90 protein-coding genes, 1 tRNA gene and 1 pseudogene (1 of these 92 only partly in view) are annotated in these 115,343 nt (G+C 46.2%); 40 read left to right on the plus strand and 52 right to left on the minus strand.

Annotated features, from left to right (window positions below; genetic code table 11):
- Nucleotides 1-49: 49 nt before the first annotated feature.
- From ABIE50_RS21295 to ABIE50_RS21315, 5 genes are all read right to left on the minus strand, one after another.
- Complete coding sequence (locus ABIE50_RS21295; RefSeq protein ID WP_209859890.1) at nt 50-412, minus strand: hypothetical protein; 363 nt, start codon at nt 410-412, stop codon at nt 50-52.
- A gap of 16 nt (nt 413-428) precedes the next feature.
- Nucleotides 429-3,500, minus strand: a complete 3,072-nt coding sequence (locus ABIE50_RS21300) for a cyclic peptide export ABC transporter (protein WP_209859888.1) — start codon at nt 3,498-3,500, stop codon at nt 429-431.
- Nucleotides 3,497-4,036, minus strand: a complete 540-nt coding sequence (locus tag ABIE50_RS21305) for a UpxY family transcription antiterminator (RefSeq protein ID WP_209859886.1) — start codon at nt 4,034-4,036, stop codon at nt 3,497-3,499. Before ABIE50_RS21305 ends, ABIE50_RS21300 begins: the two co-directional genes overlap by 4 nt.
- 225 nt (nt 4,037-4,261) lie before the next feature.
- Nucleotides 4,262-4,945, minus strand: a complete 684-nt coding sequence (locus tag ABIE50_RS21310; RefSeq protein ID WP_209859884.1) for a response regulator — start codon at nt 4,943-4,945, stop codon at nt 4,262-4,264.
- A gap of 370 nt (nt 4,946-5,315) precedes the next feature.
- A complete protein-coding gene (locus ABIE50_RS21315) occupies nt 5,316-7,691 on the minus strand; it encodes an ABC transporter permease (RefSeq protein ID WP_209859881.1) in 2,376 nt (791 codons plus the stop codon).
- Between the two features lie 283 nt (nt 7,692-7,974).
- On the opposite strand from ABIE50_RS21315, the gene ABIE50_RS21320 reads away from it, so the two are divergent.
- Both ABIE50_RS21320 and ABIE50_RS21325 read left to right on the plus strand, forming a co-directional pair.
- A complete protein-coding gene (locus ABIE50_RS21320; RefSeq protein WP_209859879.1) occupies nt 7,975-8,715 on the plus strand; it encodes a glycosyltransferase family 32 protein in 741 nt (246 codons plus the stop codon).
- Between the two features lie 23 nt (nt 8,716-8,738).
- Nucleotides 8,739-9,869: an alpha-mannosyltransferase gene (locus tag ABIE50_RS21325; protein ID WP_209859877.1), complete on the plus strand. Its 1,131-nt coding sequence runs from the start codon at nt 8,739-8,741 to the stop codon at nt 9,867-9,869.
- A 125-nt stretch (nt 9,870-9,994) separates the two neighbouring features.
- Here ABIE50_RS21325 and ABIE50_RS21330 read toward each other — a convergent pair whose 3' ends face one another.
- Nucleotides 9,995-10,705, minus strand: coding sequence for a thioesterase II family protein (locus ABIE50_RS21330; protein WP_209859875.1), 711 nt, complete (start codon nt 10,703-10,705; stop codon nt 9,995-9,997).
- 245 nt (nt 10,706-10,950) lie between these two features.
- On the opposite strand from ABIE50_RS21330, the gene ABIE50_RS21335 reads away from it, so the two are divergent.
- The gene (locus ABIE50_RS21335; protein ID WP_354028110.1) at nt 10,951-11,376 is read left to right on the plus strand and encodes a VOC family protein; all 426 of its coding nucleotides are present in this window, start codon (nt 10,951-10,953) and stop codon (nt 11,374-11,376) included.
- A 66-nt stretch (nt 11,377-11,442) separates the two neighbouring features.
- Here ABIE50_RS21335 and ABIE50_RS21340 read toward each other — a convergent pair whose 3' ends face one another.
- On the minus strand, nt 11,443-11,907 hold the full coding sequence (locus ABIE50_RS21340; protein WP_209859870.1) for a hypothetical protein: 465 nt from the start codon (nt 11,905-11,907) through the stop codon (nt 11,443-11,445).
- Between the two features lie 297 nt (nt 11,908-12,204).
- Here ABIE50_RS21340 and ABIE50_RS21345 point away from each other — a divergent pair, with 297 nt between their 5' ends.
- A complete protein-coding gene (locus ABIE50_RS21345) occupies nt 12,205-12,996 on the plus strand; it encodes a DUF7003 family protein (RefSeq protein ID WP_209859868.1) in 792 nt (263 codons plus the stop codon).
- A 187-nt stretch (nt 12,997-13,183) separates the two neighbouring features.
- A complete protein-coding gene (locus tag ABIE50_RS21350) occupies nt 13,184-13,708 on the plus strand; it encodes a hypothetical protein (RefSeq protein ID WP_209859866.1) in 525 nt (174 codons plus the stop codon).
- 81 nt (nt 13,709-13,789) lie between these two features.
- Here the strand turns inward: ABIE50_RS21350 and ABIE50_RS21355 are convergent, their stop codons facing one another.
- The 6 genes from ABIE50_RS21355 to ABIE50_RS21380 form a co-directional block, all read right to left on the minus strand.
- A complete protein-coding gene (locus tag ABIE50_RS21355) occupies nt 13,790-15,298 on the minus strand; it encodes a PKD-like family lipoprotein (protein ID WP_209859864.1) in 1,509 nt (502 codons plus the stop codon).
- Nucleotides 15,299-15,314: 16 nt separating this feature from the next.
- Nucleotides 15,315-16,103: a DUF4843 domain-containing protein gene (locus ABIE50_RS21360; protein WP_209859860.1), complete on the minus strand. Its 789-nt coding sequence runs from the start codon at nt 16,101-16,103 to the stop codon at nt 15,315-15,317.
- Nucleotides 16,104-16,126: 23 nt separating this feature from the next.
- The gene (locus tag ABIE50_RS21365; protein WP_209859858.1) at nt 16,127-17,563 is read right to left on the minus strand and encodes a RagB/SusD family nutrient uptake outer membrane protein; all 1,437 of its coding nucleotides are present in this window, start codon (nt 17,561-17,563) and stop codon (nt 16,127-16,129) included.
- Between the two features lie 34 nt (nt 17,564-17,597).
- Entirely contained in the window at nt 17,598-21,002 is a 3,405-nt protein-coding gene (locus ABIE50_RS21370) for a SusC/RagA family TonB-linked outer membrane protein (RefSeq protein ID WP_209859856.1), read from the minus strand.
- Between the two features lie 102 nt (nt 21,003-21,104).
- Complete coding sequence (locus ABIE50_RS21375; RefSeq protein ID WP_209859853.1) at nt 21,105-22,319, minus strand: FecR family protein; 1,215 nt, start codon at nt 22,317-22,319, stop codon at nt 21,105-21,107.
- 88 nt (nt 22,320-22,407) lie between these two features.
- On the minus strand, nt 22,408-22,968 hold the full coding sequence (locus ABIE50_RS21380) for an RNA polymerase sigma factor (protein WP_209859851.1): 561 nt from the start codon (nt 22,966-22,968) through the stop codon (nt 22,408-22,410).
- A 778-nt stretch (nt 22,969-23,746) separates the two neighbouring features.
- Here ABIE50_RS21380 and ABIE50_RS21385 point away from each other — a divergent pair.
- Nucleotides 23,747-24,475, plus strand: coding sequence for a hypothetical protein (locus ABIE50_RS21385; protein WP_209859849.1), 729 nt, complete (start codon nt 23,747-23,749; stop codon nt 24,473-24,475).
- 44 nt (nt 24,476-24,519) lie between these two features.
- Here the strand turns inward: ABIE50_RS21385 and ABIE50_RS21390 are convergent, their stop codons facing one another.
- The 7 genes from ABIE50_RS21390 to ABIE50_RS21420 all read right to left on the minus strand — a co-directional run bounded on the left by ABIE50_RS21390 (nt 24,520) and on the right by ABIE50_RS21420 (nt 33,950).
- On the minus strand, nt 24,520-25,371 hold the full coding sequence (locus ABIE50_RS21390) for a DUF4302 domain-containing protein (RefSeq protein WP_209859846.1): 852 nt from the start codon (nt 25,369-25,371) through the stop codon (nt 24,520-24,522).
- Nucleotides 25,372-25,404: 33 nt separating this feature from the next.
- Nucleotides 25,405-26,295: a zinc-binding metallopeptidase gene (locus tag ABIE50_RS21395; RefSeq protein WP_209859844.1), complete on the minus strand. Its 891-nt coding sequence runs from the start codon at nt 26,293-26,295 to the stop codon at nt 25,405-25,407.
- A 26-nt stretch (nt 26,296-26,321) separates the two neighbouring features.
- Entirely contained in the window at nt 26,322-27,905 is a 1,584-nt protein-coding gene (locus ABIE50_RS21400) for a RagB/SusD family nutrient uptake outer membrane protein (RefSeq protein WP_209859842.1), read from the minus strand.
- Nucleotides 27,906-27,921: 16 nt separating this feature from the next.
- A complete protein-coding gene (locus ABIE50_RS21405; protein ID WP_209859840.1) occupies nt 27,922-31,224 on the minus strand; it encodes a SusC/RagA family TonB-linked outer membrane protein in 3,303 nt (1,100 codons plus the stop codon).
- A 786-nt stretch (nt 31,225-32,010) separates the two neighbouring features.
- Entirely contained in the window at nt 32,011-32,379 is a 369-nt protein-coding gene (locus ABIE50_RS21410) for a transposase (RefSeq protein ID WP_209859833.1), read from the minus strand.
- Between the two features lie 537 nt (nt 32,380-32,916).
- Nucleotides 32,917-33,618, minus strand: a complete 702-nt coding sequence (locus ABIE50_RS21415; RefSeq protein ID WP_209859831.1) for a hypothetical protein — start codon at nt 33,616-33,618, stop codon at nt 32,917-32,919.
- 152 nt (nt 33,619-33,770) lie between these two features.
- A complete protein-coding gene (locus ABIE50_RS21420; protein WP_209859829.1) occupies nt 33,771-33,950 on the minus strand; it encodes a hypothetical protein in 180 nt (59 codons plus the stop codon).
- Between the two features lie 726 nt (nt 33,951-34,676).
- On the opposite strand from ABIE50_RS21420, the gene ABIE50_RS21425 reads away from it, so the two are divergent.
- The 5 genes from ABIE50_RS21425 to ABIE50_RS21445 all read left to right on the plus strand — a co-directional run bounded on the left by ABIE50_RS21425 (nt 34,677) and on the right by ABIE50_RS21445 (nt 39,081).
- A complete protein-coding gene (locus ABIE50_RS21425) occupies nt 34,677-35,522 on the plus strand; it encodes a hypothetical protein (protein ID WP_209859827.1) in 846 nt (281 codons plus the stop codon).
- Between the two features lie 560 nt (nt 35,523-36,082).
- Entirely contained in the window at nt 36,083-36,457 is a 375-nt protein-coding gene (locus ABIE50_RS21430; protein WP_209859825.1) for a hypothetical protein, read from the plus strand.
- A complete protein-coding gene (locus tag ABIE50_RS21435) occupies nt 36,454-37,794 on the plus strand; it encodes a nucleoside 2-deoxyribosyltransferase (RefSeq protein WP_209859823.1) in 1,341 nt (446 codons plus the stop codon). The genes ABIE50_RS21430 and ABIE50_RS21435 overlap by 4 nt, the downstream gene beginning before the upstream one ends.
- Nucleotides 37,784-38,416, plus strand: a complete 633-nt coding sequence (locus ABIE50_RS21440) for a 7-cyano-7-deazaguanine synthase (RefSeq protein ID WP_209859821.1) — start codon at nt 37,784-37,786, stop codon at nt 38,414-38,416. Before ABIE50_RS21435 ends, ABIE50_RS21440 begins: the two co-directional genes overlap by 11 nt.
- 11 nt (nt 38,417-38,427) lie before the next feature.
- A complete protein-coding gene (locus tag ABIE50_RS21445; RefSeq protein WP_209859819.1) occupies nt 38,428-39,081 on the plus strand; it encodes an HhH-GDP family DNA glycosylase in 654 nt (217 codons plus the stop codon).
- Between the two features lie 66 nt (nt 39,082-39,147).
- Here ABIE50_RS21445 and ABIE50_RS21450 read toward each other — a convergent pair whose 3' ends face one another.
- The gene (locus tag ABIE50_RS21450; RefSeq protein WP_209859816.1) at nt 39,148-39,483 is read right to left on the minus strand and encodes an integrase core domain-containing protein; all 336 of its coding nucleotides are present in this window, start codon (nt 39,481-39,483) and stop codon (nt 39,148-39,150) included.
- A gap of 907 nt (nt 39,484-40,390) precedes the next feature.
- Here ABIE50_RS21450 and ABIE50_RS21455 point away from each other — a divergent pair.
- Both ABIE50_RS21455 and ABIE50_RS21460 read left to right on the plus strand, forming a co-directional pair.
- A complete protein-coding gene (locus ABIE50_RS21455; RefSeq protein WP_209859814.1) occupies nt 40,391-41,116 on the plus strand; it encodes a trypsin-like serine peptidase in 726 nt (241 codons plus the stop codon).
- Between the two features lie 562 nt (nt 41,117-41,678).
- On the plus strand, nt 41,679-42,689 hold the full coding sequence (locus ABIE50_RS21460) for a PDDEXK nuclease domain-containing protein (RefSeq protein ID WP_209859812.1): 1,011 nt from the start codon (nt 41,679-41,681) through the stop codon (nt 42,687-42,689).
- A gap of 161 nt (nt 42,690-42,850) precedes the next feature.
- Here ABIE50_RS21460 and ABIE50_RS21465 read toward each other — a convergent pair whose 3' ends face one another.
- From ABIE50_RS21465 to ABIE50_RS21485, 5 genes are all read right to left on the minus strand, one after another.
- Nucleotides 42,851-43,567, minus strand: coding sequence for a coiled-coil domain-containing protein (locus ABIE50_RS21465; RefSeq protein ID WP_209859809.1), 717 nt, complete (start codon nt 43,565-43,567; stop codon nt 42,851-42,853).
- A complete protein-coding gene (locus ABIE50_RS21470) occupies nt 43,564-43,896 on the minus strand; it encodes a hypothetical protein (protein WP_209859807.1) in 333 nt (110 codons plus the stop codon). Before ABIE50_RS21470 ends, ABIE50_RS21465 begins: the two co-directional genes overlap by 4 nt.
- Before the next feature lie 249 nt (nt 43,897-44,145).
- Nucleotides 44,146-46,185 (minus strand): hypothetical protein, encoded by a 2,040-nt coding sequence (locus tag ABIE50_RS21475; protein ID WP_209859804.1) that lies wholly within the window; start codon nt 46,183-46,185, stop codon nt 44,146-44,148.
- Between the two features lie 299 nt (nt 46,186-46,484).
- A complete protein-coding gene (locus tag ABIE50_RS21480) occupies nt 46,485-46,745 on the minus strand; it encodes a hypothetical protein (protein ID WP_209859802.1) in 261 nt (86 codons plus the stop codon).
- On the minus strand, nt 46,738-47,238 hold the full coding sequence (locus ABIE50_RS21485) for a hypothetical protein (protein WP_209859801.1): 501 nt from the start codon (nt 47,236-47,238) through the stop codon (nt 46,738-46,740). The genes ABIE50_RS21480 and ABIE50_RS21485 overlap by 8 nt, the downstream gene beginning before the upstream one ends.
- A 450-nt stretch (nt 47,239-47,688) precedes the next feature.
- On the opposite strand from ABIE50_RS21485, the gene ABIE50_RS21490 reads away from it, so the two are divergent.
- The 4 genes and pseudogenes from ABIE50_RS21490 to ABIE50_RS21505 all read left to right on the plus strand — a co-directional run.
- On the plus strand, nt 47,689-47,916 hold the full coding sequence (locus ABIE50_RS21490; protein WP_209859800.1) for a helix-turn-helix domain-containing protein: 228 nt from the start codon (nt 47,689-47,691) through the stop codon (nt 47,914-47,916).
- 553 nt (nt 47,917-48,469) lie between these two features.
- Nucleotides 48,470-48,619, plus strand: coding sequence for a hypothetical protein (locus ABIE50_RS21495; protein ID WP_209859799.1), 150 nt, complete (start codon nt 48,470-48,472; stop codon nt 48,617-48,619).
- Nucleotides 48,606-49,256: a recombinase family protein gene (locus ABIE50_RS21500; RefSeq protein WP_209859798.1), complete on the plus strand. Its 651-nt coding sequence runs from the start codon at nt 48,606-48,608 to the stop codon at nt 49,254-49,256. Before ABIE50_RS21495 ends, ABIE50_RS21500 begins: the two co-directional genes overlap by 14 nt.
- Nucleotides 49,257-49,589: pseudogene (locus ABIE50_RS21505) on the plus strand (recombinase family protein); the annotation flags it as partial.
- Nucleotides 49,590-50,115: 526 nt separating this feature from the next.
- Here ABIE50_RS21505 and ABIE50_RS21510 read toward each other — a convergent pair.
- The 6 genes from ABIE50_RS21510 to ABIE50_RS21535 all read right to left on the minus strand — a co-directional run bounded on the left by ABIE50_RS21510 (nt 50,116) and on the right by ABIE50_RS21535 (nt 58,588).
- Nucleotides 50,116-50,191 (minus strand) — tRNA-Lys (locus ABIE50_RS21510).
- A 101-nt stretch (nt 50,192-50,292) separates the two neighbouring features.
- Nucleotides 50,293-52,764: a glutaminase family protein gene (locus tag ABIE50_RS21515; protein ID WP_209859797.1), complete on the minus strand. Its 2,472-nt coding sequence runs from the start codon at nt 52,762-52,764 to the stop codon at nt 50,293-50,295.
- A gap of 314 nt (nt 52,765-53,078) precedes the next feature.
- Complete coding sequence (locus tag ABIE50_RS21520) at nt 53,079-54,377, minus strand: hypothetical protein (RefSeq protein ID WP_209859796.1); 1,299 nt, start codon at nt 54,375-54,377, stop codon at nt 53,079-53,081.
- Between the two features lie 71 nt (nt 54,378-54,448).
- Nucleotides 54,449-56,734: a family 20 glycosylhydrolase gene (locus tag ABIE50_RS21525; protein ID WP_209859794.1), complete on the minus strand. Its 2,286-nt coding sequence runs from the start codon at nt 56,732-56,734 to the stop codon at nt 54,449-54,451.
- Nucleotides 56,735-56,832: 98 nt separating this feature from the next.
- Nucleotides 56,833-57,432: a pseudouridine synthase gene (locus ABIE50_RS21530; protein ID WP_209859792.1), complete on the minus strand. Its 600-nt coding sequence runs from the start codon at nt 57,430-57,432 to the stop codon at nt 56,833-56,835.
- Between the two features lie 7 nt (nt 57,433-57,439).
- Nucleotides 57,440-58,588, minus strand: a complete 1,149-nt coding sequence (locus ABIE50_RS21535) for a putative sensor domain DACNV-containing protein (RefSeq protein WP_209859791.1) — start codon at nt 58,586-58,588, stop codon at nt 57,440-57,442.
- Nucleotides 58,589-58,823: 235 nt separating this feature from the next.
- Between ABIE50_RS21535 and ABIE50_RS21540 the strand changes: the two genes are divergently transcribed.
- The 8 genes from ABIE50_RS21540 (at nt 58,824) to ABIE50_RS21575 (ending at nt 71,115) form a co-directional block, all read left to right on the plus strand.
- On the plus strand, nt 58,824-59,408 hold the full coding sequence (locus ABIE50_RS21540; protein ID WP_209859789.1) for an RNA polymerase sigma factor: 585 nt from the start codon (nt 58,824-58,826) through the stop codon (nt 59,406-59,408).
- 66 nt (nt 59,409-59,474) lie between these two features.
- Nucleotides 59,475-60,641, plus strand: coding sequence for a FecR family protein (locus tag ABIE50_RS21545; protein WP_209859787.1), 1,167 nt, complete (start codon nt 59,475-59,477; stop codon nt 60,639-60,641).
- A 254-nt stretch (nt 60,642-60,895) separates the two neighbouring features.
- The gene (locus ABIE50_RS21550; RefSeq protein ID WP_354028111.1) at nt 60,896-64,285 is read left to right on the plus strand and encodes a TonB-dependent receptor; all 3,390 of its coding nucleotides are present in this window, start codon (nt 60,896-60,898) and stop codon (nt 64,283-64,285) included.
- 22 nt (nt 64,286-64,307) lie between these two features.
- Nucleotides 64,308-66,194 carry a RagB/SusD family nutrient uptake outer membrane protein gene (locus tag ABIE50_RS21555; protein WP_354028112.1) on the plus strand — a complete coding sequence of 629 codons (1,887 nt, stop codon included), beginning with the start codon at nt 64,308-64,310 and terminating at the stop codon, nt 66,192-66,194.
- Between the two features lie 28 nt (nt 66,195-66,222).
- A complete protein-coding gene (locus ABIE50_RS21560; RefSeq protein ID WP_209859785.1) occupies nt 66,223-67,383 on the plus strand; it encodes a DUF5000 domain-containing lipoprotein in 1,161 nt (386 codons plus the stop codon).
- Between the two features lie 25 nt (nt 67,384-67,408).
- Nucleotides 67,409-68,596: a DUF4998 domain-containing protein gene (locus tag ABIE50_RS21565; protein ID WP_209859783.1), complete on the plus strand. Its 1,188-nt coding sequence runs from the start codon at nt 67,409-67,411 to the stop codon at nt 68,594-68,596.
- Nucleotides 68,597-68,607: 11 nt separating this feature from the next.
- Nucleotides 68,608-69,957, plus strand: coding sequence for an alpha-L-fucosidase (locus tag ABIE50_RS21570; RefSeq protein WP_209859781.1), 1,350 nt, complete (start codon nt 68,608-68,610; stop codon nt 69,955-69,957).
- Nucleotides 69,958-70,410: 453 nt separating this feature from the next.
- Nucleotides 70,411-71,115, plus strand: a complete 705-nt coding sequence (locus ABIE50_RS21575) for a 3-keto-disaccharide hydrolase (protein WP_142688460.1) — start codon at nt 70,411-70,413, stop codon at nt 71,113-71,115.
- Between the two features lies 1 nt (nt 71,116).
- Here ABIE50_RS21575 and ABIE50_RS21580 read toward each other — a convergent pair whose 3' ends face one another.
- From ABIE50_RS21580 to ABIE50_RS21600, 5 genes are all read right to left on the minus strand, one after another.
- Nucleotides 71,117-72,145 (minus strand): MlaD family protein, encoded by a 1,029-nt coding sequence (locus ABIE50_RS21580; protein WP_209859778.1) that lies wholly within the window; start codon nt 72,143-72,145, stop codon nt 71,117-71,119.
- 3 nt (nt 72,146-72,148) lie between these two features.
- Nucleotides 72,149-72,922, minus strand: a complete 774-nt coding sequence (locus ABIE50_RS21585) for an ABC transporter ATP-binding protein (RefSeq protein WP_354028113.1) — start codon at nt 72,920-72,922, stop codon at nt 72,149-72,151.
- Between the two features lie 2 nt (nt 72,923-72,924).
- A complete protein-coding gene (locus tag ABIE50_RS21590) occupies nt 72,925-73,719 on the minus strand; it encodes an MlaE family ABC transporter permease (protein WP_209859777.1) in 795 nt (264 codons plus the stop codon).
- 203 nt (nt 73,720-73,922) lie between these two features.
- The gene (locus ABIE50_RS21595) at nt 73,923-75,977 is read right to left on the minus strand and encodes a TonB-dependent receptor (RefSeq protein ID WP_354028114.1); all 2,055 of its coding nucleotides are present in this window, start codon (nt 75,975-75,977) and stop codon (nt 73,923-73,925) included.
- Between the two features lie 93 nt (nt 75,978-76,070).
- Nucleotides 76,071-76,889, minus strand: coding sequence for a serine O-acetyltransferase (locus tag ABIE50_RS21600; RefSeq protein ID WP_209859775.1), 819 nt, complete (start codon nt 76,887-76,889; stop codon nt 76,071-76,073).
- A 252-nt stretch (nt 76,890-77,141) separates the two neighbouring features.
- Between ABIE50_RS21600 and ABIE50_RS21605 the strand changes: the two genes are divergently transcribed.
- On the plus strand, nt 77,142-79,622 hold the full coding sequence (locus ABIE50_RS21605; RefSeq protein WP_209859773.1) for a YfhO family protein: 2,481 nt from the start codon (nt 77,142-77,144) through the stop codon (nt 79,620-79,622).
- A 90-nt stretch (nt 79,623-79,712) separates the two neighbouring features.
- Complete coding sequence (locus tag ABIE50_RS21610) at nt 79,713-82,061, plus strand: ABC transporter permease (RefSeq protein WP_209859771.1); 2,349 nt, start codon at nt 79,713-79,715, stop codon at nt 82,059-82,061.
- A gap of 6 nt (nt 82,062-82,067) precedes the next feature.
- On the opposite strand, the gene ABIE50_RS21615 is transcribed toward ABIE50_RS21610, so the two are convergent.
- The 4 genes from ABIE50_RS21615 to ABIE50_RS21630 form a co-directional block, all read right to left on the minus strand.
- Nucleotides 82,068-82,583, minus strand: coding sequence for a response regulator (locus tag ABIE50_RS21615; protein WP_209859769.1), 516 nt, complete (start codon nt 82,581-82,583; stop codon nt 82,068-82,070).
- 182 nt (nt 82,584-82,765) lie between these two features.
- Nucleotides 82,766-85,375 (minus strand): PAS domain S-box protein, encoded by a 2,610-nt coding sequence (locus tag ABIE50_RS21620; protein ID WP_209859767.1) that lies wholly within the window; start codon nt 85,373-85,375, stop codon nt 82,766-82,768.
- 111 nt (nt 85,376-85,486) lie between these two features.
- Nucleotides 85,487-85,978 carry a DUF421 domain-containing protein gene (locus ABIE50_RS21625; protein ID WP_209859765.1) on the minus strand — a complete coding sequence of 164 codons (492 nt, stop codon included), beginning with the start codon at nt 85,976-85,978 and terminating at the stop codon, nt 85,487-85,489.
- Complete coding sequence (locus ABIE50_RS21630) at nt 85,975-86,454, minus strand: inorganic diphosphatase (protein ID WP_209859763.1); 480 nt, start codon at nt 86,452-86,454, stop codon at nt 85,975-85,977. The genes ABIE50_RS21625 and ABIE50_RS21630 overlap by 4 nt, the downstream gene beginning before the upstream one ends.
- 123 nt (nt 86,455-86,577) lie before the next feature.
- Between ABIE50_RS21630 and ABIE50_RS21635 the strand changes: the two genes are divergently transcribed.
- Nucleotides 86,578-86,802 carry a hypothetical protein gene (locus ABIE50_RS21635; protein ID WP_142688450.1) on the plus strand — a complete coding sequence of 75 codons (225 nt, stop codon included), beginning with the start codon at nt 86,578-86,580 and terminating at the stop codon, nt 86,800-86,802.
- An 84-nt stretch (nt 86,803-86,886) separates the two neighbouring features.
- Here ABIE50_RS21635 and ABIE50_RS21640 read toward each other — a convergent pair whose 3' ends face one another.
- Nucleotides 86,887-87,675, minus strand: coding sequence for a helix-turn-helix transcriptional regulator (locus ABIE50_RS21640; protein ID WP_209859761.1), 789 nt, complete (start codon nt 87,673-87,675; stop codon nt 86,887-86,889).
- A gap of 93 nt (nt 87,676-87,768) precedes the next feature.
- Between ABIE50_RS21640 and ABIE50_RS21645 the strand changes: the two genes are divergently transcribed.
- From ABIE50_RS21645 to ABIE50_RS21660, 4 genes are read left to right on the plus strand one after another with little or no spacing between them, the layout of a single operon-like run.
- Nucleotides 87,769-88,017 (plus strand): hypothetical protein, encoded by a 249-nt coding sequence (locus tag ABIE50_RS21645; protein WP_209859760.1) that lies wholly within the window; start codon nt 87,769-87,771, stop codon nt 88,015-88,017.
- Nucleotides 88,014-89,348, plus strand: a complete 1,335-nt coding sequence (locus ABIE50_RS21650; protein WP_209859758.1) for a TolC family protein — start codon at nt 88,014-88,016, stop codon at nt 89,346-89,348. The genes ABIE50_RS21645 and ABIE50_RS21650 overlap by 4 nt, the downstream gene beginning before the upstream one ends.
- A 34-nt stretch (nt 89,349-89,382) precedes the next feature.
- Nucleotides 89,383-90,405 carry an HlyD family secretion protein gene (locus tag ABIE50_RS21655; RefSeq protein WP_354028115.1) on the plus strand — a complete coding sequence of 341 codons (1,023 nt, stop codon included), beginning with the start codon at nt 89,383-89,385 and terminating at the stop codon, nt 90,403-90,405.
- Nucleotides 90,406-90,407: 2 nt separating this feature from the next.
- The gene (locus ABIE50_RS21660; protein ID WP_209859754.1) at nt 90,408-91,997 is read left to right on the plus strand and encodes an MFS transporter; all 1,590 of its coding nucleotides are present in this window, start codon (nt 90,408-90,410) and stop codon (nt 91,995-91,997) included.
- Nucleotides 91,998-92,055: 58 nt separating this feature from the next.
- On the opposite strand, the gene ABIE50_RS21665 is transcribed toward ABIE50_RS21660, so the two are convergent.
- A complete protein-coding gene (locus tag ABIE50_RS21665; RefSeq protein WP_209859752.1) occupies nt 92,056-93,186 on the minus strand; it encodes an FG-GAP-like repeat-containing protein in 1,131 nt (376 codons plus the stop codon).
- Between the two features lie 274 nt (nt 93,187-93,460).
- Nucleotides 93,461-94,612 (minus strand): sensor histidine kinase, encoded by a 1,152-nt coding sequence (locus ABIE50_RS21670; RefSeq protein WP_209859750.1) that lies wholly within the window; start codon nt 94,610-94,612, stop codon nt 93,461-93,463.
- A 368-nt stretch (nt 94,613-94,980) separates the two neighbouring features.
- Here ABIE50_RS21670 and ABIE50_RS21675 point away from each other — a divergent pair, with 368 nt between their 5' ends.
- The 3 genes from ABIE50_RS21675 to ABIE50_RS21685 all read left to right on the plus strand — a co-directional run bounded on the left by ABIE50_RS21675 (nt 94,981) and on the right by ABIE50_RS21685 (nt 99,572).
- Nucleotides 94,981-95,547, plus strand: a complete 567-nt coding sequence (locus ABIE50_RS21675; RefSeq protein WP_209859748.1) for an AAA family ATPase — start codon at nt 94,981-94,983, stop codon at nt 95,545-95,547.
- A gap of 28 nt (nt 95,548-95,575) precedes the next feature.
- Nucleotides 95,576-97,960 carry an ABC transporter permease gene (locus ABIE50_RS21680; protein ID WP_209859746.1) on the plus strand — a complete coding sequence of 795 codons (2,385 nt, stop codon included), beginning with the start codon at nt 95,576-95,578 and terminating at the stop codon, nt 97,958-97,960.
- A 91-nt stretch (nt 97,961-98,051) separates the two neighbouring features.
- The gene (locus tag ABIE50_RS21685; RefSeq protein ID WP_209859738.1) at nt 98,052-99,572 is read left to right on the plus strand and encodes a sulfatase family protein; all 1,521 of its coding nucleotides are present in this window, start codon (nt 98,052-98,054) and stop codon (nt 99,570-99,572) included.
- 187 nt (nt 99,573-99,759) lie between these two features.
- Here ABIE50_RS21685 and ABIE50_RS21690 read toward each other — a convergent pair whose 3' ends face one another.
- Entirely contained in the window at nt 99,760-100,782 is a 1,023-nt protein-coding gene (locus ABIE50_RS21690; RefSeq protein ID WP_142688437.1) for a DUF3500 domain-containing protein, read from the minus strand.
- Between the two features lie 135 nt (nt 100,783-100,917).
- Between ABIE50_RS21690 and ABIE50_RS21695 the strand changes: the two genes are divergently transcribed.
- The 5 genes from ABIE50_RS21695 (at nt 100,918) to ABIE50_RS21715 (ending at nt 105,101) form a co-directional block, all read left to right on the plus strand.
- A complete protein-coding gene (locus tag ABIE50_RS21695; protein ID WP_354028116.1) occupies nt 100,918-102,117 on the plus strand; it encodes a patatin-like phospholipase family protein in 1,200 nt (399 codons plus the stop codon).
- Nucleotides 102,089-102,376 carry a hypothetical protein gene (locus tag ABIE50_RS21700; RefSeq protein WP_354028117.1) on the plus strand — a complete coding sequence of 96 codons (288 nt, stop codon included), beginning with the start codon at nt 102,089-102,091 and terminating at the stop codon, nt 102,374-102,376. Before ABIE50_RS21695 ends, ABIE50_RS21700 begins: the two co-directional genes overlap by 29 nt.
- 2 nt (nt 102,377-102,378) lie before the next feature.
- Nucleotides 102,379-103,056, plus strand: coding sequence for a hypothetical protein (locus ABIE50_RS21705; protein ID WP_142688435.1), 678 nt, complete (start codon nt 102,379-102,381; stop codon nt 103,054-103,056).
- Nucleotides 103,057-103,111: 55 nt separating this feature from the next.
- Nucleotides 103,112-104,674, plus strand: a complete 1,563-nt coding sequence (locus ABIE50_RS21710; protein WP_209859734.1) for a serine hydrolase domain-containing protein — start codon at nt 103,112-103,114, stop codon at nt 104,672-104,674.
- A 127-nt stretch (nt 104,675-104,801) separates the two neighbouring features.
- Nucleotides 104,802-105,101: a DUF1905 domain-containing protein gene (locus ABIE50_RS21715; protein WP_209859732.1), complete on the plus strand. Its 300-nt coding sequence runs from the start codon at nt 104,802-104,804 to the stop codon at nt 105,099-105,101.
- Here the strand turns inward: ABIE50_RS21715 and pafA are convergent.
- The 7 genes in view from pafA to ABIE50_RS21750 are tightly spaced (at most 43 nt apart) and all read right to left on the minus strand, a layout consistent with a single transcriptional unit that may run on beyond the window.
- The gene (pafA, locus tag ABIE50_RS21720; protein WP_354028118.1) at nt 105,085-106,614 is read right to left on the minus strand and encodes an alkaline phosphatase PafA; all 1,530 of its coding nucleotides are present in this window, start codon (nt 106,612-106,614) and stop codon (nt 105,085-105,087) included. The two genes, ABIE50_RS21715 and pafA, sit on opposite strands and share 17 nt — an antisense overlap.
- Entirely contained in the window at nt 106,556-106,717 is a 162-nt protein-coding gene (locus tag ABIE50_RS21725; RefSeq protein ID WP_354028119.1) for a hypothetical protein, read from the minus strand. The genes pafA and ABIE50_RS21725 overlap by 59 nt, the downstream gene beginning before the upstream one ends.
- Before the next feature lie 11 nt (nt 106,718-106,728).
- A complete protein-coding gene (locus ABIE50_RS21730; protein WP_209859728.1) occupies nt 106,729-108,870 on the minus strand; it encodes a ligand-binding sensor domain-containing protein in 2,142 nt (713 codons plus the stop codon).
- Nucleotides 108,871-108,879: 9 nt separating this feature from the next.
- Nucleotides 108,880-111,117, minus strand: coding sequence for a glycoside hydrolase family 20 zincin-like fold domain-containing protein (locus ABIE50_RS21735; protein WP_209859726.1), 2,238 nt, complete (start codon nt 111,115-111,117; stop codon nt 108,880-108,882).
- 43 nt (nt 111,118-111,160) lie between these two features.
- Complete coding sequence (locus ABIE50_RS21740) at nt 111,161-112,384, minus strand: purple acid phosphatase family protein (protein ID WP_209859724.1); 1,224 nt, start codon at nt 112,382-112,384, stop codon at nt 111,161-111,163.
- Between the two features lie 5 nt (nt 112,385-112,389).
- Nucleotides 112,390-113,862, minus strand: a complete 1,473-nt coding sequence (locus ABIE50_RS21745; RefSeq protein WP_354028120.1) for a SusD/RagB family nutrient-binding outer membrane lipoprotein — start codon at nt 113,860-113,862, stop codon at nt 112,390-112,392.
- A gap of 18 nt (nt 113,863-113,880) precedes the next feature.
- Nucleotides 113,881-115,343: the 3' end of a SusC/RagA family TonB-linked outer membrane protein gene (locus ABIE50_RS21750; protein ID WP_209859722.1), read on the minus strand. It continues 2,005 nt past the right edge of the window; 1,463 of the gene's 3,468 nt are visible here — the last part of the coding sequence; its start codon lies beyond the right edge, outside the window; its stop codon occupies nt 113,881-113,883.

Consider the following 115,343-nt stretch of genomic DNA (forward strand, 5'->3'; position numbering starts at 1 on the left):
TATCTTATGTATTTCAGGTACATCTCCAATCTTATGCATAGTAGTTGGATTAATCTGTGTAGTAACCAGGGTATTCTCCTTCTTCATCTATTTTGGGAATATATTTCGTTTCCCAATCCTTCACCAGTTCCAACCTGTTTTCCCTGGAAGATTCCGGCAACAGTTCAAACTGTAACATTTTAATCCACGGGCCCTGGAAAAACTTCTTCAGTCCTTCATTGGCAGGTTCCCTGAAAAGATCCTTGATGGCGGTATGCAGGGAGTCTGTTTCTCCTATGTACCTGCAGTTGGCCGGTTCATCATTTACAATCCCGAAAACCCCGAATATGGCCTTTTCTTCCGGTAGCTCTCTAAGGGTGTCCTTATGCTGAAGATTATATTCAGCATGCCAGATTTCAATCCTTTGTATCATGTTTGTTTATGAGATTTTACGTATTTGTTAGAATGTCTGCGGGGTGCCCCTTCCAGGGCCTAAGCTGTCCCTGATTCATTTCCAATACCGTATCCGCTATATCAAAATAGTGGTCGTCATGTGTGATTGCAATAATGATTTTTCCGGCCATCTTCATCTCCGGCAGCAGGCGACGATAAAAGAAGTTACGATAGGCAGGATCCTGGTCTGCCGCCCATTCATCAAACAGGTAAACAGGGGAATCTTCCAGGTAACATTGCAGTAATGCCAATCTTTTCCGCTGGCCTCCCGACAACTTAATTGTGCTGTATCGATTACCGTTGACTGTTACTTTATCGGTCAGATGCAGCAATTGCAGGTATTTTTTTATTTCCTCCGCTTTTTTAGTTGTATCCAGGTTATAGAGCTTATTGAATAAATAAGCGGGACTGAATACAGTGGAAAAACATTCACTCAGTTGCTCTCCTGATATTATTTCATCATCCAGGTATATATTTCCCTGGTCCGGCTGATAAAGTCCTGTCAGCAGTTTGGCAAGTGTTGTTTTACCACTGCCGTTCCCGCCTATGATGAATAATATTTCACCTGCCTTCACAGTAAAATCTACTGGTCCGATAGCAAAATCTATATGGTCATTTTCATCTTTGTATTGAAATGTCAGTCCGTCTACCCGGAAAACCGTATGCCTGGTAACAGGTGCCGCCTGTACTCCTCCTTGTCCGGCACCTTGTGGTATTTCATTCAGGAAAAGTTGGATTCTGGACCAGGCCACTTTCAACTGCATAATGGAGGGAACCGAATTGAGTATTTCGTTCACGGGAGCAATAAGGTACAGCAGCACCACCACAAAGCTGATAACGACGTGGGACTGGACGTATGGGAATATTTTAGGGATCACGAACGCCACTACGCCCAGTAAAAGTACCAACAGGGATTCCCCTACGAGGAATGCATTAACGAAATGGATATTGGCAATGGAGATTTTCTTCCGGTATTCATCTGCAGTATCAGCAATATCCTGTTTATACTCCGCTTTTTTCTTTCTATGCAGACTGATTTCCTTGAAACCCTCAATCATTCCGTTAACGAGGTTAATAAAGCTGTTCCTGGTTTCGCGGGCTTCCTCGAAATATACATTAGTGCTTTTGCTGACAAAATAATAGATCACGGATATCAGGATAATCAATGTCACCGTTAATGTAGTAGCCCAAAAGGAAATAACAGCCAGGTAGAGAAAGGCCGTCAGCGTGGTGAAAATGCTGGTAATGAGTGATACCACCGTGTTGGCAGATTCCCCGATCATAGTCACATCATCATTCAATACGGTATAGATACGCCCGCTGTCCATTTTTTCGAACCGCTGATAAGAAGTCGAAAATATTTTTTCAATCATTTTCATCCTTAACTCAAACACGATATTCCGGGTCATCCTGGTTAGGTTTATCTGTACAAACCTTCTTCCCAGGAGATATACAGACAAAGCAAGTATATAATACAGGAGCAGGTATTTCAACTCGACTTCACTGTTGATGGAAGATGTTACTAAAGCGATAATGATCATATTCGCGATCCCCGAGAAGACGCTAAAAAGCACCACCCTGGGCATTGTACCTTGTAATTTGTCGGTTGCAGGAAACAGTAATCCAACAAAATAGGCCAGGTAGCTGAAGAAGAAAGCGGATAGGATCATCAGGATCATCGCCTTAAAGCTGAGAGGACTCCATACAATAGCGGCATCCCAGTTAAAGCCCGCCATCACCACGGGAATGTAATAGATGCCGATCAAAAAGGGCACACCCAGCAACATGGCCGTAAGCAGCTTTAGTATACTTTTCAGTGGCCTATCTCCCCTTTTCCGTTTCCCGGCGGCCAGTTGCCAGATCATCACCAGCAGTCCTGCCAACAACAACATTATATATATTGCCAGTACTCCACATATTAGTGTATAGATGCTGTCACTCCTGTCATCGGAAAATCCGTCTTTATCAATATCATCAGCCGCCAGTATCTTGAGTACCATGTCTCCTATCCAGGGGGTGTAGCTGCTACCCGAATTGGTTAAAAGTGCCACGCCCAGTTGTCTTTTTTTTCTGAATGCCAGGTAGGAGCTGAAATTGGGGTTGAGCCCATCGTGGTATATTTCTTCATTTCCATTCAGGGAAACATTCCAGCCCATTGCATAAGACGACATGTTATGTAATGGTACAGTTTCATCGCGCTTTTGTGTAGCCTGGGCAACCGTGTAAGTTTCGCTGTCGGTTAATCCCATCTGGAACCGCAACCACTCCTGCATATCCGTTGCATTCGAAATAACATAGCCTGCAGCGTTATTCCCGGCATATCTCGGGGCTACATAGGGGAATGGCCGCAGGAAACCTGTTTTGTACCCGGTGGCCATCATCATTGCATCATCGGGTATTGCTATCGATGTGTGGGACAAACCAATCTTCTTAATAACACTATCGCGGAGGTAGCGTTCAAAGGTCATTCCCGTTACCTTTTCTACAATAAGCGCCAGTATATCGTAATGTACCGTAGCGTATTCAAATTGTTTTCCTGGTTTATGCCGTAGAGAAGTACCCATGACTGTGCGTACTGTTCGTTCCAGCGCGCCGCTGCTGCTATCCTCCGGAATGCCGGCAATGGTTTCCCAGGGGATACCGGATGTATGATGCAAAAGCTGGCGAAGGGTGATTCCTGCCACTACATTTTTATATTTCATCCGGAACCATGGCAGGTAGTCTGTTACTTTATTATCGAGGCGCAGTTGTCCGTTCCTTTCCAGCTGCATAACAGCCATTGCGGTGAATGCCTTACTACAGGAGCCCAATTCAAACAATGTGCCGGGCACTACTTTTTTTTCCAGTGCAAGATCCGCATATCCGTAGCACCTGATAACGGAATAGTCACCACTTACCAATACCAGGCTGGCACCCGGAATCTTCCCTTTCTTCATCCATATGGAAACGGAGCTGTCAATTTTCCGGAGCAGACGATCATCGATCACCTGATGGCCCAATGCAGTATTACTGAGTAAGATGGCTACCAGGTATATCAGAATCCGGTAGTGGGCGGGAAATAATTTCATCTGAGAGCGCTGTTTCTAATGCTGCCTTCTGTGTCGACATCAAAATAATCGGGCGGCAATGTGATCAGCAGGTTTCTTTGCAGCATGCGTACCCTTACCAATATCTTTTGCCTGTTGTCCATCTGTACTACTTCACAAGCCAAACCGGTAAGGGGGCCTTGTTTGATAAGCAGCTGCTGTCCCTGCCGGAAGTGAGTGGCAGATAACTCCACCTCCATGTTACTATAAATAATCAACTTTATGCTATTGATAATATCCTCGCTCACTCTGGCCACCTCCTTTCCAAACCGTACATACTGCAGTACACCGGGAAGATGCTGTCCCAGATAATAGTCCTCGATACCATTAAGATGCACGAATACATAAGACTGGAAGAGTGGTTCTTCCACGTACTTTTTCCTGTCATGCCAGATCTTAAGCATTTTTCTGATGGGTAAATAACAAGAGAAACCAAGCTCAGAAAGGCGGATAGTTACTTTCTTCTCGTGCTGTGGCCTTGTATACATTACATACCATCCGGTAGTGAATGTGTTCATGCGGTTAACACTGATTAGGGTAATCAAAAATAGAATTACAGTCCTTAAATTTATGGGTGTATAGCTAACGCTACAGTAAGTACCATTCTTACTTTCAAGAGGATTTTCTCAACCGGCATATATTATTTAATGGCTATCAATTATGATAACCAATTTAATTCGATTTTCTAATCGGGGATATAGGAAGACTACTAAAAAAAGTGCGGTTTTTACGAAAAAACTGGGTCATCTGTAATTTAAAAGGGGCTTAGGGGTGGTATAAATAATATTGTTCTCCACTGCATATCTCAACAGCCCAACGGTAGACTTCACGCCAATTTTATCCTTAATATTTTGCCGGATTTTTTCTACGGAGCGGATACTCAGGTGTAGCAGATCTGCAATTTCTTTGTTACTTTTTTCTTCCCATAACAATTCCAGAATCCTTATTTCCCTATCTGCCAGCTTAATGTTTTTATCATCTGCCAGTTGCCCTATATTCCGTTGAATGCCCAGGTAAAGCAATTCTGTAAAATACCTGTTCCTGTAAATTTTTCCTTCACAGATACTTATAACCGCCTTCATCAGCTCTTCCGGACTTTCCGTTTTGGAAACATATCCGTATACGCCGAGATTTAACAGGTCGTTGATAATCCCGACATCCGTACACATGGAAAGAATCAGTATTTTAATATCGGGATATTCCTGATGAATCCGCCTGAGAGAATCCCTGATATTTTGCTGCTGCGTCAAAACATCAATAATCAGAACATCTACCGGATAGTCCTTTAGCTTCTGAAACAAGTCATATAACTCAGATGTATCGATCGCTACATTTAATCTCTCGTGTTCAACAAAATTACTTCTAAGTAACTTTCTGAATAACATGGAGTCATCCACTATCGCAAGATTCCAAAGTTTAAACTGCATATAGAATAATTATTCGGGTAGACAATGTTTTTAACAAACAGAATAGTGCATTTTTGCTGGCGAAGAGCCAGCAATATGCTACCACATATCAATTTAATGTTGATTTTTCCAATGGCATAGTATCCTTATTATTTATTAACGCGGCAATTTTTACACCCTTATTGCGTGTATAAGTAGACGTTAATATATAAACTTTAACGTAATAATCTTATTTTTTTTGAAAAACAACGAATTATTCCGCTAAATATTAGCGGAAAAAGGATGTCTTGCAAAGGGGGCATGCATGTATAGTCATCCTTACAAAGGGGAAGAAATAATTATTTCATAACTGGGATCAGGATTTAAGTCCGGTTAACAACAATGGCTTTCATCAATCTGATTTCAGACTTTTAACCGGGTTAATACAGGCGGTTTTTACAATCTTATAGCTCACTGTAAGTAGTGTGATAGCCAGTGTAGCTATTGCTACCACCGGGAAGATCCACCAGCTGATTTCAATACGAAAAGCGAACTGGTGCAACCATCGACTGAGCACATACCAGGCAAGGGGGGTTGAAATAATACAGGCGATGAGTACCAATACAACGAATTCTTTTGACAGTAACTGCCACAAGGCCAGCACCGATGCGCCCATGACCTTCCGGATGCCAATTTCCTTCGTACGTCGCTCTGCAATGAATGACGCGAGGCCTAAAAGCCCGATATAAGAAATAAAGATGGCAAAAATCGAAAAGAAGGTAATGAGATTCCCCATCTGCTCTTCGTTATAAAACTTCCGGGCGTATTCTTCGTCATTAAATTTAAATACAAAAGGGGTATGGGGATCATATCGTTGAAACACGGAGGCTATTTTATCCAACGCTCCACGCACCGGCATTCCCTGTTTCATACGGATTGTCAGCACGCTGATCCAGCTTTCACTGTAGTTCAGAAAAAAGATGGTTGGTCTTACCGGCTCATAGGGCGACTCCATCACCATATCCCGCACCACTCCTACTATTGGTCGTGGTTTTCCATTCCAGACAATGGTTTGTCCTACCGGTTCCCTAAAGCCCATCACCTTTACCGCCGCTTCGTTAACTATGAAACTGCCGGTATCGGATGGAAAGTCTCTTGAAAAATCGCGCCCCTGCCTTATCTTCCAGTTTATTGTTTTGCCAAAGTCATGTGTAACCGCCACGGTTCGGAAAATGAAATTGCCCGTGGCATCCTTACCGCTCCATTGGAAATTGGTGTTGGTAGTTCCTCTTTCGGTAGATGCGTTGGAAGCTGCCGATACTTCTGTTACTGCGCCGCTTTGTAACAGATCTTCCCGGATCGCATTATAATGACCGTATATCTCAGGGGTATTGATATTCACAGTAATTAAGCCTTCCTTATTGTAACCCACCAACCGGTTCTTGGCATACCTTACCTGGCTATACACCACTATTGTGGCAATAATAAGGGTAACGGAAGCGGTAAACTGGATCACTACAAAAACCTTTCTAGGCGTAACGCCTAAACGTCCTATGTTCACCAACCCTTTCAACGCCTTGATAGCCTCGAAGCGCGACAGGAAAAATGCGGGGTAACTACCTGCAAGCATACTCGTAACCCCCAGGAACAAAATAACAGCCAACCAAAAATACAGGTTTGTCCATGGAATAAATATATGTTTGTCCGCCATGTTATTAAAAAGCGGTAATGCACATTGTACCAAAACAATGGCAAGCACAAGGCTAAAAAAAACAATAAATACAGACTCCCACATGAATTGCCATATCAACTGCCCTCTCAGCGAGCCCATAGTTTTCCTGATTCCTACTTCTTTAGCCCTCATTTCACTACGCGCCGTGGAAAGGTTGATGAAGTTGATACAGGCTAACAGCAGTACAAACAAACCGATAATCCCCAGCATTCTGACATATTGTATAAACCCACCTGAAATTTCTCCATTGCTGAATTCTCCATACAGGTGCCATTTATCCATCATATGCAGGAACAATTCTTCTTTGCCCTCACTGATATGCTGACCAGGGATATTCCTGATCTTGGCAGCTACTTTTTCCGGCTCGGCCTCATCATTTAACTGCGCAAATAACTGGAAAGCATGATTATCCCATTGACTTTCAGCTGCTTTTACCCAATCATCTACCAGGTAATAGCTATCCCAGGGCAATAAAATTTTAATATCGTAGAAGGTAGAGTTGTGAGGCCAGTCCTCATAAACCCCTACCACATTCAGATTTAATTTGTTATCCGTTTTGATTGATTTTCCTATCGGATCTTCATTATCAAAAAGTTTGCGGGCAAGCGAAGCTGATATCAACACCGTTTCCGGTGCATCCAGTTTAGCTTCACCCCTTACCATTTTCAGCGTAAACATTTTCGGAAAGTCAGGCTGTACCCATAATCCACTTTGAAAAAATTTTCCGTTTTCATAGTTAACGAGGTGTTCTGCAGGCCAGGAGGTCAATGCAAGCCGCTTAAAATCCCCGCCATAATTCGTTTTCAACTCCTTCTCTGTTGGAATAGATACTACAGGTTCAGTGGTGATTTTACCATTAAAGGTTTGATTGGATAGCACCCTTGCCAACTTGTGATGATGCTCGTGGTAATGATTAAACGACACTTCATCCCAGATCCATAACCCGAGTAACAATGACACCGCCATTCCCAGAGCAAGACCCGTTACATTGATGAAAGAATATATCTTAGCTTTAAGAAAATTTCGCCAGGCTATTTTCAAATAGTTTATCAGCATACAAACGCTTTAATCGTGAATCATTACACTTTCCGAATATACGAAAACAGTTGGGCCAAAAAGAATGCCAGCCTCCTAATAGAATAGTTACCAGAAATAATTACATATTAAATATACCAACTATGTTCAGTACTGAACATATCATGTCCGCTGACAAAATTGCAAACTGTGTGCACAAAGAAAAAAATTTCTTGTCTGTTATTAAAAAAATGTATTTTAGAATGCGACAAATTAGTTTAGCCCAAACCGCACAATTTCTGTTTACCGGTAATCCCCGACTCAAATGAAAATACCCAAGATCATCCATCAGACCTGGAAAAATAACGATATACCAGACATCTTTCAAACCCTGGCTAATACCTGGAAAGATCATCACCCGGACTGGGAATACAGACTATGGACAGATGAAGACAATGCGCAGTTCATAGCAGACAATTATCCCGGGTTTAAACAAACGTACGATACTTATACCGCCAATATACAAAGAGTGGATGCTGTACGGTATCTTATTCTCCAAACATATGGCGGCATATTCGTAGATATGGACTTTGTTTGCAGCAGGAACATGGACGATCTGTTAAAAGATACGACCTGCGTTTTCGGTAAAGAGCCGGAAGAACATTGCGAATTACATGGTAAAGATTTTATCATCAGCAACGCCTTTATGGCTACCATACCGCAACATGATTTTTTCTCCTTACTGCGTTCTGAATTACAACAGTCAGAGATAAATATGGACCATGTCAATAATAATATACTGGAAAGCACCGGCCCTTTTATGGTCTCCAGAGTCTATAATGAGTGTTCCAATAAGCAGGAAGTAACCATTCTCGATTCTCAATACCTGTTCCCACTTACTAAGGACGAAATCAGTCAGTTGCTGCACACGGAGGAATATAGCGAAGCAATTCAGGAAAAACTGAAAAACGCATATGCTGTTCATTATTATATAGGTACCTGGTGGGATCAGAATGCCGGGACCTTCATCAATAAAATTAAGAGCAACTTTCAAATCGCGCAGTAAGATTTCAAATACAACCTACCAATATGCCAAGTATTTTCAGAAGCAACGGGATAAGGGATACCGACTATAACACTGACGAAGACACTATAAAAAAATTGCGGGACAACTGGCAGGCGCACATTCCGGAAATAAAACCCTATCACGGAAATTTCAAAGACCGTGGTATTGTTATTTGCGCGGGTGGCCTCCGATATTTTACCTGTAGCTGGATAACCGTAAAAATGCTTCGCCGTCTTGGCTGCAACCTTCCGATAGAAATATGGTATATGGGTAATGAACTTTCGGATGAAATTATCCAGGCATTCAGTACACTGGGGGTTAGCTGCAGGAATTTCATGGAAGGCGGCCCCGTATCACTTTCAGGATTCATGTTAAAGCCACTGTCCATTATACAAAGCAGTTTCCGGGAAGTGCTATTCCTGGATGCCGATAATATGTGCGTTAAAAATCCGGATACCCTGTTTTCCATGCCTCAGTATCTTGAACATGGCGCGGTATTTTGGCCCGACTATTGGCGCACGGCCCCAACGAATCCAATCTGGGAAATAATTGACTCCAACAAATTTGACATACAGGAACAGGAAAGCGGACAAATATTGATCGATAAAGAAAAATGCTGGGAAGCATTAAATCTTGCTATGTATTTCAATACACAAAGTGATCATTATTATCAGATGCTGTACGGTGACAAAGATACCTTCAAATTTGCATGGATCGCATTGAACAAGCCGTTTCATATGATACAACAACAGGTGGGTACCTGCGGGTATATCGCAGCAGATAAACGTTTCTATGGTACCACTATGGTTCAACATGCACCGGATAATACCTTTTTGTTTCTGCATCGTAACCTCATCAAATGGGATGTGACCCTTCCGGGAGAGAAAACCTGGCACATCATCAAACGCTTTTATCCAAACGCGGCCAATAAGGAATATCAAATCGACTATTCTAACAATAGCCACTTTTTTGTTGATCTTAAAGGTGATGTGGAAATACTCGATTTCAGGGAAATGCTCGGAGATTATGAGCAGACCTGTCTTGACGATCTTCACTCGTTGCGCAAAACGGATATGTTTAACCGATTTGTTACCTATTCACATTTTGCCACCTACCGGTATATCCGATCAGAACATTTTACGCTCTCTCATTAAAAAGAAGGCAGAAGAACAAGATGAACGCGGCCTCTCCTATCGGGATGATTGCTATATTCGCGCACAAAAAACGTCCGGTCATTGGATAAGGATGGATTCATCGTTTCATTTTTCCAGTGAGTGCATTATTGGGGCCTGCCATTCCGGATCAGCCGATTAATCTGATGAACAAGGTCTGCTACATGATCATTAATATAAAAATGACCGCCTTTGAAGTAAACAAAATGACAATGACCGCTGGTAACGTCTTTCCAGCCATCGCGCTGTTCAGTGGAAAGATCATCGTCTTCCCCGATAAATACATGTATGTCCTGTTTGAGCGGTGCATGTGCCGCTAATGTATCCGCTGCATTTTCTGCCAATCTGAAATCATTCTTCAACATGGGCATAAAAACTTCCACCAGTTCAGGTATATCAAAAAACTCCGGAGAGGTACCTCCGAGACGGATGACTTCTTCCCTGAACCTATCCGGCGCCATTTCGCTATATTTTAGTTTGTCGTGCCGCACAACATGTGGAGCTCCCCGGCCGGAAAAAAATACGCAGGCCGGAGCTTGTACCTGCTCCTTTCTTATTTTTTTAAGGAGATAGTAGGTAATCATTGCTCCCATACTGTGTCCGAATATAGCATAGGGCTTGCCATTGGCCTGTTTCAAAATATAACCATACACATCATTTACCGCGTCCTCTACCGTATCATACAATGTTTCACCAATCCTTCTGCCTCTGCCTGCGAGTTCCACCGGCATCAGCTCTATTGAACGATCAAGGAGACGTTCCCATCTCTGGTATATAACTGCAGATCCTCCTGCATACGGAATACAAAACAATTTCATATGCCTGTAAATGTTTTATAGTTATTATCAAAAGGGATTCTGCCAATAGTTGTTTCAGGAATCTGCCACGAGACAGGCTTACCCGTCGTATAGGTCAAAATTCTTTCGGCCATCACTCCCCGGCGGTGAATTGTCTTTCAATTTAATAAAAAAAAAGAAGCGGTAAGTAAAATTACCTGACATTCTCTATCTTCGGAAAGTATTACCTGAATGCAATGACTATGACAAAAAGTAAAGTACTCAGAATGGACAATGTTGGCATCGTTGTGGAATCTCTCGATAATGCCATCACTTTTTTCACGGAGTTGGGTCTGACGCTCGAAGGGAGAGCAAAAGTGGAGGGTGAATGGGCTGGACGCATTACCGGGTTGGGTGATCAAAGCGTAGAAATTGCTATGATGGTTACTCCGGATGGTCACAGCCGGCTCGAGATCTCGCAGTTTTTAGCTCCCGCTACTATCTCCGACCACCGTAATGCTCCTGTGAACGCGCTCGGCTATCTTCGTGTTATGTTCGCTGTTGATAATCTTGATGAGCTGTTACCCCGGCTGAGCAAGCATGGAGCCCAGCTTGTCGGCGAAATTGTTCAGTATGAAAACCTGTATCGCCTCTGTTATATCCGCGGAACCGAAGGGATTATTATCGGGCTGGCAGAACAACTCAATAATTAAGTAAATGGACGGTAGTTTTTTTCTTCTGGTGTTGCTGCTGAAAATGGATATTTTTTTGTCAAAGTATTATACACTTCCAATAATCTTCTTCCAGTGTGGCAACTGTGCCGGTGCTTTAGCAGCTACTTCTTTCAAAAACTGTTCGGCCACTTTCTGATAACTTTTCTTCAGATCAGAAAGCGGAAAGGTTTTGTTGCGCCATTTTTTGCTGCCACCACTACCTGAGATAGCCGAATCAACAATCGAAAAGGCTACCTCGTTAGGTTTGATCAACACAAATTGGAATGCCGGCTGTCCCTGTTCCCCTTCATCGTAGGTGTATTCAGTATCTTTTCCTGATTCGAAGTTACGGACTATAGTCCCCAACACATTAAACCAGGCATTCAAACACACATCTTCCTCTCCAAAATAGCCCATGGCAGGTACTACCTTTTCATCGATTACGATCTGTAAGCGGCCGTGTACATGCGAAAAATGATCTGTGTTGGGAACAGGCTTACAGATGCCTAATTCCATTCTTAATTGTCCCATAACGGTAAAAATAAATGTTTATCCCGATTCCCAAAATAATAAAAGCGATTCCGGGACGCGGGAAAGCAGGTGTAGATGCGGAACTCCAACTCTCTCCTCCACAATACAAAAAAGATTTGCACAGTTTAAGCTAATGAGTATGTTCATCTGGCCTTTAGTCCCAACAAACATCTTATCGGGATCTTTCAGCTGCTTTTAAGGTTGTATGAGGACCGCTTGATTCATCTGCAAACAATTAGTATATTGCCTGAATCAGCAACCTATATAAGATATCTATTACCTGATTAAGAATAAAACATGTACACCGAATCAATTATTCTGTCACATTTTGACCCCAATTTAAGCATCGAAGAAGATGAATACTACCCCGTTGGGAATAAGAACGATACCAGTTACCGTTTCTGGCTTGACCTTGAGCATGGCTACTGCGAAACAGCTGGCAATAGAATTCACCTGTATGCGGATGAGGAGCGATGGGCCGTGGTTGCAGAGAAAAGCGGCTATCAGAACCGGGGGCTAAGGGCAGAAATTGAACTATACTATTTTGGCAACTGCATTGATTATCCTATCACCTCTTATCCGGAGGGAAGATATATCTCGAATATAAATTACATTATATTAATCACAGGAGACGAATGGGATCGAATTTGTAATAAAGAAGGCGAGGATATGGAACAATTTGAAATGATCAACCCCAATGCACAATATGTCAAAATCAGGGATGTCAATGTGCCTATTGAGCAGGATACGTCAAAGTACAGGAGTCTGGGGATTCATTCAAGAAAAGAAGATAACCCAAGGGATTTGATCAGCTTTGAAGATCTCATCCGATATTACAGTGACACAGCACCTACTCTGCTCGCGGCAACTGAAACAGAAATCCGGCAGCATATACCTGGGGATTTACGAAAATTAATGACCATTGATCATTTCCATTTTAGCAGTGTTTATGCCGATGATCATAACCCCAGTCAGGAGGAGCTATATCAGCTCATTGCAAAAATTCTTGTCACTAAAGATATTACATTGTGGAAGCCATCTCTACCTGCGAATAACCACTGGTCAAATTGGGAGTCGGGAAACCTTTAACTTTAACACTGCAAAATCATGACCGTTCTTTACATCTTCTTTCCTGATCCGGCAGTAAAGCCGCCTGTCGTTTCCCTACAGATGTCAAAACTCGCCGTTACTGTTCACCTGCAATAGCGGCTGCCGCCGGACATATCTGGAACCAGGGAAGATTTACCTGGTACACAAACAAAATTAATAAAAATATATGCCCAACCTGATAAACATCTTTGTTCCAGTCGAAACCCTACTCAGAGATATACATACGCTCATACGGGACAACGGTATGCGCCTGTACATGGAAACAATAAAAGAGGAAACCAGCACCATTGTCGAAATTGAAAAGATTGAAAACCCGGAGAAAGAAATAAATGAACATTATCATGCCTTCTATCTCACGTCCGAAACTTTCGTGGAAAACGTGCATGAAAGTTTCTTCGACGATAATTTTTGTGTTCATGCCATAGAGGTACTGGGCGGCAGATCGGATGCAGGAAATATTGAAAATTTAAGTCTCAGGATCATCTCCAAAACACCGGACAAGACCGTAAAATCCTTTATGGATAAGCTCAGCAAGCATCTGAAGAATAATGAGGAATACGGTATGGGTGTAGAGCCGGTTACAAGCGCATTCCACAAAAAGGTTTTCTACCATAAAAACGCCATTAAAGGCAAAACGCTTTGGTCCGATTTTAAGCGAAAAGTTGTTCCAACGAGGGTTTCGGGTTTTTAGAATATTATCCAACTGTTGGAGCAAATCGGAACTATTACAAATGTCATGAATCCGCCTTTCCCGGCTTCTTTACCACACAGGCTACGACGGCTCTTTGTAACACATGGATACCACTTTTCCAAAACCACTGTACTGATCTTTTAACACCAGAGGTTTATTGGCCGCCGGAACATCATAGATACCGATCACCCCGGAAGTACCGATGTTGGCTTCTTCATAGGTGCCGATGATCAGCTTCCGCGTAAGTTCCCTGATACGCGCCGCTGAATTTGAAAAAGTGATCGACAGCGGGAATCTTGGCGCCCGCAGGTAACTGATATTTTTGGCGCCCAGGTCTGCCACCAGCGGGTTGGTATTATTCACCGGGTCAAATTCATATACCTTACCACCTGAGCTGTAAAAAAGATAGCCAAATTCCCCGCTCACGGCAAACAAGCTGGCCTGCGCAATATCTGTTCCTTTTAATTCTCCGAAATAACGCTGCTGACCTTTGGCATTGAAAATAGCCAGGTAACGGGTGGTTGCCGCATTATCCTGCAACACGGCATAAAATTCACCTCCGTTGTAGGGAGTAAAAAGTAACGACACCAGTTTTTTATGGACCTGGAAATTAAACAGGGAGCCATTTCCAAGAGGCACCGGCGTAGGCCTTACATGATCCAGTCCGGAAATGGTAAAGAATGCCTGCTGGTTATCATCAAAAACAACCATGTCGGTATTTTGTGCTCCGAGGAAATCCTCGCTGGAAGCCATCTGTGGAGAGGCCTTCAGCGGTGTGTCATCTGCTGCGGAACGGCTTACCGGTCCCGCAGCGTCGCCTATATAATCCGGTCCTGAATAATAAATGGCGCCATTTACATTGAAAAGGCCGGCATAATAACTATATAGCGCCGTAAAGGAAGCCGGGCGAAAATTGGCCGCAACAGGAAAAGCTTCCGATAACTGGTGTTCCACCTTGAGCAGTGAGGCGTCCAGTTGCACCGCATCCTGGTCGGTCACTACAATGGCCGACTCAAAAGCGAAGTTCAGGTAGGTAAGAGCGTAATCCACGCTCACCGGCTTACCCTTCAGCTCATAGGGCGCTCCCATTTTTGTCATTATATCCGGAATGGCGGAATAAGTGCCCGCCGGGTTATAGCTCAGCATATCCAGCCGGGAATGATTATTTCCCACATCGCACAGCACATACCATCCTTCTTTGGTAGGCGTAAGGATAGATACTTTGAACGGTTGCTGGGTGAACAAACCTGTTTGCTTATCGGTAATACGGAAGTACCAGTTGAACTCCCCGATGGTACTGGCCACAAACTTCAGGTCGGGCATAACTATTTTCTCAAACCCGCCTGACCGGTAATAGGCCCAGCTGAATTCATAGCGGTTCGTATCTCTTACATTTCCCTCCCCGCCCTGTAATTCCGCCCGGATACGCAAAGTGTCTCCCACATTGACGTAGTAGATGCTGTCGATACCGGTAACGCCCACTTTATGGATATCTTTCAGATCCTTCAGCTCCAGTTTACGGGAGCAGGCAATAGCGGAAAAAAGTGTTAGTATAACAATTGTCGTATTGATTATTTTTCCTGGCAACATGATTGCTGGTTTTATATTATGATTTAGGTCCCATCTGCATAGGGCTGCCATCCGCTTCCCGGATAATATGCCCGGCGGCGGCTTCTTTCTGCAGGTATTTTTTGAAGGCTGCCGCATCAGATCTTATTTTCTGCGGTTTATATACAATACCATTATTGAGGATCGTATTCAGTGGTAAAGAAAAATAGCTGATCATAAGACGAAGCTTCTCCGGGCTATAGGCGCCGAGGTAATCCAGGTTGGCGTCCCAGTAGTAAGGCTTGGGAGCATCATAGATAATATTGATCTTAAACCGGTAAGGCATCCAGAAATCTTTGTTGTCGTTACCTCCCCTTGCATTCTCCAGTGGAAGCGCAAAATGATCATTGGCCTGTAGACGTAATAGCAGGGTAAAAGAAGAACTTCGCAACTGCCTGTTTTTAAACAGCAGGTAAATGGTATCAGAATAACCATTGGCGGGGATCTGCTGCCGGGTGGTCAGTATATAATCTCTCCCTGCCACTGCCGTGGAAGAATCCGTGTCTGTTACCAGCACATATGGCCTGTCCGAATTCTGAATACGTCCCAGGGTTTTTACAGTGAGCTTTAACAGGGAGTCGGCCGGGTTGTATCCGAGGTAAATGCTGGCGCTATCCCTCACATCATACTGAGACGCAATACTATATTGGTAATAGGGATTGTAAAAATAAATACTGCTCTCTCCCTCATACTCCGGCAGGCGGTCTTTTTTGCAGGCGCACAGCAGGAAGATCAACCCTGCCAGCCAGATCCGCGGAGAAGTATATAAAATGATATGTTTCAACATACATAAATGTTTTAGTAAGGAAGTTACCTGTTCAGGACTTCTGATGGCGGTAATGGAATAATATAACGTTGTGGTGTAAACGTAGTTGTGGTGGCCGTGCCGGCAGTAGTAGGAACCAGGGCGATGTTTTTTCTCTTGTAGAAGAAAAACAGTTGCCCTTCTCCCCAAAACTCCCTCCGGTACTCTTTGGCAATAGCGTCTGGCAGATCAGCCGGGTTAGTTACAGCAATAAGTCCGCGCTGGGTCCTTACCGCATTCAGGTAGTTAAGTCCTTCTGTGGGATCGGTACTGGTTTCTGCTGCTATATAGTACATCTCGGATATCCGGATGAGTGGTTGCATATAGAAGGAGACGGCCAAGCTGTCGACCGGGTGCATGTATTTGATAAAGGTCTTTGTTTTCTGCCTGGTGGCAGGGTCCAGCCGCCACCAGCCCCTGTACCGGAAATCATTGATGTTATTGTCGTAAAAAGTAAGCAGCCCTTTTTCGTCTGGTTTTAAAATTGCATTGTCAGTTAGTACCGGCGCGAACAATGACAGGTAATAGGCGTACAATTTACTGTTTAAAAGAGCAAAGATATTTTCAGAAGAGAACACCAGGTCCTGCCCCGGACCACCCACCAGCGAAGCTTCCGCCGGGCTCCAGGGGAAAATCTTCTGGGCCCGTGTAATAACCTCTGTAGCCATTTGAAATGCAGTGGCTTTGTTACCGGTGTACAATGCTACCCTGGCCTGCAATGCTCTCACTGCAAAATAGTTCAGGCGCAGGTTCCGGCGTTGCATAAAGTTATCTGCCATCACTGTGCTGGTCACATTGGTAACACCGTTAGTGATCACCGGGTCATTTTTCAGTAGCAGGGCGGCGCTGTCAAGGTCCTGCCATATCCTTTGCAATACTTCCCGGGCCGGCACTATGGCCTGTACGCGTTGCTTTTCATCTGTATTGTAAGGAATGGCTTTGCTGGTGGAGTCTATGGCATACACAGGTCCGAAAAGACGAACCAGGTCGAAGTGAAGGAACGCACGGATAGCGTATGATTCACCCAGGATGATCTGCCTGTCGGCTTCAGATAATCCATTGTTCCTGTCCCTCTTCACATGCCCCTGCAATATGTTGTTCTGCAGTATCAGGTTGTACGATTTCAACCAGATAGGATCGGTAAGCGCGGTTACAGTAGTATTGTTATAACTGCCCGCTACCAGCTCGTTGTAGCTTCTCGGGTAGGTGCTGTAGTATTGCGCCAGCAGGTCGGTAACTGTCATGGTAAGCCCGTTCCCATAGCTGTCGGCATCCCCCATCTGGGTATAGATGCCGTTCAGAACGCCATAGATGGCATTCCTGTCTGAAAATACGGCGTCTTCCAGGAGGCGGTCGTTTGGCTGTATTTCCAGCATTTTGCGGCAGCTGTACAGCGCGCCCACACTGGTAATGATCATCAAAAATATAAGGAGCCTTTTCATCAAACTATAATTTTATGCGAAGTCGCGGATTTTATCAGAAAGTAGTATTCAGACTAAATGAAACAGAACGTGTGTACGGATAATCAAGACCTCTCTCCAGTACGATGTTCGAAAGCCGGAAGATATCGTTCATATAGGCGTTCAGGCGGAGCGACCGGAGCCCAAGGCTGCGCATAAAGGACTTCCTGGCATCGAATAACTGGTAGCCAAAGGAGATGGATTCACCGGAAATAAAATTCTCTTTCTGTACGAATCTCGACGACATAGGCGTACCATCTGCGCTGATATTGATAGCCCGGAAAGGACTGATATCCCCAGGCCTCTTCCAACGGTCATACAAAGCCCTTTTGTCCTGGTTGTTTTCCAGGTCACCAGACGAAATATTCTCCACTTTATTGAACAATGCGGTGTTAAAAAGTGTGGCGCCCAGGCTGTACCGGAAATTCAACCCTACGTTGAATCCTTTCAGCCGCAGGCTGGTACCGATAATTCCCTGTACGGCAGGTTGCGAAGAGCCCAATGGTACAATATCCAGGGGATCGTATTTGAACGTATAGCCGCCGTTCCTTGTCAGGAAGATCTCCTGGCCTGTTGTCGGGTCAATTCCTTTTGATTTCACCGCCCATACTTCATCCGGGCTATACCCGTCGTGATAACGGATCAGGTTTGATTCACTGAGGAATTTTTCATTCTGGTAATCGAGCCGGTTACCGATGTTGGCGTATTTACTTTTAAGAATGCTCCCTGTTAACATCAGGTTCCAGATGATGTCTTTTTTTTCATTGGAGATGGGGGCATAATTCAAAATAGCTTCTGCTCCCCTGGTGCTTAATGAACCGATGTTAACCGGCAGCTGTGCAACCCCGGAAGAACCGGGCAGGGCTGCGGAGATGATTAACGGGTCTGTTATTTTTTCATAAACATTCAGCGTGGCGCTGAACCGCTTGTTGAACATAGCAAGATCAATACCGGCACTTGTTTGCAAGGTTTTTTGCCAGTCAAGATCCGGGTTCCCCAGGGCTGTGAGTTTATAACTCAGTCCATAAAAATTTGTTCCCTGCATATAGTTGTATACAGAAGTGGAAGCAAAGCTGCCCAGGTTCTGGTTTCCGCTGGTACCGATGTTGATCCGCAGGCGCAGCAGGTCAATTTTTTTAAGGGGCAACATAAACTGTTCCCTGTTAAGGTTCCAGCCGATACCGGCGGAAGTAAAAGGAGTGAACAGTTTGTTGGAACCGAAGGAGGTGCTGCCATCCAGGCGATAGGTAAAATCGGCAAAATACCTGTTATCAAAGGCGTAGTTAACGCTCACCAGGTTGCTGAACCGTGCATACCGGTATTCCTGGTAAGGCGGCTGACTGTTGGGCGGATATGAAAAAGCGAAGGCCAGGTTAAATTTTTTTACATCCGGAAACCCGACGGCGGCAACGCCTTCACTGCGGGAGCTATTATATTGTGCTTCTGAGCGGAGATTAGCGGTAATACTATGTTTCCCAGCCAATACTTTATTGAAGGTAAGCATTACATTGCCCTGGTAACTCATAGCGGTTACTTCCTGCTTGTTGTAGGTGCCCCGTTGCAGGACGTCGATATTGTCGAACCGGGTATCGGCAGGCGAAATGAAGGCACTGTTGGCAGTGGATTCTCTCGATACCTGCAGGCCGGAAGAAAAACGGAGCGAAGGGATGATGTCGTAGATCAGGGCCAGGTTATCCTGGATGGCAAAGCTGCTGCCTCCGCTGTGCGAGTTAAGCAATGCGTTATAAATGGGATTGTTCACAATATCCCATCGCACATCCTGCCAGTATTCATTTGCCAGGTACCTGTTCCTGTTGAGTTGCCCGTTTTCATCAAAGTAACTGAAGTAGGGATTGATGTTCACGTATTGTTTAAAAGAACCGTAGGGCGATTCCGTACTGGCGTACCCGTTGATGTACAATTGGTTGGTGATGTTCAGCTTCTTATAGCGGTAGCTCAGGTCGATATTGGCGCCATAGGTTTTTCGCCCTGATCCTTTCAATACCCCTGGCTGATCCTTATAGCTAAACCCCACGCCGAATGCCAGCTTTTCATCACCGCCGTCGATATACAGGTTATGCCCGTGGGTGAAGGCATTCTGTAAAGGCACATTCAGCCAGGAGTAGTCATTGCCGGCGGCAATGGCTTCCCTGCGCTTGTTGTAAATGGCATCGAGGTCGTATTGGGCAAAGGGATTTAAATTAGGTTCAGTGGAGAAGAAGCCGCTCAGGCGTTGAAACTCCAGGTTCTCTGCTGCGTTCATCATATTATAGCTGCTCAGGTCCGGAAATTCGAAGCGGCTGTCGAGCGTATAAGAAATACTGATGACACCGTTTACCGGTCTTTTTGTTTCCACTACCACTACCCCATTGGCGGCTTTGGAGCCATACAGGGCGGTAGATGCCGCGTCTTTCAGAACAGTAACGCTGGCTACCCTGTTAATATCCAGGTCCACAATTTTCTGTAGCGTGGTTTCCATACCGTTCAGGATAAACAGCGGTTGATTGGGATCGTTTTTAAATGCATCATTCACATTAGCAGTGCTGATGCCGCTCTTACCGCGTATTTCCAGTTGAGGCAGGCGGTTAGGATCAGATCCGAACTGGCTGTTCTCTACCTGGATAAAAGATGGGTCCAGTGTTTTCAGGCTTTGTATAATGTTCCCATTGCTGACGGCTTTCAGTTGATTGCCGGTAAAGGTGCTGGTAGCGCCGGTAAAAGTGGTTTTGTTCCTTGACACGATACCTGCATTCACCGTTACGCCGCCCAGTTCCCCGATATCTGTTTCCAGCACCACAGTGATGGCGCCGCGGCCCTGCACTTCCACAGAAGCGGGTTTGAAGCCGATACAACTGATCAGTAACCGGGCGCCCGCGGGAACGTTTGTTAGCTGGAAATTACCCGCAGCATCCGTTTTGGTAGCCTGTTTGGTGTCTTTCACCTGCACGGTGGCATTGATGATGGGAACCCGGTGGCTATCGGTCACCTGCCCGTTGAGATCATGATCGCCCTCCCCCGGAATATTCCCGCTTTGGGAAGGAGGAACTTCTTTTACCATGAGTGCAATGGTTTTGTTAGCAATGCGGAAGGTAAGCGGCTGATCGGCCAGTATAGCCGTCAGGAAGTCTCTCAGCGGCATATTCTTCGCTGTTATGGAAACCGGTTTGCTCCTGTTAAGCATGCCCTGTTTATAGAACGTAACGTAACCGGTTTGCTGGGCTACGGCGTCCAACACATTTTTAAGGGGCATTGATTTCACCGTTAAAGTAACGGATTGTGCATAGCTGGAGAAAGTGATCATCAGCAGCAGGCAGCTGATAAGGAATACCGGTATTTTCCTCCCTGGTAACAATTTATCAGGGGGGCTGCTAATCAGTGCCTTCCCTGTTCCGGGTGATTGACAATAAAATCCTGTTTGCATCTAATGCATTATTTGATGATATAATGGTTGGTCCGCAATAGGCATACGATCGCTTATATAGCGCGTTGAGCTGCTATTGCAATAAGGTATTCCGTAACAAATTTATTTCTCTGCCGGTATAGGAAGGACTACTAAGTTTCGCCCTTCCAGCTTACAGTTAACACCATAGGCTTTCAGTATATCCAGCAAATCAGGCAAAGGAGTAGCATTGTTTACCTGTCCTCCAAACCTTATGTCGGGGATCGGTCCGGAGGTAATGATATTTACATCATACCAGCGGGATATTTGTCCCAGTACTTCTTCCAGGTCTGCATCCTCAAAATTGAAGAGATCGTATCGCCAGGCGGTCACCTGTTTTGTATTGACCTGTTTTTTATTTGTGATTTCCCCGTTTTCTTCTATCTGGGCCTGTTCTCCTGGCTGCAGTATTACCTGTTCCGCTTTATGGGCGTACTTACCCGCAGAAAGGCTGATTTTCCCGGTCAGCAGTGTGGCTTTAACGCGTGCCGGGTTGTAGGCATTTATGTTAAAGGAAGTGCCCAGTACGGTTATTTCCCCGGTATTTTTAATGTATACTTTAAACGGTTGATTTGCCCTGGCAGCTATTTCCAGGAATACCTCCCCTGTAATTTCCACGGCTCTTTCTGTACCGGTAAAATTGGTAGGATACCTGATAGTACTGGCCGCATTAAGCCAGGCAATACTTCCATCGGGCAGGGCAATACTGAATTTTCTGCCGTTGGGTGTAGCCATGGTGTTATAGGCAGTTTCCCCGGCGGAAGTATTTTCCTGGTGGTAAGCCAATGCGCCATTTTTCAGCACTACGCGGGCGCCCTGCTGAACGGCTACCACACCATTGGATACACTGTCCAGCGTCACCCTGGTCCCGTCGGCCAGGGTGAGGACAGGACCTTGCTTACCGGCAGATATATTCCCGGCAACAGGTGTAGGTTTAATGGATGACAAACGGGGTAATACATAGAATACGGCGGCTGTAAGGGCGGCGGCAATAAGTATGGCCGCAGCCGCTGTACGCCGCCTGCCGAACAGGCGGTAAATAATGGATGGTTGGTTTTTGTTTTCTGCAATGCGGGTATTGTCCACTGCCAATATGTTGGCAATAAGTGGTTGTAAGTCTTTTTCCGGCACTGGCGGGGTAATCGCCATTGCATCCTCCTGCATAAGGGTAGCCACGGCCGCCAGCAATTCCTCATCCGGCGGAAATGCCGTGGCATCAAGCAGTTCCTGTGTCTCCTGCGCTGTTATTGACCGCTCCCGGTAACGGGTTAGCAGGTATTGTAGTCTTTCTTTGTTCATAAAATGTACAACTGCCGCCCTTGTCAGGGTAGTATTACCATATAAGAAACATCTGACCGGAATTGGTACTACGCTGTTTCAAAAAAAATTAAAAAAAGAATAAAATAGCCAGAAGGGAAACGAAATATCCTTGCCGGGCAAGGTGTTCCCGGATCTGGCGCAGGGTGGTGGTCAGCGAATTCTTGACGGTATTCACCGAAATAGACAGCGCTGCAGCAATATCCGGTATTTTCATTCCCTCGTGGCGACTCATCTGGTAGATCCTTCTCCGCTGGGGCGGTTGCTGCATGATAGCCTCATTCACAAGGCGCTGTACTTCGTTTAACTGTGTTTCTTCCTGTGGCGTATGCACCAATGATAGCGGCACTTTGAGATGTTGTTCCATTACCCGGCCATACTGCAGTTTTTTTCTCAGGAACAACAGGAATTCCCTGGCGGCAACTTTATATAACCAGGCACGGAAATGGACGATCTCGGGGAGACGGTCGCGGTTAAGCCATACCCGGATAAATGTTTCCTGTATAATTTCTTCCCGTTCCTGTTCACTGTCGGTATACTTATAGAGGAAATGGAAAAGCTCCTTGTAATAGGATTGAAAGACGGATGCAAAGGCCTGCTCGTCCCCTTCTGCTATATTGGCTAATAGCATGCTCTCTTTTGCCTGCTGTTCACGGAACAAAATATGGTAATTGATTGATACAGGTAAAGATAGCTAAAAAGATCATATTGAAGAGATGCCGGGACATATGCTTACTTAAAAAACATAACGTGAGCTATGTTCTTATAGTCTGTTCTCTCGTAAATCGAAAATAAATGATCGATTTGCTTTTCTTCTAATTCCCTTCTTTTATTTTTTTCAGGTACACTCTATAAAAGCCAGGTATACAGTTGTTATAATCATATGTATGGCTTATTTAAAAAAAATAGCCTGTTCAAGGCCCCACCAGGTTTTTTCTTTAAATACTTTGAAATACAAAGTAAAAGCATTTACTTTGTATTTCAAAGTGCTTTCTATCTATTATAAACACATAGTAGTATGAAAATTTCACGGAAAAGATTCGTCCTCATTTTTCTCATTTCGGCATTTGCCTTAATGATTATCTCTAATTTGATTTTGGTGCCCGTAAACGGCGACTGGTTCGCGGGAACTAACTCCCCAATAGCCTGGAAGCGCACATTAGCCTCCATTTTGTATCCTGTTAAAATTGTTTTGGTGGGTCCCCTGGCACAAATATTCAACGATCCTGACGGCGCACCTCCCATCCGGGCTCTTGCCTGTGCTGTGTACTGGACCATCATAGCTTTAGTTCTTCATTTTCTATTGAGCCTGTTATTCAATCGCAAGAAAGCATGAGTTTTAATGCAACCTGTATTAACAGCCCAATGTGAATTCCAGTGTTTCAGGTAACTATCATTGATTAGTGATTATGAGCAGCATTGAAGAAATATACCATGAAGCAAAGTCTGATAAATGGTTTCAGGGGTTTGCTCTTTTTTGTCGCATTGTACTGGCTGCGAGTTTCTTTCCAACCGGTTTGGTTAAAGTCATGGGAGAGCGATTCGCTGAAGGATTACCGTCGAATAACCCCTTAGGACATTACTTTGACGCATTATATTTAACGGGGTATTATTATACGTTTATTGGAATTGCTCAAATCATAATTGCTGTTTTAATTCTTATCCCAAGAACTTCTTTTATGGGGGTGCTTATGTATTTCCCCGTGATAGTAAACATATGTGTGCTAACGTATGCCACCCGCTTTGCAGGTACCCGGGCCAATACAATGCTATTGTTAGGATGTTTATTCTTATTACTCTGGAACTATGATCGCTTAAAATATCTTTTACCTTTCAAGCAGCCTAAAACCGATCCGCCTGTAATAAAAAAGCCTTTAGGAATACGCCTTCGAATCATATTTTTTGGTGGTTCCATCGCCATTTTGACCTTTATAATAATTGGTACTTTCTATTTATGGGAGATTGGACCTGGTAACTCCGAAGCCGAATGCAGAAACCAATGCTTTGGAAGCAAAAACCCTGTAGCATGCGAAGAATTTTGTGATTGTATCTATAAAGATGGAAGGCCCCTTGATAGCTGCCTGGCAGCGTTTAATAAGAAAAAAAATATCCACATCCATTATAAGCCCCGCTATTGAGCGGGGCTTATGATCAAAATACTGTTCTTCAGAGAAGCATTTTACTATTCCACTGCTACGATCTTGATGGTTTTATTATCATTAGTATAATATCCCAGGGGATAACCGGCGGTCGGTGACACATAAGATAACTGCTGAAACGTTATACCTTCCAGCTCGTACTCCTTGTAAAACTCAAGGCCGCCGGGAGTTACCCGGAAAGACAGCAGTTCGCTGTTAGCGTCATCTGGAAGCTGGAAGGTAGATAATTCAAGCTGATCGAACCAACCGACGTCGAGCAAACCTCGTTTCAGCGCTTTTTCGCCTTTCGCTGTCTCTACTTTAAATCGCTGAAACGCTCTAAAGGCTTCGCTGGCTTTCCGGTATTCCCCGGCTATTTCATCCGGGTCTTTATCATCGGGTATCGCTTCCATCACAATGATATTTTGTGTTTTTTTACCTTTCAGTGTTATCTTTTTGTCCGTCACTTCCAATATAACAAACTCGAAATCACCCTTCATCCCGGTGTCGGGGTTTCCTATTCCGCCGTTGTCCGCTCCAGGTTCAGTAAACACGTTTATCACCTTGTTATAACCGTTGAAGGTGAGCAGTGGTCCGGCTTCAGGCAGGACAGCATAGCTGCTGGTAATCTCATTTTCACCGAAGTCTGATGTCAGCGTGACTTCATTTTCCGATTTGAACAGCGCAAAGATGGTAAACCCGCCAAATTCCAGGTCGGGGAAGTATTTTATTATCCAGCCTTTCTTATTGTTCAGCAGTGCTTTGGACGCTTTTTGAAGAGCCGCATCCATTCTTTCAGCGCTGTTCTGGCTAAAAACATCCTCCGGCTTCTTCACGCAGCCTGTAAAAAGGAGGAGAAAAACCAAACCGAACAGGCCGGAAAAATATCTTTTCATAGTTCTCGTATGTTTAAAATGTGATGGCAATACTTACCGGATATTGAGCGGATCAAAGTTGTCCAGGTTGGCCTGGCGTTTCAGTATTTCACTCCGCATGCTGTCGAGGCTGATGTTCCATGACGTTTGGTAATATTCTTTTACGATCTCTGCTTTTTCCAGCAAGATGTTTTTTCCTTCACTACCTCCGCTGGATATCCTGCTTTCCCAATCCTCCGCGCTCATAATCATGTAGAGGGATGCTACCTCCACGAAGTCTTCAACGGCTTCTTTGCTGGCATAAGCGGAGATAAAGCCTCTTTCGAGGGCCTCATCCAAACTTATATTCCTCCAGTCATCCTGCAGATACTTAGTACCTGAAATTTCCCTGAAACGGTTAGAGTATGGTTTCAGCTGGTTAAGAATATGCCCGAACTCGTGATGTATTGTATGGAAGTACGTATTATTCAGATAATCTATATTAGAGGCATTTTCCGCCGTCAGCCCGTTTACATAGAACATGTTAATTTTCAAGCCGCCCTCGGCGGTGCCCAATATGGCGGTACCGTTATTATTGTAGGCAGGCGAACCGATGTAATTCAGCAATTTCGGAAAACAGCTTCTGATAAACTCCTTGCTTCCCGTTACGGCATCGTAAGGGCCGATCCCCAGGTACTGTATCAGCCGGGTCATCCGCACGGAGCTTTCATAATCAGCGGGGCTGAGATTATAATCCATATCGGATTCTGCGTCCACGTATTTGTAGAGGATGCGGATATTATAGGGCGTGACAAATTCTCTGAGAATATATTTATCCAGCGCGGTGGGCTCACCGGCAACGGGATCAGTGATGACACTCTTTGAATCGAGTTTTTCTTTTTTGCAGGAAATAAATACTGTTCCTGACAGCAGGAAAAGTAAACATATAAATGGAAAAGACTTCATATGGAAATGTTTTCTTCGTTATAAAACTATCTGGGATTTTTTTGCATCCCTGCGTTGATCACATCCTGTGGCAATTGCATGGCCATGCGATTATCCCGTGTCTTCAGTGTATTAGCATCGTCTGTTGATCCAACTTTACCGGATACGATCACTCTTCTGGTGATCTCGATCCCGTAACGTTTTACGTCGAACCACCGCAGGCCGGTATGCATGGTTTCCAGTCTCCTGATGAACAATACGAAATGCAACATGTTCTCTTCCGTTTTATCCCTGATAACAAACTCCGGGTTTAATTTTTTCTTAGGTGTGGGGTTTCTTGGCGTAAAGTACGCCAGGCCATCGGCCCACTGATTGACAGTCGTAGTGGTAAATTCGCCGGGGTCGCTACTCAGCGAGTTTTTAATCCAGTAACGCGTGTCCGACAGCGCTTTATCATATTGCCCCAGGTGAACATACGCCTCCGCGCGCGTAAGCAGCGTTTCTTCGGTAGTAAAAGACGCGTAGACAGTATGCGAGAATCCTATCCCCGCAACAGGATCTGTAGTTTCAAAACGGTAAGGCAACCGGGGAACAAGGGCTTTATTAAAGTTAGTTGCCTCAAATGAAAAGTATTTGAGCACATAATCCCATGGCGTGTTCGATCCCCAGGGAGTAAGGGACCCAAAGGTTTCCGTACGTAAAATAAATGTCCCGTGGCTATAGCGCGTTCCAAACTTATAACGCCCATAAACAAGCCCGGCTTCGGAACTGGCAGGTTGTATCATTAAATTGGCTTTTATATTACTGCCTGTGTAAAATTTAGATAATTCCTCCACTTCTCCGGTCAGGTTGCTTAAGTACGCATTGTCGCGCAGATTGCCAGCAGGATTGACACCGATGGCAGCATTTGCATATGCGATGGCTTTTTCCCAATCCTGCGTGTACAGGTAAACCCTGGCGGCGAATGCATTGGCCGCGGCCTTGTTAAAATGGAACTTCGGCGTATTTCCATACTGGCGGTCGTCTATAAGCGGCAATCCTTCTTCAAGGTCTTTTTTGATCAGGTCGTATACCTCCGCCACTGAATTACGCTTGTATTTCGGGTCCAGCGTTTGTTCAGGCGATGTCATATATGGAATGCCCAGGTCCGTAGCGCCGTATTTTTTGGTGTAATGCTGCGCGAACATGTTTACCAGCACAAAGTGATTGTAAGCCCTTGCCACCAGCGCCTCTCCTTTTACGGGGTTGAGCGAAACAGGATTTCCTGCTTCTTTGATCGCATTCAACACCTCGTTTGAACTGGCGATACCGCTATAACAGCCCGACCATAGACTGTTTGGCGAATCATTGCCCGTCTCTGTCACATCTTTCCAGAAAAAAATTTCATCATACATCCTGTTCGTATTTGGATCATCCTTGCCATAATCATCCATATTGTCCGACGATATTTCGGCGGGTACTACGTATATGGTTGTGGAATACGCCGATACCATCATTTTGGCAATTTTCTCGCTGGTATTCAGTTCCGCCCTGTTGTCCGGCAATACATCGAGGTATTTTTTACAGGAAACAGCCGGAAGTAAAAGCAATAGGAAGAACCACCGGTATTTTATTGTTGCTGCCTTTTTCATGCGTTCATATTTTTGATTAAAATCCAACGTTTAAAGTGAAGGTAACCTGCCTGGGCAATGGCGCAGCTACTCCGCCTACGTTCACAAACTCGGGGTCCTGGCCATAGAGGTTTTTATCCGCGTAGATCAGGAAAAGGTTAGTGGCATTCACCCGCAACGACAGCGAATTCATTTTCAACCGTTCGATCTTTTCTTTCGGAAAACTGTATGTCAGCGAAACATCCTTCATTCTGATAAAATCCCCTCTGGCGATGCGCGCGGTGGAAAAATTGTAAGCATTGTAGCCGTATTTCAGGTCAGTATACGTGCGCGTCTGTCGTTTGCTGGCAATGGCGGGGATATCCGTATGCTCTTCATCCCCCGGTACTACCCAGCGGTTCTTCAGCTCCTGAGGAAGGGCGGAGAGATCGGTGTATTCGGTCCGGAACACCGGCGCGAGGCGTATGACATTACCAAATGAATAAGTGACGAACACGTTCAGCCTGAAATTCTTATAGGTAAGGGTGTTGCCGAACCCGCCGAAATCGGTGGGGTCCGTAGGTCCTTCATATTTCAGGAAATCTACTTTGTCGCGCTCCTGGAAATAAGCGCCAGTGGTCGTCTCCTCCATATTTTGATCAAGAAATACGGGAAGCCCTTCGTTGTTCAGCCGCAGAAACGGAATGGAATAAAGCCCCCGCGAAGGCCGGCCTACCTGGGCAAACCCGTTTCCGCTGATCAGGTCTATCACACGGTAACTTGTTTTCAGGTTGGTGACCTTTGTGGTCACATGTGTATAGGTGAGATTGGAAGTCCACGAAAACCGTTTACCCTGTATAATATCCCCGGTGATGCCAAGCTCCATGCCGGACGATTTCATATCGGCTATGTTTCCGTATTTTAAGATCTCGCCTCCCACGCCCTGCGTATTGATCTCTCCTATCAGATCAAAATTGTTGCGCCTGAACACATCCGCCGTTATATTCAGCCGGTTATTGAAAAAACCAGCGTTCAGGCCAAGGTTCAACTCATGCTTTTTTTCATAGGTAAGCCCTGAGTTTTGCAAGGTCTCAATTCTCAGCCCCGATTCGTTGTCCGGAGTGTTAGGGCGCCATGGATTATAGCTATTGATGACCACCTGAGAGTTGGTCACAAACGCTGGCCCTCTGTCTGCTGTAAGACTGTACGATGCTCTTAATGTCAACGTTGAAAGAGCGGGTTTCCATTGTTCGAAGAATTTTTCTTCATGTATGTTCCAGGCACCGGAGATGTTCCAGGTGGGCAGCCACCTGGCGGACGTTGCTTTGCCAAGCCTGTTGGAGCCTTCATAACGCAACGTTCCGTTAATGGTATAACGCCTGTCGAAATTATAGTTCACCGTTCCGAAGAAAGCCGCTTCGCGGGAACGCGTATTGCTGAGGGAATAATACTGGGCATTTTCCTCCTGTCCTTTTTTGAACACCAGGTAATCCACAAAAGGTATTTCTCCCATTCCGTATTGCATTCCCCAACCCCTGAACCAGGTATTCCTTCTTTCTGTGTTGTTGATCGTAGTGCCCGCGAAGAGGTTGAACGTATGCTTCTCATTAAATATTTTGTCATACTGGACGGTAAACCTGAAGTCCTTTGCCGAAATGCCATAGTCATAACGCTGGTAGATACCTCCCTCCGGCATCACTGGAACGGGTACGGCGTAAGGGATCGTGGGGTCTTTGTATAAAAACGGGTTCAAGTCCCTGATGACTGTGGTAGGCTGAGCCCTATAAGCCAACGCCTGGTTGGAATTATCCAGGATCTGGTGTTGTTGTGCGGCAGACTGGTAACGGAAGGCGCCCAGTGCGGCCACTTCCAGGCCTGGTATTATTTTCCATTTTAATTCACCCTGAAACTTCAGGTCTGTGGCTTTAAGCTGCATATAGTTGCTGCTCAGCTCTTGCATGATGTTAAAAGGCGCGTAATTCCGTGTATAGTAGGTATTAGGGTCCAGCGTGCGGGAAGTAGTCATCGCAAAGAGATAGGGATTGATATCGAAATCCCTTTTCACCTCGCCCGCTACCACATCTATCGCCTGGCCAAGTGTTCCGGGCGCTCTTTGATCGCGGAACGAACCATTCCCGATGAGGTTTAACTTTAAGTTGTCGAGTATATTGTAATTGGCGTTTAGCAGGAACGTATAGCGATTGACCTTGCTTTGCGGCGTCCATCCCGGATCGGTCATGGCGCTGGCGGAAGTATAGTATTGCGATTTGGCGCTCCCGGAAGACAAACTAACCGAATGGTTCTGAACGATATTATTGTTGAACAGCATGTCAAACCAGTCTGTATTTCTATATTCGGCTTCCCTCAGGTACGCGTTTCTGGCGGCGTCGGTATTCAGCAATTTACCGGCGCTCACCAGTTCAAACATTTTACCGTAAACGCCGCTGTTGGCTCCATTGGAAACTGTCGACAGCCGCAGCCATCCCCTTCTCTCCATTTCCTGGTAAAAGGCCATCTGCTCCTGGGAGTTCATTATGTTGAAGTTGTTGTACGACGGCCTTATCCTGTAGGTCAACTCACTTACATAATTCATGGAGCTGCGGCCGGCGGATCCTTTTTTGGTGGTGATCACGATCACTCCGGACATGGCCTTTGCACCATATATGGAGGTAGCGGAGCCATCTTTCAGGATCTGGAAACTCTCAATATCATTTGGGTTTAGCCCCGCCACGGCGGAACTGATCAGTGTGAGCGCATCTCCGGAAGACAGTGCGTCCGCAGACACGTCCGCCACGTCTTCGAGTATCACGCCATCCAGCACCCATAAAGGTTTGGAGTTTCCATAGATGGAGGTAGCGCCGCGAATGCGTATTCTGGGAGCGGTGCCGAAGGTGCCTGTTACATTCTGTACCGTAACACCCGCCACCTTTCCTTCCAGCCCTCTGCTGGGATCGGCCATCCCGTTGATATGGGCAGCCTCTCCGGAAATCTGCGTGGTGGCCCCGGTGTACAGGCGCCTATCCAGCTTGTTGCCCATACCTGTTATCACCACTTCGCCCAGGGCGTTGTCTTTCGGAGAGAGGCTTACGTTAATGGAATCGCGGTGGTTGACAGGGACTTCTTTGGAAAGATATCCGATATAACTGAAGTACAATACCGCATTGTCCGGAATGGAAATGGAATAATACCCGGATTTGTCCGTCATCGTCCCTCCGTGCGTTCCCTTTACCGATACAGAGACGCCAGGCAGCGGACTGTTCTTCTCATCGGTGACCCTTCCTTTCACCTGGCCTTTTTGCCCGTAAACGGAAGTGATCATACCTGTTAAAAGCATGAACAGAAATAGTAGTTTTCGAAGCATGTTATTTCACTTTTAAATAATAGTAATCATCCACTGTTCCCATTACACATGGATGTAAGATCTGAACTTGTAAAGCGCCCGTTGGTTGCTACAGGCTGTATAAGGAAATTATTTTAGTGATCGGGTTGATAAAAACACAACTGGTCATGTGATTAAAAAAAAACGCAGGCAGTTTAGCCCACCCTGTATAGATACATTCGTGCTGTTTTTTTACCCACGAATGCCAAAAAAAAATTTCCCGCGTCGGCTCCGGGGGTGGAGTTTTACAAACAATCATTCAAGGCGGCGGCTTAACCGGAACAGGAAGACCGTTCTCCGGGCTTCTTCTGCAGCGTAAGGGTATTACCTTTCTTCTGAGCAACGACATGGGGCGTACTGGATAAAACAACCGCTATGTCTGGTACATCCATGTTCGAGGTAGTCCTCAGTGATGCAAGGGAAGGATCTTTGAACGCGATATGCTATCCGTAGCAGTCGTTCATCGACACCAAACGGGTGCAATTGCCGGCCCTGGCCGGAATGGCGCTTTATAACATTGCCGAGAATAGTAGAAGATACTCTCTTTACTACATATGGATATAAGATCCAAAGGGCCCAAGGAATTAAAATCGGAGTAGGGTCAATGCCAGACGGAGATTTCAAATTTATCCGGGTTAATGCGTATCCCTCCGAGAGTCTGTGCGAAAAAGCCTCTCAATCTTCTTTTGAGGTCATCTATGCCTACTATTGAGATCATTCTTTTAAGATTATATACAATCATCAGCAAATGGACTTCGGACATCACATTTACTTTTCCCTTAATAAGGTAAATGTAAATCCCCACTGTCTTTTAACTGTTCCAAACTGGTACTCAATGATCTGCTGTCGTAGCTTGTAATATCCCGGATTGGCTAGCACACGTTCCTTGTTTTCACCAACGCCTTGGTATTGCGTTCTTTCAAGGACACGACCCTGTTTGTTTTGTGTACAGTCCTGCCGGATAGTACAGGTTTCGCAAGCAGTAGTTTTATAGATGCTAGCTACATAGTGTTTTCTGCTACAATCACCTATCCGCTTCATCACTTCTCCAGAAGGACATATATAGCAATCCTGATCTTTGTTATATAGAAATTCAGAAGTGGGAATACACTCGTAGCTGGGCGCAGTAGTGGGCATCGGAGCCGAATAAGTCGTAATGTGGCCTTCCCTCTTTCTGAAGGAGTGTGTGCTTAAATCCCAAATCTTTCAATGGTAGTAAATCAACGAACAAATCAATTACTCTCAGCCAGGAATCTTGAGATACCATTTCTTCCAGAGCAAAAAAATGAATTTGACTCCGGTCGTTTCCAGATACATAATCAATGGCAATTATTTTAAATAACTGCATAGTGAACAATTGTTTTGCTCATTTTGTTGGCTGTCCCCTATCGTTTTTGATTAGTTTTTGCACAGACTCTCGGAGGGATACAAAACAACAAAGCCCGCGACCAGCGAGAGCTTTGAAAATTCCCTGTGATCCCGCTGGTACAATACCCGAACTCACTATTGGCTAATTTGAGACTCCTTACAATGTTGTTTTCCAAGTAGTTAAGCGTAAAATCGAAAAAAGCCTCAGTAACAATTATGTACTGAAACCATTTTCATTGTTATGGCCTTCGGTACGATACCGGACCGAGCTGGTGGCGATGCTTTCATCTGCGGCACGTCCTGTAATTAATAAGTTATCGTGACCTGCTTGCCTGCAAATGATGCCCGGACATATTTACTCTCAATAGCATCTTCATTAAAATGATAGCCCCTGAATACCTGCATATCGGGAATGTACCTGTAATTTCCTCCGTCTACAAAATAGGTTCTTCCTGTACCGGTATCATGGACCAGCCGGTTTGCTGCAGTGATATCATTCCCTCTGGGTCCTTTAATTTTGTCAATATCTTCTTTATTAATATAAAAATTCGGCCATCCTGTTCGAGGGTCATATGTAAAATTAAATAGTCTTTTAGCCGTTTCCCAGGAATCAATATGTCTTAATGTGCTTTCAAATGTAATATATAGTGCGCCTGTTGTGTTATCCTGGTAAAAATGCCCGTCACGTAGCCTAAGGTCTATCGGGGCTGAATTTTTAAGGTAAAAAGCAATCCCTTCATAAACAAAGCCCTGAGCCCCGTTACCTAATTCATTTATATCTCTTGTATAAAAGTGAGACTTTGTTTGATCTCTGTAATATCTGTGAATAGGTAGAACTCCTGTCTCATTGCTATTGTAACTTTTTCCCAGATCCCTGATTTTTTTCCAGCTGCTATTCCCGTTAAATTCATTTGGGTCAGTCGTTAATACCATATCCTCAGAACCGGTATGGATCCAGCTTGAAATGGCGGCTCCACTCCCATCTGCAGATCCCAGGAATCTATCCATGAAAAACCAGGAAAGGCGCCGGAGAGCTATGGTTTAGCTGTTTATCCAGGTGATGTGTTCCTTTTGGGGTGTGGGGTTGGTCCGCTGAGGGAGTGTTGCGGTTTTGTGGGCATTTGCCGCGAAAGAAGACCCGGGATTCCGGGCCCTCCTGCTTACGGCATTGCTTTTATGCAATTCACCCTTGCGAAGTACACCGTAATAACCTGCCAGCAGGTCAGCTCCGGGAATTCCCGGGCTACGACTTCCTGCTCGCGTGCGGTGAGTAAACGGCTGGCGCCATTGGCGCAGTTGTAAATAACCCAATAGTTAACAAACTTCTTGATGTAATACATAAGTTTTAAAGGTTTGGTTAAACAAACGGCTGCCGGGTAGCAGCTTTTAAAAGAAAAAAGAGAAAAAAAGAAAGCCTTCTTCGCACCCAGCGCTGGTGGATCTACCAAAAGGAAACGGAATAAATGCGTGGGTAATGTCGCTCAATGGCCTGATGTCGCTAGAGCAGGAACGGATGGTGAGAATATGTTCTGACGCTTTATGCCGTAGTCTTTTGGTAGGTGCACCAGGTGCTGGGTATTTTTGCTTTCTTCTTTTTCGAGTTTTCTTTTGAATGGTGAGCTCAATAAAATTTATTCACAGGCAAATCCTACAGGGGGAAGATTATTTTTTATCAAATAAAAATGATTAGAGAACTATTAGTAGGATTCTCCAATCAGGGTAAGGTCTCGACATGAAAATTGCGTCACCTTATCAACAAAAAAAATGAACATTAATGGCTGTCGAATTATACCATTTCCGCTACTTACAGGCATTTACGGGAAACCGTAAATACTTTACCTTCTAAGCATGTAAATTTGATATTATTAAATAATACTTTTTTCCCCTTGAGAGATCAAGGTCTCTCAAGGGTTTATATGAAGATTTTGGAAATATCTCTTTCAATAATCTACAGTAACTCGAATACAGATATAAATTAAATAAAAATATGCTTAACGAATTTGTTATGTCCTTATGTAAATAAGTTGCGCTCAAAAAATAACTACCTCTCATCTTATAAATCACTTATGAAACAAATACTCAACTTATTCTTGTTAGCAATTTTATGCTGGTCCTGCAGCAATACAGCTTCGAGAGAAGAAAGCAAGGTTGAAGCTGAACAGGAGACTCCTAAATACTATGCTGTAAAAGAAGGTATTGATCTTTTAATATCCCCTTCAACTTCCTCACAAAGGCTAATCAACGAAAAAGCTACCTCGATTACAAAGGACACTGTGTACTGTGAGCTAAGCAAATCATGTAAACTGACCATCCTTGAAAATAAAGGGAAATATGCCAGGGTAAAGGTGATAGAACCTGAGTGGTTAACTGATACATATATCGGTTGGGTGCCGAGTAATATGTTAGTTGAATTTGGCAACATCTCTCCCTCTAAAACAGTGTCTTCAAAAATTGCCATATTCAATAATATAAACTCATTGACTACAGAATTATCTAGAAATGGAATAGGGCAACTTCACAGTTGGCGCAGTGATGGCATGGGAGGGTTTATGAGTATTACCGATTACTATAGATTTGGTACGGCATCGGCCGCTAACGGGCTTGATAATAACCTAGCCTATTATTTAGAAAGCAATAATGAGGACTATGTTGAGAAATTGAGTCTTGTTCTAAATATTAATAATGCTGCTGAACGAAGAGATGGCCTTGCAATATTGAAAACTGTAACGGAGAGAACCTTTAAGTCAATAAAAGTAATCATTCCGCCTGGACTGATTAGATCTATTCAGTCACCGAAGGCCTACTCTTATAGTAATCAGATGTTAAGTGTAATATTAGAAAGAGAAAATAATAATATTGAGAGTTGGAAACTAATCATAAAAGCCAATAAATATATTAGATCAATTTTCTGAAATTTACATAAAACGGAAAATTACAAACCCGGTTATAAAAAAATCGAACGCCCCGCGCGGATTTGAGTGAAACAGAAAGTATCTTAAATTGGTACTGTTATTGGTCGAGAATCTAACGTGGCATCCTTAAACAGAGACTATTACTTATACTTACATAATCTTGTAATATATATCTATATTGTTTTAATTACGTATATTGCGATAACGTGATGCCCTAATTGTTACATCACTCGTATATACCTATTGTTTTGTGCGTTAATATCTGAAATCAATCTTCAGAAAAGATCAAGTCAGGCATCGATTAAGTCTAAATTAAATAATTCCTATATCACTAAAATATCCGTTATGAAAGCGTATAACATCAGAGTCCTCAAATCGGAAATTGAAAATCATTTAACTAAGAATATGGTAATAAATTGGGATAAAAGCTGACCATACTAGCCATAATAGCCAATATTTCTATCGGACTAATTATGCAATCCATCACTATGAATAGGGATACTCTTTTATGAACCCTAACCATTTAAAACAGTTCAATCACTTTAAAAAATAAACTGATTATGGGAAGTACAGGAAGTGGCTCCTTTAGCGATTATTCTCAACAAAAGCCAACAAATCCAAAAGGGGATAATGGTGGATCAAGCGGAAATGATCAATGTGGCATTGCATTTACCTGCTCCTTAGAAGAAGTAGCAAGATGTTCTTACTTCAGCGTTCATAAAAATGTCCCACCAGTAGGAGCAGATATTTGGGTATCCTTTAATGGGGTAAGGCTAACAGTAGAAAGTAAGTCCGGTGAAGAAATTGGATACCTACCAACCAAATTTAATCACATAAAAATCTGTTTAGACAATGGCTTTAAGTATGCGGGAAGCATAAGTGCAAGCACCAAAACTCCGACCCCTTCAGTAACTGTTGACATTGTTCCATTATGACAACTACTAAGAAAATGTGTCTGATTGGGGATATCCTTGTCGACGTTACATTAAGAACAGCAACAACAGACATCAAACTTCGAATGGGCGGAATTGTGCATGCCGCAAGATGTTTATGGGCCTTAGATATGCCGTTTGACGTTGCATATTTTGCGCCACCTTATTTGGATGAAGCTATCCATAAATACTTAAACTCACATGGATGTTCTAATATCCTTAAATTAGGCAATGTAACTGGTACTCCATATGTTTTTTTAATTTCAGAGGCAAAAGAAACAGGAGATCAAGGATATGATTTCCTATTAAGGGACGAACTAAAAATTGAACATTATCCTTCTGCCTATCAAAAAATAAGCAACGCAGATTATAGTGACTATCTATTAATATCAGGAAACTATCATCTAAATGATATATTAAATTCGATCCCTCCTAAAGGTAAAATTCATATAGACTTAGCAAATAACATCGACGACATTTCATTCTTTAAAACACTACCTAGAAAGCTAGATTCCATTTATTCATCTACATCTTCAAATTTATTTAAGAAACTATTCGATAATAATTTAACCACCTTCTTTGATCATTTCAAAGAATATACAGAAACTATAATTCTCAAGGAAAATAGAGGAGGTAGTAGAGGATTTAACTTCGCAGAAAAAGAAGCGGCAAATTCCCCCTCACAAACACGCCCTATAATACATTCGGTGGGAGTTGGGGATGCTTATTTTGCAGCTTGTGTATTTAAATATAATACAGGTAATCTTCGAGAGGCAATGTTTTTCTCCTCCTGGATTGCAGCCGAGTATGCAAGTACTACATACCCGGATGACTTCAAAAAAAATGTGTCAAGAATTATTCGATCCAATTTGGATGATTTAATCAAACTAGGTGGAACAACTCTTCCATGGGAGGAAAGAAAAAAAATTAACATTTACATAGCAGCACCTGATTTTGATTTCATAGATACAACACCCATAGATAAATTAGTAGAAAATCTCCTTTATCATAATTTCACGCCTCGAAGACCTATAAAAGAAAATGGTCAAATGGAAAAGAATGCTACAAAAGCACGAAGACAAGAACTTTTTTCCAAAGATATGGTTATGTTAAGTGAATGTTCAGTTCTAATCGGAGTGCTATTGTATGATGATCCCGGCACTCTTCTAGAAATAGGCTGGGCGGCTGCGAAAGGTATACCTAGTATAGTTTATGATCCTTTTAATAGGGCCACAAACTGCATGTTAACAGAATTACCAGATGTAATTTCAAGCGATTTAGACGTAATAATTTCAGAAGTATTTATAAAAAGTAGTAATATATTTCAGAATGGGAAATAAAAATGGAGTCCTTTTAGCATCTGGCGGACTAGACTCAACGACTCTAGCGTATTGGCTACTAGCACAAGGAATTGACTTTATTCCGCTATTTATTAATTACGGACAACATTGCGCCGAAACTGAGTTTGAAACTTTAAGAAAGGTTATGCCCGTTAACAAAACAGAAGAAATAGAATCAATTGATATTCAATCAGTTTATAAAAAATCTAAATCTAAATTTATCAAAGCCGCAGATCTTTGGAAAGACGAAATTTCTGCAGATGATCTTTATATTCCCTATCGAAATTTACTTTTATTAACAATTGGTGCTACATTTGCGCGCAATATCGGTTATTCTTATGTGTATTCTGCATTCATAAATAGTAACCATGCCAAAGAAATAGACTGTTCAAATGAATTTTTTGAAAAAATGGATGGCTTATTGAGTGATTATGGGTCGGTAAAAATAAGCATGCCGTTCAGATATAAATCAAAATATGAAGTTGCTAAACTTGGTATTGAATTAGATGCTCCGATAGGAACTACATTTTCATGCCAGGCGTCTGCAATAATTCCATGTGGAGCTTGTCCAAACTGCGTAGATAGACTAGAAGCTATAAGACAGATTGAACAAGAACATTAAAATAAAACAATATGAATTGCGCAAAAGATGCTAGAAAACTAGCTAACTTTATCACAGATTTAGGCGGAGAATTTACCGTCTTTGAAAAGAATAATAACCTTTGCTACAATCATATTGGCGCACTTTATACCGACATTATTCTACAATCAAGTTTGAATTACAAAACTGTTGTAAAACCTAGAGTCGAAAGAGTACTATCCTTGTATCCTAATGCAAACACCGTAAATAGATTCGGAAAGCTTATTACCTCAGAAGGACTAGAAAACATTATAGTATGGAAAAGTTCCACGAAATTAAATAGAATTAAGAGTGTCCTAATTTTTTCCCAAAAAAACAGAATAAATACGTGCACTGATCTAAGGTACTATTTAGCCTTCCCAGAAAATCAGTTGAAATTTCTAGAATTGAATGGCATTGGTCCAAAAACGTTGGACTATCTGCTAAAATTACTTGACTTTGATACCGTAGCAGTTGATAGGCATATATACTCGTTTGTTGAAATGGCAGAATTAAAAATAAACGACTACTACTCTACCAAAAGAGTGGTTGAATATGCCGCAGATTTTCTGAGAATTTCAAGATCCTCTTTGGACTACAGTATATGGCATTTTATGTCCACTAAAACTTTTATTAAAAAATCACAACTTGAGCTTAAGTTGGTCTAAAACTTATCGAAAAACAATTACAGACAGCCTATTAAAGTGTGATATTTCAATAGATGTGAGACAAAATCATTGACGATTTCTGTAGTACATTTTACTGTTTCTCGCGATAATTTGTACCTGCTTTTCCCAATACTTTCCTGTAACTTCTGGTTGTATTGGGATAAGGTGTTCTACTTCCAGTAATTTCTCATGAGGCGTCAACCCTTGTAGTGATGCATGTGGACGATTGTAATTATAGAAATTTTGCCATTCCAATAACTTAGGAGCAAGATCAAGATTCCGTTCCTTCCGGGGAATTGTACAGTAGAATTCTGATTTGTCTGTTAGTTGTGAACGTTCTACTTTTCCATTTAGGTGCGGACTTCTGGGCTTAATCGGTCTGAATTTTATATAGTGAACCATTAGTTCCTCCTGGAACAGATCATTAAAAAATTCGGTCCCCCAATCAGTTTGAATTCTGTGTATAGGGAACTCAAAAGTATCTAAAATATGTCCCAGGAAATCTACCGTGGACTCGGCTTTTTTATTGGGATATTGTTTTCCAATATTTTAAAATTTTAACCCAATTTAATAAATTAAATAGCAGAAATATGAAGCAAATTTGAGCATTTTGAAGGGTAAACAAGCCTGGCTTTGAGCTGTACTCCCTTGTATTGTGTTATTGTACGAAAACTCAACTATCAAAAGAAGACAAAGTGCTTCCGTACATTTATTACAGATGCAAACTGAAAGCGAATGGAACGATAAAATCACCAGAAGAGTCATTACGAGAAATAATGGGAATAAATTCTCATGAGATCATTAACCGCTTATTCAAAAGACAGAAAGCTAATATAATGTTCTATTGTTAAATATTGGCCTTCACAGGCTCCTCTTATGTGCTATAGCATTTCTTATCTTCTTGAAATCGAAATCATATTTATTTCATATTATCATCGAAATGCTCTAAAGCCATTTTCAATTCCGGATATTGCTTGCCATCGGGGTGAATGGATAGAAATTGACACTAGCCTCGCATCTTCGTTATACTTTCGATAACTAATCTTGGCGCCCCGATAAATTTCATCGACGTCACCAAACATACTATTCAATGTTTTCACTGTAGTGATCAAGATCGGAAAAATCATATGTACTTTTTGTGACCCGTTTTTAAAATTCTGTCAGAACACACTACGCTCACCAGATTAAAGCTTGACCTCTTGGAACAAACCACCCTCGACAAATCATTTGATTTAAATGTAAACAAATCGAGAAGCATACCTACATTATATCTCAAAAAAATGATACATTAGCTCATTAATCTCTACGAATGAAATATTTATTGATCTCAATATTCATGTTATCCTTTATGAATTTAAACGCTCAAGTTTTTGCCGGGAAGGTACCTGAAGATACAAGTTTAGCAAAACTAGTTTACCGATTATTTGTAGTTAAAAAAAATATACAAGGAAAAGCTGGTGATAAAGTCGTAGTGTCCCAAGGAACAACCTTTTTAACGAAATATAAAGGAGGTCAGTACCTCCTATCAGCCAAACACCTGTTTACTAAAATGGGCTATCAGTCAGGCGATGTTGTAGAAATGCAAATCGAGGATAGTGATCGCCGATTTCCACTTAACGCTCCTGTCTATTTCTTCCCTCTTGATAATCATTCTGACATGGCGGTAATAAAGCTAAAATACAATGCGCCCAATAATTTCGGATACGATCTGGAAACGAAATGGGATTTAAAAGGAGAGCATCAAGGAATAATGTATATAGGCTTCCCGACATCAAAAGACAGCAAAACACCAGAAATTAGACATGGCAAGTACTTATATTTGGACCAAACAAACCCACCCAATCCAATGTGTGTTTACGAAACAGAAGCTGAAGAAGGATTCTCTGGCTCACCAGTTTTCATGTATAACGAGGGGGATAAAAAATACTTAATATCGTCAATAATATCTGCTGGCCGCGACGATTCGCCCAATAAAACATATGGGGCCTTAATCGCTGCAGCGGCAGCAATTATAGATTCTTTAATTTCCAAATAAGAAGGTAAGAGTCAAGAAAAATAATATTTAAAGTTCGCTAAAACGCTCTCCTTCTTATTGAGGAAAAATATATAGGCGATTTCGGTCTTTTATTTTATTTAAAATTAGTTGCTAAATATCGGATAATTCTATAGCGGCCTTAGACTAACAGATATTTAATTTGTATCTTAGTTGAGATAGTTTCGCTTTTTGTAAAGCCTCATATACTCTACCACCTTACTCCATCATTATAGATCAAAAAAGAAGACCCGCGCACCGCGCAGGTCTTTAAGTCTTCCCAGTGATCCCTGTGGTACAGAAATCGAACTATTTTTTATATTGTTTGCAAGCATTACCGTCTATAGTTCATTAAATCCTCGGCGCTAATGTTTCGAAACCCACCTATTCTTAATCCGATACAAGACTTACCATTCTAATACGCCAAAATGTTATCAGATGGTTAATCCCTTTTCATTCTGTTGATTGATTCACTTCAACATGTCTGTTCAATTAACTTATCAGCCCAATGATAAAGGTATAATGATGTAATGACCATTGTTTAACGATAATAACAAAAAAATTTATGAATGAAAAGGCTTACAAAGATTGGCTATTAGAAATAAAGAACAAAGTACGCCAAGCTCAACTAAAGGCGGCGGCGAATTTCAATATTGCTTTGATTGAGCTTTATTGGGAACTAGGGAAAGAAATTGTTCTACGTCAAACCGAATCAAAATGGGGGGACAACTTTCTGGAACAACTCTCCATTGATCTGAAGAAAAGTTTCCCGGAAATAAACGGCTTCTCGAGAAGAAATTTATATACAATCCGGCAATGGTACCTCTTCTTTTCACAAGAATTTGAATTTGTGCCACAACCTGTGGCACAATTACCCTGGTCTTATCAACGACTCCTGATTTCAAAAATAAAAGAACTCAAAATAGCCGTCCAGTATGCGAAAGCAACGCATAAAAATGGCTGGTCAAGGACGCAACTTGAAATAAACATTAAAAGTAATTACCATTTAAGACAAGGAAAAGCGGATCACAACTTTGAATCAACCCTACCCAAACCGCAATCTGATCTGGCCGCTGAAAGCATTAAAGATCCCTATCATTTTGATTTTCTAGGATTAGAAGAAACCGCCCAGGAACGAGAAATTGAGCTGGCCCTTACCCAGAAAATAACACATTTCATGCTAGAACTTGGGAAGGGTTTTGCTTTTGTCGGTCGCCAATATAAATTAGAAATCAGTGAGTCAGACTATTTCCTGGATTTATTGTTCTACCACTTACACCTTCGTTGTTTTGTAGTTATAGAATTGAAGGCCGGAAAATTTCAACCAGAATATGCAGGCAAGTTGAACTTTTACTTATCTGCAGTGGATAGCCAGTTAAAACATACTTCTGATAGTCCCTCAATTGGAATGATACTATGCAGAATGAAAGATAAAATAGAAGTGGAATATGCACTGCGCGATTTGAATAAACCTATAGGGATAAGTTCCTTTGAACTCTCCGAAATTATACCAGACAGCTTAAAAACTCAACTACCCACCATTGAGGAGATGGAAAGGGAATTAATAGATGAGTAAAAAGATATTCAAATAAAAAAGCGTGATACATTCTTTTGAATTGTATCACGCCTTTGTGATCCCTATGGTACAGAAATCGAACTACTTTATTACTTCTTTTAAAGAAATAGTAATGTCATCAGAGAGCAGATATTAGAATTTTCAAACTAGTTGAATTTCCTTTAAAGCCCTTTATATAACCCCTTAATCCAAATTGTTCCTTTTTTGTCATCCATTCTTATTCTATCTTTTATTAAAGGATAAACATCTAGCAGTGTATCTAATTTGTTGTAATGTACAGTAATGGTCTTACCATCAAAAGTATAAGGAATATGATATCTCTTTTGCAAAAAATTTAATATAAATTCCTTATCTAATAAAGTATCAACCCTCTTATTCAAATTACTAATAGTACTATTCTGCGTCTTTATTAAAGCTGTATATTCGTTTATAATAGAATTTGAATCTATTGCCAAGACCAGTTTATTATTTCCTGCTGGATTATAGGAAATACCAAAATTCTTTCTTAAAGCGGAAATGGTTGCTTTATTCTCTTCATTCTCCCTATACATATTGTTAAAAATAGTTAAAAACTCTTCTACAGAAATCGATTTATTACCGTAGTTAAAACCTATAATATTATCAGCTCCTTTCTTTTTACCTAAACTATCAATACGTTTTTGAAGTACGGCAATCGACTGTTCTTGTAACTGAATAATTCGATCTTTATCAGAGTTGATTTTCTTATTTAATTTGTCAATCTTCTCAAGTTGAGCAATTTGACTATTCTTGAGTTCTATTTGCGAGATAACATTGTTTAAATACAAGTAACAAACTATAGCAGACGCAATAAAAAATACCAAAAACAAAAAAATAAATACTTTTACTTGTTTCCTCATTTTTCTTTCCCTCCATGAATTATTTCATAAGCCTCCATAAAAAGTTCTGCTTCCTTTGAACCTTTTTTCAGCTTCTTATAGGAATTACTTAATGACATTTCAACATTGATCCGCATCTCAGTTTGCTGGCTTTCACATATTTTCCTATCCAGTTCTCGATTCAACTCATAGTTTTTCCCTAAATCCTCATTCCTATCTTTAAGGTATTGTATTTGATTATTTAGCAACCAGAACACAAAACCTCCACCTGAAGCGAAGCAAGAAACAATTAAACCATAAAATTTGAATTTGGGATTTTCCCAAATGTTTTTAAGAAAATTCCGCGCCATGAGCATTAAAAAGAATAATCAATACATTTCATTTTTCAGCAATTTAATACACCATATCTACTCTTCTGAAGCATTATATTAATGATAATCGATTCCTAATTCTACAATACGTCAATAAAACTGTTATAGATTCATTTTACTTTGCCATATAGTAAACGACTATAAACAAAAAGATTGTGATTAATCACATCATTATAATTTCTACAATGCAGAAATCTAACTTCTCGATAGAATATACTATAAAAATGATTATTCCTCATCGACAAATTGCATATCTGAAGGATACTTTATTCTTGCTTCAAATTTTTCAATATTAGATATATTGATAAATTTAAAATATAAATTTTGCAAACCATAACCAATTGCAATGGTATATCCAACAGCTATAATATATTTATAAAAAACGTTTTCTGTACACAATGTGTAGAATTTCAAAAATTGCTCATGACTATACATGTCAATTAACCAGAGTACAAGCAAGGGAACAAATACAACAATTAAAATCAAATATACAGATTTTCGTTTCCACTTTAAAACAAGGTTTTCTTTGAAGCTTTCTCTTTGGTCCCTTACATGATCATTCTTCACTTTATTTAATGCTCTTCTTGTTTCCTTTAATTGATCAGAAAGCATAACATTTAAGGCAACAGTTTCTTCTGCTATTGCTTTTTTCCTTTCGTACTCTTGCTTTGTTCCCGTTAATTTTTCTTGATCATTAGTCAGTTTATCTAAAAACCCATTAATCATTCCTATTGTTTTCGATTCATGTTCTTTTTGTTGATCTGCAATTTGTTGTAGTTTCTTTGTAAACTCACGACTATCACTGTTAGCTAGCTCGTTTAACGCCTCAATGTTTTCAATCTTTCGGCTGGCGATCATTTTAGAAACCCTTACGACATCTTCTTCAGAAATATTCTCTTTACTATATTTTTGAATATTTAGATCTAGCTCTCGGATTATACCTGCATGGGGTAAAGAATCATTCATTGTATTCGAAATGAGCCTAGAAAGGCCAATAGTAGCTAACTCGGTAGCATCTATATTACTCCGAATCATAGGGGAAGTTAGCCATAAAAGATTTAGTAAATCTTCTGCTTTAATCATTATTGGTTGCTGCCCGTTAACATAAGAATGCGAGTTCCTAGAACTTGAATTATTAACAAACCAACAATTAACCTTATTAAAATCATAGATTGCTTTTTGCCTCTTTTCACGTACATAAGCGAAACAAGTAGCATCGTGTAGTGCAGCAAATGTCGTGTTTCGAACTTTTTGAAAAGCCTCAATTTCGTTACCATTCTTTGCTATTCTCTGATATTTATCAGTATTAAATATAATATTAACGCCGTATGTACTTAAATCAATACTCAGATTTCCTTTAATTCTTTCGAGATCAGTTTTTGATAAATCCCTCCGATAACAAGCATTATAAATATCTTCCTTATCTACCAATCGGGACAAGAAGGATGTATCAAAGTGATCTATTCTATTGTTCAATAATTGCTCAATTTCCTGAATGGTGATGTTTAATATAGTAAAGTGATAACCTAATTTCTTTCCCAGCTCTAATAACTTCTTACAATTTCTGGTCGATTCCTTGGTATTTAAATCTAATAAGCTGACCACGAAATTTGTATCTAAAACCAATTCAACTGTTGTATTTATTTTCTGAGGTTCATACTGAAGATATGAGGATATTATTGCTCCTATATACAAAGACTGAACGAGATTATATAGATCCGGCATATCTGCAATAAAGTTTATAAACCTTGCAGGAATTAACGATTCATTACTTCTGGCAGGGTAGTTAGTTTTTATATATCTGCCTAGGCTATTCTTATTCTCTTCAATAAACTCGTAAATGGTAGATATTGAAATATCTTCATCAGATTGCTGTGCCTTAATAAAGTCAGCATAAACCTTCTCTAGTAAAGCAAATCTCTTTTCCTTCTCAAGAAGGAATTCTTCATAATCGTCAAATGTGAATTTTCTAATGGTAAAGGCATAATCACTATAAAACTTAACCAGTTCCTTGCCCTCAGCATTTTTTTCAACCTCAATAATTTTTAATACTTTGTATAAGACTGGGTTAGGCATATCTATTCCGCATAACCCTTTAAGGTAATTATTTATATCTTGAATATCATCTCCATCATATTGACCAGAATTACACATTTTTGATAACGCTCGCTTTACCAGGGGAACGAACAAATCTTCATAACTTTTTGCAAGGGATGAATTTTCATTAAGATGAGCAAGCAAACTATAGGTAAGTATCTTATTTTGCATATCAAGAACAAGGAATAGGCTTTAAATATTTAATTAATAATAATACAATTAATTTCTGAAAACAAAAAATACTTTTCAATCAAATAGGCAGCGTCTAGCCGATCTTAAAATGTCACAATATTCTCGGAAGTGTCGGCCCCAACACACATAAACCTTTAGTCTACTGCTTTTTCTTTCTTTCCCTGAAAAATAGGAGTATTAGAATTGTAATCCCTTAAAACTGGCCACGACATAAACTACAAGGGCAAAAACATTAAAGCCGCCGAGAACAGCGGCTTCTGGAAGAAATCTAAACATTTTCATTTGCCTTCGCTCAAATCCCGCACTGAGCTTTCCAATTCCTCCCTAACCTCTTCTGCAATTTCCCGAATCTTACCTTTCTCAGCATTACTAAGTACCGAAACCACCCTACCATTTTCAATTCTATCCCCGCTCCTAATCTTCCTATAAAAAGTAGGAACGCTATAATTACACTCCTCGCAAACACGCTCCCGAAAACGAATAGCAATCGCTGTAAATGCACTGTGAAGTCTATTCAATACATTCATTTCGTTACCCATAAATCAATGTTTTATTGTTTGAAAATTGAGTTGCCAGATAAATACGCGTCTCTATATCGAGATCGTAAACCGCCAGAAAAAAAGTCCGAAAATAACCTGCCCCAAACTCCACCCCTACTGTATTCAGGAAGCACTCTTGCTGATCTACAAGTATCTCCACGTACTCGTCTATCGTTTCATTCAGTTCATTCTGATCAACAACAGAGGCAAATTCAGCCAAATCATCCAGCGATTCCGCAAGTTGGATACGCAAAACCTCATTTAAGTCCTCCGCTTCAGCCTTAATCAGCGCATCCCGAACAGTAAAAACCGCTCTCGCTGTTGCAATGAAAAAATTGGTCAGTGACATAAAATGATCCCTTTTATCAGATGGCCAGGCATCCGCTTCTTTGCTGCTTATCACCTTACTCAACTGGCACCAGCAAAGCTCAATAAACCCTCTTTCAGAGCCATAAGGGGTAATTCTCTTTAGAACTGCTAATAAACTTTCCATAATAAAATGCTTTTAAAACTTGGTTTGACAATACATATCTATCCGGTTTAAGCCAAACAAATCCCCCTTTTCGGATCAGGCGATCCGATTATCAATTCCTTATGATCTAGGTTGATTTTTCTATTGGTCAGTGGGTGCGCAGTAGGGTCAAAACAAAAAAGCGCAGGCCCAACATTACCCGTCTTGGAGGCCGTGAGAAGCCTATGGGAACGAGTAAGTGGGCCCACGCATAGCATGGGCTGTCACTTATCCCCTCATTCCCTTTAGAATTTCTCACGTTCCCAAGATGAGGATTAAGCGAAGGCCTTAATGATGTTAAGGGTTCGCGAAAATAATCATTTACACTCAATCTATTTCACAATGCGAAGATACAACCTTTTTTAATATTGTGGTTTATAAACCACATTTATTTCAAGAAAAATCTTCGAGTTTGTATTCATAATAATAACGATGGCTACAGATAGATACAATCAAGAGAAAATAAATTTAGGCAAAAACATAAAGGCTGTAAGAGAGGCTGCTGATCTAACGCAGCTGGATCTTGAGGTTCGTAGTGGCGTTGACCGGGGTGATATCAGCAAAATTGAGAATGGAAAAAAGAACATCGAGTTCATTACAATTGTAAAATTAGCCGAGGCTTTACAAGCAGAATTGCACCAATTTTTCCCAAAAAAATGACCCCATTTACTACCTTTCAAAAAGTCTTTTTGAAAGAATCTTTCTCATTTCAACTCCCATTTTATCTCTAAATCTGATTTTAACCCCTTTAAAATTTGTTGGGGTTAAAAATATTTCCACTCCCAAACATGACTTCCCATCAGGTACCTTCATCCATATTCTAATGCTATTTTCACTTCTTTAATTCTCAACCCGCCGACTTTGGAGGTAAGGGTAATCCCAGGTTGTGATACAACCTGTAATCTTGCAGATTTTTGCGAAGCTGAAAATCTCAAAAAAAGTGGCTGTAGTATAATCTGATATTTTACGTAATTCAGGAACTGAAAGCCAATATAATAAAGGCTTTCGCACACCTCAGCTATGTGCAATGACAAAAAACTATCAATTTACCACCATTGTTTGAAACCCCTGCCGGGGGGAGCAGGGGGCGCGGCAGCAGCGCCCCCGCACATAACTATTCTCAGTGATCCCAACAACTATTTCATTTCGTATATTCGTTGTTCATCCCTATGCACAGGAGAGCAAGTGTCATTGATTTAAAGTGAAATGTGTTATGGAAAAGTTGACCCCCAAAATGGCAGTGGACCTACTGCGCAAAGAAGGCTTAAACGTCACGTTAGAAGAAGCCGAAGAAATTCTGATTGTAATTTACATTCTGACAGAAATTGCCGTTAACCAAATTTTACGTCATGAGAATTGCTGATTTATACATTCGCGTTAGTACAGATGAACAGGCTGATAAAGGTTATTCCAAACGTAACCAGGAAGAAGTACTACGCAGGTATTGTGACATGAATTACATTCAGGTTCGTAAAGTGGTTTATGAAGATCATTCTGCCAAAACTTTTAATCGTCCTGCATGGTCAAAACTATTAGCAGACCTACGGAAAAGCAAAGGCAAATCCGATCTGATCATCTTTACAAAATGGGATCGGTTCAGCCGCAACGCGGGGGACGCCTACCAGATGATTAACCAACTAAGGAGTTTAGGCGTAGAACCACAGGCTATAGAACAGCCGCTCGACATGTCCATTCCTGAAAACAAAATTATGCTGGCGCTATATCTGGCAACACCGGAAGTAGAGAATGACCGCAGAGCGCTAAATGTATTCCATGGAATGCGCCGGGCCAAAAAAGAAGGACGATGGATGGGAACGGCTCCGATCGGATATAAAAACAGGACGATGGAAAATGGTGATAAGTACATCGGTCCAAAAGAACCGGAAGCCGGCATTATGAAGTGGGTATTTCAGACGATTGCAGACGGCATATACAACACTGAGCAAATATGGAAAACCGCCCGCCTAAAAGGCTTAAAATGCAGCAAGAATAATTTCTAGATGGCCATCCGCAACCCTGTGTATTGTGGCAAAATCCATGTTCCTAAATATAAGGATGAAGAAAGCATGTTTGTGCATGGTAAACATCTGGCGATTATCTCCGAGGGGCTGTACTACGAAGTGCAGCAAGTACTCGATGGCAGAAGAAAGAAACAACGGACTAAAACCGTGGTCGACGACATGCTACCATTAAGAGGTTTTCTTGTCTGCCCTAAATGCGGAAAGATGCTGACAGGTAGTGCATCAAAAGGACATACCAAACATTATCATTACTACCACTGCATTTCTACTTGTGGTAGCCGTTACAAGGCAGACAAAGCCAATGAGCTATTTGCCACTGAAATAAAAAAGTATGTCCCCCGCCCTGCTTTCCGGGAAATCTACAAACAAGCTATTCTTTTCGCCTTCAAATCTCAAACAAAAACTAACTACGACGAAAGGAAACAACTTCTAAACACAATAGACGCTTTATCCGATCAAATCAAGGAAGCCAGAAACTTACTATTCTCAAAGGAAATTGATCCCGCTGATTACAGGGAAAGCAAAGCTGACTATGAAAGACAGATATCAGAACTCGAAGCGCGTCTATCGGAAGTACCACAAAATAATCACAACATCGAAGGCATTGTGAGTAAGGCGCTGAAAATCCTCTGCCAGCTGGATATTCTATATAACAACGGCACCATTGAAGAAAAAAGGAAAATCATCAGTTCAATATTCCCCGAAAAATTAATTTTTGACGGAACACATTATCGAACTACCAGAATAAATGAAGCGGCTAATTTAATATACAGGCTGGAGCAGCGTTTGAGCCAAAAAGAAAAAGGGACAAACCTTTCTGAAAAAGATTTGTCCCTTATGGTGATCCCCTTGGGACTCGAACCCAAGACCCATACATTAAAAGTGTATTGCTCTACCAACTGAGCTAGGGAATCATTTTAACGGACCGCAAAGATAATAATTTCCAAATCACTTCCAAATCCATTCTAAAAATTATACGCCCTTCCTACTCAACGCAGAAAGGGCTCAAATCAAGTCAGCGTGAAGCAGATGCAGAAGCCGGATTAAACTTCGCATCCAGCATCTTCATAAAATACCCTCCTACTACGCTCCTTGCCTGGAATCCCACCATCTTTCCATCAGTGGTCTCATGCCAGTCGCTGAGTGGTACCCGTGTAGTCGTTTCCGTTACATAGGTGTACAACGGTGCAACGAGAGCATTAAAGTCTGAAGAGTTATCCGTGAGCACTGCCGTCCACATGATCCAGTCGGATTTGGTGTACGTTTTACGGCTGTCCAGTGGCAGTCCGTATTTCTGCTGATGCTTAAGATAGAAGTCTGTTTCTTTTTTGTACACGGAAGCAGGAAATAAGTCGAAGTTGAGCACTTTGTCCCATACCATGTTGTATTTCTGGCTCCAGGTGTTTTTGCTTTCGAAAGCAAGACTGAAATGATCGCCGTCATCAGCGAGTTTTACCCAGTTGGCAGCCATTTCTTTGGCGCTTTGTTCGTATTTGGCGGCAACATCACTGAGGCCCTGCATTTTGGCAAGCATAGCGTAAGAGCGGATACCTGCAATAGCTTTCAGGGAAAGGTTGGTATTGCGTGCCAGGTGGCCGGCAAAGTCGTCAGTACAAAGCTGGTTAGCCGGGTCAAAGCCTTCTTTCTGCAGGTATTCCGCCCAGGTGGTGAGCGTTTTCCAGTGTTTCTTGGCGTAGTCCGCGTTGCCTTCTGCGCGGGCAATAGCGCCTGCCAGTACCAGCATGTTACCTGATTCTTCTACCGGCATGCCTTCGCCGTATACTTGTCCGTTGGCCAGTGGGTAGGTACCCAGGTCATGGGCGGCGTAGGGCTTGGTGTATTTACCGCTTTCGGAGAAGTAGAAGATACCGTTCATCATGCCCTTCATCAGGTCGGGGTTGTAGATGAGGAACAGCGGGGCTGATGGATAGGTAACGTCTACGGTATTGATACAGCCGTTGCTGAAGTTCTCTTTGGAAAGGAATAATATATCACCCTGCGGGCTTTTCGCCAGTTTATGCGCGGAAATGGCTTGTCTGTAGGCCAGTTCGCACAGTTTGGCGTATGTTTCGCCGCCGGCGCTTACGGCATCTTTATGTAATTCCACATTAAACTGTTCGCATTTGGAGATGATCGTAGCGTAATCGGAGAAAGCGGCGTTCAGTTGTTTATCGATGGTTTGGGTGGCGTCGTTTTTCCACCATGCTTTCAGGTTGGTATTGAAATACTGTAAAGCATAGAGGTCATCGTAGCCGAGAAGGAACACCTGTTCTTTAGGCGTGCTTACCGCACCCAGGTTGATGGCGGTGCTCAGCACCAGCTGTTTGTCCAGTTTGGTGGTGGCAGTAGTACCGTTGGCAAATGCTGCTATGGCATCGCCGGCGGTGCTGATGTATTGTTGCGGGTGAGCTGCGGTAGGCGCTGCCACGTACATATAGCCCCAGTCGATACGCAGGTCGTCCCCTTTCTTTTTCAGGATGGGCTGTTCTTTGGTACCGGCTTTTAAAATGGAGAGCTGGCCATTGGTGTACCTGGAGGTGGTTACCGGTTGAGCAGGTGTATTCACCGCAATATTGGTAGAGGCGCCAAAGTATACCTGCACCTGGTGAGGTGCGTTATCGTTGGAGCTTACTTTATAGGAGATGTAAGAAACGGGGCGCGACAGCAACATAAGGTCATCCATCAGCAGGGGCGATGTAAAGGTGAGCGTTACATCCGCTTTACCGCAGGTGAACTGGTAGCTGGTTTGCGTGGCGTTGATGTTTACGGCTGTTTGCTTAGCGGTTTCTATGCCTTTGTTGCCCGGAGGAGGTAACAGGCGGGCAATGCCTGCATCCAGGAAAGCGCCGCCGGCGGTGTTATGAATATGTATGGCCAGTATGTTGCCTTTCTTCTTCAGCTTACTTTTTACAGCGTCTGGCAAGGGCTTGTAAATATATTTGTTCAGCCAGCCTTTGTGTTTGTAAATCTCCTCGCCGTTCAGGTATACCGTAATATTATCGTCATGGGAGATTTTCAGGAAGAGGTCTGCGGTGGCTACGTCGCCGGCGTCGAAGGTTCTCCTGGTCCAGAGCTCACGGCTTTCCCAGCGGGTGCCGCCGGAACTCAGATTATCGCCAAAAGGCGCCTGGCCTATTTTCCAGGTATTGTCGTTAAAGGAGGGTTGCTCCCATCCTTCTGCAGGGGCGGTTTCCGTATATTTTACCTGGTAGGCCGCTTCATCGGTGGTGGCGGCTATTGCCTGGTAGCTGGCCTCGTTCTGGCCCAGTACGCGGTAGGTAATGCCATCCACCTTTACCAGCCCGGTAAGTGATTGGGTAGCGCCGGTCCAGTGTTTGGTGGTGCTGCCGTTCAGCTCGTCCGTGGCCGACCAGATACTGAAATAAGGATCATGCGTGATCAGAGGATACGACGGCGCCTTCTGTTCCTGTGCTATTGCACTACCGCCAATGCCCAGCAGGGCTAAAAATGCAAATGTTCTCACCATAACGTGATTTGATAAATCGATTAAGCGTAAAAAGTACAGTTAATAAAAGTATTACATTTTCCGGGGGATTCATAACCACTCATCATAAAAGTGCCCCGGTCACTTGTATATCATCCATAACCGCAGTTAGTACCAGCTATCGAAAAAAAATCTCCGGAGGAAAGAAAGGAAAATAAAAAAGCGCAAACCCTACTCCCGCCTTGGAGGCCCTGAGAAGCCTTGTCAGTACGTTTTCGGATCTGCGCGTATCTTAAATTAATTAAATACCGTGCATGTAAGGAGCGCAAAAATACACTTTTGCATCAAATTCTTCATCATCCCGGAAAAAAAGTGAACCATTCAGGGTGGGAACGGATCAATACTGCAATTCCCCATATGAGCGCGGCCATACCCAATGCGCCCCATGCTTTTTTGTTCTTCCAGCTCCAGCCCAGCATCACCGGTAGTTCCCAGTACTTGATCAGCACATACAGTAACAACCCGCCCATGCCGGTCCAGGTAAGTAACAGCTGCCCCAGCTGGGCGCCCGTTACTACTACTGCGAAAAGAAAGCCCAGGGCAACTACCTGCAGCCAGATATAGTTTTTGCCACCGCTGTGGATCACATCGGCAATGGAAATAAACAGCAAGGCCATTACCAGGAAAATGGTGAGCATCAGTAAGGCCTCCTTCAGCAATACGGGCAGCAGTAACAACAGCACCCACACTACCAGGGAAATAATAACATAGGTGGCGGCACGCTGGTCTTTTGCCCGCAGCCGTTCATAGGAAAAAGGAAACAGTAAACGGCTCAATGCCTTTTCCATATTCCGTAATGGCGGCAAGGTAAATATGCCCACCATGGCAGGCACAATCACTTCATACGGGTACCAGGCATCCGGGCATACCTGCATCACCCACCACACTGCAACGGAGGTAACGAGCGCCGGTACGGATACATATAAAAAAGCCTGTAACGGTGTATTGTAATGATCAAAGCTCTGCAGGATAATATGTGTGTACTGCTTTGCAAAGTAACGGCGTGTAAGGATGGCCGTTAGTTGGGTCCATAGCAGCACCAGCCCCAAGTGGATCACAATGGTACGGAGTATCAGCTCAGGGATGAAAGGGCCCCGGTAAATACCTGCCAGGGCTACTGCCAGTAACTCCCAGCTAAGCATCTGCGGGGAAAATAACTTCCGGAACAAAGGGTAAAAATTCCGGAGCAACCATTGCCACGCTCCCGGCAAATATCTCCCGATCAACTGCACCGCCGCAAAAGCGGCTACCAGCGCGGCCAGGCCCAGCAACAATCTTGAAGCGGTAAACACGCCCCTGAGCGCCTGCAACCGGGAAGGTTTCCTGATATCATAGCTGAGCGTGGTGTTATTCAACAGCTCTGTTGCCAGCACCTTACCCTGTTCAGGGGTAATAGCGCCTAACGCCGGCTGGTGCACGCGCCAGAAGCTATCCGCCTCCGCAGGAGTGGCCCAGGTGTTTAGGGTACCGTATTGATACAACAATGTTTTTTGCCCGGAATTAAGAGAGGCCAGGATCTTCGCTAACGCCGCATCTGTTGCGGATGCCGGCAGTGCAAAGGTTAACAGGAACAGGAATATTTTTATAATGCGCATAGATGGTATCAAAAATAATAAAAACGGGCAGCTTACTGCCGCCCGTTTCCTATATTTTTAAATAATCTTTTTTACAGCCCCGCTCCCAGCCAGCTATCCGGCACGGGTTGCAGCTTGCTGCCATTCAGGCTGTATTCCAGCTTCAGCGTGTATCCGCCCCCGCCTTCTACAAAGGCTACCTTTATAGGGTGCCAGCCTTTTTCCAGGGCCACCTGCCCGCTTTTCTGGAACGGCGCATGCCAGCCGTCGTTGTTCACCACTTCCTGGTCGTCTATATATAAAATAGCCCCGTCATCTGCGGTGAGATAAAAGCTGTAGATGCCGGTGGTGGGTACATTGATGTAGCCATATACCTTTGCGCCAAACGGCCCGCCGCCTTTGCCCATGCCTTCAGGGATGATAACGTTGCTCACGCGGAGGGAGCTGTCTGCCTGTTCTTTGATCTTTGCAGCGCTTTTGTAAGAGCCTTCAAAATAATCCAGCTTCAGGCCGGGCCTTGCATCTTTTACTACGGTAGGTGTAAGGTAGGCTTCCTTGCGGTAACGAAGATTATAAATATCACCGCGATTACCCGTTGGGCTGAAAGCCGCCAGCTTTATGGATTGCGGCTCGCGGATCACATAATTATCGGGCAGTATCTTGGAATGGGCATCGGGGATGCTGCCATCGGTGGTATAGCGGATAGTCATATCCGTTAGTGGCTTCTGTACGTGCAGGATTACGTTGTCTACAAATACATTGTCTTCCGTAAAACCGGCCAGGTCGGGCAGGCGGTAATGTACTCCCAGCAGGTCCAGGCGTTTGTAATGTGCGTTGAGCCGTTGCAGGTAGCTGTCGTAGTTGGAATGATTGGTCCAGGTAACTTCAGCCAGGGCGGTCATGCGGGGCATGAACATATAATCGGCCCGCTTCTCTGAAGGGATATATTCCGTCCATATATTGGCCTGTGCGCCTATAATATGTGTTGCTTCCTCAGCGGTTAAGCCTTTTGGTACCGGGTTGAAATGATATACATTATAGATGGAATTGCGATCCGGAACACCATCGAAATACAGCGGGTTGCCCGGTGTCATGATCACGGTATTGCCATGTTTAGCAGCTTTAATGGGCGCATCCGGCACCCAGGCCCGCCAGTACATCAGCACCGCGGTAGGACTGATACCGCCTTCCAGTATTTCATCCCAACCAATAAGCACCTTGCCTTTGGAGTTGAAAAATTTCTCCATCCGCTTTACAAAATAGCTTTGTAGTTCTTCTACGGTTTTCAGGTTATTGGCCTTCATCACTTCGGCACAGGCAGGAGAAGCCGCCCAGCTGGTTTTCTCTACTTCGTCCGCGCCCAGGTGAATGTATCTGGAAGGAAACAAAGCGGCTATCTCTGTAAAAATATCTTCCGCAAAAGAAAAAGTAGATTCATTGCAGGGGCAAATGGGTGTTGAAAAATTTTTGCCCCAGCCCACTTCACCGCTGCAGGTAAGGAAAGGATACGAGCGGATAGCCGCCATCATATGACCGGGCATATCTATTTCAGGGATAATTTCCACCTGGCGATCGGCCGCATAGCGGATAACATCTTTCATCTGCTCCTGTGTATAAAAGCCGCCATACAGGGTTTTGCCATCTTTTTTAATGATGTGCTGCGGATCGATGGCCATGTCAGGATTGTCCTTGGCCTTCTGCATACAAACGGAATCCTGGTTATTAAACTCTCTCCAGGCGCCCTGGGAAGTAAGCAGCGGGTACTTTTTTATTTCAATGCGCCAGCCCTGGTCGTCGGTAAGGTGCAGGTGCAGTTTGTTCATTTTGTATAAGGCCAGCAGGTCGATGAATTTTTTGAGATAATCCACGGAGAAGAAATGCCGGGATACATCCAGGTGCATGCCGCGCCAGCTATAGGCGGGATGATCTTTTACCAGCATAGCGGGGATGGCTACCCGTTTCAGCGTATGCGCAACTTCAATACCGGCAGGCATCAGCTGCCTTAATGTTTGAATAGCGCGGAAAAAACCAGTAGCAGTGCGGGCGGTGATCAGCAGCTGTTGCGGGCTCACCTCCATGGTGTAATCCTCCTCTCCTGCCAGTGCAGGGTTCTGCTGTACAACAATGGCGCCTTTTGCCGCCTGTTTCGTCACCGGCAAAGCCTTGCCCAGTGCCTGTTTCAGCAATGCCTGCAGCCGGGCTGTTTCTGTAGGGAAGCCCGCGGGCACTACCAGCTTTGTGGCAGGCGTGATCACAAACTGCCCCGCCCTGGCCTCCAGTTGCTGCGGGTAAGGAATCAGGGGATAACGCGCAGATTGCGCGAAAGTTGCCTGCAGCAATAAGCACAAAGCGCCTGCAAGCCAGAAAGTCTTCTTCATAAAATGTTTCGTTATAGCATGATGTCCGGGCGGCAAACCTAATAAGAAACCCGTCAGTAAACTAATGGGATCTTCGCTTATCATGTAGTTATCTTGCGTTAATCTTTGTAGTCGGTGATCTTCAGCAACCGGAAAAAAGCCTCTTCCGGCAGCTCCTTTACCTCCCCCGGTTGCAGGTTGCCCAGCAGCAGGTTCTCGATAGATACCCGTATAAGCCGCTGGCAGCGGTGATTTACGGCGCCTACCATTTTACGCACCTGGTGAAACTTGCCTTCGGTTAAAGTGATCAGCAGCCAGGTATGCGGCGCATTCACGGGCAGCTCCCGCGGATGATCGAACAATCCTGCCGGTCGCTCTACTATTTCTATGCGGCAGGGCGTGGTGATATACTCCGCGCCATCGGCTACGCAAATAGGTACGCCTTCTTTTAAGCGCTGCAGGGTAGCAGGGCTCATATGTCCTTTTACTTTTACCAGGTAAGTTCTTTCATGGGGCGCAGCGCCCTGGAACAATAACCGTGTTACCTTTTTATTGGTGGTTAAGATGAGCAGTCCTTCGGAGTCATTATCCAACCTGCCTATGGCATGCGTGCCCTCGGGGAAATCGAACGACAGATCGCCCAGCAACCGCACTTCATGCGAGCTGACAAACTGCGACACCATGTCAAAAGGCTTGTTTATAATGAAGTATCTGTGCATAAATACGTTATATCAGCAGGATATCGATCCGGTGCGCCTGCACCAGCTGCTGTTGTTCCGACCAGGAAAATACGGTAAAGTAACCATCCTGAGAGGCTACCAGCGCAATTGAATCGTGCTGGTCGTGCACAAACTGCGCAGCCGATAAGTGCCTGGTGCCGCCGATGGCAGACGGATGTATCAGCGCCGGCACACCGCCTTCCACGGGCTCGGTAAGCAGCACTTTATCGATAGGCCAGGCATCTTTGGCCCGGGTGATCTTGGCGCCAAAGGCCAGCAGCTCCTGCTGGTCGTTTACGATGGTGGCGCCGTCTACCGCGGTCAGGCCGGTGATATTTTCCACCTCCCGGCGCAACGCGTTCTGCCAGAAGATCTCGGTAACGCTTTTGCCGTCGTATTTCAGCAGGTCGGCCACCCCGGAAAAAGCCGGGCTGATAGGGTATTGCAGCGGGTGGATGATAGATTCCCGCCAGGCGTCGCTGTTGGAGGGCGTTACCAGCAATATGCCGCCGCGCTTATGCGCGCGCATAGACACGGCTATCTGTATCAATACGTTTACACTGTTGTTCCATAAACAGGAAGGCGTTAAACCCAGTAAGGACCTGAGTATAGGCGGACTGTCGGGCAGCAGTCCGCTGTCTTCATTCACCACCTTTACCTGGTCGCCCCGCAGCATGGCCACGTTGGTGAACTTGCCCAAACCTGCTGCACGGCGGTGTTTCACCACCAGCAGGCCCGGTTCGGATACATCCAGCACAAAACAAAGATTAGGCAGTTTTATAGTAGTGCCCCATACATATAACTCATCGCCCACCGGCCAAACGCCGATGTGGATGCCCGGCCGTTCTACGCCTGGCGCCAGTTTGGTGAGCAGCTGCGGCGTAAGCGGCAGCGGTTCCGCAAAAAGTAAAGGCTTACCGGCCTGCGTGGGAGGTAAAAAAGCCAGGGAGATGCGGATAGGGTTTCCTTCCTCCTTCCGTAAACTGGCCCAGAAGGCTACGTCAATAATTTTCTCTACCTGCCGGGCTGCCGGTACCGTGGCGAGATCATCCTCTCCATTTTCCCTGGCAGCGCAGAGATGTTTCTTAAAATGTGCTTCTATAGTTGCAGACACCTTTGCGGCAGCCTGGTATGTTGCTTCACTTGCTATTTCCATAAGTCCTTTGTCACATTTAATCGTCTATATTATAGTATTAAACCGCTAATTTAAATCATTTCAGGATAGCAGGCGGTGGTTACCCGCAGGGAACCAGTACCCAATGTTTTGGTAAATGTGGTAGACGGTTATTCCTGCTGCATTTACTAAAAGATAAAATACTATTAATAGCGGCTAATATACGGTTAACAACCTATCTATAAATCAAGTAATTTGGTTGTACTTGTAACCACGTATGGAAATTAACACCTACAATGAAAGGGAGCTTTTATTGAGCCTCGCTCAGGGCAATGATCATGCCTTTGCGGATGTATTCCATCACTACCGTCACCGTATATACGCTATTGCTTTCCGTCTTTTAAACTCTGCTTCCCTGGCGGAAGATATTGTACAGGATGTTTTTATGAAGATGTGGATGAAGCGGTATGAGCTTCACGGGATCAATCACTTCAAGGCCTATCTTTTTACTGTTACGCGCAATCATATTTTTACTTCCCTGAAACTGCTGGCCCGCGAACAGCTCATGGAATCTGAGCTATCGGCCACGATGGTGCATGAAGTAAGGGACGCCCATATCCTTCACAAGGAATATGAACAGATCCTGCAACATGCTATTGCACAACTTCCGCCCCAGCAGGGACTGATCTATAAGCTCAGCAAGGAAGAAGGGCTGAAAAGAAATGAAATTGCCGACCGCCTGCAGCTGAGCCCCGAAACCATTAAAGTGCACCTGGCTAATGCCATGCGCTCTATCCGTGCTTTTTGCCTTACCCGGATGGACCTCAACACCTTCCTTATCCTCTTATGGGTATGCAGTTAAAACTTTTTTTTAAACGCACTAACCCATCCGCCCTGTTTTATAGTCTCCTTAATCAAATAGCTATTCATGACAGTATCCCGATTCAGGTACCTGTTTAACCGTTACTATTCCCGGCAATGTACACCGGAAGAACAACAGGAATTTATGCGCCTGATGGAACAACCGGCATACGACGAAGAACTGAAGCAACTGCTGGACAATTTGCTCCTGGAGTCCGACGAAGAAACCGGCGCTATGCCGGACGATACTGCCGCCAACATGCTCCGCCACATTATGCACACCGGCGCTGCTGCTCCGCAGCCGGCTCCCGTTCGCGCTATACCTATGTGGCAGCGTGTAGCCGTTGCCGCCTCTGTGCTGGCCGTTATCGCGGTAGCGGGGTATAAAATTTATGTAAAAAACAAAGTGGGGAATATGCCCATTGCCAGCAACCACGCCCCTGCATCAAAAAAAGATGATGGCGCCCGCCTGGTACGCGGCGATGGCTCGGTGATTGACCTGGAACATTATAAGGATACTGCCATGGATGTACAATCCGGCGTATCCGTAAACCGCCAGGGCAATACTCTTTCCTATACCAGCAATGCTGCCGTTACGCCTACCATCAATACCCTGTATACCAATAAAGGAGGCACCTACCAGCTGGTACTGCCTGATGGCACCAAAGCATGGCTGAACGCCGCTTCTTCCATCCGTTTCCCTACTGCATTTACAGACAGCACCCGGGAAGTAACCATCCAGGGGGAAGTATATTTTGAAATAGCACAACAGGCCAGACAGCCCTTTATTGTAAAAACCAACACCATAGAAATTGCGGTACTGGGCACTCACTTTAACGTGATGGCTTATGAAGAGGAACAAAATATCTGCACCTCGCTGCTGGAAGGCGCCGTAAACGTGATCAGCGGCAGCACTGTAAGGCTTATGAAACCGGGCCAGCAGGCGCTGGTGAACAGGGAGCACAAAGGCATCAGCATCAGCAACGCCGATGTGGATGCGGCCATTGCCTGGAAAGAAGGGCGCTTTGAGTTCAATGGCAACATCAAAAGTATTATGCGTGAACTGGCCCGCTGGTACGATGTACAATTTATTTATGAAGGGGAAATCACCAACAGGGCCTTTGCAGGCACCTTCTCCAGGCAGGATAGCCTGGAAGATATTTTACACACACTGGAACTAACAGGCAGCATTCATTTCAATATCAACGATAAAACAATTATAGTAAGTCCATAAAAAAAACCACGCGTTCCTTTTAGTTATGAAGAAAAACAGACATCAGCCAAAATCAACAACAGCCTAGCATTCAGCTTTTATTACCGACAATGAATAACCATCAGCGGCCTGCACGCTCTGGCGTAGCTATGCCTTTATGTACCGTTATCAACCTTAATTAACATGCTAAATCGCAGTAACAAATGATGCAAACTTTTCAGCAAGTCCGCCGTACCCGGTGGCATGTTTCATCAAACCAAAAACTATTATGCTTTATGAAACTAACCTTCCTGCTGCTATTGTCGGCCATACTCCAGGCACATGCCACCGGCTATGCGCAGCCCGTTACACTCCACGTAAAAGCAGCTCCGCTCATGGAGGTGATCAAATCAATCCGCAAACAAACCGGTTATGTATTTGTGTTTGATCTGCAGATGGTAGACAATGCCAACCCGGTGAGCATTTCACGGGAAAATGTATCGCTGGAACAACTACTGGAAGAAGTGTTCAGGGATCAGCCGCTCACCTGGACCATCGTTAAAAAAACGATTGTACTTAAAAAGAAACCGCTCATTACCACTGCCGCTTCCACAGCCGCCGTGCGCATAAAAATAAAAGGACAGGTAACGGAAAGCAGCGGCACTCCCATGGTAGGCGTTACGGTAGTGAATAAAACATCGCGCACCAACGCCCTCACAGATGAACTGGGTATTTTCACCATTGAAGCCAATATAGGCGACAGCCTCCTGTTCACCATGGTGGGCATGCAGCCCGTAGCCGTACAGGTAAAAAATGATAAGCTGCTTAAAATAACCATGCAGCAAAAAGTATCGGATGTGGGAGAAGTAGTGGTAGTAGCCTATGGTACACAAAAGAAAACCAGTATGGTGAGCGCGGTGACCAGCATCAATCCCAAAGAACTGAAAGGACCCACCAGTAACCTTACCACTATGCTGGCCGGCCGTCTTTCGGGCGTAATATCCTACCAGCGCAGCGGGGAGCCCGGCAGGGATAATGCCAGCTTCTTTATACGCGGTATTACCACTTTTGGTACGGGTAAGGTAGATCCGCTTATCCTCATTGATGGAATGGAATCCAGCACCAACGACCTGGCCCGTTTACAGCCGGATGATATTGCCGGGTTCTCTATCCTGAAAGATGCCACTGCCTCTTCTCTCTACGGCGCCAGGGGCGCCAATGGCGTGGTGCTGGTAACTACCAAATCCGGCGTGGAAGCAAAAACATCTTTCAATGCCCGCTTCGAAAATTCTATCTCCAGCAATACCCGCAACTTCAAATTTGCAGACAACATCACTTATATGAAGCTGGCGAATGAAGCGGTGCTTACCCGTTTCCCATTGCAGGATGTACAATACTCCCAATCAAAAATTGATCATACCGCCGCCGGCGATGACCCGCTGCTGTATCCTAACAATAACTGGATAGAACAGCTGATCAAAGACTACACCGTGAACCAGCGTACCAACTTCAACCTGAAAGGCGGCGGAAAAGTAGCGCAGTTCTATATTGCAGGTACCTATAACGTAGACAACGGCGTATTGAACGTAGATAAGCGGAATAATTTCAACAGCAACATCAAACTAAAAAATTATTCGCTGCGCTCCAACGTAAACATTAACCTCACCCCTACTTCACAGGCTATTGTGCGCACCTACGGGCAGTTCGACGATTACAACGGCCCTGTAGGCGGCGGCGCAGGCCTCTTTTCACAAACGGTATGGGCCAACCCGGTGATGTTCCCCGCGGTATACCCTGCCAGCTACGCTCCTGAACTGAAACATCCATTGTTTGGTAACGCCGTAAAACCAGGCTTTAACAGCCTTCCCGGCGACGGCGGCAACCTTTATAACAACCCTTACGCCAACTCCGTTTCCGGTTACCAGCAGTACAACACCTCTACCCTGCTGGTGCAGGTGGAACTGAAGCAGGACTTCAAATTCCTGCTGCCAGGCCTCACCGCCCGCATGATGGGCTATACGGAGCGCTACTCCTATTTTGATGTAACACGCCGCTACACGCCTTATTTCTATACCATGAAGTACGACCAGTTCACCAAAGAACCACAGCTTACTTCGCTCAATACCAACGGTACGGAATACCTGGGCTATGAGCCCGGTAATAAAGTGCTGAACACCACTGCCTATATGGAAGCCGCCGTAAACTATAACCAGCAGTTCAATAAAGTACATAACGTTTCCGGTATGCTCATTGGCCTGGTACGCAACTACCTCACCGCTAATGCAGGCACATTGCAAACATCGCTGCCGCACCGTAACCAGGGTGTTTCCGGCAGGTTCACCTACGATTACGACAGCCGCTACCTGACCGAATTTAACTTCGGCTACAACGGCTCCGAAAGGTTTGCCAGCAACCACCGTTTTGGTTTCTTCCCTTCTGCCGGTATTGCATGGAACCTCCAGAACGAAGCCTTCTTTAAACCACTCACCAGGACAATAGATAAACTGAAACTCCGCGCCACTTACGGTCTTGTGGGTAACGACCAGATAGGCAATGAAAACGACCGCTTCTTTTACCTCTCTGATGTAAATATGAACGATGCTGGCAAAGGCGCCACCTTCGGTGAAAGAAGAAGCTACTCACGCCCCGGCGTATCCGTGAACCGGTATGAGAACCGGGATATCACCTGGGAGAAATCCTACAAAACAAACCTCGGTATGGAACTGGGCCTGTTCAACGCCATGAACATTACCCTGGATGTATACCAGGAACACCGGAAAAACATCCTCATGACCCGCAGCACCATTCCCAACACCATGGGGCTGAATGCCTACACCCAGGCCAATGTGGGCGAGGCCGCCGGTAAAGGCGTGGATCTCTCGGTCGACTATACGAAAAGCTTTAACAACAATTCCTTTGTACAGTTCCGCGGTAACTTCACCTACGCTACCAGCAAGCTGCTGGTAAATGAAGAACCCATTTACCCTGAAGCATACCGCTCCCGCGTTGGGCATTCCCTTTCCCAGACATGGGGTTATATAGCAGAAAGATTATTTGTAGATGAACAGGAAGTAGCCAATTCCGCCTACCAGAACTGGGGCCAGGCAGTAATGGGCGGCGATATCAAATATCATGATGTAAACGGCGACGGGCAGATCAACGCTTCCGATGCCGTGCCCATCGGCTTGCCCACCACCCCGGAAATCACTTATGGGTTCGGGTTCTCCTTTGGCTACAAACAGTTCGACCTGAGCTTCTTCTTCCAGGGCTCTGCGCGTTCCTCTTTCTGGATCAGCTCGTACGAGATATCTCCTTTTGTGCTCAACGGCGGCGGCCAGCACGGCCTGTTACAGGCTATTGCCGACGACCACTGGAGTGAAAGTAACCGCAACCTCTACGCCATGTGGCCACGCCTCAGCGATTACTTTGTGAACAACAATAACCAGACTTCCACCTGGTGGATGCGCAGCGGTGATTTCCTCCGGTTAAAATCGCTGGAAATGGGATACACTTTTCCCAAAAGCCTGCTGGACCGTGTGCACATGACCAACGCCCGCATCTACGCCAATGCCTCCAACCTTTTTGCCCTCAGCAAATTTAAAACCTGGGATGTTGAAATGGGCGGCAACGGCCTTGGCTATCCTGTGCAAAGGGTTATCAATATGGGTATAACACTGGGACTTTGATTCACCGTTTAATGATGCAAAAATGAAACAAACCAATACATACAATACACGCCGCTTCCTGCAATGGTGCATACTATGCGTACTGCTGCTATCTGCCGCCTCCTGTAAGAAATTCCTGGACGTGGTGCCGGATAATGTGGCTACCATCGACAACGCATTTACCATGCGCGCAGAAGCAGAAAAGTACCTGTTCACCTGCTACTCTTACCTGCCCAATAGTGCAGACCTTTCCAGCAACCCCGCACTGGTGGCTGGCGACGAGTTCTGGATGGTACGCCCTTACAGCACCAGCGAAACGCCCTGGCAGATAGCACAGGGGTTCCAGAGCGCCAACAACGTGTATATGGCTACCTGGGGCCAGTATTACAGGGCGCTGCGCGATTGTAACATCTTCCTGGAGAATATTCATAAGGTGGTAGACATGCGGCAATCTGAAAAGGACCGCTGGAGCGCGGAAGTAATTTTCCTCAAAGCCTATTACCACTGGCTGCTGCTGCGCCAGTATGGCCCTATCCCGGTGATCCGCTACAACCTTTCCATTTCCAGCACCGCGGAAGAAACCAAAGTGCCGCGGGAACATGTGGACACCGTGTTTAATTATATTGCTCATTTGCTGGATACTGCTGCTGCCGGGCTGCCGGAAATTATTGCAGACAGGTCCACTGAACTGGGCCGCATTACCAAACCCATTGCCATGGCTATTAAAGCAAGGGTATTGGTTACCGCTGCCAGTCCGCTGTTCAATGGCAATACCGATTATATTGCCTTTAAAAATGCAGACGGCAGTCCCCTGTTTAATACTACCTACAACGCCGATAAATGGAAAGTGGCCGCCGATGCCTGTAAAGCAGCCATCGATGAATGCGAGGCTACCGGCAACCTCCTTTACACCTTCAGCCAGCTGGGGGTAACGTTGTCGGATACACTGACAAGGCAGATGTCGATACGTAATAGTCTTTGTGAGCAATGGAACCCCGAGATCATCTGGGCCAACCCTTCCCGCAGCACCTATGAAATGCAGCGGCAGGCCATGCCCCGCCTCGATCCTGCACGCATAGGCAACGAATCGGTACTGGGCAGCCTGGCACCTACCATGAAAATTGCCGAACAGTTTTATACAGATAAGGGCGTGCCTATGAATGAAGATAAAACCTTCGATTATGCCGGTCGCCTGAAACTCCGAACCGCCGTGAAAGCAGAAGGTGAACTGATCCAGGAAGGATATACCACCGCGGCCATGCACTTTAACCGGGAGCCACGCTTTTATGCTGACCTGGCATTTGATGGCGCCATGTGGATGATGCAAAAGAAAACATTCCACATAGAATCCAAAGCCGGCCAGTGGCAAACCCGCAAAAACATTTATGATAATAACACCACCGGCTACTTCGCGAAGAAACTGGTGAACTGGAAAAACGAGATCCTCGAAGGACAGGGTCTTTTCATAGAAGACCATCCCTGGCCTGAAATGCGGCTGGCCGACCTGTACCTGTTATACGCCGAAGCATTAAATGAAGAACAGGGCCCACAACCGGCTGCCTTTACTTACATCGATAAAGTAAGGGACCGCGCCGGGCTGAAAGGCGTGCAGGCCTCCTGGACCGCCTACTCCAAGCAACCGACCAAGTTCCAGACCAAAGAAGGTTTCCGCCAGATCGTACAGCAGGAAAGACTGATAGAACTGGCCATGGAGGGCTCCCGCTTCTGGGACCTGCGCCGCTGGAGAAGAAGTATGGAAGAACTGAACAAATCTGTTACAGGATGGGATGTGGACCAATCGGACCCCGTGTTCTACTACCGCGTAAGAACACTGTACCGGCAAACATTCCAGACCCGCAACTATTTCTGGCCCATCGAAAACTGGGACCTGCTCAACAATCCTAAACTGGTGCAGGGCTTTGGATGGTAATCTTTCATTTACTAAAACCGTACGCAACATGAACATCAATAAATATATACTGCCGATCGCCTGCCTGTTGCTGGCAGCAGCCTGCAAAAAAGAAACCCATCAGCCGGTAAATACCTCCGGCGAAAAACCGGGCGTGATCACCAATCTTAATGTGACCAATATGCCCGGCGCTGCAAAGATCACCTACAGCCTGCCTGATAACAAAGATATCCTGTATGTGAAAGCCGTGTATGATATACGGAAGGGAGAGAAACGCGAAATAAGATCATCTTACTATAATAACTTCCTGGTAGTGGACGGCTTTGGCGATACCGCCACCCACGAGATCTCATTATACGTGGTAAGCAGGAATGAAACTGCTTCCGACCCGGTTACCACGAGGATCAAACCTCTATCGCCCCCCATGCTGAACGTCCGGAAATCGCTGGAAATAAAAGCAGATTTCGGTGGTATCAATATCAGTTTTAAGAATGATACCAAAGCAGATATCGCCATCGTAACCCTTACCACTGACTCCACCGGCGTATTCGGCTCCACCGATGTGCATTACACCAAACTGCAAAGCGGCAACTATTCCATCAGGGGCTTTGCCGCAGAGAAAAGGAAGTTTGGTTTTTATGTGCGCGACCGCTGGGGCAACCAATCGGACACCATTATACAGGAGCTGCTGCCCATCTTTGAAAAGCTGTTGGATAAAGCGAATTTCAAAGAAGTAAAATTACCGGGAGATGTAGATTATGGCTGGGGCCTTCCTATCCCCAATCTCTGGAACGGGACCTTATGGCATTCGGCAGATAAGCTCGATGGCATGCCCATGTCTATCACCTTTGACCTTGGCGTTACCGCGCAACTGAGCCGCATCACCCTGTGGCAACGCCCCAACGAATGGATCTACCTGCAGAACAACGTGCGCAAATTTGAAATATGGGGCTCCACCAATCCCGCTTCCGATGGCAGCTGGGACAGTTGGACCCGCCTGGTGGAACATACCGTGATCAAGCCTTCCGGCCTGCCGGTAGGACAAAAAACACAGGATGATATAGACGCCAGCATTGCCGGTGAACAAATGACCGTACCACTGGATGCACCGCGCGTAAGGTATATCCGTATAAAAATACTCCGCACCTGGACCGATGGCGGATATGCCGCCAACATCCAGGAAATGAAGTTCTGGGGTAACGACAAATGATGATCATCTACCTAAAAAAAATTCTATGCGCATACTTCATTATATACTACTTGCCAGCGTGCTGCTCATCAGCGCCTGCACCAAGCAGAACGACTATAAAAAATACCTGGGCAACGGCGAAATACTCTATACCGGTAAAGCCGACTCCCTCCTGGTACATGCAGGCCGTAACCGCGTACAGCTCTCCTGGCTGCTGATCTCCGATCCGAAGATCAGTCGCGCCAAAATATACTGGAACAACCGGAAAGACTCCGCCCAGCTGGATATTAAACGTACCAGCGGTGTAGACACCATCCGTTACATTATCAGTAACCTGGAAGAACGGGCCTATACCTTCGAGGTATACAACTTCGACCGCGACGGCAATACCTCCGTTCGCTCTGAAGCCACCGGTTTCGTATACGGTAGTTTTTATGAAGACGCCCTGCTGACCAGGGCTTTCAGCAATGCAGAAATGAAGAACGGGCAGGCGGAAATAAGCTGGGCCAACATCGACACCACCGGCGGTATCATTGGTATGCAGCTGCAATACACCAGCAGCGACCATGTAGCCCACGACACCGTCATTGCCGCCGAACCGGAAGCACAGGTAACCGTGCTCCCCAACTATCTTTCTATGAGCAGCTTCCGCTACCGCACTTTATACCAGCCCGATAAACTGGCCGTAGATACTTTCTATACCCCCTTTGAAACAAAAGCCGTAAAAGAGGATATCACGCAAACGTATATACGTAATCCCGGCTCGCCGTTTGAACTGGATAATAATAAACCGTTTGGCGGCCGCTTCGGGCAGGTGAAAGACTGGCAATACAACGCCGAAGCAGAAAAGAACGGCACCTACGATAACATTGGCGGCACCGGCCGCCTTACCCTCTGGATCTGGGACAACGGCCCCATCACCAACGGTAAGATATACCAGACCTTTACCCTCCCGGCGGGTGAATACCGCTTTGAAGCAGAAGCCTCCAACATCGACAACACACTGGAAAATACCTGGCTGCTGGTAGCAGCAGGCAACACCCTTCCTGATGTGGAACAGGTAAACACAGCGCTCGGCTCCGCCAGGTTCGTAAACAACAATAATAAATATGCATCCGCAGCTTTCACGCTTACGGCGCAAACCACCGTTACCGTTGGGTTCACCGGCACCCTTTCCAATCCATCACAACAAACCATCCGTATCAACAAAGTATTACTGATCAGAGATAAATAGCAACTAATATCATGAACAAACAACTGAGGAAACTAGGGATCATCCTGCTCTTATGCAGCCCAATTGTTACACTGCAGGCGCAGGAGAAAAAAAAGATAAGCCAGGAAACAGCGGCCCAGAAAGAAAAACGCATGGCCTGGTGGACGCATGACCGCTTCGGTATGTTCATCCACTGGGGCCTGTATGCACTGCCCGCACGCCACGAATGGGTGAAGCACAACGAACGCCTCACCAACGAACAATACCAGAACTACTTCGACCTGTTCAACCCTAACCAGTTCGATCCCAAAGCATGGGCCAAACAGGCAAAGGCGGCAGGCATGAAGTACGCCGTGCTCACCACCAAACACCATGAAGGCTTCTGCCTGTTCGATTCAAAGTTCACAGACTACAAAGCCACCAACACACCCGCTCACCGCGACCTGGTGCGGGAATTCGTAAACGCATTCCGCGCGGAAGGCATTAAGGTAGGCTTTTACTATTCTTTAATCGACTGGCACCACCCGGATTTCACTATCGACGGTGTGCACCCCCAACGCGTAGATAACGGCGCCGACAGCACCTACGCCCGCCTCAATAAAGGCAGGGACATGAACAAATACCGCCAGTACCTGCACAACCAGATCACGGAACTGCTCACTCAATACGGCAAAATAGATATCCTCTGGCTCGACTTCTCCTATCCCGGCAAAAACGGCAAAGGCAAAGACGACTGGGATGCTGTAAACCTGCTGAAAAAGATCCGCAAACTGCAACCCGGCATCATCGTAGACAACCGCCTCAACCTGGAAGAATATGAAGACGGCGCCGACTTCCTCACCCCCGAACAGGTGAAAGTAGAAGAGCTGGCACAGTACCGTGGCAAAACATGGGAAACCTGCCAGACCTTTTCCGGCTCATGGGGCTACTACCGCGATGAAAACTCCTGGAAAAGCACGCACCAGCTGCTGGAACTGCTGATAGGCTCTGTAAGCGGAGGCGGTAACCTCATCCTCAACGTAGGTCCCACCGCCCGCGGCGTGTTCGACTATCGCGCACAAAATGCCCTCGGCAATATTGGCGAATGGATGAAAGGCAACAGCGAATCCATTTATGGCTGCACGTATGCACCGGATAATTTCAGCACACCGAAAAATACCATGCTTACTTACAATCCCGGTACCAGGAGATTGTATGTACACCTGCTCGGGTACAGCAGTAAATTATCATTACCGGGGTATAAAGGCCGCATTAAATACGCACAGCTGCTGCATGACAACTCCGAGGTGAAGTTCACTGCCGATGGGGATGATATTGTACTGACACTGCCGGAGAAGCAGCCTAATGTAGAGATCCCCGTGGTGGAGCTGGTGCTCAATTAGGATGGCCTGGCGCCTTCGGCGCCTGTGCGGAGGTTGTCTGACTCAGGATTATGATGATTTAAATGATTTGACTGAGTTTGATTTTGGATTTTTATACGTGGATGATCGCCTTTCGGCGATGCGGAGGTTGTCTGGCTCAGGATTGTGGTGATTTCGCTGATTATTACTTTTGGGATTTTATTTTATTTATTTTAGGGGATAGAAGTGTTTTTCTTCTATCCCTTTTTTATATAAAAGAATCAGCGTAGTCATCATAATATGATGATTTTTTTATTTATTTCAGGGATAGAGGAAAAACACTTACAAGCCAGCAATATTAAAATGTACCAGATAAAAAGCCTGTTCGATCAATGAACAGGCTACCATTAAAAAGAACAGGATATCATTTTAGCGGGGAGCCCGTGGAAATGAATTCATATATTTATCTTTTGAAGATCCTGATAAATTTCCTTTATGAAGAAATACCTTTTCCATTCCCTTACCGCTGCCGCCCTGCTGGCCGCCTTTACCAACGTAAACGCACAAACGCGCAGCCTGTTCAATTTTAAAGACCTGAGCGGATGGCATATTGATGTTCCCGCCATGGATAAAGACCCCAATGTGAAAAGCCCGTTCATTATAAGGGACGGCGTTTTTGTAAGCCTGGCCAATCCGCAGGGGCATATTATTACAGACAACAGTTACGAAAACTTCCGCCTGGAAGTACAATACCGTTTCCCCGGTAAACCGGGCAACTGCGGCGTACTGGTGTTCGCTTCCACCCCGCGGGTGTTATATGGTATGTTCCCGAAATCTATTGAGGTACAGCTGCAACATAATGACGCCGGCGACTTCTGGTGTATCGGGGAAGATATTACCGTACCGGATATGGAAAAACGAAGGGGGCCTAAAAGCGAATGGGGCGCGGTAGACGGCAAGCAACGCCGCATTATTAATCTTACAGACAATTCCGAGAAGCCACTGAAACAATGGAACACCATGATCATTGAGTGCGTGGGCAACGCCATTAAAGTATGGGAGAACGGTGACCTGGTAAACTATGGCACCAACGCCACCGCGGGTAAAGGACAAATTGCGCTGCAGGCAGAAGGCTCCGAAGTGGAGTTCCGTAAGGTAGCCCTTACCCCTATTACCGCTTTCTCTGAAAAGGGACGCTGATCTATTTCTGTTGCTGGGCCTGGCGCTCAGCCTTTTCTTTTTCTTTCTGAGCTTTCCTTTCCCGTTTGGCCTGTTTACGGAAGTAGCCACGGAACAGGAAGTTGTTCCTCAGCGCCAGCATATTGGTATCCAGTTTCTGTGTGCTGCTTTCCAGGTTATAGATGGTTTCCTTAAAGGCATCCGCCAGCAGGGTATCTTTCAGGAGCATGCCTACCGGCGCTTCGGGATCATCGAGATTGGCGCGTACACCCTGGCTGGCAAAGCGCAGGTCTTCCACCGTTTTATTGGCATTGGCGGCAGCGCTGTTCATTTCGGCAACGGCTGTACGAAGTTGCGCAAATACCACGGTGTCTGTTACCAGGTCGTTGGACAATACCCCTTTGGTTTGCAGTTTGGATGCGTATAAAGACAAAGCCCCGGTAAGCCGGCGGGTATTTACTACGGCATCGTTGAGGCCGGCCATAGTGGTGTTCAGGTTTTTGTAAATGGTGTCTTCCGTGAGTAACCTGCCCAGGGTGCCTTTTCCATCTACGATACCTTTGGTGATCGTTTTCAGGTTGTTGGTGATTTCCACCAGGCTTTTATTGTTCACCTGGAGGGTGCTCATGATCTCTTCGGTGCTCAGACCGCTCACCACATGCAGCTGATCGCCGTCTTCGATCACCGGCATGTTGGGCGTGCCGCCGGAAAGCATTACGATCTTATTTCCCATCAGTCCTTCGGAGCTGATACGGGCTTCCACATCTTTATGGATAAATTCCTGCGAGGCTTCATCAATATTCATGACCACCAGGATCTGGTTGGTTCTCACAAAACTGATCTTCTTTACGGTACCTATCTTCACCCCGGAATACAGGATATTCCGGCCTACGGACAAGCCGTTCACATCTTTAAAATAGGCCTTCACCTGGATAGACTTGCTGAATAGTTTCTGTTGCTTGCCCAGCATCATCACTGCGGTAACAAAGATGGCAAGTCCTACGAATACAAAGATGCCTACAATAACGGCGCGTTTTTTTCCTGCTTCCATAACCTACTGTATAAAATTATAGTCGTAAAAACTTTTAATAAGTCCATCCTTCTCACTGAATACTTCTTCAAAACTTCCCTGGCGGACAAACTTTCCTTCCTCCATTACCGCTATCCTGTCGCCCACCTCTTTGGCGCAGGTAAGATCGTGGGTAATAATAATGGAGCTGGTATTGAACCTTTCCTGTACGGCCACAATCAGTTTATTCAGCTCCATACTGGTGATAGGGTCCAAACCTGCTGTAGGCTCATCGTACAGCATAATTTCCGGTCGCAGGATGAGGGTGCGCCCGATGCCTATTCTTTTTTTCTGGCCGCCGGATAATTCGGAGGGCATCTGGTTAATGGTTTCCGGTAGCCCGATAGCGTCCAATACAATATCGATCGTTTTACGGATCTGGTCTTTTGTCATTTCCCGGTTGTTGCGTTTCAGGGGAAAGGCGAGGTTTTCTCCCACTGTCATACTATCATACAGCGCACTGCTCTGGAAAGAGAAACCTACTTTAAGCCGCAGGGCGCGCAGGGCGGCATCTTTGAGCTGGTCTACCTCTTCCCCCAGTACGTTTACGGTGCCGGCATCCGGCTTCAGTAGTCCTATGATAATTTTTATCAGCACCGATTTACCCGTACCCGAACGGCCCAGTACCACTACGTTCTCCCCTTTGTGAAGATCCAGGTCGATGCCCTGTAATACATGTTTCTCTCCAAAAGATTTATAGAGGTTACGGATACTGATCACGGTTTCATTCATATCTATCTGGTGACCATTTGTTTTCATGACTAGCGGATGGAATTAAACACGTGAACAATAATTACTTCTTCTATAAATATGAGGAACATGGATACAATTACCGATACATTCGCTGCCTTACCCACTCCTGTAGTGCCCTGGCTGGCGTTAAAGCCCTGGTAGCAGCTTACTATGCCAATGGTAAATCCGTACAGGACAGCCTTGGTAAGCGCGGTGGTATAATCCAGGAAAGTGATCTGCGCAAAGGCGTTATCAAAAAATGATACCAGGCTGGTTTGCTCATGCGCATGCACATCGAAGTAAGAGCCCAGGCAACCAATGAGCGCATTGTAGAACATAAGCAGCGGCAGGCAAACCGTCATTGCAATAACGCGGGTAACCACCAGGTAACGGAAAGGGTTAATGGCAGATACCTCCATGGCATCGATCTGTTCTGTTACCTTCATGGACCCCAGTTCCGCGCCAATGCTGGACCCTACTTTACCGGCGCAGATCAGCGCGGCAATGAGCGGGGCCAGCGCTCTTACTACTGCAATGGCCACCAGCGACGGCAGCCAGGCCGTAACCCCGAACTCTGATAAAGTGGGGCGCGACTGCTCCGTGAACACCACACCGGTGATGAACCCTGTTACCGTAACAAGGGCCAGCGACTTATACCCCACCTGGTAACACTGGCGTACAAACTCCCCCCATTCAATCGGGGGGCGGAACGCCTCCCTGAAAAAGCGAGCAATAAAGACGGCGATGTTATAGAACTGGAGAAAAAAGCCATCAATTTTTGCGGTTATGACCGGCTTATCCGATTTTCCGTTGGTAGAATTCATCTTCTTGTAAATGCTTACCCACTTATTACAATTTTATGCCGCTTTTGTTAAACGGGCAGATGTTAATGTCAGGCCCCGCTTTGATACGTATTTTAAACCGGAGCCGCAGTAATGTGATACCTGTTGCGTGAGGATGTAGCTGCACAATACGGCTATTATCTTCCCCAACTTCAAAAAAATATTACTCATGAATAGTTGGATCACTAGAGCTGCATGCTGATGCCGCCAAAATAATTCCGTTTTGGCGCGGGATTGTAATAGCGTCCGCCAAAGGCATTGAGATCGTTGCCCAGGCTGTAGTTTACATTCAGCAGGTTATCGGCCCCGGCACGTATGCTGATATTGCAGCGGGAACGCAGGGGCAGTTTCCAGCTCACGTTGGCCTGCAGCAAATGATAGGCGCCGGCAAAGGCGGTGCTGGCATCGTTCAGCGGGATACTGCTGGTAAAAGTATGTTGCGCGTATAGGGATACTGCCGCGGGGAACTGCCATAGTAAACTGCTTACCAGTACATGCTGCGGTACACCGGTGAGGGCATTGCCGGAATAGTCTTTCCCATCGGCGCTTTGGTAGTGGCTGAACCGGAAGTCGCTCAGCGTATACCCTTCCTGCCATTTAATACCGCGTAATGCGCCGCGGCGCGACGGCTTCATCAGCCACCACATGCCCTGTACCTCTATGCCTTTCTGCTTAACGCCGCCGGCGTTGATGAAATATTCCTCGCCGCTGTCGTGCTGCCGGAGCACAATGGCGTTCTGCATCTTATAATAAAAGAACGCCGCATCCAGCATAGCGCGGTGGTTGCGGGTGCCTGCCCGTATGCCCGCTTCATAGTTCCAGCCGGTTTCCGGTTGCAGGGCGGTGTTGATCACGTTATCGGATGCACGAACTTCCGCGGTGGCCGGCGGGGAATATCCCCGGCTTACCGTAACCCGGCCTGATACCTGTGGCGTAAACAGGTACGACAGCGAGAAGCGCGGCATCAGCTGGGGTGTGAAATTTATTTTCGTGTGGCCGTTGCTGTTGTAGCGGTAGCCATAATAATTTAAACTGGCCGCCGCCTCGAATGTAAAGGCATTTACATTGGCCTGGAAGCGGGTAAAGAAAAAGTACTGCCTGGCTTTCAGTTTATCGGCGGCGATCACCGTATCGCGTTTGCCCTGCCTGTTACCATAATTAATGACATCGGTGGTGGTTTGTTGCCATTCTGCGCCGTTCAGCCATTTCCACTGGAAGATGGTATTACGTTGCGGATCGTTGGTCCATTGCAGGTAGGTGCGGAAGCCGGCGGTATTTTCATCCCGGGCTTCATAGTTGGTGATAAAGGGATTTTCAAAATGAGTGGTAGCCCCGAACACCGACAGCACATGTTGCAGGCGCGGTGTGAACTGCGCTTCGTGGATGAGCCCTCCCTGGAAGGTGCGGTTATAGATGCCTGCCTTTTGCGCCACTGCGCCGGGAGTGGCCGGCGTGCCGGGCCTGGCCGCGCGTGGATTGGCTTCGCTTTGCGCCAGGGTGAGCCCTCCCGGTGTGCGGTACGCGAGGTCGGAATAAAACGCCAGCAGCTTGAGGGCATAGCCGGGTTTGTATTCCCAGCGCTGGGCCGTTTGGGTGTAAGAGCGTTTCATGGCGGTATTTTCCCGGTAGCCGTCTGCCCGCTGGTAGCCCTGAAACACCTGTACCTGGTAGTTGCCAAACTGCTGCTGCCAGGCCACGCTGCCATGGAACAGGCCATAGCTGCCTCCCTGCAGGTTCAGCTGCAGGTGCGGCGTGTCTGCCGCGGCGGGAAAAAGATCGAGCCGCACCACGCCGCCGGAGTTGGCCCCAAAGAGGCTGCCATCAGGGCCTTTCAGTATTTCCGCGCGGGTTACTGCGTCGGCGTCTGCCAGGTTAAGATAAGTATTGCCTCCCGCATCCGTAAGCGGGATATCATCTGCATAAACTTTAATATTCCGGATGCCAAAAGGAGAACGGAGCAAACTACCCCTGATGGATAAACGATAACTGCCGGGCGATCTTTCCTCCATTCGTATACCCGGCACCGTATTTATGGCCGGCAGCAGGGAGGCGCCCTGCTGAAGCTGCATATCGGCGGGCGACAGGATACTCACGGCGGTGGGTACACGTTGCAGCGAGGCTTTTGAGTAATAGGACTGCACCACTACCTCCGGCAGCTGTTGCAGGGTATCCTGGGCCTTTAGCCCGGAAAAGGATAGCATGGTTAATACAATGCCCGGAGGCAAAACGCTCATTCGCATGTCGGTAAGTCTTTTTCCGCCATAGCCGGCGGTCTTCTTCCGGCTTAAGATATAAATATTTCTGCGAATGCCGCGGGGATTTGTGGGGAACCGTTATACGCCGCCGGTTTTGGTGGTGATCCTCACCTGGTGGGTGTTGAACACCTGCGAGTACGGGGGAACGCTTTTCGTGATAAAAACGCTGCCGCCAATAATACTGCCCTGCCCGATCACTGTGTTGCCGCCCAGGATGGTGCTGCGGGCGTAGATGATCACATTGTCTTCCACCGTAGGATGTCTTTTTACATCCGACAGCTCCTTGGTCACATGCAGCGCGCCCAGTGTTACGCCCTGGTAGATCACTACATTGGAGCCAATGATGCTGGTAGCGCCTATTACGATGCCTGTGCCGTGGTCTATAATAAAAGGTACATGAATGGTGGCGTTGGGATGGATATCGATCCCGGTTTTGCCATGCGCGTATTCGCTGATGATACGCGGCAGTACCGGTACATTCAGGCGGGTGAGCCGGTTGGCGATGCGGTAAACCGTGATGGCATAAAACCCCGGATAAGATACGATCACCTCGTTCACGCTGGTGGCCGCCGGGTCGTATTCATGTATTTTAGCCGCGTCCTGGCGAAGATGCTGATAAATGGTTCCCAGCGAGTTATAGAAGTCATTTACAATTTCTTCTATAGGTACCTCCCGTGGGTCAAGGTAACTTAACAGGATGTTCTCCAGGTCTATCTGGTTCTTTTTTAAGATGCCTTCATAGGAGGTTTGTTTGGGGAGATGATTGCCCGGGAATAAAAAACCAACCAGGTCGTTCAGCCAGGCGATGGCATCCTGTGCCGCCGGGGTAGCCTCCCATTCCGCGTGATGCGTTTTACGGAGCAAACTGATTAATGATTGGGTATGCCTGGTATCCATATACAGTTGTGGGATTTACCGGTAAGATATGAATAATCTACTAAATTAGTAGGGTAATCTTTTGAAGGAAGATAATTGTAGTTTTGCGCCTCACCCGTTTTTATGGGAAAAACTTTTTTACTTTCATCAGCCTTCTGCGGGCTATTGGTAGTGCCTCGGCAGCTGCTTAAAGTAAAACTTTAAGCAAAGGCATAAAAAGGTTGTTTACTTACATTAATCAACCTTTACAACACTATTGAAAACCAGCTAATTATGAAATCAGTACGAATTAACACTTTAATTCCACACCTTGGTGCATTGTTGCTGTTTGTGGCCCTGGCATTTGCATTTTGCAGTCCTGTACTGGAGGGCAAACAATTGTTGCAATCAGACATGGTGCACTACAAAGGCATGCAAAAAGAAGCAGGAGATTACTACGCTGCAACCGGCGATATTCCCCTCTGGACCAACAGCATGTTTGGCGGTATGCCTACCTATGTCATTTACACGGGCCCTTCTGTGAATAAAATTGGTTGGCTGAACCGGGCGTTTGCCCTATACCTCCCCAACCCGGTGGATATGTTTTTTGTACTGATGATGGGCATGTATGTATTCCTTTGCGTGCTCAACTTCTCCTGGTGGATACGTATAACCGGCGCCGTTGCCTATGGATTTGCCACATTCACCATCACCAGTATTGATGCGGGGCATATTACCAAGGTAATGAGCATGGCGTATATGGCGCCCATACTGGGCGGCATTATCCTCACTTACCGGAAGCAGTACCTGGCCGGCGGATGCCTTACTGCCCTGGCCGCAGCCTTGCAGATCTATAACAATCACCCGCAGATCACTTACTATACCGGCATCATCGCTTTGTGCCTGGCAGTGGCGGCAGGCATACAGGCCTTTCGTGAAAAACAGCTGCCTGCCTTTTTTAAAGCGAGTGCAATTTTAGTGGTGGCAGGCATCCTGGCCATACTCCCGGCGATGGACAACCTGCTTATCATGAAGGAGTATACCAGCTATACGATCCGCGGGAGCCAGTCGGAATTAACCAACGACCAGCCCGGCAAGCCGGCAAAAAAATCCGGCGGCCTCGATATTAATTATGCATTCCAATGGAGTTATGGCAAGGGTGAAACATTCACCCTGTTGCTGCCCCACCTGGTGGGAGGATCTACCAGTGAAAAACTCCCTGTCGGTTCGCATGTTTATCAAACCCTCACAGATATAGGCGTACCGCCTGAAAAAGCAGCCGAAGCTGTACAACGCCCCTCCTGGCAATTGTACTGGGGCGGGCAGCCTTTTACCGGCGGTCCTGTTTACATTGGGGCTATTATCTGCTTCCTTTTTGTACTGGGCCTGTTCATTGTGAACAGCTGGCATAAATGGTGGCTGGTAGCGGCTACGCTCATTGGCGTGTTGCTCAGCTGGGGCTCAAATTTCCCGGGGCTGAATAACTTCCTCTTCTATCATCTTCCCTTATACAGCAAATTCCGGGCGCCTACCATGGCCCTGGTAATACCACAGGTAACCATGGTGATCCTCGCCTGCTGGGCCTTACAGGAATTGTTATCCGGTAAGCAGACAAAAGCCTGGCTGCAACAGCACCTCCGCATGGCGCTGTATGTAACCGGTGGCCTGGTACTGCTGCTGGCCATTGGCGGCAGTATGGTATATGCCTTCAACGGCCCCGGCGATAGTAACTTCCTGGCCCGCTACACACAAATGCTGGGTGGCGAAATACCGGCAGCAAGGTTGCTGAATGCCCTCAAACAGGACCGCAGCAGCATTTTGCGGGCAGATGGCATCCGTGCGCTGGTCTTTATTCTTATTGCCTTTGCTGCGCTCTGGTTCTTCCTGAAAGAAAAATTAAAACCGGGGTACGCTATGGGCATCATTGCGCTCGCAGTATTGTTTGACCTGTTCCAGGTAGACAAAAGTTATTTGAATGAAGACAGCTTCATGGAAGCATCCAGCCTTGAAAATTATATAGCTCCTTCTCCTGCGGATGAAATGATATTGCGCGACAAAGATCCTTATTACCGGGTGCTCAATGTTACCACCAATCCTTTTCTTGATGCCAACACCAGCTACTTTCATAAATCGGTGGGCGGTCAGAGCCCCGCTAAGCTCTGGATCTATGAAGACCTGATTGAGCACCAGCTCACCAAAAACAATATGGCCGTGCTCAATATGCTGAACACCCGCTACTTTATTGTACCTGACAGGCAAAGCGGGCAACCTGTGGCGCAGCGCAATCCCGGCGCCCTGGGGAACGCCTGGTTTGTAAAAGCCATTCAATGGGCGCCGGATGCCAATTCGGAAATGAAGGCACTGGATCATTTCAACCCTGCTGATACTGTGGTTATTGACCGGCGCTTTCAGCAAACGGTTGGCGCCTTTACACCTGCGGCCGACAGTAACGCGCGTATCACGCTTAACAAGTATGGCCTCAATGAGCTGAAGTTTACCGCCATAAATACCGGTGCGGGGTTAGGCGTGTTCTCCGACATTTACTACCCCGCCGGCTGGAAAGCCTTTATCGACGGGAAAGAAACGCCCATCCTCCGGGTGAACTATGCCCTTCGGGGGCTGGTTATACCTGCCGGAAAACATGAGATCGTGTTCCGTTTTGAGCCGGCCACCTTTTTCCTGGGAAGAAAGATCTCCGCGGTTTCCTCCGTCTTATTACTGTTGCTGGTAGCAACAGGATTTATCATGACAGGGTGGAAACAATTAAAAAGATGATTTCATCACAGTAAATGTACTTTCTGTCACATTATAAATAAAACCGTCCGTGCCCTGGTTACTTTTATATAGCTCCCAAAAACTATCGCTATGTTTAAAAATTACTGGAGGCACGGCTGGAGAAATCTCCTTAAAAACAAACGTTCCTCTCTTATCAATATAGGTGGTCTTTCCATCGGTTTGGCCACAGGTATTATTATCCTGTTATGGCTCCATGAGGAATTCACTTATGATTCCTTCCACCAGCACCGGTCTGGTATTTATATGGTGATGACTAACCAGTATCACGATGGCAGGTGGTTTACCGGCGATGCCACTCCCGCCCCGTTGGCGGCAAAACTACAGCACGATTTTCCTGAAATAAAATACAGCTCCCGCCATGTTTACAGCGGGCAGCAACTGCTCAGCACCGGGCAAAAAAGTATTTACCAGCAAAACATGTATGCCGATCCGGATTACTTTAACATCTTCACCTTCCCGGCTGTTACCGGCGATCCGGTAGCCGCGCTCCGTGACCCTGGCGCTATCATACTTTCAGAAAGCGCTGCCCAAAGATTGTATGGCAACAAAGATCCCATTGGACAGATTATCAGGCATAATAACCAGCATAACCTCCGGGTGGCAGCAGTGATCCGTGATGCACCCTACAACAGTTCGGTTAAATTTGATGCAGTGCTCCCCTTCCGCCTTTATGAACTGGAGAACGCCGACTGGATTGACCGGTGGGATAATTACCGCATCGGTAACTATATACTGCTGCAGCCCGGAAGTGACCTGGAAGCATTCAATAAAAAACTGCGCAAGGCCATGCAGGCTACTGCGGCGGATACCACCAGTTACCTGTTCGCCTACCCGTTTACCGCGCTGCGCCTTCATAGCGGGTTTAAGAACGGCCGGCCAAGCGGGGGCCGTATAGAGATGATAATGCTGCTGGGCACTATTGGCTTCTTTATTTTGCTCATTGCCTGTATCAATTTTATGAACCTTTCCACCGCCCGTGCGGAGCGGCGTGCAAAGGAAGTAGGTGTAAGGAAAGCGATGGGCGCTTCCCGTACCACGATTATTTTCCAGTTCCTGGTTGAAGCGATGATCACCACCTTTGGAGCGCTGCTGCTGGCATTGCTGATCGTAAAACTGGTATTGCCGGGGTTGAACAGTATATCCGGCAAAAGCCTGCACCTTAACTTCCTGCACCCGGGAATGTGGGCCGGGATACTCCTGCTGGTGTTGTTCACCAGCCTGGTAGCCGGCAGCTATCCTGCATTTTTTCTCAGCAGTTTCCAGCCGGTGAAAGTGCTGAAAGGAGCGGTGTCGGCCCACCGCGGTAATGGCCTGTTCCGCAAAAGCCTGGTCACGCTCCAGTTTATCATCTCTATCTTTCTTATTATTTCCACCATCGTTATTTACCGGCAGCTGCAGCATGGTGAAAACCGGCCGGTAGGTTATAACCAGGACGATCTGCTGGAAATACCGCTGCGTGGTGAAATGACCGGCAAGTATCAGTTGCTGCGGGAAGAACTGCTGCGCATCCCTGAAATAGCAGGTGTATCGGCTGGTACAGACGACCTGCTTCATTTCAATGGCAGTACAGATGGTGTAAACTGGCCCGGGAAGACCGCAGATCAGAATTTCCCTGTCAATATTACCTGGGTAAAACACAACTGGGTAAAAACGGCGGGCCTGCAGCTGGCCTCAGGCCGGGATTTCAGTGAAGACTATGGCAGCGATTCCCTGGGCTGCCTGTTGAATGAAGCGGCGGTAAAGAAAATGGGATTGAAGGAACCGGTGGTAGGTACCCTGCTTGGCTCCAACCCTGTTATCGGGGTGGTAAAAGATTTTGTATCCAATAACCCTTACCGGGCGCCGGCCCCGCTGGTAGTTTACATGGGCACCGGGCCCATGAACCATATTTTTGTGCGGTTGCATAAAACGGAGCACCCGGAAAAAGTCCTCGCAAAAATAGAAGCGGCTGTTAAAAAGAACAGCCCTGAATTTCCTTTTGAATTCAGCTTTGTAAAAGAAGCCTACCAGGAAATGTTCACCGGTATGCGCTCAGGCGGGTTTATGCTCAACTGGACCAGCGGCATTGCTATCCTCATCTCCTGCCTGGGCCTTTTTGGCTTGTCGGCTTATCTTGCGGAACGGCGCAGCAAAGAGATCGGCATCCGTAAAATTATGGGCGCCGGTGTGGGCAGGATCTGGTTTATGCTGGCAAAGGAATTCCTGAAACCGGTGTTCATTGCTTTTGTGATCACGGTGCCGCTGGCCGTGCTGGCCATGGGCGAAACATTGCGCGGTATCGACTACCGCATATCGCTGCAATGGTGGATGTTTGCAGTAGCGGGCATACTTACAGCGCTCATTGCGTTACTCACCATCAGCTACCAGGGTACGAAAGCAGCGAGGGCGAATCCCGTAAAGGCATTACAATCTGAATAAAGCGGATCAGGAATGTGTGAGCAGGTGTTCCGGTACTTCCAGTAAAGACTGGGTTTGCAGTAACATCTCCTTCATCTTCATTTTAAAGCGGGTAGCCGCAGAGGTTTCGTCCTGTACTACAGCTTCATGCAGTTCGCTCCGGAAAAGCACCTGGAGGTTTCTTTTCAGCTTATGCACATCGCCTTGCTTGGCCAGGCCGGCGGCAAAACCGGCTTCGCGTATAGCCAGTTGCTGATCGGCATCAAAGGAGGCGGCATACCAGATAACAGGCACCTGTACCAGGCGTTTTATCTTTCTCAATTCCTTTAAAAACCGGGGCGTTTCATCTGAAGGCAGCAGGCTGTCTAAAAAGATATAGTCCGGGTTAAGGTCGGGGTGTTTTTTGAGATAGTCCAGTGCTTTACTGGTATTATCCTGCGCTATGCAGGCTTTGCTCACATTCAAAAGATCCAGTGCAAGATAGAACTGGTTACGCCGGTCGCGATCCGGATCAATTAGTAAGCTGATTAATTTCTCTCTCATTGCAGGGCATTTTAATGGCAGGATAAAATTGGTAACAATTCGTACTATGAAACAAACGAGGAAAAAGAAAAGTTGTAACTGCTGCAAAAGTACAGCAGGAAATGTTCCGGAAAAAATCAGCCGCCGGGATTAATGCGGCATTCTCCGGAAAACAAACACAATTAACAAAATCACAACACTTCCTATGCAGGCAGCACTACTTTAAAAACAGCTCCTGCATCCGGTACACCGGTAGCGTATATTCCTCCCTTATGATTGAGGGCAATTTTATTACACAGGGCCAGTCCTATTCCTGTTCCTTCATATGTAGTACGATCGTTCAGGCGCTGGAAGATCTGGAAGATCTTTTCCGCATATACCTGGTCGAACCCGATACCATTATCCGATACAATGATAGCGCAGTAGTTCAGTGTGCTGTCGAGGCCGGGAAGCGCAAGCACTTCTTCATGGCTCAGGGGTGTTGCATAGATACGGATCAGCGGTTTTCTTGCGGGCGATACAAACTTGATGGCGTTGCCTATGAGGTTGTGAAACAGCTGGTTCATTTGCAGGGGGCTTACAGCAAGCCTGGGCAGCTCTTCTGCAGCAATGGTTACCTCCTGCCTGTCAATCAGCACTTCAAAATCTGTTAATACATTCTTCAGGATCTCGTTAAGATCTGTTTCCACAAAAGGATCCTTTACGTGAATCAGGCGCGAGTAATCCAGCAGTTCGCTGATAAGCATTGACATACGTTTGGCGCTGTGCATCACTTTATCAAGATACATCCTCGAGGTATCAGAAAGAATATCTTTATTCACGTTGTACAACATGCCGGCAAAGGTGTGGATCTTGCGGAGAGGTTCCTGCAGATCATGGCTGGTTACATAGGCAAACTGTTCCAGTTCCCTGTTTGACTTTTCGAGATAGTAATTTGCCTCCACCAGCTCTTTGGTACGCTGTTCCACCATGGCTTCCAACCGTACCGCCAGTTGCATGTACTGGGCTTCGCTTGCCTGGAGCGCCAGGAACATTTTCTGTTGCTGGGAAATATCCCGGGCTATTTTTGATGCGCCGATCACATTTCCGTGTATATCTTTTATGGGGGATATAGTAAGGGAGATGTCGATCAGTTCTCCATCTTTTCTGCGGCGCTTTGTTTCAAAATGCTCTACCCTTTTTCCTGCGCGGAGTTGTTCAATGATCTTTGGCTCTTCCTCCAGCCTGTCTTCAGGAATGATAATGGTAATGGGCTTTCCTTTCACTTCTTCGGCCTTATATCCGAACAGCCGCTCCGCAGCCGGGTTCCAGCTGGTAATGATGCCTTCCAGCGTTTTACTGATAATGGCGTCGTCGGAAGATTCCACGATAGCAGCCAGCCGGAATATGTGCTCTTCCGCGTTCTTTTGATCGGTGATATCCACCAGCATATTCACTGCGCCTTCCAGGTTGCCGGCGCTGTCGAAGAGCGGATCGGGGTATGGCTGTACCAGCCGCCGGGTGCCATCGGGCCTTTCCACCATGATCACTTTTCCCCTCACCGGCATACCGCCTTTAATGGCTTCCGCCATGGGGCAGCTATCCAGTTCCACGGGCGTAACACCGTCGGTCTCAAATATTTTCCAGGAGCCACACCACATATCGGATCCCGCCACGGGGGTTCTGCCCCATAAATTAACGGCTGCATTATTAAAGAGGAGTACCCGTCCTTCCTTATCGCAGGTGTATACTGCTGCAGGTAATGCTTCCAGCAACTGCCGGTAATGCGTTCCTGCGTGCTGCAGGCGAAGCTTTTCCCGGCACCTCCTGATATCGGCGGCCATGCCGGGCAGGTAACCATGATAAGCTTTATGTACGGGGACCGGATTATGAAGGATTTGAGCTGCAGGTAAGTGGGCATAGCCTACGGGTATGGATACAGTACAGGTGGTACCCTGGGCGGGGATGCTGTCTATATGCAGCTCGCCGCCATGAATCGATAAGCCTTCGTTTACCTGGTTTAATCCACGACGGTGACGGACTGCTTCCTGCAATGTCGTCCGGATCTCTGATAACAGTCCGGGTGTAATACCGATGCCGGTGTCTGCAACGGAAAGCATTACACGGTTGCCCTCCCGGGTAAGCCTTACCGCCACGCCTCCCTGCAGCGTATAGCTGAGGGCGTTAGTAAGCAGCGACAATACGATCTGCTCCCAGATGTCCCTGTCTATATATATATCTTCCGGAAGTGTATCCAGGTTAATTACAAGGGTCAACCCTGATTCGCGGATCACCGGGTCCAGTTGTTCCAGTAATTCCCTGGTGAAAGCGGCAAGGTCTGTTTTAACAAACAAGGGGGCGTTCCCGTTATGCTGTGTGGCGCCCATGAACAGGAGCCCTGTATCGCCGGTATCATCCTTTACGGGGCTGCCGTTGAAGCTGCAGCTGCTGCCGTCGGGCTGCAACAGCTGCAGCTGCGGAACATTTGCGGGAGCACCTTCCGGGGAAGGCTGGGCGGCCGACCACAGGGCTGGCCATACCATTACGGCAGGTTGTCCCATGGACAAGGGATGCTGATTGCCAAGCAGTTCCCTGCATGCATCATTATATATAAGAATACTTTCGTTTCCCCAGCATAACAGCATAGGGTGTGCGGAAGAAAGTAAAATTTGAACACAGGTCTTTAAACTTTGCGACCACTGGTCCGCAGGCCCCAGTGGTGTAGCGGCCCAATTAAAAGAACGGATCAGTTCACCTGTTTCCCCGCCGGGAGGAAACCCATTTAACGCGGCGGCCGGTTCACTCAATTTTGCCTTTGTGGGGGCATTCATCATGGTATAAAATATAAGATCCTAAAAAAATACTGGTTGATCCTTGCTAAAGGGATGCCATTAAAATTCCACAACCAACTATAAAAAGCGTGTAATAAAATGCACAGTTTTCATTTACTCCCGTTTCAATATGAAACTTATTCTTCCGTTTGTTTCCATGTACGCCTGCGCTACTTCTGCCAGCGAGCCCTTCAGTGTTTCCAGCCTGAGGCTTTCCATCAGGTCGGATTCGCTAAGGCAGGCCTTGTTCATGTTTTCCCATTTAATTTCCCCCGCATCGTACAACAGCAGGGGCTTTCCTTTCACCAGGCGATTAACAGTACTGCTTTTCAAAGACATCCAGGCCAGGGCCTTGTTAATAGCCACCATAATGGAGGCAGCAGCTACAGTTCCTTTAAACGGCGAAGCGCCCACAATTACCCTGGCCAGTACTGCTCCCATTATAATTACAATAATCGTGTCGAAAGCAGACTTTTTCCCAAAAATACGCATGCCGCCCAGCCGGATGAGGACCAGGGCAACAAAATACATGACCACCGCCCTCACACACATCTGCAGAATGTCCAGCTGATCGCCTTGGCCCCACAGCGTAGCCAGGGTATTCATTTCTCAGGAAATTTTATCTGTTCATAGGCAGGAGCTGCTTCTATATATCCCAACGGGGTGAACTGTTTCCCTTCCTGCTCATTATAAGAAATAAAGAAGTGTTCTATTTCCCGGATGGTTTGGGCGGCCACTGCATCTATTCCCTTAAACACTTTTGATACTACGGGCACCGCTATGTAGCGGTCGTTCCGTACCACTGTGCCATCCCTTTCCTTTTGCTCGGCTTTTATAGCGCCCAGCAAACGGCATTTGATCAGGCAGCCGGGAAAGCTTTTGAATTCAGAGATCACCATCACATCCAGCGGATCTCCATCTGCTCCCCTGGTTCCAAGGATAAAACCAAAATCATAGGGAAAAGCCATACCGGCAGGCAATATTTTATTGAGCACAAAGAACCGGGATACAGGGTCATAATCGTATTTTTCACTACTCCCTTTTGGGGTTTCAATGACAACAGGTAACTCTTTAATGATCATACGCACATTTTGTTGGTCTTGTTTAATAGAATAAAGAGGACTCAACTGCGAAGAAACAAAAAAAGGACCAACCGGCACACATGAGGCATAATGATTGTACCCCAAAAAATAAACTTTGTAACTATGGACAGCTTCAGCATACAACTCAACAATCATGAAACAGGGGTTACTCGCCGGGATGAAGATGTATTTATTGTTCGTCTTCCTGAAAAAACAATTTACCTGGAAAAGCGGCAGGACAATGAAGGGGCTAACCACTGGTTTGAGCAGGGCAAGGATAATGAAACCACCCTTACTGCCGCTATAGGCGCCGCCATAGAGACCTGGCTGGCGAAAAATAATTCATGACCTGTTGCTACAGGATAAATATGATTAATTTCCCGAACATGTTATTTCTCCTGCCCGGCCCTGTCCGGGTCGGGAACCTTGTATCTATTTTGAAGACATGGCTTTGAATTCAGTTGGCCTCATGTTGGTCAGTTGCTGAAAGTTATTGCTAAAAGCAGATATATTGGAATACCCCACCTCATAGGCAATATCCGTCATATTCAGATTGCCATCTTTAATCAGTTCAATTGCCCGGATAATCCTGAGCATTTTTACATACTGGATAAATGTTATCCGGAGTTTTGTCTGGAATAGCCTGGTCAGACTCCTGACACTGATCCCGGATTGTTTTGCTGTTTCTTCCAAAGTAATGTTTTCGTTCAGGGTGGTCCTTAAACGATCTAAAATAGTATTGAGCCGCTGATCGTCTGTAGTAGGCAGCTGAATTGAGAATTTTTTAAGATCCTCTTTGGGAAGAAGATGCTTCAGGGTATTTAAAAACCTGTATTCCCATGATCCCTTAAAATAATTGCCCTGCCATTTTTCACTGAAGGATAACATTTCAGAAAGCAGTTTACTGACCGGGTAAATGCCCATTTCATCATAGAAGCCACCCAAACTTTTTCCCGGGAAATAAATATTAATGATATGCAGATCCTGTGTATTAAACATCAGGTTATGAGGATAATTTTTCGGGATCCAGAGATAATGGCTGGACGGAATATAGAAATCCCTTTCTCTTGTTTGCAGGTAGGCAATACCCCCAAACACCAGTAATAACTGGGCTTTATCGTGTTGGTGCGATGGCAGCCGCTGTTCTGTTTGTTGCCGTACCACCAAAATCGATTCAGGATACTGGTCAACGCTGGCGATCACCCGCTTAAGAAGTTTCATATGGCCAAAAATAACAAAAAATAGGCTTATTATATAAAATGACAGGCTGGCTATAAGAATAGTTTTGTGATGAAAATATTAACAACGCTCATTATGAAACAGAAAACAAGTAAGCAAAACAGCACGGCGCTTAATAAGCACCGTAAAGATCATGATGATAAAACACCACCATCAGCAAACGAATTCAATACACCAGACTTTTATATCCTTTCCGCATATTCCAATCCTTTTATACCGGTGGTTGACCTCTCCTTTGCCATGGATGAGTTAATAAAGATGGTAAAAGGCCTGTTCCCCGGCATATCAAAACATAAAAATACTTACCAAAACACAACTAAATGAATCTCTGTAAATCAATATTAAATTTATCGATCATCACATTTATATCCGTGCAACCTGTCGAAGCCCAGCTACCGGATACTGCACAGGTATTTACTTTGGAGGAGATCTGGAAAACTGTGACAGCTGGTAACCGTCAATTAAAACTCTCCCTTTTATATGTTGCAGAAAGTAAAATAAGCGTGCTTGAAGCAAAAGATCATCTTTTGCCGGAACTGCATGCAGGAGGAGATTTAAAGCTTAACTCAAAATTCCTTATTTACAACAACGGCCTGTTCTCTTCCCCGCAGAACGTACCTGTTTCCGGTTATGGATATGGCGTTGGCTATAATTTTAATGTTAATCTCTTTAACGGGGGAAAAGACCGGAGAAATATCAGGATCAGGCAGGAAGAGGAAACACGCAAACAATATGAATTTGATCTGCAAAAGAGCAATGTAAAATATAATGCCGCTGTTGCCTATTTCGACCTGTATAAGTTCCTTCATTTCCGGGATTTTATTTCCACGGAAATTTCCGCAGAAAAAAAGCAGATAGCGCTGATAGAAAACCTGCATAAGAATGGCATTGCGATGAAAAGTGATGTATTAAGGACTTCGGTTAAGCTATCGCAGCTGGAACTAAGCCTCTCAGATGTTCAAAAGAAAATTGATAACATCAAACAAAAGCTGAATATACTTATGGGGCGTAATAGTGAGCAATTGCTGGATATCCCTTACCAGGACAGCTTCAGCCCGGATACCGCGAAAGACGCCGGGTACGGCGACTATTTAGACATAGCGCTGAATCAATCTCCTTCGTACAGGATCGTAAACAGTGATATCAGGTTAAGTGACCTGAATATCAAACAGGTAAAATCCACTTTGCTTCCCAGCGTTTCATTGTATTCCAATTACAATTATACCTATCCTCAGATATCCTTCTATCCTTACTCCAACGACTTATGGGGATTTGGGCAAACAGGAGTCAGGGTACAGTTCTCTATTGATAACCTATACAGAAGCAAACATTCTATAGCCCATGCAAAAGTTATAAAAGAAGAGGCAAAAGAAAAGGCCGGTATAAAGAAAGATGAGATCGCCATACAGGTAAATGAAGCTTACCTGCAGCAGCAACAGGCTTTGGAAAGTGTAGCAACGGCAGAAAAAAATATAGCAATGAGCATTGAAACGGTCAGGGTGATCAGGAACAGTTACCTGAACCAGGAGTCACTTCTGACCGATCTTCTGGATGCGGAAAATGAGCTTCTTGAAGCAAAATTCAATTTAACTACCGCACAGGTGAATGTAAAACTGAGTCATATCAGGCTATTGGCAATAACAGGAATACTTTAATATAAAAACTATGAATAGCAATAAAACAGATAGAATGATCGTAGTCATCACCAAATACCTGGGAATCGCCTTATTGGTCGCATTCATTATATGGGGAGGCGTATATTTCTTCAGAGAATACCGGTATGAACAAACTAATGATGCACAAATAGATGCTTACCTGTCGCCTGTAAACGCGAAAGTAGGTGGTTACATCAGTAAAATTTATTACCAGGACAATCAGCAGGTTAAAAAGGGCGATACGCTTGTTGTTATAGAACCTGATGAATACAAACTGAAAAGAGACGCTGCATCGGCAGAACTGAAGAGCTCAGGCGCGAAATTACCCATCCTGGCGGCCAGTGAGGAAACGCAGATCAAAAGCATTGCAGTTATCAAAGCACAACTGTCGGGTGCAAAGGCAAAACTGGATCAACAGCGGAAAGAATACGAGCGCTACAAAAATCTTCTGGCCGGCGAGTCGGCGACGCAACAAAAATTTGATAACGTAAGTTCATTGCTGGCCATCTCCCAATCCGACTATGAACAAACGGAAGCCTCCTTACGGGTAGCTGAATCCAGGCTGAACGACATCAGGGCGCAACGTTCTGCTATAGATGCGGAAATCAGGATCAAGGAAGCTTTGCTCGGAAGACAGGAACTGGATATTAAATATACGGTGATCACAGCGCCGTTTGACGGACAAGTGGGTAAAAAGACCATCCAGGAGGGACAATTGATACAACCCGGGCAAACACTGGCTTTTTTAGTGAACAGATCAGAAGAAAAATGGGCCATTGCCAACTTCAAAGAAACACAGATCAGTACCTTCAGATCAGGTCAGAAAGTAGCTGTTGAAGTAGATGCATTTCCGGGTGAAAAGTTCAATGGATTGATTGAATCCCTTTCTCCCACCACCGGTTCCCGTTATTCGCTCCTGCCGCCTGATAATGCCACAGGTAATTTTGTTAAAATCATACAACGCATCCCTGTTCGCATCAAACTGACCGATACACCTGAAAAACTTGCTAAGCTGTCGGCCGGCATGAATGCCAATGTTTATGTAATAAAAGATTGATAATGCAAACACATAAAATTCCTGTTTTCAACTCCTGGGTGCCCGAATGGCTGGCCAGATCGGTTATATTTTTCATACTGATGACCTGCCTGTTCAGTTTTGCCCTGTTTAGCAGCCCGGTAGCCATGATGGGTTTCTACGGTGTAGCTGCTACTGATGTACAATATGCTATGGTGGTTATTTACGGCTCAACGGTTGCTTTCCTGGCGCTTGATGCCCGCATCCTGAAATATTTTCCTCCACGTAAATACCTGTTGATTGCACTTGCCACCAATGCCGTCTGCTCTTTGCTCTGTTTCCATACCAGGAGCTGGACGCTTTTAATGATGTGCGAGTTTGTACAGGGAATTACCTGCGCACTTATGTCCGGTATTGTATTGAACCTGATTTTCCCGCGTTTACACTCCACACGGGCAAGGGTTATAGGCTATACCATACTTTACGCGGGGATACAGATATCTGTACCTTTTTATTCCATTTACAGCAGTGCCATGCTTCATTTCTTTGATTTCAACTGGTTATTTTATGGTTTAAATGTTTTGCTGGCAGCCTTAACATTTATTGTGCTGATAACCATGAACGGGAAAGCAAGATTCTTTAAAAAGATCCCGCTTTACCAGGTAGACTGGCTGGGCTACCTGTTCTATCTGTCTTTTATCCTGGTATTGGGATACATCCTGGTATACGGACGGCAACTGGGATGGTACGGCAGTTCTGAGATCCTTTTTCTCAGCCTGTGTGATATATTGATCCTGTTCCTTTTTATAACCAGGGAGCTAACACTGAAGCGGCCATTGATCAACCTGCATATCTTCAGGACAAAGAATTTTGTTACAGGTTTACTGATGCTTTTTACATTCTATATTTTCAAGGGAAGTACCGGGCTTACATATGGGTATCTTGAAGCCATCCTGGGAAATGATCCGCTCAGCACCATTCCTATATGGATAGCTGTCATCCTGGGAACCGTTATCGGTATGTTTGTTATTTCGCGGTTCGTACTAACGGGCTATAACCTGGTTAAGATCATCATTACAGGTTTTGGAATGATGGGGCTGTATTATGTTTATATGCTCCTTTTTGTTTCGGTGCAGGGGGAAACAGCTGATTTTATATTCCCTATGTTTATCTATGGTATTGCAACAGGAGTATTGTTTGTTCCGATAGTTTCCTTTACCGTATCTGCAGCGCCGCCAAAGATCGCATCAAACGCCTCACTTATTGGTATTTTTGCGAGGTTCACCGGGTTTACAGCCAGTTTAGCGCTCAATAATGAACTTCAGTTATATACCAAATCTGCGGTTAGGGAGAAAGTACGGGAAACGCTGATGGAGACTCATCCACGGTTGCCGGTTGTTCTAACGGATCTTCAACACAAATACATCAATGCCGGCAGCGATCTCTATACGGCCAAAGGAGCTTCAGAAGGCTACCTCAATAACCTGGTAAGGGAGCAGATACTGGCACGCGCCATACGTGATTATTATGACCTGATGCTTGCTGGTGTGGTTTGTGTCATCGTGGTGCTGTTATTACTTCCACAGATCCAACATGTGGTACTTAAATTAAGGAAAGGAAATATCCCTTATTAAATAGCACCCCATAGGTTATTTTAAACGGGATACTGCCTGCAAATAAGCAGGCAGTATATCACCTGTTTCCTTTATTATAGAATATAAACAACCCGTCTTTACCGGCCACTATCACATCTTTCCTGCCGGAGCCGGTAAGGTCGTGCGTCACAAAATACAGTCCCGCTCCTTTTGATCCATAGCTGATCACCTGTTTGGTGAAGGAGCTGCCGTTCCATTTAAAGTAGTAGATACCGCAGGGATCATCGGAGCCCGGGTCATGATCGTTGTGCGCACGGTAACGTTTGCCGGTTACCAGTTCGGGTTCTCCGTCTCCATCTATATCTTCCCACAGCATGGTATGATATTGTGAATTGAAAGGATCAATGGCGTGTTTGATCCATTTCCGTTTATTTGTTTTGGGATCCTTTTCCTGCTGGTACCAGTCGAGCCCGTAGTCGTGCCCCTGCCCTGCTACCAGGTCCGGCAGCCCGTCTTTATTTACATCTGCTACTATTACCGGTACGCTGGCTGTGCCCAGGTTAAACTCCGGGTGAAAGGTCCAGGCAGCGCTGTAGGGCGAAGCGGGCGCCTCTATCCATCCTTCGGGCACTACCAGGTCAGTGTGGCCGTCGCCGTTAATATCCCCGGAGCCGAGGCCATGGCCCGACTTGCGGTCCAGCACCTTATGCGCTGTAAACGTAGCGCTGCCTTTTGTATAATGATATACCACCAGCGGATCGTTGGGCGTATTGGGAATGATTTCCGGTATACCGTCGCCATCCAGGTCCCAGGCGCGGGTGGTTTCAATATTACCGGGAGTGGCTATCACATGCTCTTTCCATTCTGTATCGTTGCCGGGGTTCTCTTTCCATACCAGCGTTTTGCCAAACCAGCCACCGGTGATATAATCCACCCGCCCATCGCCGTTCACATCAAAAGGAATGGTGGAGAAATCGTCCCAGTATTCGCCGAATTGCTTTACCGGGCCGATGTAATGCCGTTTGAAATAAGCGGGGCCTTCATACCAGTAAGCGCCGGATACCAGGTCGGGCACCTTATCATTATTTACATCCATTACGGCTACTGATTCATAACTTTCCGCTGCGACCTGCCGTTTTTCAAACTTCAGCGGTGCAGGGCCTTTGGCAGACTGCCCGGCGGCTGTTACCGCAAGCAGCAATAAACCGGGAACAAGGTGTTTTTTCATATTGAACAGTTAAAACGTGGAGTGTAACAAGATAATGAATACCTCCAATAAACTGTCCTGTAGTGTCCTGACGGGTCGGGAAAGAGCCCGGGTACGGCGGATGTTAACAGTATCCATTCTAATTGAAAGACCGCGGGAAGTCACATAGCGCTGCGGCTTCCTCACCGGCATGCCCTGCTGTGCCGGCCTTCCTGAACAACACCGCCCTGATGGCAGTATTCATACAGGCGGCGCCGTTAGTTTTCCCTATTCGCAGGTAAAGCGGGGTTGATAGTTAATTGAAAGCGGCATCATCTTCGGGGGAGAAATCGCCCTTCACGAAATGCAACGTAAAACTGGTACCGCTCTCCGGATGGCTTTTCACCTTAATTACGCCGTCGTTCTGTTCTGTAAACTCCCGGCAAAGCAGCAGGCCAAGACCTGTGCCCCGTTCTCCGCCGGTACCATAACCCGGGTGCTGATGGGAGGTAAAAAGTGTGCTGAGCTGCTGGGCAGACATGCCTATGCCGTAGTCAGTGATGGTGATCACTATTTCATCTGTTATTTCTGCGATGAATTCTATATTGCCGCCGGGGTAACTGAATTTCAGCGCATTGCTGAAGAGGTTGCGGAGGATCACCGACACCTGGTCGCGATCCGCATACAAAGCTGCAGTCACCGGTATCTGCAGATCTACCCTGATCTGTTTTTGCTGTATGATCCCTTCAAAAAAAAGCAGTACCTCCGTTACTACGGGGGCCAGTAAAAAATGCCGGGGCCGGGTCTGAATGCCCTTCATACTGCGGGTGCTCCAGCGCAGCATATTATCGAGCGTAACACCCAGCTGCGATACTTTTTTATACAGCATATCTGCCGCTTCTTCCATATCATTGCGGGGGTACTGTCCCCTGCGGAACATATCCAGCAGGCTTTCCAGTGTAGCCAGCGGGCTGCGGATATCGTGCGCAACAATGGAAAAAAGTTTTTCCTTATCCTTGTTCATGGATACCAGCGCCTGTTGCTGTTGCTCAATTTCCCGCTGGTAATCCGATTGGATATGTTTAAAAAAGCTAAGCGCCACTACAATGAAGATCAGTGATACCGCTACATTCGCCCATATCCTTTCTGCCGGTACCGGCGGCGCCAGGTACCAGGAGCGGGGCATAAATACGATCAGCATAAAAGCGGTGATCACCAGCAGGCTGACCGATCCTACTATCCATTTATTATCATAGATCAATATAACGATGAAAAGGATGTTCAGCAGAAAGTATTCCGAGCCGTTATGAAAATAGACACCGGTAAAAGTATAGATAAAGATACTGGTGCAGATAAGCACCAGCCTGGCGCTGAGATACATCCTGTATTTATGGAAGATCAATACCAATACAGAGATACAGGTTGTGACGGCATTCAGCGCTGCTAACACATGCCGGCCCTGTACCATGTTTAACACGCAATAAAGAAACATGAACGGAATACAGGGCAATGAGAGTAAATTTAATAACTTTGTGCGCCTGGATTCTATATAAGGCATAGCAGGATGTACGCCAACATTCACAATGTTGTTCCAGTGATATTCAGCTGAACGGTATAGAAATTCCTTGACTCCCTGCGGCATAGATGCTGCAAAGATACTCCATAACAGCTGTTGGCGGGCATTTTTTTTAACGGCCTCTCCCTCCTTCCCGCGGAGTTTGTCTGACTCACTGATTTTAATGATTACGCTATTATCGTGATTTTACTTTTAAAGCACCGGAGGGTATTACCTGCTGTTATGGAGGGTATTTCATTTGCCTGTTTAATTTTTGATTTATGAAGATGAATAAAATTACAAGAGATCATTTTTTTATTGTTACGGGCGGGCCTGGCATGGGTAAAACCGCTATAATAGAAGAGCTCCGGGAACAGGGGTACGTTACTGTCCCGGAAACGGGACGGGATATTATACGGCAGCAGGTAGCTGCAGGCGGACAGGCGTTGCCATGGGCCAACAGAGAGGTATTCGCCCAGCTGATGTTTGAGCAGTCGCTCCGCGACTACCTGATGCAGCCTGAACAAAGCCGCCCTGTATTTTTTGACAGGGGCATTGCGGATACCATTGGATACCTGGAGCTTTGCGGATTACCCGTTCCTGCGGAAATGCAACAGGCGGCGACCTTGTACCGGTTCAACCGGACGGTGTTCCTTACGCCTCCCTGGCTGTCCATTTATGAACAGGATAAAGAGCGCAGACAATCTTTTGAAGAAGCGGTGCTTACTTATGAAAGCATGATAAAAGTATATAGCCGGCTGGAATACGCGCTGGTTCAGCTACCGGAAACAACCGTACCGGAACGGGTGGCATTTATGCTGGAAACCATCGCCCGTTCCGGGAGTTAAGCAATAGTAAAATAGAGTATCTTCCTGTATGCTTCTTAACTATTTGAAAATAGCGCTCCGTCATCACAGGAAAAATAAACTGTATGCCGGGATCAATATTACTGGCCTGGCTATAGGGATCTGCTGTGTACTGCTGGCATTTTTATATTGGAAAGATGAAAACAGTTTCGACAGGTTTCATGAACAGCACCGGCATCTGTATCGTATCACCACCACCGTTACCCAGCCAGGTAATATGCCGTTACAAACCGGCAGTACCGGGCAGCCGCACGGGCCCGCCTTCCAGGCCCAGGTACCGGAAATAACGGCCTACAGCAGGGTAATGGGTGGCGACATTTACGGGGATATCATTGCCGGCAATAAAGTACTGAAGCAGCAGCTCCTGTTTGTGGACCCCGGCTTTTTCCGGGTGTTCTCCTTCCCCCTGCTAAAAGGCGATTCCGCTACCGCCCTCAGTGATATAGGATCGGCCGTTATTACAGAAAGCACCGCCCTTAAATATTTCAACCGCACAGATGTAGTGGGTGAACTGCTCCGGATGGATGCAGACCCCTCCGCCAGGCAACTGGGGAAGCCCCTGGTGGTGAGCGCAGTGGTGAAAGACCCGCCCAGGCATTCTTCCATACAGTTTGATGTATTGCTCCCCTTCCGGTTCCTGCAGCTGTCGTTTAACGACAGCGACTGGAACAACATGTATCTCAGCACATTTGTAGTAACCCGGCCGGATGCAGATATAACTACCGTAACCCGGCAGCTGAACCGGGTACAGGCTCCCCATGCCAGAGGGAACAATGCCCCTGCCCTTACATTTGGTTTGCAACCGGTCACGGATATTCACCTGCACCCGCTGTACTCACCGGAAGGCAGCAGGGAAGGCGGCGTAATAAATGGCAGCAACCCTGCATTTGCATGGCTCTTTATGGGCATCGCTGTATTTATACTGGTGATGGCGGGTATCAACTTTATCAATATCACACTGGCCGGCTCATTAAAACGGATTAAAGAAGTAGGCGTCCGCAAAATCAACGGCAGCAGCGGTATGCAGATCATCGGCCAGTTCCTGGCGGAATCCGCATTGCTGTGCGCCGCAGCCCTTTTGCTGGCCCTCCTGTTCACCGCCGCCGCTTTACCGGTATTTAATGCGCTCACCGAAAAAGCCATTGCTCCCGGAGCTATACTTCATCCCTTCATCGGGCTGGCAACAGCTGCATTGCTGTTGCTCATCGTAATACTCACCGGCGCCTACCCTGCCTATGTGCTGGCGAAATTCAGCGCCATCAGGGCATTTTCCGGCCGCACACACTTAACCGGTAATAACCTGCCGGGGCGCGTGCTCATTGTTGCACAGTTCTCCCTGGCCGTTTTCTTCCTGATTATTACTACGCTGTTTTACCGGCAAATGGATTATGTACAGTCCAAAGACCTGGGCTACCACCCGGAACAGGTAGTGGTTACACATATCAACGGCGACCGCAACCTGCAACAGGTGCAGGACGTACTGAAAAATGAACTGATGAATGAACCGGGTATTACCGGTCTTTCTTTTGGTGGTGAACGTGGCGGTGTTTCGGCAGTACATCTCCCCGGGAAAAATATCACCGCTATACACCGGGTGATCGATCACAACTACCTGGCTACAATGGGCATCACTTTGAAAGAAGGACAGAACTTTGGCCCCGGCTGGTCGGATGGCGTAATAGTGAACGAAGCGTTTGTAAAGGCCGCCGGACTGCGTAACCCCATCGGCACGCGTATTCGTACAGATGAATATTTCGACAAGGAGCTAAGAACCATCACCGGCGTGGTAAAGGATTTTCATACCGGCTCCCTGCGCGAGCCCATATCACCCATGGTAATGATCACAAGCAAATGGTTTGGCGGTAATGTGTGGCTGAAACTGGATCCACGGCGACAGGCCGCTTCGCTCGCCGCGCTGGCGAAAGCTTACAAAAAAGCCCTGCCGGAAACCGCGTTCACCTACAGTTTTCTCAACGACCTCAATGCAAGGGAATATGCACAGGACCAGCGCTGGAAAGCAGTTATCCAATGGGCCGCGTTATTATCCGTGCTTATTTGCAGCACAGGCTTGTTCGGACTGGCCCACATAGCCACCCATCAGCGCATGAAAGAAATCGGCATCCGGAAAATACTGGGCGCCGGCCTTACCAGCATAGTGGCACTGTTCTCAAAAGATTTCCTGCAACTGGTGGCCATTGCTTTTATCATTGCCGCTCCCCTTTCCTGGATAGCCATGAATCAATGGTTGCAGGGATTTGCCTATCATACCGGCATCAGCGCATGGATCTTTATTGCCACCGGTAGCTTTACGCTGCTTATTGCATTGGCTACTGTCGGCATACAGGTGATCCGCGCAGTGGGCGCCAACCCGGTGAAGCACCTGCATAACGGATAAGGATTTTATACGCAACTTTCAACAGGAAAAAACTATATTTATCTGCATCTTCCCTCCGTAGTAAGGGATCTAAAAGTGAACAATCATCCTGATGAAAAAAATTACACTTATTCAAAAGATCGGTACAGGTTTTTTATGCGGCTTACTTTCGCTAACAGTATCTGCGCAGCAAAAACCTAATATCGTTATTATTTATGCAGATGATCTTGGTTATGGTGATGTGAGCTGTTATGGTATGAAAAAGATCCGTACTCCGCACATCGATCAACTGGCGCAGCAAGGCGTCAGGTTTACCAATGCCTATGCCACCTCGGCTACGTGTACCCCTTCCCGTTTCGGGATCTTAACAGGTAAATATCCCTGGCGGCAGAAGAACACCGGCATCGCTCCGGGCGATGCATCACTGATCCTTCCTACCGGTCACCGCACCCTTCCGGGCATGTTAAAAGATGCGGGCTACCAGACAGCCGTTATCGGTAAGTGGCACCTGGGCCTGGGCACCAATGCGGGGATCGACTGGAACAAGGCTATCAGCCCCGGTCCGCTGGAAGCAGGATTTATCTATTCCTTTATTATGCCCGCCACACTGGATCGCGTACCCTGCGTATTTGTAGAAGATCACCACGTGGTAAATGCCGATCCCAATGATCCTATTGAAGTCAATTATAAACATAAGACCGGCAATGACCCTACCGGCCTGGAGAACCCGGAAAAGCTGCGTATGCATCCCACTCCCGGTCAGGGACATAACCAAACCATTGTAGACAGCATCAGCCGGATCGGATGGATGAGCGGCGGCAACCGCGCCCGCTGGAAAGATGAGAACATTGCAGGCATTATCACCGGCAAAGCCATTCAATTCATCAGCAGCAATAAACAGCGGCCCTTCTTCCTTTACTTCGCCAGCGGCGATATCCATGTGCCCCGTTATCCCAACAGCATGTTCAGGGGTAAAAGCGGTATGGGCCTGAGAGGAGACGCTATACTGCAACTCGACTGGACCGTAGGACAGATCGTGAAAGCGCTGGACAGCCTGGGGCTTACCAAAAACACCATGATCATTTTCTCCAGCGACAACGGCCCTGTACTAAACGACGGATATCTTGACCAGGCTGTGGAGCTGGTGGGCAACCATCATCCTGCGGGGCCTTTGAGAGGAGGCAAATACAGCGCCTTTGAAGCCGGCGCCAGGGTGCCTTTCATTGTTAAATGGCCGGACGGCGTAAAAGGCAAACAAACCTCCAATACGCTTATCAGCCAGGTGGATCTCTTTGCTTCTTTTGCTAAATTAACCGGGCAAACCATTCAGCCGGATGAAGCGCCCGACAGCTTTGATATGCTGCAACAGCTGCTGGGCAGATCCCGGCAGAACCGGCCCTACCTGGTAACGCATGCAGGCACGCTCGCTATCATTTCGGGCGACTGGAAATATATTTCCCCTTCCAAAGGCGCTAAAGTTGCCCGCGAAGTGAACATAGAGCTGGGCAACGATACCGGGCCGCAACTTTACCACCTCTCCGCAGATGCCGGCGAACAACACAACGTGGCGGCGCAGTACCCCGACAAAGTGAAAGCCCTGGCGGCGGAGTTGGAGAGTATACAGGGCAGGTAAAGCCGCGGAGTTTGTCTTGGCACACTGATTATGATGATTTCATTGATGTCTTTTTAGCGTTTGAGAAATTAAGGGAGGTAGAAGCGGATATTCGCCTATATCTCCCTTTCCCATTTATAATAAAACAAAGAATAAAATCAGTGTAATCAGCGAAATCATCAAAATCCTGAGTCAGACAAAATCCGCGTTATTCCGCATGCGCGGCCTTGTAATGCTGCAGTAGCATATCGCCGCCGAAATCGTTCTTCAGGTCGCGCACGATAGTGTGAATATGGTTGGCGTTATTTTGGGTGTTATCGTATTCAATAATGAGGCCTGGCCCCTGGATGCGGTAGTAGCAGGGATTGCCCAATGCGTGCACAGTGCTGCCGGCCCAGGTGAACCATAAATTATCCAGGCCGTCTTCCTGGATTTCTTTCAGCATTTTATCTGCAAACAATTTGGTGAAGCGATGCACGTATACGCTGATAAGCCCCAGCAGTAATTGTTGATGTGCAGGGCTCAGTTCCTTATAACGAATGCCTTCCGGGTGCTCAATCATGGCATTTCTTTTATTGCCCGTAATAATTTCCGCAGGGGCTTTGGTGGTTACCAGCGCTTTCTGTAACTCCTCCGCTGATAAGGCGTGCAGCAGCGCAAAAGCGAGCGTGGTTTCCTCTCTCAGCACTTCCTTTCCTTTTTGAGGCCCTTCCAGTACAATGGCCGGGTTAGCGCCAAGGAAAGCAGGCGTGCCTGCTACCAGTTCCTTTTTATCTGCCGAAAAATTAAAAGCCACATGATGCCCTTCAAACCGCCAGCCCCAGATAGTGTTTGCACCCGGCACCCCGAAGATGGTGAGGAAGTATTTGCCGGGATCGCGGTAATGATCATCATCGGCCCTGTGTTCCAGTTCCTTCAGCACCAGGTCCAGCTGCATAATGTCATTTACTTTTTTTACCGTTGCTTCGCTCAAAGCCGTGTTTAATAAACTCATGAGCGCTTTGCGCTGGGCAGGATCCAGTTCGTTTACAGAGATGCCCTTACGATCGTCGCGGGGCACATAGGCAAAATGGTAACGTTCACCGGTATCGAAAGGAAACAGTGTTTGCGCCTGTTGCGTTTTGTTCAGCAGGCGGATGAACCGGTTGGCTTTCTCCGCCATCTCCTGCGCCCGGAGCGGGGCAGTGAATGCGCAGCAACAAATAACGAATAACAGGAACAACCGGTGCATAAAGGCAAATTGAATAACGTGGAAAATAATAACAGATAAATATAATCGATCGGTAACGATTCTGCAACCATAGCTGCCATATAAAAGAATCAAAAAAAAGATTAATTTAGAGCATACCCCCTTATATACCACATTATGCCTTCGAAAACGCCTGTTAAATTAACCGTATCTGATTTTATCAATAACCACGAAGTGGTGGACGAGCTTGCCGGTTTAAAGAAAACTTTTGATCCTGCCAGCGGCGGTAAACCGCTGATCGTATCGGATGTGCTGGATGCAGAAGGGCACCAGTATGTGAACCTGGTGCAGAAAGGCGGGGGTGTATTTGGTATTGCCCTGGTTGGATATACATATATCCTGGAAGAAATGGGCATCCGGTTCCTGCGGCTGGCCGGTACCAGCGCGGGCGCCATTAACACGGCGCTTATCACGGTGATTAAAAATAAGTCCGATAAAAAATCGGCGGACGTATTGCAGGCCATCTGCGATCTTGATTTTTTTTCGCTGGTAGATGGTCATCCTGCTGCACGCACGCTGATTAAAAATTTCATCACTAAAAAAGATTATATCGATAAAGCCAAAAACAAGCTGTTGCTGGTGCTGGCGGCATTTGCACTGCTGATAGCCGGCGATGTAGTGCTGGTGGGCCTCAGCAAACAGTTTCCGGCTTTGTACGTTTGGACAGGCATCTGTTTTATTCTCAGCGGATTTTTATCGCTGGTAATTGGTGTGGGCGTTTCCTATGTGATCGATCTTTTTAAACGGCTGAAGAATTCAGGATATGGCATCAACCCAGGAGATGTTTTTTATGACTGGATCAAAAAACTGCTGCAGGAGAACCAGGTAACCACCGTGAGCGATCTGAACAGGAAAGCCGCCGTATGCCCGCCGCTGCAGCTGCGTGTGCCTAATGAAAGCGGGTTAGGCGACCTGAAAGGAGATGTTACCTTTATAGCTTCCGAACTGGTGACCCAGAACAAGATCCAGTTCCCTGCCATGTGCTCACTTTTCCGTACAGACATCGACAGCTTATCTCCCGCAGGGTTTATACGCGCGTCCATGTCTATTCCTGTCTTTTTTGAATCTTATATGATCAATGACATCCCCACTGAAGACAGCCGGATCAAAGCCGCCTGGAAGCAGTTTTTTGGTATTTCACAACCGCCTTCCACCGCGCGTTTCGTAGATGGGGGTATCCTCTCTAATTTCCCGATCAGTATTTTTTATAACAGCAATGTACAGGTGCCCAGGTTGCCATCATTTGGTATTGACCTGGACGACAGCAAGCCGGCAGACAAACAGGAAAATGCCTTCAGCTGGTCGCTCACAGGGTAATTTCGGGCGCATGTTCAATACCATCCGGAACTATTACGATAAAGATTTCCTGCTCAAGAATGAAGTATACCAGCGGGGTGTAGGAAAAGTGGACCTGTCATCTGACCAGTACAACTGGCTGAACTTTTTCCTGTCGGATAAAGATAAGATCGACATGTTTGTACTCGGTGCAAAAGCTGCCTGCGAATTTCTCAGGAACTTCAACTGGGAGACATATAAAAATGACCGTACTGACCTGCAAATCCAACTCAAAAAGTAATTATGGGACTCATTATTTCAAATGCCTGGTGTTGGTTATGTTTTTCCGTAGCATTGCTGCTGGTCACCGCTTTTATTATGCTCCGGCAGGCAAAGCAGTTCTACCTGTTTGATGTGGTGGTGCGTAAATTCAGTATCATCGACCTGCAGTTCCCTGCTTCCTGCAAAGAGATACCCGAGCTGATCAAAGGGATCTATGCGTTGCCGGCTCCGCAGCAACTGCGCACACTCTCCGCCCTTCGGGGACAGTTGTGGGTGGATTTCCTTTTTATGCCGGCGCTGTATGGCAGTATCTTCCTGTTGTGTATACAGGTGGCGAATAAAATGACGCCTGCCGGCGAAATATTTTTCGAATGTCTTGCATGGCTTCAGCTCATCGCCTGGCTGTTTGATGCCATGGAAAACAGTTACCTGCTAGGCAAAATAAAACCGGATGTAACGCCCTCCACCAAAGAAGTGCACCGGGCTTACCAGCAGATGGTATTTTCAAAATGGATACTTCTGCTCACGGGCATTGTATGCTCATTTTCTGCCTTGCTGTTTTTCTGGGTATCGGGTAAATACGAGGTGCATTCGTTGTACTACCTCCTGGTGCTGGTGGGTGAAGTACTGTTGTTTGGCATTGCAATGGTGATAATCAACAGGCGCAAAAGTGCCGAAGATGCCGCACCGCTGGCCTGATTCAAATCATATTTATTTACACAATTCCACGTTTCACATTAATTCCATGAACACAATGCAATCAAGACGACATTTTATTAAAACCGCCGGGATGGGTCTTGCCGGGATAGGCTTTTTGCCGGTGCTGGGACCTGTAAAACAGTTATGGAGCTCTTCCGGAGTGTCCTTTCCCTATGCCCTTCCTGAATCGCAGGGCGTATCTTCCCGGGGCATTCTTTCCTTTATTGAAGCTGCCAACGCTTCCGGCATCAGCTGGCATAGCTTTGTATTGCTGCGGCACGGGCATATTGTAGCAGAAGGCTGGTGGAACCCCTATGCAGCGGAGTTTACACACTCGCTGTACTCCTTGTCGAAAAGCTTTACCAGCACAGCTATTGGCATGCTGGTAAAAGAAGGCAGACTGGATATCCAAAGCCCTGTTATTTCGTTCTTTCCCAATGACCTCCCTGCCGATCCATCTCCCAACCTCCAAAAAATGACGGTGAAGCACCTGCTTACCATGAATACGGGTAACGGGGCCGATACCCTGCCGCCGATGCTCAAAGCCACCAAAACATGGGTGCAAACATTCCTGGAGCAGCCGGTGGAATTTGCACCCGGTACCCACTTCCTGTATAACACCGGAGCTACCTATATGCTGGGCGCCATCCTGCATGCTGTGACGGGGCAAACGCTGGAGCAATACCTGGCGCCGCGGCTGTTTGAGCCGCTGGATATTACGGGGTACGACTGGGAAACTTCTCCGCAGGGGTTGAATATGGCTGGTTTTGGTCTTCGTGTAAAAACAACAGACATTGCAAAACTGGGGCAGCTCTATCTCCAGAAAGGAAAATGGAACGGGAAAACATTGCTTACAGAAAGCTGGGTAAAAGACGCCACCGGTTACCAAACCTCTTCGCAGGAAGGTAACGGCGACTGGGCCCAGGGATATGGATACCAGTTCTGGCAATGCAGGCACGGCGCCTACCGCGGCGATGGCGCCTTTGGGCAGTATTGCATTGTAATGCCCGGCAAAGATGCGGTGCTGGCAGTGACCAGTCAAACCGCCGACATGCAGAAATCCCTTGACATTATCTGGGAACACCTGTTACCCGCGCTTCATGATGGCACGCTTCCGGCAGACCCGGTGCAACAGGCGGCATTAAAAACAAGTTTAAGCAGTTTATCCCTTCCCGTAGTAAAGGGTAGCAGCAATAAGGATATGGCCGCCCGCTACCAGGGTAAAAACTGGACGCTTGACAACAATGATTTCAATGCAAGCACCATGCAGTTCGACTTCTCTCCTTCAGGATGCACCTGGACCACGCAAACAGCAGACGGCGTTACCAGCATCCGCCTCGGCTGGGAAAAATGGGTATTGAATAAAGAAAGACAACGCTATAAATTTCCCGAAGCGGGTTTAAACAAACAGCCAACTAAAGTAGCCGGCACCGCAACCTGGATCAATGAGAATACTTTGCAGCTGAACCTGCGCTTCGTCGAAACGCTGCATGGGGACAGGATCCAGTGTGTGTTTGATGGCGATAAATTAACGGTTAATTTCCTGGATAGCTTAACGGCTATGACGGCAGGTAAAGCGGATAGCAGGAAGGCATTGAGCGGGGTTATGAAGGGGTGACCTCTTACAGATCAGGCAAAAATTTCTCATCAGGGCATTTGTCGCAAATCGCCCCCAAGAATGTCGTTTCAACCCATCTTCTCCTAACTTCCATCATGCTACCTTTATCTTACAAAATCCTTATCATATGGCAACAGTAAAAGAAGCACCCGCGAAAGGCAAGCTGAGCAAGCGGTTTAGCGCAACGCTGCAGAAGAGTGCCAATGCCGGCGGGTGGACATATGTGATATGGCCGGACTCAGTCGCTTTTTTTGGTACCCGTGGGCTGGTAAAAGTAAAGGGCACTATCGATAATCACGCTTTTCAAAGCTCTTTTATGGCTTTGGGAGACGGCACGCATAAGCTGCCGGTAAAGGTGGAGCTAAGAAAATTACTTGGGAAAGAAGCGGGAGATGTTGTAACAGTACATCTTACGGAGCGGCTTTAAACAACTCCCACACCACATGACCAATATTCCCGCCCGGCACCTGGATATTCAGCAATGCCGCTACGGTAGGCGCAATGTCCGTCATACCAATGGTCCGGTAAGTTTTGCCTGGTTTAATCCCCCATCCCATCCATACCAGCGGGATATGCGCATCATAGGGATACCATAAACCATGCGTGGCGCCACTGCGGCCGCCATCCTTCCAGCCGGCCTGCATCAGGAGGATCACGTCTCCGCCGCGTTGCTTATTGTATCCATTCACCAACATGGTGCGCAGGGGTTCATGCAAGGCGGCGGCGCCCAGATCATGCAGACTAACGGCATCGGCTATACCGGGAGTGGATTTTAGCTTTTCTATCACCAGTTCTATGACCGGTTGCAACGGAATTTTCCTGGCAGCAAAAGCAGGCCTGTTAAGATACAGCTGGTAAGCCGATAAAGCCACTACACCTTGTTCAATGCCGAATTGTTCTGCAATAGCGGCGTTGATGTTTTTTAATACGATATCTGCATCCAGTAAACCGGTGGGCAGCCTGTGCTCTTCCAGGAAGCCGGGGGATTGTGATACGCCATGATCGGCAGTGATGAAACAGAGATAGTTGCCTTTACCAAATCTTTTATCGAGATAAATAAAAAATTCTTCCAGGTCTTTATCCAAACGCAGGTACAGATCTTCTTCCTCGATGGAGTTAGGGCCGAACTGATGCCCCACGGCATCAGGGGAGGAAAAGCTTACGGCAAGGAAATCCGTTTCTGTACCGGCGCCGAGGCCATATCCCTCTATGGCCGCTTTGGCAAAAGCGAAAGTAAGGGTGTTACCGTATGGCGTGCTGCGTATGGAATTCTTTTCCCTGCCAGTGAAGGCATGCGGGAACACCGGCGCATTTTCATGCCCGAATGATTTCTCATAATCTTTACTGTCGGTATCACTTTGAATGTAGCTGGTAATGGGATACAGCGTTTCCCATCCTTTCGCCAGGTATTTCACCGGCAGCTGTTGCGCATTAAATCGTTGTGCCCACTCGGGTAATGCTTTCATGTAATAGCTGCTGGAAATAAAATTACCCGATTTTCCATCATACCAGAAAGCAGCGTTGGCGGTATGCCCCGCTGGAAGAATGGAGGCCCTGTCTTTCAGCGCAACGCCTACAACCTTACTTCTGAAGTTGGTGGCCAGCCGTAATTCATCGGTTACGGTAGACACCAGCAGGTTGCGGGGCGACATATTCCCTGCCGTTCCTTCTGCGCCGATGGTAGCAACGGTGCTGTCTTCCGTACAGTAGACGGAACGCTGCAGTTCCCGGCTGTACCAGTCGTTGTCCACAATACCATGCACTGCGGGGCTGCTGCCGGTGTATACGGATGTATGTCCGCAGGCGGTAACGGTGGGTGCATAGTTGATATACGTTTGCTCGCAGGCAAAGCCTTCACGCAACAGGCGCTTAAAGCCACCGTTACCATACCTGGCGGCGTAGCGGTACAGGTAATCCCAGCGCATCTGGTCTACCATCATGCCCCACTACGATCCTGGGTTTGCTTACCTGCTGTTGTGCCACCGCGGTAAGCGTTAACAGCAGCAATATGCCTGTTGTGCAAAGTTGTTGTATACGTTTCATGTTATTCATTTTCAATCGAGTACTTTTAAATAACGGGCCATCCAGTAAGGCAGTAAAAATTCATCTCCTGCCAGTTCGGATTCTCCATTGTGGCCGCCATCAAGATTAAAAGCGTTGGCATTATGACGGTGCACCGGCTGCTCATCCAGCGGCAGCAGTTCCGCAGTATACTGGTTCCGGAAATTAGGCGGAAGCAGCGTAATATCTTTGCGCCTGGAATTGGTGATCTTCCAGGTGATCAGGTCCATCGGGAAGGTTTGCAGCCACCAGGTAGTGGCAGCAGCATCATAGTTGCCCGCAGTGGCCAGTGTGATCAGGTTCCACACTGCATTCTTCTCCGGCCGTTCTATTTCCCAATGATTAAGGATAGCGCCTTTATATTGTGCTTTCAGTTCATCAGTGAATGCATATTTATACAATACCCAGTAAGTAAGAAAAGCCATTTCATCATCGGAATGATTCCAGCCGCCCATTCCCATGTTAACGCCTTCATGCAGGTAGCCAGGCGTTTGTTTGATGGTGCGGTAATCGATCTGTATATTTTTCAGATAACCGTATTTATTCAGCAGCTTATAGGCTTCTGTTTTATATCTTTCTTTACCGGTTAATTTATACGCCAGCTGCAGACCCGCAATGATGGTAGTGCTTCCCAGCCGCCTGTCGCCGATAGTAGTCGGGTACCAGTTGATATATTCGGGGTTCCAGCGCGCCCATAAGGTGGGTTTATTGTCGATGTCTACCATCGTGTATTTATGATCCACAATATGCGTCATGATCTTATCAATAAAATCAGTGACCCGTTTCTTTTCTTCCGGTGTTTCTGCTACCATTTCGTTCAGCACCGCAGTGATCCAGATATATGCCACATACTCATCGCTGCTGGTATGTCCTTTCCATTCCCATTCAGGATCGGGGGAATCACGCCATCTTTCAGGATCAGAATTTTTATACCCTTTCCTTTCAAAAGTGCGGGAAGGAAAACCGGTGAGCTGGTTTATAGAGAGTATCCTTTCAAATGCCTCAAACGCTTCCCAGGCATACCTTTTAGCAGTGGGATCATGTGTAACTGCATACCTGAAAGCCTGGCTGCTGAGATAGAAGCTGCTCCACAATCCGTCGTTATCGGTATCCGCCATTTCAGCGGAGCCAACATCGCCGGGCGTATTCAGGTGCAGATTAGCAATGAACCCATAGCGGATATGGCGTTCCCGGATCTTACGCTCAAAGAACGATGCTTTCTGTGCCAGTGTTTGTTGTATAAAAGCAATTTTATTAAGACCGGTGGGCGTTAGTACATACACATCGCCGTGACTATCGGCGGCCATACTTTTTACCATATCCTGGTCCAGCCAGCGTTTTGAGGCAAAGTAACGGTAAGTGCCGGAATCCGTACGCATAAAGGCGCCTTCCGGGGTGCCTGCCCAGATGCGGCCATTGGCCGCCATCAGCTCATTGATAACGGGAACGGGCACACGTGTTTGCAGCCCTATGCTGGTGTCGCCGGTGTTACGGTTCACGGCATAGTACCCGCTGCCTGTTCCCAGCAGGATATCATCTCCACTGAAAGCCATGGCAGTGGCCTGTTGAACGGCATGTACCTGTACAAAATGATCATCTTTGAAAGTATAAACGGCTTTATTGCTTAAAATAAAAAATGTGCCGCCGTTGGCTTCCATCCGTTGCACGCCTTCAGGGATTGGCGGCAGGTCCTGTAATTTCCCCCTGTTGGCTACAGCCAGCACATTGTTGCCGGACAAGAGCATACGGCCGGCTGCATCTACAACCACCCTGTTAAATTTTCCCTGCGGAAGATTAATATAGGGAATTCCTGCATAGCCGTTGGTAAGACATTTATCTGCATAAAGATAATACAGGTGGCCACTTCCTTCCTGCGTAGTTACATCCAGGGGAATTTTCTGTGCCAGTGGGCGGAAACGCTGATCGCGCACCAGGTCGTTTCCACTGAGGCGATAAAAGCCCTGCTTTGTGAGCACATGCACGTTATCGTTGTAGTCTGTGATCACTTTGACCAGCTCCAATCCCTGCGGGATATGATATTTTACGGAAACTGCCTGCGTAAAAGGCAGATCAGGTGTGGCCCAGGCGGGGCACGACAATACGATGGCTGCTGCCAGGTAAATTATTTTCTTCATTCCCATCTTTTATAATTTGATAAGCCACACTTCTGTGACCCGTGAATGCTGACGCCAGTTAAGATGTTCTTCATCAATATTATCCCATGTGAGCAGCAATGTGCCGCTCTTTGTAATTTCCGCCGGTACGGGAAATTCTTTTATCTCTCCTGTTCCTTTGTTATAGAGAGATGGCTTAAGCAATACGCCATTGGCCCGCAACAGGCTTTCTCCATAACCCGTTATTCTTACCAGGTAATGCGCGGCTGTATCCAGGTGGTCATAACGCATAGCAGAGGGCCATCGCAGGCTCACCATCCAGGATAATCTTTTGCGGCTGTAACCACTCTCCCACCAGTCGAAGCCCGGCGTATCGCTGCGGCGCATGAGCGGATCCGTGTGCAGGTCTTCACTCCTTACCACATGTGGTGATTTTGATACATTGCCAATATCGTCGTAGTAACTGCCGGGCCCGGGATTTTCCCATCTGCCTAAGGTATCCAATGCCTTACGCTGCTCCCCCGGCGGTAATGTCCTGATGTAACGGAACTTGTCTTCCAGCCACCAGCGGTTGTTTAAAGGCCGGTCCAGGAAATCCAGTACAGCGCCCCTTTCCGGTCCTGCGGCCTTATACCTGGTTACGCTGGTTTGCATGGATACAGATTTATACAGGTTGTCGCACAGCGCTATGATACGATCTCTCCATTGAGGCATTACTTTCGTATCTGCCTGCTGCAATATTTTTTCCGCGCGGTTTATTTCATTGCCATCATGTACCAGCAACGTACTATTTACTTCCGCTTCCAGCGCCGCTTCTTTGATGGCACGGGCACGGGTATACGCATCGTAGTAAGCCCTTAACAGGCACATCTGCCAGCGCCAGTTACCGGACAAAGCTGTATGCCCGCGTTCCAGTTGCTGCCATAGTGTAAGCGTTGCCGTTATACTTCCATTATCAGCGATAGCGCCCTCCCAGTTCTTTTCCAGGGCAAGGATCCCATCGGCGGCCAGCTCCGCCGGCACGGAAGGAAAAAAGTACCTGGCATACCGGAGCATCATATCTCTCGCATCTGCCTGGCTGTTCCAGCCCAGCATGCTCCAGAGCATTTTATTTACATCGTCGTGCGCGCCATCGGAGTAACTGATAAAGCCATCCATATAAGGCGCAATGAAGCGGTAGATGTTGGCATAATACAAGGGCTGCGGGTTTACCGGCTCACGGCCAAGGGTAAACGCAAATGCAGGGTCCCACCATACCACGGGATAGTCGCAACGCACTGTATGGGTAATATCAGGGTAGTGACGGATCCTGTAGGGCGGCGCCAATGCGGCCCGGGTATCTTCCAGCGAAGGACTGGAAGGCCCTACTACAATGCCTCCCAGCCATGCCGGTTTATGTTCACTGATATATGAATATACGAATGCGCATTCTGTGGAATCGTAGCCTTGCAGTGATAGCCAGATGGCTGCTGCAGGATGATATCTTTTCAGGGGAACAGCCAGTTCTTCCAGCAGTGGCAGCACCAGCTGCGGGGGATTATTCCCGGGATCTCCACCGGGAAAGAACACGGCATTGAGCCGCGCTGCATCGTGGAAAAGCGTGTCGAACTGCATCAGGAAATGATGCCGCTTCATGGTATCTTTCAAATCGAAGGTAGCCGGTGTCCATACAGAAAAGTCCAGGTCATATTTTTTGCAGTAGCCGCTGATACGGCGTGTCATCTCATTGGAAGACACCGTAAAATGCGGTGACGCAGGCATAAACGGGATGGCTTCAATGCTATTGGCCCCGAATATTGCCAGGTCGCGGATATACTGTTCATATTGTTCCGGCGTCCATCCATCGTAGGAGTTGGCCAGGTTACGGTACCCGATTTGGTGCCCCCGTATAGCCTTCTCCGGTATAGCGTCTGCTTTCAGATCATCCGGCAATGTAACTGCATTTTGTTGGTACTCCATCATACGCAGCAGGTAGCCTGCGCCATATAGCAATCCTCGGGGGCCGCTGGCCTCCACAACAATAGAACGGCCTGTAGTGTGGATATGATATGACTCCGGTGCGCAGGATATTGTTTGAAAGATGATCGCCCTGCCGTTTTCAGGCGCCCGCGCTGTAATGGGCCATACGAGACCGGTACGGCGTTTTACTTCTTCCTGTAATACCTGTGCTGCTACCTGATTATCTTTCGATACAATAGTGAGCCGTTGCAGCACAGCCCCGGTGCAAAGCAGCGGAATAAAGAACAATATGATAAGGAATCCTTTCATTATTTCATAAACTGTTGAATAAAAAAGAGGAATAGCAGGATATTTATTTCATTTTATTTTTAAGGAGATTATCTCCGTTGGTTTGTTTTTCGAGATCAAAAGCATCGTACAGCTCACCGGTTGCCGTATAGGCGCGGTAGGATACCAGTTTAGGTTTCACCTCTACTACCTGGAACAATTGGGTATAGGAACCGGTGCGGGTCATCCAGGGTTGAGGATCTATGGCCGACATTTTAGGGCCGCTTACAGATACCACGTATACCGGTCCTTTATTGCCATCGCGCCCGCGGGCATAGGTATGATCATGGCCTTGCAGCACCAGGTCTACCTTGTACCGGTCGAACAAGGGTTTGAAGTTTTCCCGGAGCCGTTCGTTGTTGCGGCTCTTTTTTGTTGACAATACCGGGTGATGAAAAGTGATGGCGGTCCACCGGTTGGGATTGTTTTTCAGCAACGCTTCCAGCCATACTTTCTGCCGGGCCAGCAGCGTATCAGAGATTTCCACTTCCTGTGAATTGAGGGAAATAAAGCGCATGCCTTGTACATCGGTATAGTAGCAGGTTTCTTCCAGTCCGGCCGGGCCATTCTCCGGCAGGGTAAACTGCGGGCGCCAGAAGGCGGAAGGCACATCCTGGCCGGAAGCATTCTCATAGTATTCGTGGTTACCGGTGGTCATCATACCGGGAACCGTGCTATGAATAAAGCCACCTGCTTCAAACCATTGCTCCCATTCATTGTTATTATTGCCCCTGTTCACCAGGTCGCCCGCATGAATGATGAGACGTGCATCCGGGGCTACCGACCAGGCTTTCCTGATCAGCCTCGACCACATGGAGAAGATATTTGCCTGTGCATCGCCCAGGTAGATAAATGAAAAAGGTTCGCCGGGCAATCCTGCAGTGCGGAAAGAAAACCATTCACTCCAGTGGTCGCCCTGCCCTACCCTGTAAACATAGCTGGTATTGGGTTGCAGGCTATCAAAAACAAAATGGTGGTACCTCACCGGTAATGAGTCCGCGAAAGGCAGCGTAGTGATGGCTGTATATCGTACAGCCGTTTGCGTGAAACGCGGGTCGGCCGTAGCGGGGGCCAGCTCTGCATAACTGGCAGTTACCTCCTTACCTGTTCTCCACGTGACTGCTGCAGAGCGGGAAGGGTTTCCGGTAACGTTCATTACAATCCTGTCGGGCTGCAAACGCTGGGCATTTACTTCCTGTTGGAAAAAGCAGGTGGCCAGCAGCCACCCGCCTGTCAGTATTTTCTTCATAGCTATTACTTCAGGTACCACATAAGCGTGGTTTGTTTATCTGGTCCGAATACAGTGAGTGCTTTCTGGTATTGGTCTTCATTGGTATCGCGTTCCCCGGTAGGATAAATATAGCGTTTAGGCAATACCGTAGTAGACGACAGTGGGCCTAGTACAAATTTGGGCAACCCTGTGCGGCGGTTATCAAACCAGGCTTCGGCGCCTTTAAGGAAACCTGCGATCCATTTCTGACCGATGAGTTGTTCCAGCGTACCATTGTACTTTACAGCGGGCTGGCTGAAGTAACCGGAATCAATAGCGGCCTGGTCTACCCCGTAAAACTTCATATTAGCGTGGATACCATCGTAGTACAGGCTTTCCGCGGTTTTACCCGGTACGGTTACTTTACCTGCCTGTACGCATTCTGCCAGGATAAAGCAAACTTCTGCATAGGTGAGCATGCTGGCTTTTAACATATCTGCCTTAGCGCTGCTGAACAAAGAGGATAAGCGCGACATATTATTCTTACCACCGTTATAATCATAAGGTGCAGGAATAGCGTTGGGTACACCTACATAAGGATTGGGATCTTTTGTCCATCCTGTCAGCGAATCCACCCGTGCTATCCATACTTTTAAACGGGGATCTTTGCGTTGCAGTAATGCGTCCACAATTTCCTTACTGGGTTTACGCTTATCGAATTCATCAAGGGAGCTTCCCAGAGCACTGCCAGGCCAGCTGTCGATATTCCTGTTGCCCTGGTAAATGATCTCTGCATTATCTGCATTGCTTTCAAAAATGGGATACTTGTTTTTATCATTCAGGATCTCCTGCATGTCTGTAAATGCGGTGGGATAGTTTTTAGAGATGCGCAACAGCATCCGTAAACGAAGCGAATTGGCAAACTTCCGCCAGTTCAGGGGCTCACCTTTGTACATTACATCTGCCTTGGTGTCTACCTTATTGTTATTCGCCGCGAGCTCCTCATTTGCCTCCTTCAGTGTTTGCAGCAGGGCAGGATATACTACCTGCTGCTGATCGTATTTAGGATGTACGATTGCCCCGCTTTTGAGCAGCAGCGCTTCACTGTAAGGTATATCACCAAACAGGTCGGTGATATACGCAAAGTTAAAGGCTTCCAGCACTTTGCCTACAGACACATATTGCGGCACATTCAGCTTCTTTGCCAGGTCCATCATTTCCCGGTTGGCGGACAGCTTTGCATAGTAGCTGTCCCAACTCTGGGGCCCCCAGTCGAACTTATCATTTCCTTCATTACGCACCATAGTAATATAACGGCCAGCAGAAGCGGGCTTATCGAAGTAAGCCTCTTTCTGGTAATCGTAGGCAGTATTGATCAGCACCGATGATAACAGGAATTCAGGATTGATGACTTCCGATTCATTCGGGTTTACATTGATATCTTCCAGTCCCTTTTCGCAGGAGGCGAAGAGTACACCAAAGATCAGTACCAGGTATTTTAAAGGCATGCGTTGCATAACCATACAATTATTGGATTAAAAATTGAAACCTATCTTAGCGCCATAGGAACGGGTATAAGGCAATCCCCAGCTGGCCACTCCAGGCGAGAAGCTACCATTAGAGATAGTCATAGCTGTTTCCGGGTCATAACCTTGTTCGGCGGCAGTCCAGGTGAACAGGTTACGTGCAATCAGTGATACCGTCAGATTTCCCAGTGGCAGCTTACCCAGTGTTTTCTTTGAAAATGTGTAGGTAAGAGATGCTTCCCTGAGCTTTACATAACTGGCATCAAAAGTAGAGCGGCCGTTAAAGCTCCAGTAGTATTCACCATAATAGTTTTCGGGATCGGTTACATTATCATTGAGCTTGTATTTGCCGTTGCCTTCATCTATATAGCCAAACAGGATCATGCCGTCTGTACGTTTGTTACCATCTGCATCTGTCCAGGGAAGACCGCCGGTTTTAGGATCGCGACCCGGGATAGTGGTGGTGGTGCGGCCATCGCTGAGCAGGTTCTTTGCCACATAGGAGAAGAAATTACCGCCCTGTCGCCAATCGATCAGCACATTCAGCGTAAAGCCTTTATAAGAAAAAGTGTTGTTAATACCCAGCATAAAGTCGGGGTTATAGTTACCTATCTTCACATAATCATTTAACTGCTGGTAACCGCCTTCACTGCTCAGCAAAGGTTGTCCCTTAAATTCACCATCAGGTACTGTAGCCCAGGTTTGTGCATACATATCTCCCATTTCTGCGCCTTCCTTCACGAGGAACCTGATACCTTCGGCGCTGCCCAGCTGGTAACTGTTTACGCCGTCGATAAGCTTCAATACCTTGTTACGGTTGCGGGTATAATTCAGCTGCAGGTCCCAGCGGAACGGCCCTGCTACCGGTGTTGCATTCAGCCCTATCTCAATTCCCTTGTTTCTGATCTTACCGGCATTGGTGACCATGTTGGAATAGCCGGTGGCCATAGTTACCGGTATGCGGATGATCTGGTTGCGGTTCACCGTGTTATAATAAGTAAAATCAATACCTAATCTTCCTTTCAGGAAACGCAGATCAGCGCCAAATTCATGGGAGGTAGCGATTAGTGGTTTAAGCCGGTTATTCTTCAGCACATTGCTGATAGTTGCCTGTTTTACATTGCCCCAGTCGGGTGCAAAACCGAAGGTGTTATACAGGTTATAAGGATCGGTATCACCGCCCACCTGCGCCCAGTTGGCGCGCACTTTTGCAAAGGACAGTGCATCGGATTTAATACCCAGCATATCGGATACGATCAAGCTCAATGAAGCGGAAGGATAGAAATAAGAATTGTTTCCTGCTGGTAGTGTGCTGGACCAGTCGTTACGTGCGGTAAGATCCAGGAAAGCATAATTGCGGAAGCTCACCTGTCCCATTCCATATACGCTGTTGATCCGTTTGCTGGACCTGTAGGAAGTATTTGATACACTACCCGCCTGCGCATTGGCAATATTGTACAGTCCTGGTACCA

The organism is Chitinophaga sp. OAE865 (assembly GCF_040546735.1).
GTDB lineage: Bacteria > Bacteroidota > Bacteroidia > Chitinophagales > Chitinophagaceae > Chitinophaga > Chitinophaga polysaccharea_A.

Coding starts and splice junctions, on each gene's coding strand:
- ABIE50_RS21295 (WP_209859890.1), bottom strand. CDS start 412: ATGATACAAAGGATTGAAATCTGGCATGCTGAATATAATCTTCAGCAT.
- ABIE50_RS21300 (WP_209859888.1), bottom strand. CDS start 3,500: ATGAAATTATTTCCCGCCCACTACCGGATTCTGATATACCTGGTAGCC.
- ABIE50_RS21305 (WP_209859886.1), bottom strand. CDS start 4,036: ATGAACACATTCACTACCGGATGGTATGTAATGTATACAAGGCCACAG.
- ABIE50_RS21310 (WP_209859884.1), bottom strand. CDS start 4,945: ATGCAGTTTAAACTTTGGAATCTTGCGATAGTGGATGACTCCATGTTA.
- ABIE50_RS21315 (WP_209859881.1), bottom strand. CDS start 7,691: ATGCTGATAAACTATTTGAAAATAGCCTGGCGAAATTTTCTTAAAGCT.
- ABIE50_RS21320 (WP_209859879.1), top strand. CDS start 7,975: ATGAAAATACCCAAGATCATCCATCAGACCTGGAAAAATAACGATATA.
- ABIE50_RS21325 (WP_209859877.1), top strand. CDS start 8,739: ATGCCAAGTATTTTCAGAAGCAACGGGATAAGGGATACCGACTATAAC.
- ABIE50_RS21330 (WP_209859875.1), bottom strand. CDS start 10,705: ATGAAATTGTTTTGTATTCCGTATGCAGGAGGATCTGCAGTTATATAC.
- ABIE50_RS21335 (WP_354028110.1), top strand. CDS start 10,951: ATGGACAATGTTGGCATCGTTGTGGAATCTCTCGATAATGCCATCACT.
- ABIE50_RS21340 (WP_209859870.1), bottom strand. CDS start 11,907: ATGGGACAATTAAGAATGGAATTAGGCATCTGTAAGCCTGTTCCCAAC.
- ABIE50_RS21345 (WP_209859868.1), top strand. CDS start 12,205: ATGTACACCGAATCAATTATTCTGTCACATTTTGACCCCAATTTAAGC.
- ABIE50_RS21350 (WP_209859866.1), top strand. CDS start 13,184: ATGCCCAACCTGATAAACATCTTTGTTCCAGTCGAAACCCTACTCAGA.
- ABIE50_RS21355 (WP_209859864.1), bottom strand. CDS start 15,298: ATGTTGCCAGGAAAAATAATCAATACGACAATTGTTATACTAACACTT.
- ABIE50_RS21360 (WP_209859860.1), bottom strand. CDS start 16,103: ATGTTGAAACATATCATTTTATATACTTCTCCGCGGATCTGGCTGGCA.
- ABIE50_RS21365 (WP_209859858.1), bottom strand. CDS start 17,563: ATGAAAAGGCTCCTTATATTTTTGATGATCATTACCAGTGTGGGCGCG.
- ABIE50_RS21370 (WP_209859856.1), bottom strand. CDS start 21,002: ATGCAAACAGGATTTTATTGTCAATCACCCGGAACAGGGAAGGCACTG.
- ABIE50_RS21375 (WP_209859853.1), bottom strand. CDS start 22,319: ATGAACAAAGAAAGACTACAATACCTGCTAACCCGTTACCGGGAGCGG.
- ABIE50_RS21380 (WP_209859851.1), bottom strand. CDS start 22,968: ATGCTATTAGCCAATATAGCAGAAGGGGACGAGCAGGCCTTTGCATCC.
- ABIE50_RS21385 (WP_209859849.1), top strand. CDS start 23,747: ATGAGCAGCATTGAAGAAATATACCATGAAGCAAAGTCTGATAAATGG.
- ABIE50_RS21390 (WP_209859846.1), bottom strand. CDS start 25,371: ATGAAAAGATATTTTTCCGGCCTGTTCGGTTTGGTTTTTCTCCTCCTT.
- ABIE50_RS21395 (WP_209859844.1), bottom strand. CDS start 26,295: ATGAAGTCTTTTCCATTTATATGTTTACTTTTCCTGCTGTCAGGAACA.
- ABIE50_RS21400 (WP_209859842.1), bottom strand. CDS start 27,905: ATGAAAAAGGCAGCAACAATAAAATACCGGTGGTTCTTCCTATTGCTT.
- ABIE50_RS21405 (WP_209859840.1), bottom strand. CDS start 31,224: ATGCTTCGAAAACTACTATTTCTGTTCATGCTTTTAACAGGTATGATC.
- ABIE50_RS21410 (WP_209859833.1), bottom strand. CDS start 32,379: ATGCCCACTACTGCGCCCAGCTACGAGTGTATTCCCACTTCTGAATTT.
- ABIE50_RS21415 (WP_209859831.1), bottom strand. CDS start 33,618: ATGGATAGATTCCTGGGATCTGCAGATGGGAGTGGAGCCGCCATTTCA.
- ABIE50_RS21420 (WP_209859829.1), bottom strand. CDS start 33,950: ATGTATTACATCAAGAAGTTTGTTAACTATTGGGTTATTTACAACTGC.
- ABIE50_RS21425 (WP_209859827.1), top strand. CDS start 34,677: ATGAAACAAATACTCAACTTATTCTTGTTAGCAATTTTATGCTGGTCC.
- ABIE50_RS21430 (WP_209859825.1), top strand. CDS start 36,083: ATGGGAAGTACAGGAAGTGGCTCCTTTAGCGATTATTCTCAACAAAAG.
- ABIE50_RS21435 (WP_209859823.1), top strand. CDS start 36,454: ATGACAACTACTAAGAAAATGTGTCTGATTGGGGATATCCTTGTCGAC.
- ABIE50_RS21440 (WP_209859821.1), top strand. CDS start 37,784: ATGGGAAATAAAAATGGAGTCCTTTTAGCATCTGGCGGACTAGACTCA.
- ABIE50_RS21445 (WP_209859819.1), top strand. CDS start 38,428: ATGAATTGCGCAAAAGATGCTAGAAAACTAGCTAACTTTATCACAGAT.
- ABIE50_RS21450 (WP_209859816.1), bottom strand. CDS start 39,483: ATGGTTCACTATATAAAATTCAGACCGATTAAGCCCAGAAGTCCGCAC.
- ABIE50_RS21455 (WP_209859814.1), top strand. CDS start 40,391: ATGAAATATTTATTGATCTCAATATTCATGTTATCCTTTATGAATTTA.
- ABIE50_RS21460 (WP_209859812.1), top strand. CDS start 41,679: ATGAATGAAAAGGCTTACAAAGATTGGCTATTAGAAATAAAGAACAAA.
- ABIE50_RS21465 (WP_209859809.1), bottom strand. CDS start 43,567: ATGAGGAAACAAGTAAAAGTATTTATTTTTTTGTTTTTGGTATTTTTT.
- ABIE50_RS21470 (WP_209859807.1), bottom strand. CDS start 43,896: ATGGCGCGGAATTTTCTTAAAAACATTTGGGAAAATCCCAAATTCAAA.
- ABIE50_RS21475 (WP_209859804.1), bottom strand. CDS start 46,185: ATGCAAAATAAGATACTTACCTATAGTTTGCTTGCTCATCTTAATGAA.
- ABIE50_RS21480 (WP_209859802.1), bottom strand. CDS start 46,745: ATGGGTAACGAAATGAATGTATTGAATAGACTTCACAGTGCATTTACA.
- ABIE50_RS21485 (WP_209859801.1), bottom strand. CDS start 47,238: ATGGAAAGTTTATTAGCAGTTCTAAAGAGAATTACCCCTTATGGCTCT.
- ABIE50_RS21490 (WP_209859800.1), top strand. CDS start 47,689: ATGGCTACAGATAGATACAATCAAGAGAAAATAAATTTAGGCAAAAAC.
- ABIE50_RS21495 (WP_209859799.1), top strand. CDS start 48,470: ATGGAAAAGTTGACCCCCAAAATGGCAGTGGACCTACTGCGCAAAGAA.
- ABIE50_RS21500 (WP_209859798.1), top strand. CDS start 48,606: ATGAGAATTGCTGATTTATACATTCGCGTTAGTACAGATGAACAGGCT.
- ABIE50_RS21515 (WP_209859797.1), bottom strand. CDS start 52,764: ATGGTGAGAACATTTGCATTTTTAGCCCTGCTGGGCATTGGCGGTAGT.
- ABIE50_RS21520 (WP_209859796.1), bottom strand. CDS start 54,377: ATGCGCATTATAAAAATATTCCTGTTCCTGTTAACCTTTGCACTGCCG.
- ABIE50_RS21525 (WP_209859794.1), bottom strand. CDS start 56,734: ATGAAGAAGACTTTCTGGCTTGCAGGCGCTTTGTGCTTATTGCTGCAG.
- ABIE50_RS21530 (WP_209859792.1), bottom strand. CDS start 57,432: ATGCACAGATACTTCATTATAAACAAGCCTTTTGACATGGTGTCGCAG.
- ABIE50_RS21535 (WP_209859791.1), bottom strand. CDS start 58,588: ATGGAAATAGCAAGTGAAGCAACATACCAGGCTGCCGCAAAGGTGTCT.
- ABIE50_RS21540 (WP_209859789.1), top strand. CDS start 58,824: ATGGAAATTAACACCTACAATGAAAGGGAGCTTTTATTGAGCCTCGCT.
- ABIE50_RS21545 (WP_209859787.1), top strand. CDS start 59,475: ATGACAGTATCCCGATTCAGGTACCTGTTTAACCGTTACTATTCCCGG.
- ABIE50_RS21550 (WP_354028111.1), top strand. CDS start 60,896: ATGAAACTAACCTTCCTGCTGCTATTGTCGGCCATACTCCAGGCACAT.
- ABIE50_RS21555 (WP_354028112.1), top strand. CDS start 64,308: ATGAAACAAACCAATACATACAATACACGCCGCTTCCTGCAATGGTGC.
- ABIE50_RS21560 (WP_209859785.1), top strand. CDS start 66,223: ATGAACATCAATAAATATATACTGCCGATCGCCTGCCTGTTGCTGGCA.
- ABIE50_RS21565 (WP_209859783.1), top strand. CDS start 67,409: ATGCGCATACTTCATTATATACTACTTGCCAGCGTGCTGCTCATCAGC.
- ABIE50_RS21570 (WP_209859781.1), top strand. CDS start 68,608: ATGAACAAACAACTGAGGAAACTAGGGATCATCCTGCTCTTATGCAGC.
- ABIE50_RS21575 (WP_142688460.1), top strand. CDS start 70,411: ATGAAGAAATACCTTTTCCATTCCCTTACCGCTGCCGCCCTGCTGGCC.
- ABIE50_RS21580 (WP_209859778.1), bottom strand. CDS start 72,145: ATGGAAGCAGGAAAAAAACGCGCCGTTATTGTAGGCATCTTTGTATTC.
- ABIE50_RS21585 (WP_354028113.1), bottom strand. CDS start 72,922: ATGAAAACAAATGGTCACCAGATAGATATGAATGAAACCGTGATCAGT.
- ABIE50_RS21590 (WP_209859777.1), bottom strand. CDS start 73,719: ATGAATTCTACCAACGGAAAATCGGATAAGCCGGTCATAACCGCAAAA.
- ABIE50_RS21595 (WP_354028114.1), bottom strand. CDS start 75,977: ATGCGAATGAGCGTTTTGCCTCCGGGCATTGTATTAACCATGCTATCC.
- ABIE50_RS21600 (WP_209859775.1), bottom strand. CDS start 76,889: ATGGATACCAGGCATACCCAATCATTAATCAGTTTGCTCCGTAAAACG.
- ABIE50_RS21605 (WP_209859773.1), top strand. CDS start 77,142: ATGAAATCAGTACGAATTAACACTTTAATTCCACACCTTGGTGCATTG.
- ABIE50_RS21610 (WP_209859771.1), top strand. CDS start 79,713: ATGTTTAAAAATTACTGGAGGCACGGCTGGAGAAATCTCCTTAAAAAC.
- ABIE50_RS21615 (WP_209859769.1), bottom strand. CDS start 82,583: ATGAGAGAGAAATTAATCAGCTTACTAATTGATCCGGATCGCGACCGG.
- ABIE50_RS21620 (WP_209859767.1), bottom strand. CDS start 85,375: ATGATGAATGCCCCCACAAAGGCAAAATTGAGTGAACCGGCCGCCGCG.
- ABIE50_RS21625 (WP_209859765.1), bottom strand. CDS start 85,978: ATGAATACCCTGGCTACGCTGTGGGGCCAAGGCGATCAGCTGGACATT.
- ABIE50_RS21630 (WP_209859763.1), bottom strand. CDS start 86,454: ATGATCATTAAAGAGTTACCTGTTGTCATTGAAACCCCAAAAGGGAGT.
- ABIE50_RS21635 (WP_142688450.1), top strand. CDS start 86,578: ATGGACAGCTTCAGCATACAACTCAACAATCATGAAACAGGGGTTACT.
- ABIE50_RS21640 (WP_209859761.1), bottom strand. CDS start 87,675: ATGAAACTTCTTAAGCGGGTGATCGCCAGCGTTGACCAGTATCCTGAA.
- ABIE50_RS21645 (WP_209859760.1), top strand. CDS start 87,769: ATGAAACAGAAAACAAGTAAGCAAAACAGCACGGCGCTTAATAAGCAC.
- ABIE50_RS21650 (WP_209859758.1), top strand. CDS start 88,014: ATGAATCTCTGTAAATCAATATTAAATTTATCGATCATCACATTTATA.
- ABIE50_RS21655 (WP_354028115.1), top strand. CDS start 89,383: ATGATCGTAGTCATCACCAAATACCTGGGAATCGCCTTATTGGTCGCA.
- ABIE50_RS21660 (WP_209859754.1), top strand. CDS start 90,408: ATGCAAACACATAAAATTCCTGTTTTCAACTCCTGGGTGCCCGAATGG.
- ABIE50_RS21665 (WP_209859752.1), bottom strand. CDS start 93,186: ATGAAAAAACACCTTGTTCCCGGTTTATTGCTGCTTGCGGTAACAGCC.
- ABIE50_RS21670 (WP_209859750.1), bottom strand. CDS start 94,612: ATGGTACAGGGCCGGCATGTGTTAGCAGCGCTGAATGCCGTCACAACC.
- ABIE50_RS21675 (WP_209859748.1), top strand. CDS start 94,981: ATGAAGATGAATAAAATTACAAGAGATCATTTTTTTATTGTTACGGGC.
- ABIE50_RS21680 (WP_209859746.1), top strand. CDS start 95,576: ATGCTTCTTAACTATTTGAAAATAGCGCTCCGTCATCACAGGAAAAAT.
- ABIE50_RS21685 (WP_209859738.1), top strand. CDS start 98,052: ATGAAAAAAATTACACTTATTCAAAAGATCGGTACAGGTTTTTTATGC.
- ABIE50_RS21690 (WP_142688437.1), bottom strand. CDS start 100,782: ATGCACCGGTTGTTCCTGTTATTCGTTATTTGTTGCTGCGCATTCACT.
- ABIE50_RS21695 (WP_354028116.1), top strand. CDS start 100,918: ATGCCTTCGAAAACGCCTGTTAAATTAACCGTATCTGATTTTATCAAT.
- ABIE50_RS21700 (WP_354028117.1), top strand. CDS start 102,089: ATGCCTTCAGCTGGTCGCTCACAGGGTAATTTCGGGCGCATGTTCAAT.
- ABIE50_RS21705 (WP_142688435.1), top strand. CDS start 102,379: ATGGGACTCATTATTTCAAATGCCTGGTGTTGGTTATGTTTTTCCGTA.
- ABIE50_RS21710 (WP_209859734.1), top strand. CDS start 103,112: ATGCAATCAAGACGACATTTTATTAAAACCGCCGGGATGGGTCTTGCC.
- ABIE50_RS21715 (WP_209859732.1), top strand. CDS start 104,802: ATGGCAACAGTAAAAGAAGCACCCGCGAAAGGCAAGCTGAGCAAGCGG.
- pafA (WP_354028118.1), bottom strand. CDS start 106,614: ATGATGGTAGACCAGATGCGCTGGGATTACCTGTACCGCTACGCCGCC.
- ABIE50_RS21725 (WP_354028119.1), bottom strand. CDS start 106,717: ATGAAACGTATACAACAACTTTGCACAACAGGCATATTGCTGCTGTTA.
- ABIE50_RS21730 (WP_209859728.1), bottom strand. CDS start 108,870: ATGAAGAAAATAATTTACCTGGCAGCAGCCATCGTATTGTCGTGCCCC.
- ABIE50_RS21735 (WP_209859726.1), bottom strand. CDS start 111,117: ATGAAAGGATTCCTTATCATATTGTTCTTTATTCCGCTGCTTTGCACC.
- ABIE50_RS21740 (WP_209859724.1), bottom strand. CDS start 112,384: ATGAAGAAAATACTGACAGGCGGGTGGCTGCTGGCCACCTGCTTTTTC.
- ABIE50_RS21745 (WP_354028120.1), bottom strand. CDS start 113,862: ATGCAACGCATGCCTTTAAAATACCTGGTACTGATCTTTGGTGTACTC.